Annotated in this window: 107 protein-coding genes, 3 riboswitches and 1 other annotated feature (1 of these 111 only partly in view); of the genes, 72 read left to right on the forward strand and 35 right to left on the reverse strand. The window is 39.1% G+C overall.

Going from position 1 to position 115,343, the window contains the following annotated elements; all coding sequences use genetic code 11:
* Window positions 1-107: 107 nt before the first annotated feature.
* Complete coding sequence (locus ACE025_RS00260; protein ID WP_485936275.1) at window positions 108-467, forward strand: hypothetical protein; 360 nt, start codon at window positions 108-110, stop codon at window positions 465-467.
* A 1-nt stretch (window position 468) separates the two neighbouring features.
* On the opposite strand, the gene fabV is transcribed toward ACE025_RS00260, so the two are convergent.
* Entirely contained in the window at window positions 469-1,665 is a 1,197-nt protein-coding gene (gene fabV, locus ACE025_RS00265; protein ID WP_485936277.1) for an enoyl-ACP reductase FabV, read from the reverse strand.
* A gap of 136 nt (window positions 1,666-1,801) precedes the next feature.
* Between fabV and ACE025_RS00270 the strand changes: the two genes are divergently transcribed.
* The 3 genes from ACE025_RS00270 to add all read left to right on the forward strand — a co-directional run bounded on the left by ACE025_RS00270 (window position 1,802) and on the right by add (window position 4,177).
* Entirely contained in the window at window positions 1,802-2,272 is a 471-nt protein-coding gene (locus ACE025_RS00270; RefSeq protein ID WP_485936754.1) for a YbaK/EbsC family protein, read from the forward strand.
* Between the two features lie 17 nt (window positions 2,273-2,289).
* A complete protein-coding gene (gene gloB / locus ACE025_RS00275; RefSeq protein ID WP_485936279.1) occupies window positions 2,290-2,991 on the forward strand; it encodes a hydroxyacylglutathione hydrolase in 702 nt (233 codons plus the stop codon).
* A gap of 181 nt (window positions 2,992-3,172) precedes the next feature.
* A complete protein-coding gene (gene add / locus ACE025_RS00280) occupies window positions 3,173-4,177 on the forward strand; it encodes an adenosine deaminase (RefSeq protein WP_485936280.1) in 1,005 nt (334 codons plus the stop codon).
* Window positions 4,178-4,325: 148 nt separating this feature from the next.
* Here the strand turns inward: add and ACE025_RS00285 are convergent, their stop codons facing one another.
* Window positions 4,326-5,033 (reverse strand): pseudouridine synthase, encoded by a 708-nt coding sequence (locus ACE025_RS00285; protein ID WP_485936282.1) that lies wholly within the window; start codon window positions 5,031-5,033, stop codon window positions 4,326-4,328.
* A gap of 400 nt (window positions 5,034-5,433) precedes the next feature.
* Between ACE025_RS00285 and ACE025_RS00290 the strand changes: the two genes are divergently transcribed.
* The 4 genes from ACE025_RS00290 to ACE025_RS00305 are packed head-to-tail and all read left to right on the forward strand — an operon-like array spanning window position 5,434 to window position 9,106.
* Window positions 5,434-6,273, forward strand: coding sequence for a helix-turn-helix domain-containing protein (locus tag ACE025_RS00290; protein WP_485936756.1), 840 nt, complete (start codon window positions 5,434-5,436; stop codon window positions 6,271-6,273).
* Between the two features lie 32 nt (window positions 6,274-6,305).
* Window positions 6,306-7,196 carry an FAD:protein FMN transferase gene (locus ACE025_RS00295; RefSeq protein WP_485936758.1) on the forward strand — a complete coding sequence of 297 codons (891 nt, stop codon included), beginning with the start codon at window positions 6,306-6,308 and terminating at the stop codon, window positions 7,194-7,196.
* A gap of 35 nt (window positions 7,197-7,231) precedes the next feature.
* Entirely contained in the window at window positions 7,232-7,840 is a 609-nt protein-coding gene (locus ACE025_RS00300; protein WP_485936284.1) for an NADPH-dependent FMN reductase, read from the forward strand.
* A 15-nt stretch (window positions 7,841-7,855) separates the two neighbouring features.
* Entirely contained in the window at window positions 7,856-9,106 is a 1,251-nt protein-coding gene (locus ACE025_RS00305; RefSeq protein WP_485936286.1) for an NAD(P)H-dependent oxidoreductase, read from the forward strand.
* Between the two features lie 56 nt (window positions 9,107-9,162).
* Here the strand turns inward: ACE025_RS00305 and ACE025_RS00310 are convergent, their stop codons facing one another.
* Window positions 9,163-9,522 (reverse strand): MmcQ/YjbR family DNA-binding protein, encoded by a 360-nt coding sequence (locus ACE025_RS00310; RefSeq protein ID WP_485936288.1) that lies wholly within the window; start codon window positions 9,520-9,522, stop codon window positions 9,163-9,165.
* A gap of 360 nt (window positions 9,523-9,882) precedes the next feature.
* Here ACE025_RS00310 and ACE025_RS00315 point away from each other — a divergent pair, with 360 nt between their 5' ends.
* The 7 genes from ACE025_RS00315 to ACE025_RS00345 all read left to right on the forward strand — a co-directional run bounded on the left by ACE025_RS00315 (window position 9,883) and on the right by ACE025_RS00345 (window position 18,567).
* On the forward strand, window positions 9,883-11,439 hold the full coding sequence (locus ACE025_RS00315) for a PTS transporter subunit EIIC (RefSeq protein ID WP_485936290.1): 1,557 nt from the start codon (window positions 9,883-9,885) through the stop codon (window positions 11,437-11,439).
* A 23-nt stretch (window positions 11,440-11,462) separates the two neighbouring features.
* Window positions 11,463-12,836: a class-II fumarase/aspartase family protein gene (locus ACE025_RS00320; protein ID WP_485936292.1), complete on the forward strand. Its 1,374-nt coding sequence runs from the start codon at window positions 11,463-11,465 to the stop codon at window positions 12,834-12,836.
* Window positions 12,837-12,923: 87 nt separating this feature from the next.
* Window positions 12,924-14,099 carry an NAD(P)-dependent malic enzyme gene (locus ACE025_RS00325; RefSeq protein WP_485936294.1) on the forward strand — a complete coding sequence of 392 codons (1,176 nt, stop codon included), beginning with the start codon at window positions 12,924-12,926 and terminating at the stop codon, window positions 14,097-14,099.
* Window positions 14,100-14,110: 11 nt separating this feature from the next.
* Window positions 14,111-15,469, forward strand: coding sequence for a class II fumarate hydratase (fumC, locus tag ACE025_RS00330; RefSeq protein WP_485936296.1), 1,359 nt, complete (start codon window positions 14,111-14,113; stop codon window positions 15,467-15,469).
* Window positions 15,470-15,513: 44 nt separating this feature from the next.
* Window positions 15,514-16,254 (forward strand): MurR/RpiR family transcriptional regulator, encoded by a 741-nt coding sequence (locus ACE025_RS00335; RefSeq protein ID WP_485936298.1) that lies wholly within the window; start codon window positions 15,514-15,516, stop codon window positions 16,252-16,254.
* A 175-nt stretch (window positions 16,255-16,429) separates the two neighbouring features.
* Complete coding sequence (locus ACE025_RS00340) at window positions 16,430-17,290, forward strand: alpha/beta fold hydrolase (protein ID WP_485936300.1); 861 nt, start codon at window positions 16,430-16,432, stop codon at window positions 17,288-17,290.
* A gap of 380 nt (window positions 17,291-17,670) precedes the next feature.
* Entirely contained in the window at window positions 17,671-18,567 is an 897-nt protein-coding gene (locus tag ACE025_RS00345) for a glycine betaine ABC transporter substrate-binding protein (protein ID WP_485936302.1), read from the forward strand.
* A gap of 339 nt (window positions 18,568-18,906) precedes the next feature.
* On the opposite strand, the gene ACE025_RS00350 is transcribed toward ACE025_RS00345, so the two are convergent.
* From ACE025_RS00350 to ACE025_RS00360, 3 genes are all read right to left on the reverse strand, one after another.
* Entirely contained in the window at window positions 18,907-20,097 is a 1,191-nt protein-coding gene (locus ACE025_RS00350) for a coenzyme F420-0:L-glutamate ligase (protein WP_485936304.1), read from the reverse strand.
* A 101-nt stretch (window positions 20,098-20,198) separates the two neighbouring features.
* The gene (locus tag ACE025_RS00355; protein ID WP_485936306.1) at window positions 20,199-21,539 is read right to left on the reverse strand and encodes a dihydrolipoyl dehydrogenase family protein; all 1,341 of its coding nucleotides are present in this window, start codon (window positions 21,537-21,539) and stop codon (window positions 20,199-20,201) included.
* 162 nt (window positions 21,540-21,701) lie between these two features.
* Window positions 21,702-22,199: a DUF2798 domain-containing protein gene (locus ACE025_RS00360; protein ID WP_485936308.1), complete on the reverse strand. Its 498-nt coding sequence runs from the start codon at window positions 22,197-22,199 to the stop codon at window positions 21,702-21,704.
* A 364-nt stretch (window positions 22,200-22,563) separates the two neighbouring features.
* Between ACE025_RS00360 and ACE025_RS00365 the strand changes: the two genes are divergently transcribed.
* Together ACE025_RS00365 and ACE025_RS00370 are read left to right on the forward strand one after the other, a co-directional pair.
* Window positions 22,564-23,562, forward strand: a complete 999-nt coding sequence (locus ACE025_RS00365) for a ZinT family metal-binding protein (protein ID WP_485936310.1) — start codon at window positions 22,564-22,566, stop codon at window positions 23,560-23,562.
* Window positions 23,563-23,580: 18 nt separating this feature from the next.
* Entirely contained in the window at window positions 23,581-24,831 is a 1,251-nt protein-coding gene (locus ACE025_RS00370) for a metal ABC transporter solute-binding protein, Zn/Mn family (protein WP_485936312.1), read from the forward strand.
* Window positions 24,832-24,931: 100 nt separating this feature from the next.
* Here the strand turns inward: ACE025_RS00370 and dapD are convergent, their stop codons facing one another.
* Both dapD and dapF read right to left on the reverse strand, forming a co-directional pair.
* Window positions 24,932-25,627: a 2,3,4,5-tetrahydropyridine-2,6-dicarboxylate N-acetyltransferase gene (gene dapD, locus ACE025_RS00375; protein ID WP_485936314.1), complete on the reverse strand. Its 696-nt coding sequence runs from the start codon at window positions 25,625-25,627 to the stop codon at window positions 24,932-24,934.
* 20 nt (window positions 25,628-25,647) lie between these two features.
* Window positions 25,648-26,439 (reverse strand): diaminopimelate epimerase, encoded by a 792-nt coding sequence (gene dapF / locus ACE025_RS00380; RefSeq protein ID WP_485936316.1) that lies wholly within the window; start codon window positions 26,437-26,439, stop codon window positions 25,648-25,650.
* Between the two features lie 83 nt (window positions 26,440-26,522).
* Window positions 26,523-26,694: riboswitch (Lysine riboswitch) on the reverse strand.
* A gap of 135 nt (window positions 26,695-26,829) precedes the next feature.
* Between dapF and ACE025_RS00385 the strand changes: the two genes are divergently transcribed.
* Window positions 26,830-27,984, forward strand: a complete 1,155-nt coding sequence (locus tag ACE025_RS00385; RefSeq protein ID WP_485936318.1) for a pyridoxal phosphate-dependent aminotransferase — start codon at window positions 26,830-26,832, stop codon at window positions 27,982-27,984.
* A 265-nt stretch (window positions 27,985-28,249) separates the two neighbouring features.
* On the opposite strand, the gene ACE025_RS00390 is transcribed toward ACE025_RS00385, so the two are convergent.
* The 6 genes from ACE025_RS00390 to opp3b form a co-directional block, all read right to left on the reverse strand.
* Complete coding sequence (locus ACE025_RS00390) at window positions 28,250-28,984, reverse strand: amino acid ABC transporter ATP-binding protein (RefSeq protein WP_485936320.1); 735 nt, start codon at window positions 28,982-28,984, stop codon at window positions 28,250-28,252.
* Between the two features lie 12 nt (window positions 28,985-28,996).
* Window positions 28,997-30,610, reverse strand: coding sequence for an ABC transporter permease subunit (locus ACE025_RS00395; RefSeq protein ID WP_485936322.1), 1,614 nt, complete (start codon window positions 30,608-30,610; stop codon window positions 28,997-28,999).
* A 113-nt stretch (window positions 30,611-30,723) separates the two neighbouring features.
* Window positions 30,724-30,895: riboswitch (Lysine riboswitch) on the reverse strand.
* Window positions 30,896-31,488: 593 nt separating this feature from the next.
* Window positions 31,489-32,433: an ABC transporter ATP-binding protein gene (locus tag ACE025_RS00400; RefSeq protein ID WP_485936324.1), complete on the reverse strand. Its 945-nt coding sequence runs from the start codon at window positions 32,431-32,433 to the stop codon at window positions 31,489-31,491.
* Complete coding sequence (locus ACE025_RS00405; protein WP_485936326.1) at window positions 32,417-33,583, reverse strand: ABC transporter ATP-binding protein; 1,167 nt, start codon at window positions 33,581-33,583, stop codon at window positions 32,417-32,419. Before ACE025_RS00405 ends, ACE025_RS00400 begins: the two co-directional genes overlap by 17 nt.
* A gap of 12 nt (window positions 33,584-33,595) precedes the next feature.
* Window positions 33,596-34,642, reverse strand: coding sequence for an oligopeptide ABC transporter permease (opp3C, locus tag ACE025_RS00410; protein WP_485936760.1), 1,047 nt, complete (start codon window positions 34,640-34,642; stop codon window positions 33,596-33,598).
* A 6-nt stretch (window positions 34,643-34,648) separates the two neighbouring features.
* Window positions 34,649-35,590 (reverse strand): oligopeptide ABC transporter permease, encoded by a 942-nt coding sequence (gene opp3b, locus ACE025_RS00415; RefSeq protein ID WP_092480360.1) that lies wholly within the window; start codon window positions 35,588-35,590, stop codon window positions 34,649-34,651.
* A gap of 156 nt (window positions 35,591-35,746) precedes the next feature.
* Between opp3b and ACE025_RS00420 the strand changes: the two genes are divergently transcribed.
* Window positions 35,747-36,118, forward strand: coding sequence for a DUF3899 domain-containing protein (locus ACE025_RS00420; protein ID WP_485936329.1), 372 nt, complete (start codon window positions 35,747-35,749; stop codon window positions 36,116-36,118).
* 90 nt (window positions 36,119-36,208) lie between these two features.
* On the opposite strand, the gene ACE025_RS00425 is transcribed toward ACE025_RS00420, so the two are convergent.
* The 3 genes from ACE025_RS00425 to ACE025_RS00435 all read right to left on the reverse strand — a co-directional run bounded on the left by ACE025_RS00425 (window position 36,209) and on the right by ACE025_RS00435 (window position 40,784).
* Window positions 36,209-37,846 carry a peptide ABC transporter substrate-binding protein gene (locus ACE025_RS00425; protein ID WP_485936762.1) on the reverse strand — a complete coding sequence of 546 codons (1,638 nt, stop codon included), beginning with the start codon at window positions 37,844-37,846 and terminating at the stop codon, window positions 36,209-36,211.
* A 427-nt stretch (window positions 37,847-38,273) separates the two neighbouring features.
* Window positions 38,274-39,113 (reverse strand): endonuclease/exonuclease/phosphatase family protein, encoded by an 840-nt coding sequence (locus tag ACE025_RS00430; protein ID WP_485936331.1) that lies wholly within the window; start codon window positions 39,111-39,113, stop codon window positions 38,274-38,276.
* Window positions 39,114-39,116: 3 nt separating this feature from the next.
* Window positions 39,117-40,784, reverse strand: coding sequence for a PTS transporter subunit IIBC (locus ACE025_RS00435; protein WP_485936333.1), 1,668 nt, complete (start codon window positions 40,782-40,784; stop codon window positions 39,117-39,119).
* Between the two features lie 283 nt (window positions 40,785-41,067).
* Between ACE025_RS00435 and ACE025_RS00440 the strand changes: the two genes are divergently transcribed.
* The 4 genes from ACE025_RS00440 to ACE025_RS00455 are packed head-to-tail and all read left to right on the forward strand — an operon-like array spanning window position 41,068 to window position 46,113.
* Window positions 41,068-43,359: a glycoside hydrolase family 65 protein gene (locus ACE025_RS00440; protein WP_485936335.1), complete on the forward strand. Its 2,292-nt coding sequence runs from the start codon at window positions 41,068-41,070 to the stop codon at window positions 43,357-43,359.
* Window positions 43,360-43,375: 16 nt separating this feature from the next.
* A complete protein-coding gene (pgmB, locus tag ACE025_RS00445; protein ID WP_485936337.1) occupies window positions 43,376-44,047 on the forward strand; it encodes a beta-phosphoglucomutase in 672 nt (223 codons plus the stop codon).
* Window positions 44,034-45,038 (forward strand): aldose epimerase family protein, encoded by a 1,005-nt coding sequence (locus ACE025_RS00450; RefSeq protein WP_485936339.1) that lies wholly within the window; start codon window positions 44,034-44,036, stop codon window positions 45,036-45,038. The genes pgmB and ACE025_RS00450 overlap by 14 nt, the downstream gene beginning before the upstream one ends.
* A 55-nt stretch (window positions 45,039-45,093) precedes the next feature.
* Entirely contained in the window at window positions 45,094-46,113 is a 1,020-nt protein-coding gene (locus ACE025_RS00455) for a LacI family DNA-binding transcriptional regulator (RefSeq protein ID WP_485936341.1), read from the forward strand.
* 334 nt (window positions 46,114-46,447) lie between these two features.
* On the opposite strand, the gene pulA is transcribed toward ACE025_RS00455, so the two are convergent.
* The gene (gene pulA / locus ACE025_RS00460; RefSeq protein WP_485936343.1) at window positions 46,448-48,439 is read right to left on the reverse strand and encodes a type I pullulanase; all 1,992 of its coding nucleotides are present in this window, start codon (window positions 48,437-48,439) and stop codon (window positions 46,448-46,450) included.
* Between the two features lie 136 nt (window positions 48,440-48,575).
* Window positions 48,576-49,475: a DUF368 domain-containing protein gene (locus tag ACE025_RS00465; RefSeq protein WP_485936345.1), complete on the reverse strand. Its 900-nt coding sequence runs from the start codon at window positions 49,473-49,475 to the stop codon at window positions 48,576-48,578.
* A gap of 192 nt (window positions 49,476-49,667) precedes the next feature.
* On the opposite strand from ACE025_RS00465, the gene ACE025_RS00470 reads away from it, so the two are divergent.
* From ACE025_RS00470 to ACE025_RS00495, 6 genes are all read left to right on the forward strand, one after another.
* A complete protein-coding gene (locus ACE025_RS00470; RefSeq protein ID WP_485936347.1) occupies window positions 49,668-50,357 on the forward strand; it encodes a DUF2238 domain-containing protein in 690 nt (229 codons plus the stop codon).
* Between the two features lie 68 nt (window positions 50,358-50,425).
* Window positions 50,426-50,604: riboswitch (Lysine riboswitch) on the forward strand.
* 95 nt (window positions 50,605-50,699) lie between these two features.
* The gene (locus ACE025_RS00475; RefSeq protein WP_485936349.1) at window positions 50,700-52,415 is read left to right on the forward strand and encodes a Na+/H+ antiporter NhaC family protein; all 1,716 of its coding nucleotides are present in this window, start codon (window positions 50,700-50,702) and stop codon (window positions 52,413-52,415) included.
* Between the two features lie 155 nt (window positions 52,416-52,570).
* Window positions 52,571-53,551, forward strand: coding sequence for a biotin--[acetyl-CoA-carboxylase] ligase (locus tag ACE025_RS00480; RefSeq protein ID WP_485936350.1), 981 nt, complete (start codon window positions 52,571-52,573; stop codon window positions 53,549-53,551).
* Window positions 53,548-54,063, forward strand: a complete 516-nt coding sequence (locus ACE025_RS00485; protein WP_485936352.1) for a biotin transporter BioY — start codon at window positions 53,548-53,550, stop codon at window positions 54,061-54,063. The genes ACE025_RS00480 and ACE025_RS00485 overlap by 4 nt, the downstream gene beginning before the upstream one ends.
* A gap of 69 nt (window positions 54,064-54,132) precedes the next feature.
* Window positions 54,133-55,014 (forward strand): aldose 1-epimerase family protein, encoded by an 882-nt coding sequence (locus tag ACE025_RS00490; protein ID WP_485936354.1) that lies wholly within the window; start codon window positions 54,133-54,135, stop codon window positions 55,012-55,014.
* A gap of 339 nt (window positions 55,015-55,353) precedes the next feature.
* Window positions 55,354-55,530, forward strand: coding sequence for a hypothetical protein (locus ACE025_RS00495; protein ID WP_485936356.1), 177 nt, complete (start codon window positions 55,354-55,356; stop codon window positions 55,528-55,530).
* 288 nt (window positions 55,531-55,818) lie between these two features.
* Here ACE025_RS00495 and guaC read toward each other — a convergent pair whose 3' ends face one another.
* On the reverse strand, window positions 55,819-56,793 hold the full coding sequence (gene guaC, locus ACE025_RS00500) for a GMP reductase (RefSeq protein ID WP_485936358.1): 975 nt from the start codon (window positions 56,791-56,793) through the stop codon (window positions 55,819-55,821).
* Between the two features lie 263 nt (window positions 56,794-57,056).
* Between guaC and ACE025_RS00505 the strand changes: the two genes are divergently transcribed.
* The 6 genes from ACE025_RS00505 (at window position 57,057) to ACE025_RS00530 (ending at window position 62,485) form a co-directional block, all read left to right on the forward strand.
* Window positions 57,057-57,596 (forward strand): guanylate kinase, encoded by a 540-nt coding sequence (locus ACE025_RS00505; RefSeq protein WP_485936360.1) that lies wholly within the window; start codon window positions 57,057-57,059, stop codon window positions 57,594-57,596.
* A 57-nt stretch (window positions 57,597-57,653) separates the two neighbouring features.
* Window positions 57,654-58,415 (forward strand): hypothetical protein, encoded by a 762-nt coding sequence (locus tag ACE025_RS00510; RefSeq protein WP_485936362.1) that lies wholly within the window; start codon window positions 57,654-57,656, stop codon window positions 58,413-58,415.
* A gap of 171 nt (window positions 58,416-58,586) precedes the next feature.
* Complete coding sequence (locus ACE025_RS00515; RefSeq protein ID WP_485936364.1) at window positions 58,587-59,198, forward strand: hypothetical protein; 612 nt, start codon at window positions 58,587-58,589, stop codon at window positions 59,196-59,198.
* 7 nt (window positions 59,199-59,205) lie between these two features.
* Window positions 59,206-59,847 carry a copper homeostasis protein CutC gene (locus tag ACE025_RS00520; protein WP_485936366.1) on the forward strand — a complete coding sequence of 214 codons (642 nt, stop codon included), beginning with the start codon at window positions 59,206-59,208 and terminating at the stop codon, window positions 59,845-59,847.
* A 222-nt stretch (window positions 59,848-60,069) separates the two neighbouring features.
* Window positions 60,070-60,849: a serine hydrolase gene (locus tag ACE025_RS00525; RefSeq protein WP_485936368.1), complete on the forward strand. Its 780-nt coding sequence runs from the start codon at window positions 60,070-60,072 to the stop codon at window positions 60,847-60,849.
* A 472-nt stretch (window positions 60,850-61,321) separates the two neighbouring features.
* Window positions 61,322-62,485, forward strand: coding sequence for a cation diffusion facilitator family transporter (locus ACE025_RS00530; RefSeq protein ID WP_485936370.1), 1,164 nt, complete (start codon window positions 61,322-61,324; stop codon window positions 62,483-62,485).
* Window positions 62,486-62,538: 53 nt separating this feature from the next.
* Here ACE025_RS00530 and ACE025_RS00535 read toward each other — a convergent pair whose 3' ends face one another.
* The gene (locus ACE025_RS00535) at window positions 62,539-63,426 is read right to left on the reverse strand and encodes a fructose bisphosphate aldolase (protein WP_485936372.1); all 888 of its coding nucleotides are present in this window, start codon (window positions 63,424-63,426) and stop codon (window positions 62,539-62,541) included.
* Window positions 63,427-63,677: 251 nt separating this feature from the next.
* On the opposite strand from ACE025_RS00535, the gene glpK reads away from it, so the two are divergent.
* The 4 genes from glpK (at window position 63,678) to ACE025_RS00555 (ending at window position 67,213) form a co-directional block, all read left to right on the forward strand.
* Window positions 63,678-65,201 (forward strand): glycerol kinase GlpK, encoded by a 1,524-nt coding sequence (gene glpK / locus ACE025_RS00540; protein ID WP_485936374.1) that lies wholly within the window; start codon window positions 63,678-63,680, stop codon window positions 65,199-65,201.
* A 159-nt stretch (window positions 65,202-65,360) separates the two neighbouring features.
* On the forward strand, window positions 65,361-66,086 hold the full coding sequence (locus tag ACE025_RS00545) for an MIP/aquaporin family protein (protein ID WP_485936376.1): 726 nt from the start codon (window positions 65,361-65,363) through the stop codon (window positions 66,084-66,086).
* A 349-nt stretch (window positions 66,087-66,435) separates the two neighbouring features.
* Window positions 66,436-66,723 (forward strand): MFS transporter, encoded by a 288-nt coding sequence (locus tag ACE025_RS00550; RefSeq protein ID WP_485936378.1) that lies wholly within the window; start codon window positions 66,436-66,438, stop codon window positions 66,721-66,723.
* A 1-nt stretch (window position 66,724) separates the two neighbouring features.
* A complete protein-coding gene (locus tag ACE025_RS00555; RefSeq protein ID WP_485936380.1) occupies window positions 66,725-67,213 on the forward strand; it encodes an MFS transporter in 489 nt (162 codons plus the stop codon).
* Between the two features lie 23 nt (window positions 67,214-67,236).
* Here ACE025_RS00555 and ACE025_RS00560 read toward each other — a convergent pair whose 3' ends face one another.
* From ACE025_RS00560 to dhaK, 4 genes are all read right to left on the reverse strand, one after another.
* A complete protein-coding gene (locus ACE025_RS00560) occupies window positions 67,237-68,466 on the reverse strand; it encodes a chloride channel protein (protein WP_485936382.1) in 1,230 nt (409 codons plus the stop codon).
* A 297-nt stretch (window positions 68,467-68,763) separates the two neighbouring features.
* On the reverse strand, window positions 68,764-69,138 hold the full coding sequence (dhaM, locus tag ACE025_RS00565) for a dihydroxyacetone kinase phosphoryl donor subunit DhaM (protein ID WP_485936384.1): 375 nt from the start codon (window positions 69,136-69,138) through the stop codon (window positions 68,764-68,766).
* Window positions 69,128-69,724, reverse strand: coding sequence for a dihydroxyacetone kinase subunit DhaL (gene dhaL, locus ACE025_RS00570; protein ID WP_485936386.1), 597 nt, complete (start codon window positions 69,722-69,724; stop codon window positions 69,128-69,130). Before dhaL ends, dhaM begins: the two co-directional genes overlap by 11 nt.
* 16 nt (window positions 69,725-69,740) lie before the next feature.
* Complete coding sequence (dhaK, locus tag ACE025_RS00575) at window positions 69,741-70,730, reverse strand: dihydroxyacetone kinase subunit DhaK (protein WP_485936388.1); 990 nt, start codon at window positions 70,728-70,730, stop codon at window positions 69,741-69,743.
* Between the two features lie 238 nt (window positions 70,731-70,968).
* Here dhaK and ACE025_RS00580 point away from each other — a divergent pair, with 238 nt between their 5' ends.
* Genes ACE025_RS00580 through ACE025_RS00590 form a run of 3 tightly spaced genes read left to right on the forward strand, consistent with a single transcriptional unit; the run spans window position 70,969 to window position 72,955 of the window.
* Window positions 70,969-72,018 carry a DUF7309 domain-containing protein gene (locus ACE025_RS00580; protein ID WP_485936390.1) on the forward strand — a complete coding sequence of 350 codons (1,050 nt, stop codon included), beginning with the start codon at window positions 70,969-70,971 and terminating at the stop codon, window positions 72,016-72,018.
* A gap of 30 nt (window positions 72,019-72,048) precedes the next feature.
* Complete coding sequence (locus ACE025_RS00585) at window positions 72,049-72,744, forward strand: NAD(P)H-dependent oxidoreductase (protein WP_485936392.1); 696 nt, start codon at window positions 72,049-72,051, stop codon at window positions 72,742-72,744.
* 28 nt (window positions 72,745-72,772) lie between these two features.
* Window positions 72,773-72,955: a hypothetical protein gene (locus ACE025_RS00590; protein WP_485936394.1), complete on the forward strand. Its 183-nt coding sequence runs from the start codon at window positions 72,773-72,775 to the stop codon at window positions 72,953-72,955.
* Window positions 72,956-73,156: 201 nt separating this feature from the next.
* Here ACE025_RS00590 and ACE025_RS00595 read toward each other — a convergent pair whose 3' ends face one another.
* Window positions 73,157-73,921 carry an IclR family transcriptional regulator gene (locus ACE025_RS00595; RefSeq protein ID WP_485936396.1) on the reverse strand — a complete coding sequence of 255 codons (765 nt, stop codon included), beginning with the start codon at window positions 73,919-73,921 and terminating at the stop codon, window positions 73,157-73,159.
* Between the two features lie 541 nt (window positions 73,922-74,462).
* Between ACE025_RS00595 and ACE025_RS00600 the strand changes: the two genes are divergently transcribed.
* The 4 genes from ACE025_RS00600 (at window position 74,463) to ACE025_RS00615 (ending at window position 76,565) form a co-directional block, all read left to right on the forward strand.
* Window positions 74,463-75,026, forward strand: coding sequence for an HAD family hydrolase (locus ACE025_RS00600; RefSeq protein ID WP_485936398.1), 564 nt, complete (start codon window positions 74,463-74,465; stop codon window positions 75,024-75,026).
* A 256-nt stretch (window positions 75,027-75,282) separates the two neighbouring features.
* Window positions 75,283-75,591, forward strand: coding sequence for a DUF6442 family protein (locus ACE025_RS00605; protein WP_485936400.1), 309 nt, complete (start codon window positions 75,283-75,285; stop codon window positions 75,589-75,591).
* Between the two features lie 8 nt (window positions 75,592-75,599).
* Window positions 75,600-75,815: a helix-turn-helix transcriptional regulator gene (locus ACE025_RS00610; RefSeq protein WP_485936402.1), complete on the forward strand. Its 216-nt coding sequence runs from the start codon at window positions 75,600-75,602 to the stop codon at window positions 75,813-75,815.
* A 90-nt stretch (window positions 75,816-75,905) separates the two neighbouring features.
* Complete coding sequence (locus ACE025_RS00615) at window positions 75,906-76,565, forward strand: SDR family oxidoreductase (protein ID WP_485936404.1); 660 nt, start codon at window positions 75,906-75,908, stop codon at window positions 76,563-76,565.
* A gap of 233 nt (window positions 76,566-76,798) precedes the next feature.
* Here the strand turns inward: ACE025_RS00615 and ACE025_RS00620 are convergent, their stop codons facing one another.
* The 3 genes from ACE025_RS00620 to tyrS all read right to left on the reverse strand — a co-directional run bounded on the left by ACE025_RS00620 (window position 76,799) and on the right by tyrS (window position 80,795).
* The gene (locus tag ACE025_RS00620; RefSeq protein ID WP_485936406.1) at window positions 76,799-78,262 is read right to left on the reverse strand and encodes an amidase; all 1,464 of its coding nucleotides are present in this window, start codon (window positions 78,260-78,262) and stop codon (window positions 76,799-76,801) included.
* Window positions 78,263-78,407: 145 nt separating this feature from the next.
* Complete coding sequence (locus ACE025_RS00625; protein WP_485936408.1) at window positions 78,408-78,896, reverse strand: GNAT family N-acetyltransferase; 489 nt, start codon at window positions 78,894-78,896, stop codon at window positions 78,408-78,410.
* Window positions 78,897-79,511: 615 nt separating this feature from the next.
* Window positions 79,512-80,795 carry a tyrosine--tRNA ligase gene (tyrS, locus tag ACE025_RS00630; protein WP_485936410.1) on the reverse strand — a complete coding sequence of 428 codons (1,284 nt, stop codon included), beginning with the start codon at window positions 80,793-80,795 and terminating at the stop codon, window positions 79,512-79,514.
* Window positions 80,796-80,856: 61 nt separating this feature from the next.
* Window positions 80,857-81,081, reverse strand: a binding site (T-box leader).
* 186 nt (window positions 81,082-81,267) lie between these two features.
* Between tyrS and ACE025_RS00635 the strand changes: the two genes are divergently transcribed.
* From ACE025_RS00635 to ACE025_RS00650, 4 genes are read left to right on the forward strand one after another with little or no spacing between them, the layout of a single operon-like run.
* Window positions 81,268-81,660 (forward strand): GntR family transcriptional regulator, encoded by a 393-nt coding sequence (locus ACE025_RS00635; RefSeq protein ID WP_485936412.1) that lies wholly within the window; start codon window positions 81,268-81,270, stop codon window positions 81,658-81,660.
* Window positions 81,657-82,346, forward strand: coding sequence for an ABC transporter ATP-binding protein (locus tag ACE025_RS00640; RefSeq protein ID WP_485936414.1), 690 nt, complete (start codon window positions 81,657-81,659; stop codon window positions 82,344-82,346). Before ACE025_RS00635 ends, ACE025_RS00640 begins: the two co-directional genes overlap by 4 nt.
* A complete protein-coding gene (locus ACE025_RS00645) occupies window positions 82,343-83,176 on the forward strand; it encodes a hypothetical protein (protein ID WP_485936416.1) in 834 nt (277 codons plus the stop codon). Before ACE025_RS00640 ends, ACE025_RS00645 begins: the two co-directional genes overlap by 4 nt.
* A gap of 30 nt (window positions 83,177-83,206) precedes the next feature.
* Window positions 83,207-84,493, forward strand: coding sequence for a hypothetical protein (locus tag ACE025_RS00650; RefSeq protein ID WP_485936418.1), 1,287 nt, complete (start codon window positions 83,207-83,209; stop codon window positions 84,491-84,493).
* A 54-nt stretch (window positions 84,494-84,547) separates the two neighbouring features.
* Here ACE025_RS00650 and ACE025_RS00655 read toward each other — a convergent pair whose 3' ends face one another.
* Window positions 84,548-85,186, reverse strand: a complete 639-nt coding sequence (locus ACE025_RS00655; RefSeq protein ID WP_485936420.1) for an MBL fold metallo-hydrolase — start codon at window positions 85,184-85,186, stop codon at window positions 84,548-84,550.
* Between the two features lie 234 nt (window positions 85,187-85,420).
* Between ACE025_RS00655 and ACE025_RS00660 the strand changes: the two genes are divergently transcribed.
* Complete coding sequence (locus ACE025_RS00660) at window positions 85,421-86,413, forward strand: MsnO8 family LLM class oxidoreductase (RefSeq protein ID WP_485936422.1); 993 nt, start codon at window positions 85,421-85,423, stop codon at window positions 86,411-86,413.
* A 586-nt stretch (window positions 86,414-86,999) separates the two neighbouring features.
* Here ACE025_RS00660 and ACE025_RS00665 read toward each other — a convergent pair.
* From ACE025_RS00665 to ACE025_RS00675, 3 genes are all read right to left on the reverse strand, one after another.
* A complete protein-coding gene (locus ACE025_RS00665) occupies window positions 87,000-87,806 on the reverse strand; it encodes a carbohydrate ABC transporter permease (RefSeq protein ID WP_485936424.1) in 807 nt (268 codons plus the stop codon).
* Window positions 87,807-87,817: 11 nt separating this feature from the next.
* Window positions 87,818-88,684, reverse strand: coding sequence for a carbohydrate ABC transporter permease (locus tag ACE025_RS00670; RefSeq protein ID WP_485936426.1), 867 nt, complete (start codon window positions 88,682-88,684; stop codon window positions 87,818-87,820).
* Between the two features lie 94 nt (window positions 88,685-88,778).
* On the reverse strand, window positions 88,779-90,056 hold the full coding sequence (locus ACE025_RS00675) for an ABC transporter substrate-binding protein (protein WP_485936428.1): 1,278 nt from the start codon (window positions 90,054-90,056) through the stop codon (window positions 88,779-88,781).
* 306 nt (window positions 90,057-90,362) lie between these two features.
* Here ACE025_RS00675 and ACE025_RS00680 point away from each other — a divergent pair, with 306 nt between their 5' ends.
* From ACE025_RS00680 to pyrG, 6 genes are all read left to right on the forward strand, one after another.
* Window positions 90,363-91,187, forward strand: a complete 825-nt coding sequence (locus ACE025_RS00680; RefSeq protein WP_485936430.1) for a Cof-type HAD-IIB family hydrolase — start codon at window positions 90,363-90,365, stop codon at window positions 91,185-91,187.
* A 28-nt stretch (window positions 91,188-91,215) separates the two neighbouring features.
* Window positions 91,216-91,515 carry a hypothetical protein gene (locus ACE025_RS00685; RefSeq protein ID WP_485936432.1) on the forward strand — a complete coding sequence of 100 codons (300 nt, stop codon included), beginning with the start codon at window positions 91,216-91,218 and terminating at the stop codon, window positions 91,513-91,515.
* A 303-nt stretch (window positions 91,516-91,818) separates the two neighbouring features.
* Window positions 91,819-93,135, forward strand: a complete 1,317-nt coding sequence (locus tag ACE025_RS00690; RefSeq protein WP_485936434.1) for an ABC transporter substrate-binding protein — start codon at window positions 91,819-91,821, stop codon at window positions 93,133-93,135.
* A gap of 111 nt (window positions 93,136-93,246) precedes the next feature.
* Window positions 93,247-94,134: a carbohydrate ABC transporter permease gene (locus ACE025_RS00695; RefSeq protein WP_485936436.1), complete on the forward strand. Its 888-nt coding sequence runs from the start codon at window positions 93,247-93,249 to the stop codon at window positions 94,132-94,134.
* 27 nt (window positions 94,135-94,161) lie between these two features.
* Window positions 94,162-94,974: a carbohydrate ABC transporter permease gene (locus ACE025_RS00700; RefSeq protein WP_485936438.1), complete on the forward strand. Its 813-nt coding sequence runs from the start codon at window positions 94,162-94,164 to the stop codon at window positions 94,972-94,974.
* Between the two features lie 177 nt (window positions 94,975-95,151).
* Window positions 95,152-96,747, forward strand: a complete 1,596-nt coding sequence (gene pyrG / locus ACE025_RS00705; protein ID WP_350470575.1) for a CTP synthase — start codon at window positions 95,152-95,154, stop codon at window positions 96,745-96,747.
* 193 nt (window positions 96,748-96,940) lie between these two features.
* On the opposite strand, the gene ACE025_RS00710 is transcribed toward pyrG, so the two are convergent.
* On the reverse strand, window positions 96,941-97,351 hold the full coding sequence (locus ACE025_RS00710) for a hypothetical protein (RefSeq protein WP_485936440.1): 411 nt from the start codon (window positions 97,349-97,351) through the stop codon (window positions 96,941-96,943).
* 325 nt (window positions 97,352-97,676) lie between these two features.
* Here ACE025_RS00710 and metG point away from each other — a divergent pair, with 325 nt between their 5' ends.
* The 12 genes from metG (at window position 97,677) to purR (ending at window position 109,884) form a co-directional block, all read left to right on the forward strand.
* The gene (metG, locus tag ACE025_RS00715) at window positions 97,677-99,695 is read left to right on the forward strand and encodes a methionine--tRNA ligase (RefSeq protein WP_485936442.1); all 2,019 of its coding nucleotides are present in this window, start codon (window positions 97,677-97,679) and stop codon (window positions 99,693-99,695) included.
* 650 nt (window positions 99,696-100,345) lie between these two features.
* Window positions 100,346-101,116: a TatD family hydrolase gene (locus tag ACE025_RS00720; protein WP_485936444.1), complete on the forward strand. Its 771-nt coding sequence runs from the start codon at window positions 100,346-100,348 to the stop codon at window positions 101,114-101,116.
* Complete coding sequence (gene rnmV, locus ACE025_RS00725; RefSeq protein WP_485936446.1) at window positions 101,113-101,679, forward strand: ribonuclease M5; 567 nt, start codon at window positions 101,113-101,115, stop codon at window positions 101,677-101,679. The genes ACE025_RS00720 and rnmV overlap by 4 nt, the downstream gene beginning before the upstream one ends.
* Window positions 101,669-102,553 (forward strand): 16S rRNA (adenine(1518)-N(6)/adenine(1519)-N(6))-dimethyltransferase RsmA, encoded by an 885-nt coding sequence (rsmA, locus tag ACE025_RS00730; RefSeq protein WP_485936448.1) that lies wholly within the window; start codon window positions 101,669-101,671, stop codon window positions 102,551-102,553. The genes rnmV and rsmA overlap by 11 nt, the downstream gene beginning before the upstream one ends.
* 163 nt (window positions 102,554-102,716) lie before the next feature.
* Window positions 102,717-102,974, forward strand: a complete 258-nt coding sequence (locus ACE025_RS00735; RefSeq protein WP_483089669.1) for a Veg family protein — start codon at window positions 102,717-102,719, stop codon at window positions 102,972-102,974.
* 876 nt (window positions 102,975-103,850) lie between these two features.
* Window positions 103,851-104,702 carry a 4-(cytidine 5'-diphospho)-2-C-methyl-D-erythritol kinase gene (ispE, locus tag ACE025_RS00740; protein ID WP_485936451.1) on the forward strand — a complete coding sequence of 284 codons (852 nt, stop codon included), beginning with the start codon at window positions 103,851-103,853 and terminating at the stop codon, window positions 104,700-104,702.
* Window positions 104,703-104,798: 96 nt separating this feature from the next.
* Window positions 104,799-105,557, forward strand: coding sequence for a threonine/serine exporter family protein (locus tag ACE025_RS00745; protein ID WP_485936453.1), 759 nt, complete (start codon window positions 104,799-104,801; stop codon window positions 105,555-105,557).
* Window positions 105,557-106,027: a threonine/serine exporter family protein gene (locus tag ACE025_RS00750; protein WP_485936455.1), complete on the forward strand. Its 471-nt coding sequence runs from the start codon at window positions 105,557-105,559 to the stop codon at window positions 106,025-106,027. The genes ACE025_RS00745 and ACE025_RS00750 overlap by 1 nt, the downstream gene beginning before the upstream one ends.
* A gap of 291 nt (window positions 106,028-106,318) precedes the next feature.
* Window positions 106,319-107,296, forward strand: a complete 978-nt coding sequence (locus ACE025_RS00755) for a metal ABC transporter substrate-binding protein (protein ID WP_485936457.1) — start codon at window positions 106,319-106,321, stop codon at window positions 107,294-107,296.
* A gap of 32 nt (window positions 107,297-107,328) precedes the next feature.
* Window positions 107,329-108,036, forward strand: a complete 708-nt coding sequence (locus ACE025_RS00760) for a metal ABC transporter ATP-binding protein (RefSeq protein ID WP_485936764.1) — start codon at window positions 107,329-107,331, stop codon at window positions 108,034-108,036.
* Window positions 107,982-108,803, forward strand: a complete 822-nt coding sequence (locus ACE025_RS00765; protein ID WP_485936459.1) for a metal ABC transporter permease — start codon at window positions 107,982-107,984, stop codon at window positions 108,801-108,803. Before ACE025_RS00760 ends, ACE025_RS00765 begins: the two co-directional genes overlap by 55 nt.
* A 244-nt stretch (window positions 108,804-109,047) precedes the next feature.
* Window positions 109,048-109,884 carry a pur operon repressor gene (purR, locus tag ACE025_RS00770; RefSeq protein ID WP_485936461.1) on the forward strand — a complete coding sequence of 279 codons (837 nt, stop codon included), beginning with the start codon at window positions 109,048-109,050 and terminating at the stop codon, window positions 109,882-109,884.
* Window positions 109,885-110,676: 792 nt separating this feature from the next.
* On the opposite strand, the gene ACE025_RS00775 is transcribed toward purR, so the two are convergent.
* Entirely contained in the window at window positions 110,677-111,192 is a 516-nt protein-coding gene (locus tag ACE025_RS00775; RefSeq protein WP_485936463.1) for a cupin domain-containing protein, read from the reverse strand.
* A 223-nt stretch (window positions 111,193-111,415) separates the two neighbouring features.
* On the opposite strand from ACE025_RS00775, the gene glmU reads away from it, so the two are divergent.
* The 3 genes from glmU to ACE025_RS00790 all read left to right on the forward strand — a co-directional run.
* Window positions 111,416-112,786 carry a bifunctional UDP-N-acetylglucosamine diphosphorylase/glucosamine-1-phosphate N-acetyltransferase GlmU gene (gene glmU, locus ACE025_RS00780; RefSeq protein WP_485936465.1) on the forward strand — a complete coding sequence of 457 codons (1,371 nt, stop codon included), beginning with the start codon at window positions 111,416-111,418 and terminating at the stop codon, window positions 112,784-112,786.
* A gap of 129 nt (window positions 112,787-112,915) precedes the next feature.
* Window positions 112,916-113,902: a ribose-phosphate diphosphokinase gene (locus ACE025_RS00785; protein ID WP_485936467.1), complete on the forward strand. Its 987-nt coding sequence runs from the start codon at window positions 112,916-112,918 to the stop codon at window positions 113,900-113,902.
* 140 nt (window positions 113,903-114,042) lie between these two features.
* On the forward strand, window positions 114,043-115,343 hold the 5' portion of the coding sequence (locus ACE025_RS00790) for a M20 family metallopeptidase (RefSeq protein WP_485936469.1). The gene runs 37 nt beyond the window's last position; only the first 1,301 of its 1,338 coding nucleotides appear in the window; it begins with the start codon at window positions 114,043-114,045; its stop codon lies beyond the right edge, outside the window.

A 115,343-nucleotide genomic window follows, 5' to 3' on the forward strand; every position in this document is an offset into this window, starting at 1 on the left:
CTCGGATGGTCTCGTAGACCATCCGAGCATTATTCGTGAAGTGATTCGGGGCTAAATGCCTTTTTTTCCAATCTCATGCTAGACGAGTTCTGCAAACCAGACTTCCTATGATTTCATTTTCTGATTTAGTTGGTAAAAAGCACCAGCTAAATCAGAAAGATGAACTCTACGAAAGCCTGAACGGTTTGCTACACTCTATTATTAGACGAGTTCCGCAAACCAGACTTCCTATGATTTCATTTTCTGATTTAGTTGGTAAAAAGCACCAGCTAAATCAGAAAGATGAACTCTACGAAAGCCTAAACGGTTTGCTTCACTCTCTTATTAGACGAGTTCCGCAAACCAGACTTCCTATGATTTCATTTTCTGATTTAGTTGGTAAAAAGCACCAACTAAATCGGAAAGATGAACTCTACGAAAGCCTAAACGGTTTGCTTCACTCTCTTATTTTTGTGCAATGCAACTAGATTAATATTTTAAGGCTTTCAATTCATCCAAAGTGACTTCTTGTTCAACATAGTTATCTACCATGAAGCCGCTCAAATTTGAGAATTCTTTAAAGAATGTATCATAAGCCGTCATGTCAGAATTGAAGTTTTCTGCGTTCAACTGTTCAATCAATTCTTTTGTTTTGGCTTGTGTGTCGCTGTCTAGTTCCCAGCTGTCAGGTCTTAGTCGGCCAACTTCGTCGTATTCAGTTTTGTCTCCATAGATCATCTCACGATAAATGCGGTCTATGTGCATAATCGGCGTTTCGTGAGTGCCTTTTTCTTCCATCACTTTGTAAAGACCGATACAATAAACGGGGAAGAAAGGAATAACTGAACTTGCTTTAGTTGTAACAGCAGTCGCCACAACAATTTGAGCTTTCCCATTGATATCGGCTAATAATTGATTGATGTTTTCTGCTTTTTCATCACAATCTGCTTTTGCACGGCCCAAAGTACCGCCGCCATAATAATCATGGTTCAATTCAGTTCCTAAGTAAGAATAGTTGGTTGTTAAAACGCCATCCGTCAACACGCCGGCTTCTTTTAGTGCTTCCATCCATAACTGCCAGTCTTCACCACCCATTACTTTGACTGTATCAGCAATTTCCTGCTCGTCTGCTGGTTCCAGAGTTTCAGTGTAAAAAGATTCATTTTGCATATTGATATGCGGACCGACAACCGGTTCGCCAATTGCTTTGATCGACGATTTGTACAATTCGCCAGTTTCAGGATCTTTTCGTACGCCGCTTGCCAGACTGTAGACAACCAAATCTATTTTGCCGCCGAATTCGTTTTTGATATACTCAATGATTTCTTGTTTAGTCTCATGGCTGAAAGCGTCTTGAACAAAGTTTTTAGCAATCAGACCTTCTTTTTCAGCTTCTTCTCTAAAGGCAATGTTATTGTACCATCCAGCTGTTCCGAGATTTCTTTCATTCTTTGGTCCTTTTTCAAATGAAACCCCGATAGTATCTGCACCTGCTCCGAAAGCCAAGTTGATTCGAGTAGCTAGACCGTAGCTTGATGATGCGCCAATGATCAATACTTTTTTAGGCCCTTCGTAAGTACCGTTGCTTTTTACATAGTCGATTTGATTTAATACGTCTTGTTTGCATCCAAGCGGATTAACGCCCAAGGCTACATTTCCTCGGATATTTTGTTTAAATATCAACATGATTCTATTCCCCCAATTAACCGTCATAAGAGTATAATATCAGAAAAGGGACATCAATAATAACTTATTGATGAAATTTTCATTCAGAAATACATTTTGGAACAGAAAAGTAATTCATAAAGGAGGATACCATGTGATCGTCAATCTAGAAGTTTTTTTGAGAACGCATGCTATTTATTTTGAATTGTATAATCATGAGCCAATTTATACAAATGAGGCTGCTGTGAGGATGAAAGAAGAAAAAGGATTTACTGGAACAGAAACTAAAGCTCTCTTTTTGAAAGGTAAATCCGGACGTTATTATTCTTTTGTTACTTTTACGACAAAAAATGTGGATTTTAAACAATTAAATCAAGTTGTCGGCGAAAAACTTAAAATCGTCCAGCCGGATGAAATGGAAGCTGTCACTGGACAAAAACCAGGAGCGGTCACACCATTAGGATATGAAGATATGGTTTCTTTTATAGTAGATGAAGAGTTGTTCCAGCAAGAAAAGCTCGTATTTGCTCCTGCCAGGCCAGATCAGACGATGGTGATAGCAGCAAAAGATCTAAACAGAATTATTCAGTTGCTTGGCAACGAACTATTTGTTTACAATGAAAGTTAACTTAAGGAGGAATCACAATGAATATTAAACCAATTAAAGCTCTTTCGGATAATTATATTTGGATCATTGAAGAAGGAAAGGACGCAGTGGTGGTCGATCCAGGAGAAGCAAAAGATGTAATTGATTACTTGAAGAAACAACAACTAGATCTAACTACCATTCTTTTGACTCATAACCACGATGATCATACTGGCGGTGTGAAAGAAATCTTGGCTCACTATCCGAACGTCGTTGTATATGGACCAGAAGAAACGAAACCGTTAGCTGACCATATTCTTCAAGAAGGAGATACTTTTGAATTGATGGGGCAGGATGTTCAAGTCTTTAAAACCGCTGGGCATACTCTTGAACATATCAGCTTCTTGATGGGAAATCTTCTCTTTTGTGGGGATGCTTTATTTTCAGCAGGCTGCGGTCGGGTCTTTACAGGAGACTACCAAGCGCAATATGAAGCTTTGCAAAAATTTAACCGTTTAGAGGATGAAGTAAAGGTATATGCAGCACATGAATACACACAGACCAATTTGCGGTTTGCACATTCTATGGAGCCGTCTAATGACGAAATTGCTGAAGCTTTGAACCAAGTTCAAGAATTGCGTGCAGAAGATGTACCTACTTTGCCATCAACTATCAAAAGAGAGAAAAAGATCAATCTGTTTCTCAAAGCAGAGACGCTAGAAGAATTTACAACATTGCGTAAATCACGAGATGTTTTTTAAAAGTATTCGTTTAAGTTTAAAACTACTCTAGAGAGAGTTGTTATAAGAGATAATATTTGTTATATTTGAGTTTATTAAGTTCTTTTTTAGGAGTTCGACGGGATGACTCTCGTTGAATTGATAATTAAAAAACAGGTATACCAAATACAACAGCGTATCATTTGAGAAGGGATTTGTTCATGTGCAGAAAGAGATTATTCATCAATTACCTAAAGTAGAATTGCATTGTCATTTAGACGGTTCTGTTCCTATGGCAACCTTGATAAAACTGGCAGAAAAGCAAGATTTTGATATGAGTTTATTGGATCAAATAGCAGCGCCGGAAAAATGTATGGATTTAGTAGATTACTTAAAAGGTTTTGATATTCTGCTTCAGCTCTTGCAAACCAGTGAGCAACTGGAAGAATCAGCTTATGCTATCGCTGAAACGGCGGCTTTAGAAAATGTCCGCTATTTGGAGCTGCGTTTTGCTCCTTTGTTACATACAGATGCTGGTATGAGAGTATCTGAAATTATTGCGGCCGTCAGCAAAGGGATTCGTAAGGCTATGGAAAAGTATGATATCATGGTGAATTTATTGATCTGCGGCATGCGTCCGCATTCCAATGAAGACAATTTGAAAATGTTGTCCGAAGCTATCAGTACACAAGAACAGCTGTTGGTTGGTTTCGATATGGCCGGTCCAGAACCTGATATGGCAAATGACCATATTGAACCGTTAACAGCTTTTGCACAAGACAGCGGACTTCAACTGACACTTCATGCTGGCGAATGCGGCTGTGCGCATAACGTGGTTCAAGCGATTTATCTAGGCGCAGAACGTATCGGGCATGGAATCGCTGCTCAAATGGACGAGGCAGCCCAAAAGCTTTGCATCGAAAAAGGCACTGTCATCGAGATGTGTCCGACCAGCAATATTCAAACGAATGCGGTCGAAAATTGGGAAGATTATCCTTTACTGGATTTTATGGAAAAAGGAATCAAATGTTGTATCAATACTGACAATCGAACAGTTTCTGATACAACACTTACTACAGAGTATTGGCTTTTGGCGAAACATCTGGGAATCGATTATGCAATGATGAAAACATTGAACTTAAATGGCTTGGCAGGTGCTTTTACGACCTTAGAGGCAAAAGAAAAAATTTCTGCAATGATCAATGAAGCTTATGCACCATATGTTTGAAAGTAGAATAGACGATTTTATCTAAAATCGTTTTATACTTGACGTAAACAAATAAAGACGAAAAACCTCATGATTTTCAGTGCGCAGAGAAACATGCACTGAAGATCGTGAGGTTTTTTACTATGGGGGTTCGAATCCCTCCTGAGACTTACCACTCTCGCGGTTCGTAATTCAACTCGGCGAATAATTGAGATTTTTCTTTTTTAGACAAATAGCGCCATTGTCCAACAGGCAAGTTACCTAAATGAATATTCATGATCCGCAAACGTTGCAGGCGATAAACATTGTATCCCAAAGCTTCACACATACGACGAATTTGGCGGTTCAATCCTTGTGTCAGAATAATTTTGAAATCAAATTTAGACAATTGTTCAACTTCACATGGAAGAGTTTTGGTCCCCAATATATTAACACCTTTTGACATGTTCTCTAAAAATTCAGGAGAAATAGGACGGTCTACTGAAACAACGTATTCTTTTTCATGGTGATGATCAGGACGCAGTATTTCGTTCACGATATCCCCATCATTTGTCAGCAGAATCAGACCTTCAGATTCTTTGTCTAAACGCCCGATATGAAAGACTCGAAAAGGATGATTGACTAAATCGACAATATTCCCTTTAACTCCTTTTTCAGTCGTGCTTGTAATCCCAATGGGTTTGTTTAAAGCAATATAGACGTTGTTCCTTGCTACAAAGATGTGTTGACCATCGACCAATACTTGGTCCCCTGGATCGACTTGGCTGCCTATTGTAGCCTTTTTACCATTGATCAGAACTCTTCCTTCAGCAATTAATTTATCTGCTCCTCTTCTAGAGGCTTTTCCTGCTTCACTGATGTATTTATTTATGCGCAAATCGCCACTCCTTTAACACTAATATTATCTTCTACTCATAACTGTACTTTATATTAGGACAAAAGCAAGCTAGTCTGTTGAACCTGCCGTCAATAAGGGAGATATGTCATAAGTAGTTCACATATTAAAAACGAATTATTAGAGATAACCTGAATGATACTCTTTGTTTATAGAAAAAGGGTTGTACACACTTTCTCGCTCTTTTTTATGCATAAATTCACAATATGATAATTTTTGAAAGCTTGATTATATATTTTTTTATATATTTTGTTGACGTAAAAATTCTTAAAGAGTATAATTTGTTTGTGATTTAATGTGATTAAAATCACAAATAAGGAATTTAGGTTACTCGGAGGGATAAGCCGTGAATACGAAACAGTTTATTGAGACTCGTAAATCAATGGGACTTTCTCAAATGGAATTAGCAGATGGTATTTGCACTCAAGCAACATTAAGCCGTTTTGAAAATAACGGTAAAGTACCAAACTTAAAAATCTTGATCCAACTGTGTAATCGGCTCAATTTAACTTTGAGTGACTTGTTCCCGAGAGTGGGAGTCAAATATACAGAAACTATTGAAAAAATGAATAAGGCTGAATTTTTTTTGATTACCAGCGAGTATGAACAAGCTGAAGAACTGGTTGCTGCGATTTCTGTCAAAGATATTGAAGAACCAAACTTAGCTATGCGATACCATTATTTGAAGGGCTTTATCAGGATTTTTCAAGGGTATTCTGTAACCGATATTCTTTTTGGTTTCGATCAAATTCTCCTCGCTGATGAGTCAAGTGAAGAGACAATTTTTCACTTATTAGCGTATACAGGAAGCGGAATGGTTTACTATCGTGAGAAAGACCAGGAAAAAGCAGAATTTTACTTCAATAAAGTGTTGGAGAAAATATATACCTATCCAACAACAGAAATTGAGGATACTTGGAGAGTATTAAATATCGTCTTTCAATGCGGTGTTTTCTATTCAGGAATCCAGGAAATAGAAATCAGTAATGCTTTATTGAACTATGCTGTTTCTATTTGCTCAGATAATCACGTGACGTACTATTTGGCAAGAGCAGCTACTCAATTAGCGAAGAATGCTATTGTTCAAAATAAACCGAAAGAAGTCATTTTAGAATTGATTTATGATGCCAGAGCTTATTCTAAAATCAACCGAAACACGATTGCATTAAAAGAACTGGCTGATTTGGAACAAATCGTATTATCGACTAAAGGAGCTGAGTAAAGGTGGTAGAGAGAACAGAAACTGTCCGACTGATGGGAACGATTATTGATGTACGGATCGAACATGATCACCCGGCTCCTATTTTAAAAGAGACGGTAGCTCGATTAAAGAAATACGAAAAACGATTCAGTGCAAATAATCCCAGTTCCGAATTGATGGCAGTTAATAAATGTGCGGGCATTTGCAGCGTTGTGGTTCATCCAGATTTGTATGAGTTGATCCAGATAGGAAAGATGCATAGTTGTGCTTCTGGAAGTTATTTGAATATTGCTATTGGACCTTTAGTCCAAACGTGGCGTATCGGATTCCATGACGCTAAAGTCCCTTCAAAAGCAGTTATTGATGAATTATTGAAGAAAACAAATCCTCAAAATATCATCTTGAATAATGAAGAACGGTCTGTTTATTTGACTGAAAAAGACATGCGAATTGATTTGGGCGCTTTAGCAAAAGGATACATAGCAGACCGAATCATTCAGTATTTGAAAAGCGAAGGCGTCACGTCCGGACTGATCAATTTAGGCGGAAACATTGTAGGGTTAAATCCTTTCCAGCAGTCTGGAAAAGAGTATTGGAATATTGGAATCCAAAACCCAAACTTGCCTCGTAATGAATACTTGACGACCGTAAAAATTAAAAATCAGTCGATCGTCACCTCAGGAATCTACGAAAGAAGTTTAGTAAGCCAAGGGCAAACGTATCATCATATTTTAAGTCCTCAAACGGGCTATCCCATCGAGACAGATGTGGCCAGTTTGACTATCCGGTCTGAACGATCAGTAGACGGTGAGATATGGACGACTCGCTTGTATGGAAAACTCACCGATGAAATTGTGGAAGACTTAAATCATTTGGACGGAATAGAAGGTTTAGTCATTACGAAAGACGAGAAATTAGTGTATACAAAAGGATTTAAAAGATAAAAGTAAAAATAACAGAACTGAAAGGAAGTAAAAAAATGAAAAAATTTATTGGAATCGTAGGAACCAATTCAGATTACTCTACAAACCGCCAACTGCTGCAATTCATGAAAAATCATTTTTCTTCAAAAGCAGAAATCGAGATTGTAGAAATCAAAGATATGCCGGTATTCAACAAGCCTGAAAACAAAGATATTCCTGAAATCGTGCAAGCGATGGCGGATAAGATTGATGACGCTGATGGTGTGATTATCAGTACGCCGGAATACGATCACGCTGTTACAGCTTCATTGATGAATGCACTGAGCTGGCTTTCTTATGGGATCTTTCCTTTTGTTGATAAGTCCGTAATGATTACAGGAGCCTCTTACGGGACTTTAGGATCTTCTAGGGCTCAACTGCACTTGCGTCAAATCCTTGATGCGCCGGAGTTGAAAGCACGTATCATGCCGAGTTCTGAGTTTCTATTAAGTCATTCGTTACAAGCCTTTGACGAAGAAAACAATTTGAATGATTTGCAACAAACAGAAAAATTAGACAGACTGTTTGAAGATTTCTTAACTTTTGTGACCATCACCAATCAATTGACTCATGCACATGAACAAAATAAAAAAGAAGCAGAAAACTTTTCTTGGGAAACTATCTAAAAGGGGTTAATAAAAATGAAATTAGTCGGTATTGTAGGCTCTAACGCAGAAGTATCATATAATCGTACGTTACTAAAGTTTATTCAAAAAAAATTCAGTCCTTTATTCGATTTGGAGATCATTGAAATCAAAGATGTTCCTATGTTCAATCAAAGCGACGACCAGACAAACAGCCCGGTCATTCAAAAAATAAACAGACAGATTTTAAATGCGGATGGCGTAATCATAGCTACACCTGAACATAACCGAACGATTCCAGCTGCATTGAAAAGTGTTTTGGAGTGGCTGTCATTTAAGATTCATCCTTTAGAAAATAAACCTGTCATGATCGTGGGAGCTTCTTATTATGATCAAGGATCTTCTCGCGCGCAGCTGCATTTGCGCCAAATTTTAGATGCACCAGGGGTAAACGCTATGGTATTACCGGGGAATGAATTTTTATTGGGTAAAGTAAAAGAAGCGTTTGATGAAAATGAAAACTTAAAAGATCCAGGGACTGTTCAATTTTTAGGTAGCTGTTTAGAAAAATTTATTCAGTTCATCAAAGTGGTCGCTGTTATAGAAGGACCTAAAAAAATCGAACTTGAACCGGAAGATCTTTACGCAACCGGTAAAATAGACACGACTATTGAAGGCGTCGATATGTATGCTGATGATTGGTTGGAACAAGCTGCTGAAAAAGTTGGTGCAGTTGAAGGAAATACGTATGTCAAATTGGATCGTGGATTATTGACTGTCGATCAATTGAATTATTTCTTAGCTTCAATGCCGATGGAACTAACTTTTGCAGATAATAATAATCAATTCTTGTATTACAACCAAACAAAACCTGCAGAAGACATGCTGGCTGCACGAGTGCCAGGACAAGTAGGGAACCCATTGGCTAAATGTCATCCAGAAAAAGTGCATAAAAACGTAGGTTACGTGATCCAGCAGTTACGTTCTGGCGCCATGGATGCATTCCGTGTCAACGTACCTACTCATGGTCCTGACAAATATGTCGTGCACAATTATCAAGCTATGCACGATAAAGAAGGCAATTTTGCAGGAATCAACGAATTCATTTTAGACTTCAAACCAATCATCGATTGGTATTTGAAACAAACTGGACAAGCGTTGGTCGGCGATGTAGATGCGGTTTCTGGTGCTTCTGCTAAAGACCATAAAACAGAAGACGTCGATGCCACTTCAGGAGCTTCTATGAGCGAAAAAGAAGAAACGAAAGAAACAGTCGACGCAGTGTCGAGTGCATCTGTTAAAGGTTGATCGAACAAAAAAACTTCTCTTAACCGAGAAGTTTTTTTGTTTGCCCACTAATAAAATTAATGGTTGGTTAAATCAAAACTTGTTTTGATTAGATTTTCAATGTCAGAGACTTCCTTAACATCTTTTAAGGTGACAGATATCCAATGTTCCTTATTCATATGATAGGCATCACTGATTTCTTTTCTTTCTTTTAGACTGCCGTTCAATTCAGGAGGACTTTTGAGTTCCAACACATCGATCTCTTCTTCGCCTTCCAGGCCTGCTTTTTCTGGCAAAATATTCATCACGAGGGCATACCATTTCCTATTTGATGAGTGTTTGAAAACAGCGTAATTCGGAAATTTTTTCCATAAATATTCTGGTTCTGTACCATAGGTCGTTTTCAGATAATGGAAAAGTTCTTTTCGTTTTAGCATGTGTCCGCCCTCCTTTTACAAGAATAGTACCATTTGAGTAAAATAAGTTCTAATCATACAAAGAATAGGCTCATTAAAAAGGGAGCATTAAGTCATCCATGGGACCTATGGAGCTATTTGGACTAAAGAGAGAAGCTGTTCAGCGTTTCGTTCCAAGACTCAGCAGTGGAACAAATCCATAAATAGAAGAAGCTGTCATTTCTTTGGATAAAGGTAACGGTTTTTCTCTATGCCTAACACCCAGCAATGACCTAAGTCATTTATTGTGACTTACATCAGATAGAATAATATGATAGCGCTTTTTTATCAGTGGACTGCATGCTAAGATGAGTTCATCATGAACAAAAGGAGAATGAACTGATGGGGGAAAAGAAAAAGTTTAGTGAATCTGTTCAACGATTTGGACGAACGCTTTTGCTGCCGATAGGGGTGTTAGCACCTGTTGGGATGATTTTAGGGATCAGCGGGGCTTTTGTACAGCCGTATATGATTGAACGGTTTGCGTTTTTAGGGAATGAGAACATCAATGCTTTATTGGTCAGCATTCGGACGATCGCCAGTGTTATTTTTGATAATATTCCACTATTGTTTGCAATGGGAGTCGCTTACGGAATGAGTAAAAAAGATAAAGGAATTTCCGTTTTTGCAGCTGTTTCTGGATATTTGACTTTGATTATTACCATGAATGTCTGGTTGACTTTGACTGGTAAAATGGCGGATCCGGAAGTGATGACTCAAGTCGGTCAAATAACTGTTTTAGGAATCCAGACAATGAATATTAGTGCAGCTGGAGGGATCATTACTGGTTTATTAGCAGCTTGGGCAACAGATCGTTTCTATAATTTGGAATTGCCGACAGCTTTAGCGTTCTTTTCGGGTAAGAAGTCTGTTCCCATTATTACTATTGGGATCATGATTGCAATCGGCGCTTGCTTGCCTTTTATTTGGGAATTATTTGTTGGATTATTGATGAGATTATCGGTTGTTTTCTTAAGTGTTATGGGACCTTTCTTTACGGCAGCTGGAGAACGATTATTCATCCCATTTGGTTTGCACCACGTATGGAACGCTTTGTTCCGCTTTACTGAAGCAGGTGGTTCTTATGTGATCGGAGGAGAAACATTTGTCGGTGTGGTACCGGCAATGAATGAAGTATTGTTCAATCAAGGTCCGAACAGTGAGTACTGGTCTATGATGCCTGATTTGACACGTTTTATGGCGCAACAACAAATGTTGGTGACGTTATTCTTATTCCCAGCGATCGCGTTGGCAATGTACAAAACGGCTCGAGCTGAAAACAAAACAGAAGTCAAATCAATGCTGATTACAATGGTTTTGACAGCTATGCTGGGAAATGTTACTGAGCCGCTTGAATTTACTTTTGTCTTTATAGCTCCATTATTATTCGTAGTTTATGCTGTAATCGTTGGAATCGGAGCTGTCCTATTGTCTTTAGCAAATGTGGCAATAGGGTACATTCGAGGAACGATTTTTGACTTTACCATTTTTGGATTGCTTTATGAAAAGACTAATTGGATTTTCCTAGTATTGATTGGCGCAGGTCTAGGGGTAGTGACTTATTTCATTTTCAAATGGGCTATTTTGAAATACAACATTAAGACCCCGGGGCGAGAAGAATCGCAGAACTTAGACAACACCTTGATCAGAGAAAAACGTTATGGTGAAATCGCTGATATCGTAGTGCAAGCGTTAGGTGGAAGAAGCAACATCGATCACGTAGAAAATTGCATTACACGATTGAGGATAGATATTAAAGACGTTAATGCCGTGGACAAAAATCTGTTGGAAAAATCCGGCTGTACAGGATTCTTTTTCCCAGCAGCTAAACATATCCATATCGTATATGGTCCGCAAGTAGAGTTCGTCAGAAACGCTGTAGATGAAGCGCTGGCTTAATTATTTAGGAGGTTTTCTATCAAATGAGAGCATTATATGATTCAAAAAGCAAAACAATAGATGACAGAGGGATAAAAGCATTATTTTCCGATGAAGAAAAATACAAAACGTGGTTGTTGTTTGAAAGTGCGCTGGCTCAAGCTCAAGCTGAAGAAGGGTTTATCCCCGAGTCAGCAGCTAGAGATATTAAAACAGCTGCTAAAGTCGAAAATATCGACTTTGAAGAAATGGATCGAATCTACCGTAAAATTGGTCATGGTTTCGTGCCGTTCTTAAAAGTACTCGTAAAAGCGTGTCCGGAAGAAAGCGGGAAATACATCCATTACGGTATCACAACACAAAATATCCAACAAAGCTCTCAATTGTACATGGTCAAACAAGTTCATGATAAATACATGCAACTGTTAGGGGAAATTTTAGGAAACTTAAGCAAGTTAGCGGAAGAAAACAAAGATGCTGTTATGCCGGGACGTACACACGGTCGTCATGCGACTCCAATTACTTACGGATACAAAGTTTCTGCATGGATCAGTGATTTCATTGAGTGTTATGAACGGATGCAGGAAGTAGAAAAGAGAGTCTTTAAAATCATGATGGGTGGAGCTGTAGGAACATTCAGTTCCATGCCAGAAGTGGGGCCGGCTGTGCAAAAACGGGTAGCTGAACTGACTGGAATGTATCCAATGGCAGTCCCATCACGTAATATCAGTACTCATAAAATAGAATACATGATGAATTTGGCATTGATGGCGAATATTTGCCACAAAATAGGAGAAGAAGTCTACAGCACAACACTAGAAGAAATCGGCGAGATTTCTGAAGGATTTAGTAAAGGAACGGTTGGGAGCAGTACAATGCCGCACAAAATCAATCCTAAATTAGCTAAAGGGATCGTAGCCAATTCACAAAAACTGTATTCTTTACCAGGCGTCGGAATGTATTCTTCTGTGAGACCTTATGAAGGTGATAGCAGCTCTTATATGCTGTTTGACGGTATATTGGAAGAAGCATTAGAACTAACTACAGAAGTCCTTTTAAGAACGGAAGAATTGACTCGTACGATGGTTCCACATAGAGAACGAATGCTGCACAATGCATTGAGAAACCAAGGGCTGGACAATTGCGAGCATGTGATGATGGAACTAGCAACCAAACTCGGAAAAGACAACGCTCATTCGTTGATGTACGACATTGCGATGAAAACAGCTGATGAAGGTGAAGACTTTTATACCAATTTGATGGCAAATGAGACGATAGCCAATGAATTTACGGAAGAAGAAGTAAGAGCCATGATCGATCCGCGCAATTACATCGGATTGTCTGTTCAAATTGCCGAAAAAGAAGCTGCACGTGCTGCTGCACTGGCAGAAGAAATAGCAGCAGAATATACGAATTAATTTTATTGTGTCTGGAGACCTCAATTTATATAATGGAGAGGTCTCTTTTCCTCGTTTGAGACTGTTTTACAGAAAGGTGAGAAAAGAATGGATACTAATGAGAAAAGTTTAGCTCTGCATAAAGAAAAAAAAGGTAAAATTTCTGTTGAAAGCAAAGTTTCGATCAATACAAGAGAGGATTTAGCTCTGGCTTACACGCCAGGTGTTGCGGAACCATGCAGAAAAATCCATGAAGACGTAAGAGAAGCGTATACTTATACGTCAAAAGGGAATCTTGTGGCGGTTGTAACAGATGGAACAGCTGTCCTTGGATTAGGAGATATCGGACCAGAAGCTGCAATGCCGGTAATGGAAGGAAAAGCGATCTTGTTTAAAGAATTCGCTGGAGTAGATGCTGTTCCGATTTGTCTAGATACAAAAGTCTCTGAAGAAATCATTCAAACGGTACGTTTTCTAGCTCCAACATTTGGCGGGATAAACTTAGAAGATATTTCTTCGCCGAGATGTTTTGAAATCGAAAAACAACTGGATGACCTGTTGCCGATTCCTGTTTTTCACGATGACCAGCATGGAACAGCTATCGTGGTAGTTTCTGGAATCATGAATAGTTTGCGTTTCATCAAGAAAGAGTTAAGTGAGATAAAAGTTGTGTTGAACGGACCTGGAGCAGCTGGTACAGCCATCATAACGATGCTGATGGATATGGGGATAAAAGAAGCTGTCATCTGCGACGAACATGGTATCTTAGCAGAAAACAGACCAGGACCAATGGATGAACATAAAAAACGATTGGCACAACGCTCTAATCCTCAACAAGTAAACGGAGACCTGAGTGACGCTATGAAAGGTGCAGATATCTTTATCGGAGTTTCTGTTGGAGGAATCGTTACGCGTGAAATGATTCAGTCTATGGCAAATGATGCGATTGTATTTGCGATGGCCAACCCAATACCTGAGATCATGTATGATGAGGCTAAAGCAGCCGGCACACGTATTATGGGAACAGGCCGCTCAGATTTTCCAAACCAAATCAACAATGTACTGGCTTTCCCAGGTATTTTTAAAGGGGCACTGGAAGTACGTGCAACGACGATCAATAATGAAATGAAAGTCGCTGCAGCAAAAGCAATCGCAGACATGATTCCTGAAGAAGAATTATCGGAAGACTATATTATACCGGACGCTTTAAATAAAAAAGTCGCGGAACAAGTGGCTGAATATGTCGCCCAAGCTGCTCGAAACACCGGAGTAGCGACTATCTAGGAGGAATAAGAGTGGATAGAATCGAAAAGGACTCTCTTGGAGAAATAGCCGTTCCCCAAGATGCTTTATGGGGTGCTCAAACCCAACGAAGTATAGAAAATTTTCAAATCGGAACAGAAAAGATGCCGCTAAAGTTGATCGAAGCCGTGGTTCAAGTGAAAAAAGCCTGTGCTATTGTAAATAAAGAAGAGGGTAAGCTTTCTTCAGATAAAGGGACCAGCATCCAAGAAGCTTGTGCGCTGGTATTGGATAATTTGAACGAGTATGAATCGCAATTTCCGTTGTGCTTATGGCAAACCGGGAGCGGGACGCAAACCAATATGAATGTAAATGAGGTACTGGCCCATTTAGCTTCTAAAACGACTCCTGTACATCCTAATGATGATGTGAACCTGTCACAAAGCTCGAACGATGTATTTCCAACGGCTATGCATATTGCAGCTTATAAAGAAATCCAAGATCAGCTGATACCGGAAATGAAACAGTGGTTAGAAGTCATTTCAAGATTGATGGAACGATATGAAGGAGTCATCAAGATAGGCAGAACCCATTTGCAAGATGCCACACCTCTTACATTTGCTCAAGAACTGAGTGGATGGAAAAGCATGATTGAAAATAGCTTAAAAGCCATAGAAATGAGCAGCAGTACTTTATTGAAGCTGGCAATTGGAGGGACGGCTGTCGGGACTGGAGTAAATGCATCCAGTGATTTCGGTGTCAAAGTGTCTCGTGAGCTGGAGAAAGCTTTAGGGATTTCATTTGTCAGTGATGAGAACAAGTTCTTTGCTTTGACTAGCCATCAGCCATTATCATTTGTTCATGGTTCTTTACGAGCATTAGCCAGCGATTTGATGAAAATAGCCAATGACATCCGTTGGCTGGCGAGTGGACCCCGCAGCGGATTAGGAGAGCTGTCTCTGCCGGTTAATGAACCGGGGAGTTCAATCATGCCGGGAAAAGTTAATCCTACTCAAGCGGAAGCTCTAACGATGATCGCCGCTCAGGTTATGGGGAACGATACTACGATTCAAGTGGCTGCCAGCCAAGGAAACTTTGAATTGAATGTGTATAAACCGGTCATTATTCATAATTTCTTGCAGACGGTCGGTTTGTTAACGGACGGGATGCGTTCATTCAGAGAAAAATGTCTGGCAGGATTGGCCGTAAATACCAATCGTATGGATGAATTGGTTCATCGTTCGTTGATGCTCGTTACAGCTTTAACGCCTCACATCGGGTATGAAAAATCAGCTGAAATCGCTCATAAAGCTCTAAAAGAAAATACGACACTAGAAGAAGCAGCATTGTCTCTAGAATATGCGTCTAAAGAAGAATTGAAGCAGTGGTTAAATCCAAATTCCATGATTTAAAGAGTGTGATATACTGAAGGTATACTGCTAAAAGGATGAGTGCCATGCTTGATTTTATAGACAGCTACGATGATTTGACTGAAAGCGAAAGAAAAGCTCTATCATACATGATGAATCATTTGGAAGAGATTCCGTACGTGAATATCAACCAACTTGCTGAACTTTCTTTTGTATCTAAAACCGTGATTATCAATCTTGCGCAAAAAATGGGGTTCAGCGGATTCAAAGAACTCAAGTATCATATCAATCAGCAATTGCGGGAAAAAGCTGTTATAGTAAACAACAGCAAATTATCTGCAAAAGAAACAGTGACCAGCAGCATCGATAAAACTCTTTCTCTCGTTTCAGAAGAAGATCTTGATCGCTGTGCTGAAGAAATCATTCAAGCAAAGAATATTTTCATTATGGCTCGGGGAACTAGTAAGCCAGTGGGGTATTATCTGGAACACTTGCTCTTTTCATTAGGTCTGCACTGTTTTTTCATTAAAGATTATAATTTATCGGAGACTTTTACAAATTTGGTTACCGAAAATGATGTGGTGATCTTGATCTCGTTGTCAGGCAGCACGAAAAAAATCATTGATACAGCTCGCAAAGTCCATATGAAAAAAGCCAAAATCATCAGCTTAACAGCCTTTCAATCGAGTATTTTGGCATCTTATGCAGACTTGAAACTGTATTGCCACACAGAAGAAATGGATACCAAACGAGACGATTCTATTTCGCGGATTGGATTCTTTTTGTTAGTGGATTTAATGGTGAGAACAATCAAAAAATATATTTAATATTCCATCGGAAAAGAAAGCCTACAAGTGGCTTTCTTTTTTTATAGATATTTTTAAAAGCCTTATCTTTCGAATACTAACAGAAGATGAACTAGAATATAGGAAAGTAAGCACCATTATCAACTAGTCATCCAACAATTTGAAACTTAGATTCAATCAGGAGGTTGTAAGCAAAATGGAAACTATTGAACATACGTTTATTGAAACAAACGGCATCAAGCTGCATGTAGTTCAAGCAGGACCGAAAGAAGGAGAAGTGGTTCTTTTACTGCATGGTTTTCCTGAATTTTGGTACGGGTGGGAAAAACAAATTTCCGCTTTAGCGAGTCAAGGCTACCGAGTTTGGGTCCCTGACCAGAGAGGGTACAATCTCAGCGACAAACCTAAAAAGATCCGTGACTATCAAATGAAAGATCTAGCAGCCGATATTGCAGGATTAATCAAAGCTTCCGGAAAAGAAAAAGTCTATTTGGTTGGACACGACTGGGGAGGCATCGTTGCTTGGAGAGTAGCAAGAGAGTATCCTGACCTATTGCACAAATTGATCATTTTGAATGCACCTCATGAACAAGCTATGGCTAAGCAAATACTGCAGCATCCGCTGCAAATTTTGAAAAGCTCTTATATCGGTTTCTTTCAATTACGAGGAGTTCCTGAACGACTCTTTAGTGTGTCTGATTGGGAACCGGCAATAAAGGCGTTGAAAGCAACTAGTCAAAAAGGGACGTTCAGTGAAGAAGATTTACAACGTTACCGCTCTGCTTGGTCGCAGCCCAGAGCAATGCGTTCGATGATCAATTGGTATCGCGCTTTAGTTCGTTACCCTTCCAGACAAAAGGTTCCTGCAAGAGTGAAAGTACCGACTTTTGTGATTTGGGGAGCTAAAGATCAGTTTTTAGGTCAAGAATTAGCGAGCAAAAGTTTAGAGTACTGCGATAATGGTCGAGGAAGATTGATAGGAGAAGCGACGCATTGGATTCAACATGAAAAAGCCGAACAAGTAAATGAGTGGATGATTGATTTTATAAGAGAATAACCAAAATAGAGACAGTGTTTGCTGAATGAAGCGGCGCTGTCTATTTCTGTGTTTTTATTCATCAAATTTGAAACGATACACTATTAATGTTACGGTGGATAGTGGCTATTCTAAATCGGTGACCTGCTCTCAAGAGAGGAGGCCTCAAGATCAAATTGCATATAAGTGAATAAAAACAAGGGTATACTTCTCAGTATTAATGGATTCCTAATAGAAACAACTGCTTATTTGTACATATGGTTATCGGTAATCAAAAAAACAAAGTGGAGCGAAAAGACTAACTATCTCTTGATTGGTGCATTTGAACATGCGCTGATCAAGGACGAAACATTAGCCGAAATAAAAAAGTGGAATGCTTTTAATATCATGGAGGAAAAGAAATGAAAGTAAGAAATATAGGGATAACGATGGGATTGACAACGGTGCTGCTTGCAGCGGGATGTGGCAGTACACAAGAAGATGCTGCAAGTGCGAATAACAGCATCAGTGAACAAGTAGAGCACAAGATTATAGGTATCGAACCCGGAGCGGGATTGACAGGTTTATCAGAAAAGACATTAGAAGAATACGATAATCTAGAGGGGTGGGAACTGGAAGAAAGCTCTACTGCAGGTATGCTGACGCTGCTTGGACAAGCGATAGAAAATGAAGAACCTATTATTGTTACAGGCTGGGCTCCTCACTACAAATTTACCCAGTATGATTTGAAATTTATTGAGGATCCTAAAGGAACGTTGGGAGAAGTAGAAAGTATCCACACCATTGCCCGAATAGGATTTGAAGAGGAAATGCCAAATGCTTATAAGATCTTGGATGCCTTTGAATGGGAGGTTGAAGATATGGAAAAAATCACTTTTGAAGCCCAAACAAGTTCCATTGAAGAAGCTTCAGCGGATTGGATCGAAGCCAACCCGGAAAAAATCAATAGTTGGCTGGGAGGGACAGAGAAAGTTGATGGAGAAGAAATCGACTTGGTCTCTACACCGTGGGATTCGGAAAGAGCTTCAAGCCAAGTTTTAGCCACTGTTTTAGAGCAACAAGGCTATGATGTGACTGTCTCTGATGTTGATCCTGCAATTCTATTTGAAGCAGTAGCAAACGGAAAAGCAGATGCTTCTATTTCTCCTTGGCTGCCTACTACCCACAACTCTTTTTATGAAAAATACGAAGAAGATATAGTAGATTTAGGACCTAACTTGACTGGAACTCAAAATGGTTTTGTAGTACCGGAGTATATGGACATTGACTCTATCGAAGATCTAGAGCCAAAAGAATAAAGAATCGAGAGGCTGTTTTTCGATAGTTGATGGATGATAGAAGAGCGGGGGTTCTATTAGTCAAGTGAGCATGCAGTAGATAGTCACTTGACTAATAGGACTGAGCTATCAGTCAAGTGAGCATACAGAGAGCTTCCATTTGATCAATAGTACCCATTTATTAATCAAATGGCCCCTAAACTCGAGGTTACTTGATTAATAACCAGTTTTCGATCACCCATTTTGTCCTAGCAACACCAAAATTACCTTATATTTTAAAGAACAAAAAGCTGCTGGAAGATTTTCTTCCAGCAGCTTTTGAAACCAAGTATTTTCATGTATTAAAGCAATTTCCGCTCTCTAAACTGTGTAGTTATCGAAGTAACCTTGGATGTAGACCATAGGTGTTCCTTTGTCTCCACTTCCAGAAGTTAAATCAGACAATGAACCAATCAAGTCAGTCAAACGACGAGGAGTTGTTCCTTGTGCTTCCATTGATCCAACCAAGTCTTCTTGTTTGTTTTCAATGTATTCAGAAATAGCTTGTTTCAAATCGTCTCCGCGTAGTTGAGAGAAGTTGTTGTCCGCTAAATATTTCAATTTTACTTCACTTGGTGTTCCTTTAAGACCTTCAGTAAAACCTGGAGATACTACAGGATCAGCAAGTTCCCAGATTTTTCCAACAGGATCTTTGAAAGCTCCATCACCATAAACCATTACTTCAACTGTTTTTCCAGTCAATTCTTTGATTTTTGCTTGGATGCCGTCTACGATAGGTTGGCAGTTGTTAGGGAATAATTTTACACTTTCTTCAGTTGCTTTATTTGAGCCAAGCAAACCGTAAGCTTCATTAAAGCCACTGCCGTTGATGGATTCTGAAAGGATGTCGTCAAGACCATATACTTTTTCAGCTCCATTAGCTTTTAGGATGCGTTTTGTTCTGAAACGTGAATGAATATCACATGTTAATACATTTTTAGTGTATGATAAAATCGTTTTTGGATTATTTGAGAAGATAACTTCACATTCTGCACCTTCCGATTCGACGATCCCTTTGTAGTACTCAATGTAGTCTACTCCGGTAAAGGGATGAGTGACTTGGCCAAAGTGTTCGCGGAATTGAGGCTCAGTTAAAATGTCAGTCCAAGGATTGATTCCTTTAGTGTCTAACTCATCAATATTTACTAAGTGATTTCCTACTTCATCAGATGGATAGCTCAACATTAAAACAATTTTTTTTGCACCTCTGGCGATACCTTGCAAGTTATTTGCAAAACGGTTACGGCTAAGGATAGGGAAAATAACACCAATCGTATCTCCAGCAAATTTAGATTGAACATCTGCGGCGATATCATCGATTGTGGCGTAATTTCCTTGTGCACGGGCTACGATAGACTCAGTTACGGTTACAATATCACGATCTTCGATTGAAAAACCATCAACAGTTGACGAATTTAAGACTGTATCTACTACGATCTGCTCGATGTCGTCTCCTTTATTAATGATTGGACCACGAAGTCCTCGTACTACTGTTCCAACTACTCTTTCCAATATGATCTCTCCTCTAATAGGTAAGCTAATTTCAAACCATTACTACTATACCTTGTTCTTGTAAGAATGTAAATTAGACTCAGGGATTTACAAGGCAGGAATCAAGAGTAGAAGTAGCTTAAATCACTGGCAATGGTTGGATAAGCAAATACTTTTTTAGTCAGCTCTGCAGCACTCATTTTTTGATCGATCATTCGACTGAAATAATTGATCAATTCATCAGCTTCGTTATTTAAACAAGCTGCACCAACCAGTAATCCAGTTTGTTTATCGGTAATAACTTTTATAGTAGAAATAGGTTCGTTTAATCTGCTGTAACTAAACCACTTAGTAGCATCTATAGTAGACGATTCGTATTTGCTGGGGTTATTCTCTGCTGTCTTTGCTGTTACACCAACTTGAGCTAATTTCGGCGCAGAAAATACCATTGTTGGAATACTAGGATAAGAGATGGGCTGTGAATTTTTCCCTGTTAAATAAGACACTAAATAATCGGCTTCAAAACTAGATACAGGAGTCAACTTAGGCTGGCTTTTAGATAGAACATCCCCCAAAGAAAAAATAGAAGAGTTGCTGGTTTGAAGAAATTCGTTGACTAGGATTCCTTTTTTGTCCGACTCAACACCAACGTTTTCAAGGTGCAGCGTTTCTGTATTTGGTATCCGTCCTGTAGTGCAGAAAACTAAATCACTATGCAATTGAAAGTCTGAACCATCGGATATGGTAAATCCTTTTCTAGCAGCTGTGATTTTCGTAATCTCTTTATTCAAATGAAAATTGACCCCTCTGGCTTTTAATTGTTCCATTAGAAGTTGAACGAGTTCTTTGTCAAAAGCTTTAAGAGGACGGTCATTATGCTGGATAAGGTGTACTTCAGCTCCAGCTGCACTGGCGATGGCAGCAAATTCAAAAGCAATGTATCCTCCGCCAACAAGAGTAATAATTTCCGGCATCTCTTGAAGAGACAAAAATTCATTACTCGTCAAGAAGTGTTCTTGTCCTTCAATAGCCAAAAAAGAAGGGCGAGCTCCAGCCGCAATAATAAATTGGTCTGCTTCTAATTCGTCTTCGTTTACTTGTACTGTTTGATGAGGAGTGAATGAAGCACTGCCGTAAAAAGTCTCTACATCAGAAGATTGGAGGCTGTCTTTACTTTGTTCGGGCACTGGGTGAGTAAAGGTCTCTTTAAAAGCCATCAGCTCCGGCCAATCGATCTCAGGTACAATATGCAGGCCTTTGTTCTGCAATTGGATGACCTTATCTCTAGCTTCAACTGCGGAAAGCAAGACCTTTTTCGGATCACAGCCTCTATTGGGACAAGTTCCGCCCCATAAGTCTTCTTCTATAATGGCGATTTTTTTCCCAGCAGCAGCCAAACTGGAAGCTGCTCCCATCCCAGCAACACCGCTTCCAATGACAACACTATCGAAATGCTTTTTCATTTGCTTTGTCTCCTTTTCTATCATTCTTAGGGCATCTTTGCTTCTTTGTAACATAGAAAGTCTTACTTTAAAAACAAAAAACCTTATGATTTATTGGACAACAAAAACCGACCTTTACAAAAAGATACTCGTAAAGGTTGGTTTTTGTTTTTAAAGTTCAGATTATGATCTTACCGTTTTGTTTGCTCGTTGTTTATGGATCAATGTCATGGCTAAACGGGCCAAAGGCTGAGCGACTAATAGCTCTATGAAAAATGCGATCGTAAAGTTTCGCGGCCAAGTATAGAAAAAAGTTTTGATTGGTTCTATAGAAATCGATTTTGTTCCTACCCAAGTACCAATAACAGTCAGCAAGATAGACATGATCAACATGCTGAAAAAGATATGGACTAAAGTTACAGCATTAAAACTATCAGTTGGTTGAATGAATTTCGGTATTAACTTATTTACGGCAGGTTCAACAATAAAAGGTACGATCAGTATGACAATGATCCACATAAATGGAATAGTTTTCAATGTCTGCAGGCAAACGGCTTTAGTAAATCCAAATTGTAAAGCCATGATCGATGGTGCAATAGTGTTTACGGAAATAATTGAAATTACAGCTAAAAATAAAATAAATTCTTTTCTGTTTTGAGGCGTTCTTGTTTCTTCTTGCATAATATCATCTCCAAATTTTTTTCAGATGGTAAACGTTGTATATAAAAACACCTAAAGATGGCAGATAACAAAAAAAAAAACGGAAAGCCATGATTCTGATGGCTTTCCGTTTTTTTTGTTACACACTGATTGTTAAAGTATACCATAATTAAAGCTGAACTTTTCAGTTAAATAGAGAGAATTTATTTTTAGAAAACCCTCATTAATCACACTTTTTTACGAGCAATATACAAAAATAATAATACTTATAAATTTATAAAAAAAGAATCGAAAAAGTTTTTATGTAATTCTTGTTGACAATACATAGATAAAGATGGTAAATTCTAAATCGTAACAATTACGATTTATAAAGGAGATGAAACAAATGGAGAAAAGATTCATTCAATACATAACGTTTCTTTCAATTAGTATTCTACTAACAGCATGTGGGGCAAACGTTTCTTCAAATCAAAATGAAGAGGAAGCAGATAATGGAAGTGAACAAGCGGCACAACAAAGCTCTTCTCAAGAGAAACAAGAGAATGGAGAAGGTACCAAAATCAGCATCAACGGTTTAGCTGATCATTATCATACAGGAGATACAGTTGAATTAAGTGCCTCCTCAAAAAATACAGTAGATAGTCTGCAATGGATTTGGTATTCAAAAGAAAATAAAGAAAGCGAATGGAAAGTTATTCCTGGTCAAAAAACCAAAGACTTTATTGGAGAGGCAACAATCGATGGTTTAGAAGTAAAAGCAACTTTAGTTGATGAAAAGGATCAAATTTACGCTGAATCTGAACCGGCAACCATTCTGATTGATGATCACCATGGTCATGATAAAGTTAGCCAGCAAATCTATGAAGGCTATTTTGAAGATGAACAAGTAGAAAATAGAGAGTTAACAGACTTCGAAGGCCAATGGCAGTCTGTGTTCCCTTATCTTCAATCTGGAGATCTAGACGAAGTATTTGAACATAAAGAAGAAGACGGCGATATGACGGCCGAAGAATACAAAGAGTATTATACTACTGGCTATGAGACCTCTGTTGATCAAATCGGTATTGAAGAAAATCAAGTCACTTTTTATGAAGGTGAAAAAGAGTACTCAGGGATTTATGAAAATGAGGGATATGAAATATTGAATTATGAAAAAGGGAACAGAGGAGTACGATTTGTTTATAAACTAGTTGAGGGTTCAAAAGAAGCGCCTAAGTATCTTCAATTCAGTGACCATAATATCTTCCCTGAAGATTCGGTTCATTTTCATCTGTACTGGGGAGATGATAGAGAGCAATTGTTAGAAGAAATGGACAATTGGCCTACTTATTATCCTTCAGATTTGGATGCAGATGGTCTTGTACGCGATATGTTAGCTCACTAAAATACTAAGGAGAAAAAGATGAAACAGAAAAGAGTTTTTTTGAGTTTATTCAGTATCGTCACAGGAGTACTGCTTTTAGGGTGTGATCTGGAACCATCTGGTAATGAACCAAATGAGTCGTCAACCTTGTCAGTAGTAACTACTTTTTACCCAGTATATGAATTTACGAAAGAAGTAGCAGGTGATCGAGCAGATGTTTCAATGGTTATACAAGCTGGAACAGATGTACACGGCTTCGAACCAAGTGCCAAAGATGTTGCAGCTATAAATGATGCAGATGTGTTTATTTACAGTAGTGGAGAAATGGAACCATGGGTCGGAAGTCTGATGGAATCTATAAATAGTGAAGATCTGGCAGTAGTTCGTACAGCGGATACAAATCAGTTTATCCATGCTGAGGAACACGCACATGAAGAGAGCAGTGAACCAACTAATGAGGAGATATTGGCTGAAAATAAAGATGTACCTGAGTCGATCAAACTTAATGGGCTATCTGGACATTACCACACAGGAGACGTCGTTCAATTGATTGCTGATTCAAATCAAAAGAAAGAGTCGGATAAATTACAATGGTATGTCCGCAAGAAAGATAGTCAAAATTGGGAAGCTGTTTCTGGTCAAACAAAAACTGCTTTTGAATATGAAACCACAGGAGAAAGTATTGAAGTGAAAGTTGTTCTATATGATGATACAGGAAAACAAAAAGCGCAATCTGCATCTGTTGAAGTGGTGATTGATAATCACGAAGATCTGGATCCGCATGTATGGTTAGACCCGATTTTAGCTCAAGACCAAGTTAACACTATTAAAGACGCATTGATTCAAGCAGACCCTGATGGAAAATCTTATTATGAAGAAAATGCTGAAAAATTCAATTCAGAACTTCAACAATTGGATGAAGAATACCAAGCTGCTTTTTCTTCCGCAACCAATCGTGTATTTGTAGTTCAACATCAAGCTTTTGGATATATCGCTCGCCGTTATAATTTGGAGCAAATTGCAGTCGGAGGTATTTCAACTGAGATAGAGCCTAGTCCCTCGCGTATTGCAGAAATTAATAAATTAGTGAAAAAATACAACGTGCCGGTAATTTATTATCAACAAGGAGCCAATTCCTCTATCGCTCAAACAGTTGCTCAAGAAACAGGAACAGAAATAGAGGTGTTGTATGATCTTGAAAGTGTGACTGAAGAGATGCAAGCTGAAGGGTTAGATTATTTAAGTTTGATGCGTAAGAATTTGGAAGCCTTCAAGTTAAGTATTCAGTAATATGATCTCCTAATAAAGACTCAATTCATCAAATAATAATCACCAATTAAAAATGTCCGCCTCAAAACTAATCAACTGAGGCGGACATTTTTTGTTGATGTTACAACTCACGTAAAGCAGCGATCAATTCCGTATTATTAGTGGTTTTTTCATCTTTTTCCTTTAAAATACGGGCAGGTATACCGCCAACCACCACATTTTCTGGAACGTCTTCAATAACGACAGCTCCGGCAGCAACAACACTTCCTTTACCTATTCGAACACCCTCAATAACGACAGCATTTGCGCCGATCAAAACACCATCCTCAACAATCACAGGAGTAGCGGAAGCTGGCTCGACGACACCAGCTAAAACAGCACCAGCACCGATGTGGCAATTTTTACCAACAATAGCCCGACCACCAAGAACTGCTCCCATATCGATCATACTTTTTTCGCCAACGACAGCACCAATATTGATGACCGCTCCCATCATGATCACAGCATGATCATGGATCTCTACTTGGTCTCGAATGATAGCTCCAGGTTCTATGCGAGCATTTATGCCAGTAGTATCTAGTAAAGGCACCGCACTGTTTCTGCGATCATATTCCAGTTCTACATCACTGATATGTTCTTTATTTAGTTCAAGAATGACTTTCAAGTCTTCGTAATCTCCGAAAACAACTTTAGAGAGTCCTTCTCCAAATACTTTACAGTTAGGAAAATCAATAGACTCGGTTAGGTTGATATAAGCTTTCACAGGGGTTTGTTTTTTAGATTCTTTGATGAATTGGATAATCTCTTGTGCGTTCAATAAAGCTTCCTCCTAGGCAGTTAAAATGATTTCTTGTATTCAAATACAGCTGGACCGTTCATATAAACATCCTCTGTCCCGGAAATGGTCAAAGACCCTTGCTCGAGATGTACAGTGACCTTATCTTTCACTAGACCTGCGTCTCTAGCCACTACGAAGCTGGCACTGCATCCAGTTCCGCAAGCCAATGTCCAGCCAACACCGCGCTCAAATGTTCGGACAATAAGTTCTTCTTGATTCAAAACCTGTACAAAATTAACATTGGTTTGTTGCGCAAATAATGGGTGATGACAAATTTTTTCGCCTAAGTCGGATTCCAGCATAGCTGGTGCATCTTCTACAAAAACAACTGTATGTACAGTCCCCATAAATAAACTAGTAAATGTAACCTCTTTTCCATCAATAGAGATTGTTCGATTGATGTAAGAAGCATCATCAGCAGCTCCAAAAGCTTCATTTGAATAATCAGGCCGGCCAATATTGACTTCGCAATAGAAGGGCTCATGTTGAAGAATGTCTATCGTCATTTCGCCCGCCAAGGTTTGGACAGCAAACTGATTTTCTACAGTCAATCCTTTGTCCAGAACATATTTGGCAAAACAACGAATCCCATTGCCGCACATCGGAGCTTGAGAGCCGTCACGATTGAACAGCAGCATCTCTAAAGGGGCTTTTTTTACGACGATGAGCCCATCTGTATTAAATTGTTCTGAACTGCATAAAACAGCAGCTTCTTCAGCATAATTTATTCCATCTTCAAAATCACGAATTGCAAAAGTATTGCCGCAACCGTTGTATTTATAAGTCGACATATCAAAACCCCTTTTTTATTTTTCTCCAGTAACAAAAAAAGACCCCATTGCTGGCGTCTTAAATGTATACAATCGTTCTGCAGACATATAATAGCGCCTCTGCTGTTCCAGCAGGAGTGACATAGGTATTTCCCATATCCCCACGAGAAAAGATCCGCCGATCTTTATCGTTCGGCAATGGTTGCCTTTCGTACACCATCATAGAATGCCTTCTCTGGTGTAGTACTCATCTACATTGCTACCTCTATTCAATTTTTAATTTACGTTTAGATTTTTTATATCTTACCACTAAATGTTTTCTTTGTCTATTTGTCAAAAAAGAAAAAATTAAAGATTGTTTTTTTTCTGCAAACTGGTACACTTTTTTTCATAAGAAAAAGGAGTGATCGAATGAAAGAACTATTGAATAAAGACGTCCTTCAATTGCAAACAAGCGAAATACGGGCATTCAATCAATATGCAGTAGATAATCAGGCTTCACTGTTTCTAACTTTAGGAGAACCAGATTTTCCAACACCGGAATCTATAAAAGAAGCGGCAATCAAATCTTTAAATAGAAACCAAACGCGCTATTCATCAGCTCAAGGAAGCCTTGAATTAAGAGAAGCCATTTGTGCATTTGAGAAAAAAACGAATCACGTAGATTATTCACCAGGAGAAGTCATGATCACAGTTGGTTCTACAGAGGCTATTTCAACGGCTTTAGCGACCCTATTGAATCCTGGAGAAGAAGTGATTATTTTACAACCCGCTTTTCCTTTATATCGGCAATTGATTCAAATGAATAGAGGAGTATGCGTCTCGATCGATACTTCTGAGAACCAATTTCAACTGTCTGAAGAAATGCTGACAGCAGCGATCACTCCTAAGACCAAAGCTATTATCATCAATACTCCAAACAATCCCACAGGAACGATGCTGGATGCTTCTTCACTAAAAGTGATCTATGAAGCTGTGAAGAAACACGAGCTTTTTGTGATCAGCGATGAAGTTTACAATCAATTAGTGTTTACTGAGTTACCTAAGCCATTATCGCAGTACACTGATATCAAAAAATATATCATCACGTGTCAAAGTTTCTCGAAACCATATGCTATGACTGGTTGGCGTATCGGATACTTAATAGCGGATCAGAACTTCATTGAAGAAGCACTCAAGATTCACCAATATGTACTTTCATGCGTCAGCACTTTCATTCAAGATGCCGCTATAACCGCATTGGATTACGATGTCAAAGAGATGCTGGATTCTTACCGTTTACGGAGAGATTATGTTTATGCCCGCTTGAGAGCTATGGGCGTGGACGTAGAATTGCCAGACGGTACTTTTTACATACTGCCATCGATCAAAAAATATGGGATGACTTCCTATGAATTTTGTAAACAGTTAGTCCTTGAACAAGGAGTAGCTCTGATTCCAGGCAGTTATTTTGAAGCAGATGATTATGTACGAATCAGTTTTTGCGTCGATAGGAACGTTTTAGAAGAAGCGATGGACAGATTGGAGCTTTTTCTTTCTCGTTTACCTAAAGCAGGACAGAAGTAAGGTATGCTCAAATGATTTGCGTACCATTATTAGCTGAAATAGCAGAAAAACGGCACGCAAAGCGTGCTCGCAGATTCCGAAATACCTCCTAAACCAGCAAATAAAAGAAGAGACCCATAAAGTCAGCATGGATTGCTGACTTTATGGGTCTCTTCTTTGGGTTAAACGATAAAATTTTTACCCGTCTTATTCTCGGCAGGAGTCCGTTGAATCTCGTAGTTTAAAACTTACGTTAAAAAAAACAGTATTAGATACAGCACTAAAGTTAGCTCAATACTCGAGATAGAAAGGCTTTCGTACGTTCTTCTTTAGGGTGATTGAAGATCTCTTCAGGGGTTCCAGCTTCAGCGATGACGCCTTTATCCATAAAGATCACACGGTCGGACACTTCTCTTGCAAAGCTCATTTCATGCGTTACGATGACCATGGTCAATCCTGTTTCTGCTAAGTGTTTCATGGTTTTCAGAACTTCTCCGACGATTTCTGGATCCAAAGCGGAAGTTGGTTCATCAAACAGCATAACATCTGGATTCATGGAGAGAGCTCGTGCAATAGCTACACGCTGTTTTTGTCCACCAGAAAGTTGATCAGGTTTTGCATTGACATATCTTTCCATATCAACTAGTTTTAGATTTTCTTGAGCAATTTTTTCTGCTTCCTCACGATCTCTTTTCAATACAGTTACTTGTCCAGTGACACAGTTTTCTAGAACGTTCATGTTATTGAACAAGTTGAAAGACTGGAATACCATGCCTAGATTTTTACGGTATTTTGGTAAACTGTATCCTTTTTTTAGAACATTTTCACCTTTGTAAATGACCTCTCCGCTAGTTGGTTTTTCCAATAAATTTATGCAGCGAAGCAGTGTGGATTTTCCTGACCCAGAAGAGCCGATAATAGTAACAACTTCACCTTTAGTAACGGACATGCTGATATCTTTTAAGACTTCATTTTTCCCGAAATTCTTTTTTAAGTGTTTGATTTCAATAGTTGCTGACACGAGAAAACCTCCTTATTCCTCAGGATTTAATTCATCAAGCATGGCATATTCATTTGGACCATCCATTTTTCGTTCGACCAGACGTAAGAGTTGAGTTGCTGAGATCGTTAAGACCAGATAGATGATCCCAACGATTGTGAATGTCTGGAAGTATTGGTAGTTAGTACCCGCAGCGGTTGTTCCTTGGAAGAACAAGTCAGCAACACTAATAACACTCAGAACAGCCGTGTCTTTAATATTGATAATGATCTCATTACCCGTTGCTGGCAGGATATTCCGCATTACTTGGGGAAGGACAACTTTGATCATCGTTTGACCATGTGTCATTCCAATGGCTTGAGCAGCTTCAGTTTGACCTTTGTCAACAGCGAAGATACCACCTCTGACGATTTCAGACATATACGCTCCAGTATTGATCGACACAATCAACAACGCTGCAACTGTCCGGTTCATAGAGACACCAAAGGCTAATGCCGTTCCATAATAAATGACCATTGCTTGCACGATCATGGGTGTTCCACGAAAGACTTCAATATAGATGGTTAAAAGTCCATGTACAAGTTTTTGAAGGAAACGACTAAATGGATTTTCAGCAGAGGGCAGTGAACGGAAGATACCAATGAGCAATCCAATCAGCAGTCCAACAATAGTTGAAAATACAGCAATAAAAAGAGTCAGACCTGTTCCACGAAGAAAGAGGATACCATATTCATCTAAAATATTTCTAAAATCACTGAGTAACCCTTCATCTGAATTAGATTCTGCAGTCTCGCCATCAGGTACTTCTTCTACTGCAGCAGGTTGCTCTTTAATAGCAGTGTCCATTAATTCTGTACGTTCATCTTCGGAAATAGTTGCTATGATCTCGTTGATCCGTTCAAGATCTGGATCTCCTTGACGCATTCCAATAGCCACCTGGACATCTTCAGGATTGGTTTGAAACCCTTCCCCCTCATCAAATTCAACCATGGTTAAATCTGGATTGGCACCAGTAGCTGTTATCCCTTCAGGACGTTCGCTAACGTAACCGTCAATAACGCCTGAAGCAAGAGAAGTACGCATGGCTGAAAAATCTTTCATGGCTTGTTCTTTTTGTACATTTGGTATTTGATCAATGACAGTGTAATGAAACGTACTTTGTTGGGCAGTGATTTTGGCGTTAGAAAGATCAGACAGGTTACGCGCGTCGGCAAATGGACTATCTTTTCGAGTGACTATCACTAAATCAGACTCATAATAAGCATCGGTAAAGTCGATTTGCTCACGGCGTTCTTCAGTCGGAGACATTCCTGCAATGACGGCATCAATCGTTCCAGACTGTAACGCAGGAACCAATCCATCCCATTGGACTTTAACAATGACTAATTCTTTGCCTAATCCATCCGCGATTTTCTTTGCAATCTGGACGTCATATCCACCAGCATACGCAGAGCCTTCCTCTCCAAAAATAGGAACAGCACCGTTATCTGGAGACGTCTGTGTCCAGTTAAAAGGAGCATAACTAGCTTCTAATCCAACCCGAAATTCATTATCTGGACTTTGTTCTTGTGCTTTTACAGTTAGAGGTTGTGCTAAGGAGACAAAACAAATGACACTTAATAGTAAAAGTAAAATATTTTTTTTCAAATGACTCATTCCTTTCACGAGGTCTGAACAGATGATAGAAAAAAGGGAGGTACAAAAAAAAGCCATTGTCCATGATTGGAAAATGGCTGAAGACTTCACGTCGGCAAACCTTCTACAAGCATAGCGCAACTCAGCAAGTGCTGAGACAGTTTACAAATTGTTCATTTGTAACCCAACAAAGTGTTCAAGCAAGAATCATTTTGTTTCGGCGATGTCCCCTAGCTCTGCTTCACAGTGTTGCCTCACTCAGCAGGATTAATGAACCTCGCGACCTCTATCAAAATATTAAGGATACTCGTATTTAATTGGTGATCTTTATAAGATTTTAGAAGAAAAATATGTAGTTGTCAATTTTTTATTGTAAAATTTCCCATCTTATAGCTATTAAGTAGAGACGATACTGTTTATTTACACGTCTTTATAAAAATTGTTTTAGTTTTAAGGAATTCATTAAATTCATTCAGCATGACAAAAATTTACCGTTTAAAGTCAATAATGAAGTGGCGAAGACGAAATTTTCCAGCTTCACGAATCGATCCTAACTTACTAACGTCAAATAGTGTACAACCTAGTTTTTATGCACATACTAAAACTGAAAAGAGTTGACTAAATACATTTATTTTTAATTCTAAATCCATGAGAAATACACTTCTAAAAATTTCAGGAGAAATATGGGGGTGCTTATAGTCATGAAAAGGATACAATGAGAATTACTAAGCGTAACGCTTGTAAGCCTTGAGACATGATTTTTGGCTCAAGGTGGTCCCATGGCTGTTTATAAGCACCCCATAGGGCGAAGGAAACTTGTTTACCAATGTTAGAAATTAAAGAAAATACAAAATCCTCTGCTGTTAGGCAGAGGATTTTGTATGGAGCAATTAGTATTTAGCTAATTTTTCTTGAAGACCTGGTACATCTGATTCGCGACAGTACACAAAATGTCCTGGTGCGATTTCTCTTAGCTTTTCTTCTTCGCCATTTGAAGGACGAGGAGTGTAAGCAAAACGTGTACGATTGCGTTCGTAATCTGGATCAGGCAATGGAATTGCTGAAAGCAGACTTTCTGTATATGGATGCAATGGTTTGTTGTATACGTCATCAGCAGGTGCTAATTCAACGATTTTACCAAAGTACATAACACCGATACGGTCGCTGATGTATTTTACCATAGACAAATCATGTGCAATAAACAAGAACGTTAATTTTTGTTTTTTCTGCAATTCCATCAACAAGTTGACTACTTGCGCTTGGATAGACACATCAAGAGCAGAGATTGGCTCATCAGCAATGATCATTTTAGGATCTACTGCTAAAGCACGAGCGATTCCGATACGTTGACGTTGTCCACCTGAAAATTCATGAGGATAACGAGAAGAGTGGTCTTTGTTTAATCCAACTAATTCCAGCAATTCTTCTACACGAGCAGTAACTTCTTCTTCGCTGTTGGCTAATTTGTGGATCTCAATTCCTTCAGCAATAATGTCTCTTACTTTCATACGCGGGTTTAAAGAAGCATAAGGGTCTTGGAAAATCATTTGCATGTTTTTACGAAACTCTAATTGATCTTTTCTTCCGTGTAATGAATGAACTTTAGTACCATCAAAGTAAATTTCACCGTCAGTCGGGTCGTACAAACGAATGATCGTACGTCCAGTTGTCGTTTTCCCGCAACCAGATTCCCCTACAAGCCCAAAAGTTTCACCTTCATAAATATCGAAAGAAACATCGTCAATGGCTTTGACTTCATTTTTAGAACCAACGTTAAAGTATTGTTTTAAGTTTTTTACTTCTAAAAGTTTTTTACGATTAGTATCTTGGCTCATTTACTTCTCCTTTCGCATCACGTTCAGTTGTGATTTCATCAATTGAAAGATTGTCTTGTTCTTGATCGATCTCAGCATCTTGACCGCTCATTTTTGTTAAGTCGCTTGACGGAGCAAGTTTTACTTGTTTGGCACGGAATCCGTTTTGACGGGCTACAATACCAGCTGGCGGAGTAACTTTTGGAGCATCCGGGTGTAATAACCAAGTTGCTGCAAAATGAGTATCAGATAATTTGAACAAAGGCGGTTCGTACATTGTATCTACTTTTAAAGCATATTCGCTACGAGGAGCAAATGCATCACCTATAGGAGGATTCAACAAATCTGGTGGCGTTCCAGGAATAGCGTATAAAGAGCCGCTTGTTTCTAAAGTGGGCATAGAACTTAATAGACCCCAAGTGTATGGATGTTGCGGATTATAAAAAATCTCGTCAACGGTTCCTACTTCAACGAATTTACCAGCATACATAACCGCTACACGGTCAGCAACGTTTGCTACAACACCTAAGTCATGAGTGATGAAAATGATAGAAGTTTTGATTTTTTGCTGTAATTCTTTCATCAATTCCAAAATCTGTGCTTGAATCGTAACGTCTAACGCTGTTGTTGGTTCGTCAGCGATCAAAATATCTGGATTACAACCCAACGCGATCGCAATAACGATACGTTGACGTTGTCCGCCTGAAAATTGGTGAGGGTATTGCTTCATTCTTTTTGCAGGATCAGGAATCCCAACCAAACCTAATAATTCTTCGGCTTTTTTATATGCTTCCTCTTTAGAAACGTCTTGATGTTTCAATATCGGTTCAGCAATTTGTTTACCGATTTTTTGAGTAGGGTTCAAAGAAGTCATTGGATCTTGGAAGATCATAGCAATTTCTGCACCACGAATTTTTTGCATTTGCTTTTCTGATTTTTTCAGTAAATTTTCGCCTTTGAAAAGGATCTCTCCTTTGTCGACATTTGCATTGTTGGCCAATAAACGCATGATGCTTCGGCTGGTAACTGATTTTCCAGATCCAGATTCACCAACGATGGCTAACGTTTCGCCAGGTTTTAAATCAAAGTTCACTCCACGAATGGCATGAACTTGTCCTGCATACGTATCAAATGAAATATTTAAATCTTTTACTTCTAATATATTTTCCATCCAGGTTTCCTCCTAATCTCTCAGTTTTGGATCAAATGCATCACGTAAGCCGTCTGCCAGCAAGTTGAAGCTGATCATAATCATACTCATTACAGCAGAAGGGTACCACATCAAATGAGGCAAGAAACGGAATGTCTTGTATCCATCATTGATCAATGTACCTAATGAAGCGTTAGGAGCAGGAATACCGATACCGATAAAGCTCAAGAAGGCTTCAAAGAAAATAGCAGAAGGGATAGAGAACATGACTTGAATGATCACGACACCCAATAAGTTAGGCAAGATATGTTTGAACGCAATACTTAATGTAGATTGTCCAAGAGTTTTAGCTGCTAATACATATTCTTGATTTTTTAATTTCAGTGTTTGAGCACGAACAATACGAGCCATTGAGATCCATTCAGTCAAAGCTAATGCAATGATGATAGACCAGATACCTGGATCTAGTACTAATAACATCAAGATAACGATAACCAAGTTTGGAACACCTGAAAGGATTTCCAGGATACGCTGCATGACATTATCGACTTTTCCACCAAGCCAACCAGACAACAGACCATAGGTTACCCCAATCGTCAAGTTTAATAAAGCTGCTACAAAAGCAATAAATAAGGATACACGTGTACCGTATAAAATACGAGAAAATAAATCACGACCTAGACTGTCAGTACCTAAGTAGTAGTTGACATCACTAGGAACATTTTTAGCTGCATATTTATCAATACGTTTGTCATTTTCTATAATCGTTCCATTAAGACCATTGATGTTGATATTTTCAATTCTAGGCGGCAAGTTAGCATGTTCGATAACTTGAGCGTTTGGATCATTAGGTGCAATCACAGGAGCAAAAATACTCAATAATGTAATCACGATCAATAGAACCATACTGACCATAGCCACTTTATTTTTCTTTAATCGGCGCCATGAGTCTTGTAAAAAACTTAGAGAAGGGGCAGTGATTTTTTCGTTATCTTCAACATCTAATCCATCTGCTTTGACAAATAAGTCTGGAGACAAATCAGGGATAGAGTTTTCAGATTGAAATTTATTTTCGCTCATCATAAATTATTTTCCTCCTTCTGTAGCTACTCTAATACGAGGATCAATAATTCCATACAGAATATCAACAAGTAGAATAACTGAAACTAATAATAATGAATAAAGCATGGTAACACCCATGATTGTTGGGTAGTCATTTGTTAAGATCGATTTAACAAATTGTTCCCCGATACCAGGGATAGCAAAGATGTTTTCGATTACCATCGAACCGGTCATCAAAGCAACTGCCATGGGTCCTAATAAAGTGATCAATGGGATCAATGCATTGCGGATTCCATGTTTGAAAGCCACTTCCCACTTGCTTAAACCTTTTGCTTTGGCTAACTCTACGTAATCACTGCTCAATACATCAACCATTTCTGTACGCATGAACCGAGCTGAATCGGCCAGCGGTGAAATAGCTAATGCCATTGAAGGCAGGATAGAAGAGGCAAAACCTGTCCATAAAGCGATTGGGAACCAGCGTAACCATACTCCGAAAACTAATTGCAGCAATACTGCAAATACGAAGTTAGGTATAGATCGTCCGACAATAGCCGTCAATGTAGCAGTGGTATCGACCCAAGTTCCTTGTTTCATAGCTGAAACAACTCCTAAGACGATTCCCAGCAACGTTCCGACGACGACTGCCTGTATACCTATTTGAGCGGATGGTCCAATTCGATAGCTGATCAGGTCAGAAACTGGTGTGTTGTGGAATTGGAAAGAAGTTCCCAAGTCCCCCGTAGCAAGACCAAAGATATAGATTCCATATTGCACAATAACGGGTTCATTCAAACCATATTTTTCATCCATAATGGCTATTTGTTCTTCACTTAACTTATCTTGGTTGCTGTAAGGCGTACCAGGCAACAGTTTCATTAGAAAGAACGTTATCGAAGCGATTAGGAACAAAGTAAGAAGCATATATAAGACACGTTTTCCAATGTACTTTGCGTAACTCTTCATTGAGATTCAACCTCCATCATAATTTTTTTCATAAAAGACAGTTTATCATAATAATAGAACGAGAGAAATATAAGGCTGGCTTTCGAATTGAATTGTATTTATCGATTTTTTTAGTTACATTAGGTATGTCACTTTTAAAGAAAGGATACACCTATCATGAACTTCACTAAAAAAAATATTTTGATTTCGCTCATTATCTTTCTTGCAGTTCTTTTGTTCCAATGGTTCAACTACCAAACAGTACAATGGATTCCTTTAGCCAACACCTTATTCTTAGTAGCATTGCCTTTAGTGATCATTGGTCTTTTTGGATTTGTCTTATCCAATGGAGCCTTTGATTTTTTTCACTATAGTATGAAAAAAGTAGCCAAATTAAGAAAAAGAAAGCAAGATACAGATGAGATAGAAGAAGACAATGACCCTCAGGCACTTTCCAAATCCATCGGACAAGGGTACCGTTCTTTTTTAACAGTAGGGATGATTCTTCTCGTTCTCAGCATACTGTTTTTATGGGATTACTTCCTATAATCATAAAATAAAGCAATGATCAGCTCATCTACATTAAAGAGCCGATGATTGCTTTATTTTTTTCTTTCACAAAAACAAATAAGCAAAAATTTATTCTTTAATCGATGTCCATTTGTAAGAGTATTCTGCTCCTACTAAATGTTCTGCGATGTTTTCAACATAATCTTTTTCTAAGACAGCATTCGCACGTTGGTAAACAGGACCAATAGCTCCGTCTTCCATCATGACTTTTTCAGCTTCCAATAGTAAGTTCCATCGAGCTTTCAAATCGTCTGTTTCTGCACGAGATTCAGCAATCAAAGCATCGAATTCTGGATTAGAGTAATTTGAAGTGTTGTTTCCGTTGCCTGTTTCAAACAATTCCAAGAAGTTGATCGGGTCAGCATAGTCAGCACCCCATCCAGATAATTGGATATCGTAGTCACCAGAATTATCGGCTTCTAAACGAACTTTGAATGGTACGTTACGCAAGTTGATTTTTAGTCCTTCTAAGTTAGATGTCAATTGACTTTGGATAAATTCAGAAGAACGTTTTGAGTTGTCAGTGTCATCAGACAGCAATTCTAATTCAATAGAATCAACACCTAATTCTTCTAAACCAGCTTCCCAGTACTCTTGAGCAGCTGCTACATCATAAGACAATAAGTCTCCATTTTGTTCACGGAAATCTTCTTTTGTTTCAGGATCTAAAGCTAAACCTCTTGGTACTAAAGCATTAGCTGGAATAGAACCATCTTGTAAAACAACTTCAGAGTATGCTTGTTTATCAAATGCCATTGCGATAGCTTTACGAATATTCTTGTTCGTCAATGGACTGTTTGGATCATTTTGGCTAAATTTTAAATAGAATACTGAAGAGGTAGGCATTGTGTGCATTTCAGGATCTCCTGCTCTTTGTGAAACGTATTCCCCTTTTAATAAAATACGGTCAGTTGCATCAGTATCATATAAGTTCAATGAAGTAGATGTTTCTTTCATAACATCGACGTTGATTCTGTCTAAAGCAACAGTGTCTGCGTCCCAGTAATTTGGATTTTTAACATATGTCCAAGATACCCCGGCTGCTACCCAGTCTTCCAACATGAACGGTCCGTTATAGACTAAATTATCACTTGATAATGCATAGTCATCACCTAGTTCTTCAACAACAGCTTTATTTTGAGGGAAGAACATAGTTAGAGATAATAAATCTTTAAAGTATGGAAGGTTTGTTTCCAATTGTACTTCTAAAGTTTTATCATCTAGTGCAGTGACACCAAGTTCTTCTGGTTTCATTTCACCATTCATGATTTGAGTAGCGTTGGCAATAACACCGCTCATCATATAAGAGTAAGAAGCTGCAGTTGCTGGATCGACCAGTTTTTGCCACCCGTAAACAAAATCTTGAGCGGTTACTGGATCTCCATTAGACCAGTTTGCATTTTCACGAATCTTAAAGGTATAAGTCAAGCCGTCTTCGCTGACAACAGGTTCTTCAGCGGCCATACCTAATTCTAATGTACCGTCAAGTGTTTGGCGGTATAATCCTTCATTAACGTTTGTCAAAACAGTAAAAGCAACAGTATCATCAGCTAAAGCTGAATCCATAGTAGGGATTTCAGCAGTTGCCACTAAATTCAGTACTTGTTCTCCTGAGTTGGAGGTATTTCCTGAACCACCACATGCTACTAATACCAAAGCAGTGCATAATGATAAAAACAATAAAGAAGCCTTTTTATTTATCACTATTATTTCCTCCGTTCGTAAATTTTTTTAGATACTGTACTAGTATAAGTGCAGTGTTTATTAAAAACAAGTTTGGATTTAAAAGAACTTCTCATTTTTTATTTTTTGTACAAAATTGTTTATTCTGAACATTCAAACAATGCTATTAAATAAGGCTTTTATGGTTTAACAAAATTTTGACATTTGTAAAAATTTCTTTTTATTGACACGGATTTAAAAGAAAGCTATAGTAAAGCGGTGTGCCTTTAAATGAGTTTTTAATGAAAAAACAACTAAATATCCATTAGTAAAATCAGTAAAAAAATGAGTACAGTTGCCATAAAACTGTATCAACTTGTGAAATCAGAAGTTAGTGACTCATAATAGAAAGAACCAAATAATTAATAGATATATGTAATAGAAGAAACTAGAAAAACAAGACGACTGATCCTTAAGGACGAGTCGTCTTGTTTTTTTTATGGCTGATTTCAACAAAAACCCCAAAATGATCCGAAACGATCGGTTCGTTTTTTCCATTGAAAATTACTTTTGACGAGATTGTTTCAATCGGCTGATTGGCGAAAATGTAATCGATTCTCAAACCGCCCTGATTTTCCGTCCAACCATCAATGGCTTCAGCGACAGTAAAACCTTTATCTTTTTGCGCGGCTAACTGATAAGTATCAAACCAATTTTCAGTGACTAATTCATAACCTTCTTGCTTTCGGCTAGCAGGATTGTTGAAATCTCCTAATAAGAATATTGAACCTGATAAACGACCAAGAACGGCAGAACAGCGTTCCCATTGAGCTGCAAAAGGGTCATGATCGTCATGCCACCAACCAAGATGCAAACTGAAGTGCCAGCCGGATTCGGTTTGAATACCGACTACTTTGCGGCTTTTGTAATCATCATAAGCCGTATTTTCAGAAGCAAAGAAAGACATCACAGATTGGATCGGCTTTAAACTCAATAATGCCGTCCCTTCGTCATATCGATCATAACCAATATGAGAAGAGTCCCATGTCCAGTAATATTGCAGACCTTTTTCAGCCAGCTTTTGCTGCAAGACAAAAGCAAAGTTGTCTTGTCTGACAACATGGTTATCTTTTGATGCTGTAAAGGCATCAAGATGAGCATGATTGACAGAGGAAGAAGTCATCAGCTGATTGACTTCTTGCAATGCGATCACATCAAAACGATGACGCAGTACAGCATTGCAAATGTCATCTAGTTTTTCTAACGCACGGTCTTCCATCCAACTGTGAGTATTCAAAGATAAAAATTTCAATCATTACACTCCTAATAAATCATTGATGTCTGATTTTAACACATCTGCTTTCGGTCCGTAAATGGCTTGGATACCCGTTCCTTTTTTAACTAGACCTAAAGCGCCTAATTTTTTCCAATCTGCTTCATCTTTAACGATAGCAGGATCTTTAACCGTTACACGCAAACGAGTCATACAAGCATCTACATCTGAAATGTTGTTTTTACCGCCTAGTGCATTAATGATTCCGCTGATTTGAGAATCTGGCACAGCGCCATTTGTTGTTTCGTCAGCAATAGTTGAAGCATCAACATCATCTTCTGCATTGTTTTCTTCTATATAATTACCTAAACGACCTGGAGTAGCGATCTTAAATTTGCCAATCATCCAGTATGAAACTGCATAAGCTAAGAAGAAGAAGACCACACAAGAAAGAATAAAGTTCACAACATCCCATACTAGACCAGCATTTATCGACATCGGAACTCGAGTAAGGAATTCAATGGTACCAAATGAGTGTACACGTAATGGAATCAAATCTGCTAAAGCAAATGAAACTCCTTGAAGAATAGCATATACCCCGTATAAAGCAGGCGCTGCAAACATAAACATAAATTCAAGCGGCTCTGTTACACCTGTTAAGAACACAGCTAAACCAGCAGATAGAAACATTGATTTGTATTTAGAACGTTTTTCTTTATCCGTGCGACGGTACATAGCAAATGCAATCCCTAGTAAAGTACCTGCAGCACCGATCATTTGACCCACTTTGAAACGAGCAGGTGTTACAGTAGCTAATAATTCATTGTATGCTGCTGTGTCTCCAGCATTTTTCAAGTTCACCAAATCACTGACCCAAGCTAACCACAATGGATCTTGACCAAATACTTGGCTTCCTGCAGTTGAACCAGTCATGATAGTATACGTTCCTCCAAGAGCAGTGTAGTTTACAGGAATCGTCAACATATGATGTAAACCGAACGGCAATAGTAGTCGTTCAAGAGTACCATAGATGAATGGCGCGAATACAGGTGCTGTTTCGCTTGAAGTAGCGATCCATTGACCGAAGTTGTTGATTCCGGTTTGAACGATCGGCCATAATAAAGCTAATACTAATGATACAACGACAGACCATAAGATAACGACGAATGGTACAAAACGTTTTCCATTAAAGAAAGAAAGGGCTTCCGGTAATTTGCGGAAATTATAGTATTTGTTGTAGACAAGTGCTCCGACAAAACCGGAGATGATTCCGACGAATACTCCCATATTTAAAGCAGGTGATCCTAAAACAGAGACAAAGTAGCCGTCAACAGGAATTGCTGCACCGAACAATGTACTTGTCATAGCGCCTTCTGTGACTAACATGTCTGAAGTAACTCCAAAGACAGCTCCACTAGTCATATTGATCAAAATAAATGCTAGAACAGCGGCGAATGCTCCGCCGGCACGTTCTTTAGCCCAAGATCCACCGATAGCTGCGGCAAATAATAAATGCAGATTGCTGATGATTGCCCAACCTAAGTTTTCCATAACGCTTCCAATTGTTATTACGAGTGAAATATCACCGCTGAACATAGCGATCATTTTTCCAATACTGATCATCAATCCTGCTGCTGGCATAACAGCGATAACAACCATTAGGGCTTTCCCTAATTTTTGCCAAAAATCAAATGAAAGAATTTTTTTCATTTTTATTTCTCTCCTTATGTACTCAAATAGTAATGCAAACGATTGCTTTAAATATAAATCCTGCTTCGGAAAAATGCAAGCGTTTTTAATTTGTTAAAAGTTGTTACCGGTAACAGAAATGAGTAATGCTGTTGTTTCAACGTTCTTTATTCATCTTTAGGAAAAGTTAAGCCTTTTCAAATTGACAACGCAAACGTTTGCGTTTAAACTTGCGTTAAAGAACTTAGAAAACCAGCATTGCACCATTTTTGACTTACGCAATGAATGTACAGGAGGAAAAAAAGTGGCTTATAATAGATTGTTTGAAATTGACGAATGGAAAGTAAAAACAACGGTATTAGATAAAAATGAACGTAGATTACAAGAAAGCTTAACCAGCATTGGAAACGGTTATATGGGGATGCGAGGAAACTTTGAAGAAGCATATACTGGCGACCACCATAGAGGAAGCTACATTGGAGGAGTATGGTATCCAGACAAAACGCGTGTTGGCTGGTGGAAAAATGGGTACCCTGAATATTTTGGTAAAGTGATCAATACAATGAATTTTATTCAAACCGATATCCTGATTGATGGTGTCAAAATTGATTTGTACACAGATAATGTATCCGATTTCGAATTGGAATTGGACATGCAGCGCGGTATCTTGAAGAGAAGTTATATAGTAGAAAAAGAAGGCAAAAAAGCCCGAGTTGCAGTAGAACGATTTGTCAGTTTGGATCAAAAAGAATTGTGTGCGATTAAAATAGAAGTAACAAGTTTATCTGAAGATATTCGTGTTGAAATGGTTCCTGCATTAGATGGAAATGTGACGAATGAAGATTCTAATTATGAAGAAAAATTCTGGTTGCCAGTTTCTTATAATCAAAACCAATTAGTGATCGAAACTAAACCGAATGATTTTGGGATTGAACAATTTACGGTAGGTGCAGTGATGTCGAATCATGCTGTCAATCTTGAAAAAACGACTGAGTCTTCAGAAAAAATGCACATTTCTCAAACTTATGCAGGAAAGTTAGCTGCTGGCGAAAAAGCAGTGATGGAAAAGCGCATTGTGATCACTACTTCTCGTGATTACGACAAAGAAGAAGTGGCAGGTAAAGCTCAAGAAATCAGTAAAATGGTGGATCAACTGCGATTTGAAGAATTACGTATGCGTCATGAATCACTATGGATCGAACGCTGGAAGAAAGCAGACATCGTAATTGGCGGAGATGCTGCTGCTCAACAAGGGATTCGTTTCAACTTATTCCAATTATTCTCAACATATTATGGAGAAGACGAGCGCTTGAATATTGGACCAAAAGGCTTCACGGGTGAGAAATACGGTGGAGCAACATACTGGGATACAGAAGCGTATGCTGTACCGTTGTATCTAGCATTAGCTGATCCGGAAGTAACGGAAAACTTGTTGCAGTATCGCCACAACCAGTTGCCGCAAGCAGAACACAACGCACGACAACAAGGATTGAAAGGCGCTTTGTACCCAATGGTAACTTTTACAGGAGTGGAATGCCATAACGAATGGGAAATCACATTTGAAGAGATCCACCGAAATGGTGCAATGGCTTATGCGATCTACAATTACACGAACTATACTGGAGACCAAACGTATTTGAAAGACAAAGGGTTGGACGTATTAGTGGGCATCAGTCGTTTCTGGGCTGACCGTGTGCATTACAACCGTTTCAAAGATCAATACATGATGCATGGAGTAACTGGTCCGAATGAATACGAAAACAATATCAACAACAACTGGTACACAAATAAAATGGCTGCATGGACACTTCAATATACGCTTGAGTCGTTGGAACTGGCAACTGAGAAAAAAGAAAGCTTGCACGTTTCGACTGAAGAAATAGAAAAATGGAGCGAAATCATCCAAAAAATGTATTACCCGTATGATGAAGAACGTGATGTATTCGTACAACACGATACATTCTTAGATAAAGACTTGCGTCCGGTATCTGAGTTGGATCCGAAAGAATTGCCATTGAACCAAAACTGGTCATGGGATAAAATCTTACGTTCGCCGTTCATCAAGCAAGCAGATGTCTTACAAGGGATCTACTTCTTCCGCGATCAATTCTCGAAAGAAGAGATGGTTCGCAACTTTGATTTCTACGAACCAATGACGGTCCATGAATCTAGCTTGTCGCCAAGTATCCATGCAATTTTAGCTGCTGATCTTGGGAAAATGGACAAGGCTGTAGAATTGTATGAACGTACCGCTCGTTTGGACTTGGACAACTACAATAACGATACAGAAGACGGTTTACACATTACCTCAATGACAGGAAGCTGGTTGACGATCGTTGAAGGATTTGCAGGTATGCAGACAGTGAATGGTCAATTGTCATTTAGACCGCTATTGCCGGAAAACTGGACAAACTATGCATTCCATATCAACTACCGCGGACGTTTGCTGAACATTTCGGTTACAAATGAAAAAGTAGCAATCACATTGATCGAAGGAGAAGCTTTAGAAGTTTCTGTTTATAACGAGACAATTTTATTGGAAACAGTTTATACTTGTGAAGTACAAACAGCTCAACCGGTTTCAATCAACTCATAAGAAGGGACGAGAACAGATGAAAGCAGTCTTATTTGATTTAGATGGCGTGATCACAGATACAGCCGTGTACCATTATCACGCATGGAAAGCTTTAGGGGAAAAAATCGGTATTGAAATTGACGAGGAGTTCAACGAAGAACTAAAAGGCGTCAGCCGAACAGATTCATTGAACCGTATTTTGGCTAAAGGAAACAAGGAAGAAGCGTATTCTCAAACTGAAAAAGAAACTATGGCAGCTGAGAAAAACGAGCTATATAAAACAATGATCGAAGAAATGTCTCCAAAAGACATTTTGCCAGGAATTAAAGCGTTATTAGACGGATTAAAAGAAAGAAACGTTTTGATTGGATTAGCTTCGGCTAGTCAAAACGGTCCAACTATTTTGGAGAAGCTCCAGTTGATGGATTACTTTGATGAAATCGTTGATCCGGCTAAATTAAAAGCTGGGAAACCAGACCCTGAGATTTTCTTGACAGGTGCCAAAGATCTTGGCGTAAAACCTCAAGATTGCGTTGGAGTAGAAGATGCAGCTGCAGGAGTAGAAGCTATTGCTGCTTCTGATATGGTCTCCATTGGAGTCGGCGATGCTGACACGTTACGTAAAGCAACAAAAGTCGTTCCTGAGACAAATGCATTGACGGTAGAATTGCTGGAACAAGTCTGGAGTGAAGCGGTTGGACGTTCATAAAAAACTATACGGATATCATAATGGTCAAGAAGTCTTTGAATATGTCTTAACGAATCAAATGGGGCATGTTTTTCGCTGCATCAACTATGGTGCAGTAGTAACTGGGATCGAACTGGCGGATAAATTCGGAACCGTCGAAAATGTTGTTCTTGGATTTGACCGGCTGGAAGATTATGTAACGGATTCACCTTATTTTGGAGCTTTAGTAGGCAGAGTGGCTGGAAGAATCGCTGATGGGAAATGGTCTGATGTGCAACTGACTCAAAATGAAGGAAGCAATCATATTCATGGAGGTCCAGTGAATTTCAGTCATCAAGTGTGGAAAAGTGCGCTGATTCATGAAGAAGATAAAGCTGGTGTGGTGTTTTCATTAACCAGCCCAGGCGGAGACAATGGATATCCCGGCAATCTGAAGACAACAGTCACCTACTATTGGACAGAAGATTCTGTATGGGAAATGCTGATCACTGCTGAAACGGATCAAGAAACGCTTTTCAATCCGACAAATCACACTTATTTTAATTTAAGTGGAAATGTGGATCGGAAAATCTTGGATCACACGCTGCAAATTGACGCGGACTTGTATGCAGAAATCAACTCGAAAAAGTTACCGACAGGAAATCTGCTGCCGGTTTTAAATACAGCTTTTGATTTCAAAACAGCGAAAAGCCTTCAAAACGCAATAGAACAAAGACCTGAAGGATTTGATACGCCATTCAAACTGACGGGAGAAAAAAAGGTTCGATTGTATGATGCACAAAGTGGTCGAGCAGTGACGATTGAAACAGATCGAGAAGCAGTAGTGGTCTTTTCGACAACGGGAATGGAAGAAGACTATTTAGTAGCAGGAGAAAAAATGAGCAGTCATAGGGGAATTGCATTGGAAACCCAAGAATTGCCGGACGCTGTTCATCATCCTAACTTCCGCTCTATTGTGATCGAACCTGGAAAAACGTATCATTATTCAACCAAGTATACGTTTACAGTTTAAAAGATGTAGATTAGAATAAAGGGTAATCAAGCAATCTAGGAAAGGGAGCGGGAAAATGGCTGTAACGATTAAAGATGTAGCAAAAAAAGCCGGGGTCGCGACTTCGACGGTTTCCCGCACCTTGCAGGATTCCCCAAGTATCAGTGAGAAAACAAAGCAGAATATCCGCAAAATAATGGATGAGATCGGTTATCGACCCAACTTGACTGCACGTGGATTAGTCAATCAAACGACTCAAACGATCGGTGTTATTTTGCCTGTTTCTCAAGGGGAAGCTTTTCAGAATACATTTTTCTTAAGCATGCTTCGCGGTATTAGTAAAGCGTGCAATGAGAAAAAGTACATGGTATCGATCGCTTCAGGAACCACTGAAGCAGAATTGCTGGACAGTGTGCAGACAATGGCAGAAGGCGGACGCGTAGATGGTTTCATCGTGTTATATTCAAGGAAAGACGATGCCGTCACCGAATATTTATACCAAGAACAGGTTCCATTTGCCATGATCGGGAAGCCTTACAAATATGAAAATGCGATGCTGTACGTAGACAACGACAATGTTGTCGCCGGCAAAGACGCAGCGAATTATTTGTTGCAGCTGGGACATCAAAAAATCGCGTTTATTGGTGAAGACACTAAGCAAATGGTGATTCGAGAACGATTAAAAGGCTACACGCAAGCTTTAGAAGAAGCGGGCATCGAAATGGATCCGGAAATGGTGGTCGATATTACGCTTCCTGAAGCGGATTACCGTGAGAAGATGCGTCAATTGTTCGATCACGATGATTTTCCGACCGGTATCGTAGCCAGTGATGATTTGATTGCATTGAACATGATTTATGTGTTGAGCGATTATGGATTGAAAGTTCCCGCGGATGTGTCGATTATCGGATTCAACAATTCGATCTTTGCAGAAAAAGCGCAACCTGAATTGACTTCAATCGATTTACATACCGATTCGCTGACATCGCAAACGGTTTACCAGTTGATTCAACGAATCGAAGCGAAACAATCGTTAGCAGTAAAAATGATTCTTCCGCACCAGATCATCGAACGGCAGTCTTGCCGGAAAAAGTAGCTAAAATAAAAAACAAGAGATTGGGCTTATGATTCCGGTCTCTTGTTTTTTGTTGTAGGAGGTGGTAATCATCTAGACAGGGGTGCTATTAATCAAGTCAGCAGGATTTCAATGTTCATTTGACTAATAGAATGGTTCTATTGATCAAGCGAACAGGATTCCGGTCCCCAATTGATTAATAGAGCGGTGCTATTAATCAATTGAACAAGATTCAAACTCTCACTTGATTAATAGCGTACGCACACAAAATCCAGCACCAAACTATCTCCTTCAACCCAACAAAAAAAGACATCGAGCATAGAGATCTCTGTCTCTCTACTCGATGTCTTTTGCTTTAAGCCGTTAAGATGACAGCACTATGCGGTTCTACGGTAACGACATTTCCTTCAATCGTTCCTAAACCATCTAGGGAGACCGCTTCTTTATTCGCTGCAATCGTCCACTTTTGAGGCAATTCCGATTGACTTTCCAAAGCGACTTCTCGAGCCACATTAGAAGAGTTCAACACCACAGCCATCCAGCTCCAATCATCCTCATCAGAACTAAGATTTGGGATGGTATAAGCAATCAAATTATCAGCAGTGTCTCTCGAAAAAGTTGTAGCTTTTGCGGTTTCTGGAGTTGCATCTCGTAATGGAGCGTACTGTTTACGCATCTGCCATAATCCACGGTAATAATCGACCAGATCACGATTCTTCACAGTCAATTCCCAATCCAGCTGGTTGACTTCAATAGGAGAAACAAAACTATTTTCATCGCCATGTTTTGTCCGAGCGAACTCTTCCCCAGCTTGCATAAACAATCCGCCTTGGGAGGTGAACAGTGCGGCAGCTGCTAATTTGTTCAGCTCAATCAGCCAGTCGTTTCGTTGATAGTGAGGTTCTTCATATAAGCTGGCAACCAATTTGTCGTAAAGGGTCAAGTTATCATGAGCAGAATGATAAGTGATGACTTGAGTTGGGTTTTTTGCCCAAGTTTTGTCAGCAAGCCCATATTCTGAATGATCAGCACCAATGGTATTTGCACAAATACTTGCCATCACGTCTGTATTTTGAACAGTGTTTCCGCTTTTTCCTTGAAGAAAAGCACCAGCAGTTTTTTCAAATACATGGCCTTTCATAGAGTCTCTGAAATCGTCATTAAAAATCGCAATTCCTTCCATAAGATGAGCACTGTTGTTTTTATTAGCAGGGATATTCGGTTCTTTGATTTCATTGCTTCCAGCATCCCAAGGTTCTCCATAAAGAATGACATGTTCTAGACCATTGTCATTCAAAGCACTGCGAATAGCGTTCATTGTCTCTACATCATGAAGTCCCATCAAATCAAATCGGAAGCCGTCCAAGTGATATTCTTTCGCCCAATACAACACAGAATCGATCATGTATTTGCGCATCATTGTTCGGTCGCTGGCAGTTTCATTCCCGCAAGCTGAACCGTCTGCAAATTCTCCTGAGGCTGTTTGGCGGTAGTAATAATCGGGTACCGTCAAATTAAAACTAGAAAGCTCAGTTTCTAAAGTGTGGTTGTAAACGACATCCAAAACAACACCGATGTTCTTTTTATGCAGGCTTTGAACCATCTGCTTAAACTCGTTTATACGTGTTAAAGGGTCTGAGGGATCTGAAGAATATCTGCCTTCTGGAACGTTATAATTTTTTGGATCGTAACCCCAATTGTAATCCGAACCTGCTTCATCATTTTCGAAGTCAAACACCGGCAGCAAGTGGACGTAGTTTACCCCTAAATAAGTTAAATAATCGATTCCAGTAGAATACTCATTTCGATTATTATAAGTAGTTCCTTCTTCTGTAAATGCGAGGTATTTCCCGCGATTTTCAGCACTGATACCAGAGTTTTCATGTGAAGAAAAATCAGCTACATGTACTTCCCAGATAAAAGCATCTGTAATTGACTGTTGTGTCACATGGGTATCTTGTTTCCATTGTGCTGGATTGGTTTTTTCAAAGTCAATAATAGCAGCCCGGTTTCCGTTGATGCCTGCAGCTTTTGCATAAATATCAATAGTCTCATTTGATTTGCCATCAATATCGATCGTATAAGTGTAGAAGTGATTTTCAAAATTTCCGTCTAGCGTAATAGTCCACACGTTATTTTCAAGAGTTAGTGAATAGGAATCAAGCAATGAATCATCATGGATATCGCCAGTTTGATAAAGATTGACAGCAACCTTGTCAGCAAGAGGCGACCACACTTTGAAGCGAGTGTGTGTTGGAGAATAAGTGACACCTAAATCGTCTCCATAATAAGCATTGTTTTCCAGATAAGTTAATTTGTCTTCTAAAGTAGTGATATGATCGGTCATGAATGAACTTCCTTTCTCACTTGAAATAGGGAAAACCTTTGTTTAAATCTCTTTTATATTTTAACATTTTCTAAATGAAAAAGCTGTCAAAAAAAACATGAACTGGAAAACAGCACCAGTTCATGTTTTGAGGTGATTAAGCAGGGTCTTCTGTTTTTCCTAGGTAATAGGTTAACAAGAAGCATAGTACTGCGAACAACAATCCGAGAATTAAAAAGAGGACAGCGTTCGAGCTTTGAAGATCAGCTAATGCATTTGTATTATACAAAATAGCAAAAGGGGAAGCTAAAACTAATCCCAAAATTCCGCTATACGTTAGAGCAGGTTGGTTTTTAAACAAGTATTCAATCAATTTGCTGATAAGAAAGACTCCAGCTAAAACTCCTATTCCAAATGGGAATAAAATTCCTGTGTAGTGCAATAGTTGTTCTATATTCATAGAAGTCAAGGCACTAAAAAAGCCAGTGACTGAATTTAGAATACCATAATAATAACCTAGAACCATAAGTACAAGTGACCCGCTAACTCCTGGCACGACCATCGTGGCCGAAGCAATGACTCCGACAAAAAACATTTTAATAATAGAACCAAAAGACAGAGTGATCGTTGACATCGTATTTCCTTCTGCTTGAATCAATGCAAGGCCGACAACGAGAGCAAAAAAGACAAGAAATAACGCAATGTGGGACAAAGAAACTTTCTTTTTATCTTGACGCAAAGCAAGCAAAAAGGATTTTGTCAAAATCGGTATCCCACCTAAAATCAACCCAATAAAAGCTAATGCTGTCGGCAAAGTATATTTGCTGAGTAACACTTCAATCAAATACGAAAACCCAATAATACCTAAAACCAGTCCTATACCTAAAGGCAGCAATATCCTCATGCTTTTTTTCCAATTCTTAGCCAAATGCGTAATGGAATAAATCAAATCATCATAAATCCCTAATGAGACAGCCATAGTCCCCCCACTAACACCTGGAATAATATTTGCTATTCCCATCAACATTCCTTTTAAAATCATCCATATATAACTCATCATCGATCTCCTTTATTTATGGTAAAATACATAAAACAATTGTACGTAAATCTCGAGTAGATAGCAATAATTCTTTCAAATTGCCGTTTTTTCAGAAATGGAAGTCAGAATTAGAATGATCACATGAATAGGGTAGAGAAGTCTACATGTGCTAAAATAAGATTTAGAAACTATTTTGGAGGAGTTAACAGAGTGAATCATAAAAAGGAAGATCATTCAGCTAAATGGAAAGATAGAGTAGGTCAAATCGTGTTGCTTTTACTTGGTATATCTGTTATCTATGCTGTATATATGTTGTTTACAGCCCCTTCAGGTGTGGCAGACAACGGATTTGAAAAAGTAAAGAGTGATTATGTACTGACATTATTGCAATGTTTAGTAGGTGTCATCGTGATGTTTATTCCCTCCTTCATTGAGCGGAAATTCTCAGTGAATATCCCTGATGTTATGGAAATCATGTATTTTATATTCTTGTTTTGCGCTATTTATTTAGGAGAAGTAAGAGATTTTTATTACCGTGTTCCAAGCTGGGATCTGATTCTTCATATGTTTAGTGGAGCTATGTTGGGTGCTTTAGGATTTGTTTTGGTCAGTTTCTTCAATGATTCCGAAAAAGTGAATATGGAATTAAGTCCGATTTTTGTCACGTTATTTGCTTTTTGTTTTGCGCTGGCAGCCGGAACGATATGGGAAATTTATGAATTTTTGGCCGATGGTCTTTTAGGTACGAATATGCAAAAGTTTATTACAGCTGATAAAGAAGTGCTGGTTGGACGTGACGCTTTAGCAGATACAATGGAAGATTTGATCGTTGATGCATTGAGTTCTCTGGCAGTTTGTATTGTAGGCTTTTTTACAGTAAAAAAGAAAGTAAATCGTTAGAAAAATAACGCTGTCTAGGCAACATGATTGCAACTAGTTCATAAAGTCGTTATCATATAAATGAAATTAGAAAAGATAGAGGCGCAGTTTGTATTAGTAAAGTCATAGAGGTGGCACGATGAAATGACTTGAAAGGATGAATTGCCGAAGCTAACAGCAGTGCCAATTGTTGTTTGCTGGGGGTAAGCAGAAAATGCTTATCACTGTCATAAATTTTTGCAAAAATTTGTGGAGGACTATTAACGAACGGATAAATGATGTCTATTAGAGACGACATAATGCCTCGAGTTGAATAGAACTCAGGCATTTTTTTGTGTCTTAAAAAGAAAGGAAGTTAAAGGTTTGAGAAAAAATATTTTACTTAGTCTGGTCGTAATTGCTTTTGTGGCTGTTACTTTAGCAACTGATTTTACAACAGGTTCAGATGGTGCAATCCAGTTTGGATGGTTTTCGTTAGTTCCTCCAGTGGTGTCCATATTATTAGCGTTTATAACAAAAAACGTTCTGATTTCATTGTTTTTAGGAATCTTTGCAGGTGCTTTTGTTTTGCATTCTGTTGATGGCTCGATTTTCAGCGCGATCGTGCAGTCATTTTTAAGCATTGTGGAGTACAGTTTGACGTCACTTGCAGATCGATATAATGCAGGGATTATTTTACAAGTTTTAGTTATCGGAGGATTGATTGCTTTAATGACTAAAATGGGCGGGACAAAAGCTGTAGCGAATGCTTTAGCAAATAAAGCTAAAGGTCCTATTAGTGCTCAAGTCATTTCCTGGATACTAGGTTTGCTGCTCTTTTTTGATGATTACGCTAATGCATTGATCGTTGGGCCGGTTATGCGCCCAGTAACAGATGAGAAGAAAATTTCTCGTGAAAAGCTGGCTTTCGTTGTTGATGCTACTGCTGCTCCAGTAGCAGGAATCGCATTGATCTCGACTTGGGTCGGATACGAAGTAGGGTTGATTCAAGATGGTTATGAAACTATCGGACAAAATGTAAATGCGTATAGTATTTTCTTGGAAACGATTCCGTATCGCTTTTACAATATTTTAATGCTGTTGTTTGTGGTCTGTACAGCGTTGTTCTTAAGAGAATTTGGTCCAATGTTGAAAGCCGAGAGAAGAGCAAGAAAATATGATGCAACGAATGAAGAAGAAATTGATCCTTATGCAATGTCCAGTGAGCTGGATGAAATGAAACCTGCTAAAGGTGTCAAATTAAGCATTTGGAATGCGATAGTGCCTGTTGGTACACTGATCGTAACTTCTTTGATCGGATTTTATTTTAATGGATACAACACTATTATGTCTGGCGAAGATGCAGCATTGATTGCGGATATGCAAAACAGTCCATTTTCTTTTACAGGTATTCAAGAAGCGTTTGGAGCTTCTGATGCCAGTGTGGTTTTATTCCAAGCAGCCTTGTTTGCCAGCATAGTGGCTATGGTCATGGGTGTACACCAAAAAGCCTTTACTTGGGGAGAAGCTGTTGATACTTGGATTGGCGGTATGAAGTCTCTAGTAGTTACAGGAGCGATCTTATTGATGGCATGGTCTCTAAGTGCTTCGATCACAGATTTAGGTACTGCCCAATTTCTAGTCTCTTCATTGTCTGATACGATGCCGGCGTTCCTATTGCCATCTGTTATTTTCATATTAGGTTCAGTCATTTCATTTGCAACAGGAACGTCTTATGGAACGATGGGAATCTTGATGCCGCTGGCTATTCCATTGGCGGCTGGTTTATCTGGAGATCCGCAGTTTATTGTCCTTTCAGCGGGAGCTGTTTTGACAGGTGCAATATTTGGAGACCATTGTTCACCGATTTCAGACACAACGATTTTATCTTCTATGGGAGCTAGTGTGAACCATATTGATCATGTGCAAACACAAACACCTTATGCGGTTACGGTAGGAACTATATCCGTTCTATTTGGCTTCCTTCCAGCAGGGTTAGGTATGCCGATTTGGATTGTTTTGCCTATTGCTATCTTAGTAACGATTGCAGTAGTTTACTTTGTTGGAAAACCAATAGAGGAACCAGCTGCTCAAAAATAAAAACATTCAAACCATTAAAACAGTACAAGTAATATTCTGATGGAAACTTGTGCTGTTTTTTATCGCACCATTGTTACCCTTTGTCTAAAAAAGGTTGACATTAATTTTCTAAAAAGTAAACTAGAATTAGTAAATGTACGCAGGGGAGTGTAAACATGACGACAAAAGAAAAAGTATTAACGTATTTAATTGAGCACAAAGGCAAAGCCATTTCAGGACAGGAGTTAGCTGATAAATTAGCTATTTCAAGAACTTCTATTTGGAAAGCGATCAAAACATTACAGACAGAAGGGTACCAAATCGAAGCCACAACCAATAAGGGGTATTTGCTGGCTAATGAACCGGATGTATTATCTAAAACGTCGCTATACTCTGGGCTGACTGAAAAACCAGCCGTTTTGGAAGTACATAGACAAGTTGGTTCGACAAATGATGTGGCGAAAAAATTAGTTACTGATCGGTTTTTTGGGAAGGGAGTTATATTAGCAGAAGAGCAAACAAACGGCCGAGGAAGACTAGGTCGGCAATTTTATTCTCCTACTCAGACAGGCCTTTATATGAGCTTGATTTATCCGAACAAACAGCAAGCAAATGCTGCTTCTGTAACGACTGTTGCAGCTGTTGCTGTCTGCAAGGCCATCGAAAAGCTGACCGACAAAAAGCCGGTTATCAAATGGGTCAATGATATCTTTTTAGATGGTCGTAAGATCTGCGGTATTTTGACAGAAGGGGTCATCAACTTTGAAACGGGAACGATTGATTCTATCATTGTAGGAATTGGTGTGAATATAAAAGAAGCGGCGACTATTCCAGAAGACTTTCAATCAATCATTGGTTCAGTTTATTCTCATGAAGAAACTAGTAAGTTGACTCGCAATCAATTTGCTGCGGAAATCATCAATCAGCTAGATGACATGTATCAGAAATTAGACCACAACAACTATTTAGAGGATTACCGGGAACGGTGTTTTGTTTTAGGTCAACCCGTAACCTTTACAGAAGGGCAAACGACGCACAAAGGAATCGCTAAAAGTATTGACGATGAAGGCGGGTTGGTCGTTGAGCTGGAAAACAAAGAATGGAAGACGTTGCGTTTTGGAGAAATCAGTATTCAATTAGAGGGGACCAAAAAATGAAACTGACAGTAAAAGAATTGACTCAAATCAGCTTGCTGGCAGCTCTGACATTTATCAGCGGCTTCATAATGATCCCAATGGGTCCTGTTCCATTTACGCTGCAAACGTTATTTGTTTTAGTGACAGGTTTATTGTTGAAGCCGAAAGCGGCATTTTTAACACAAGTTGTGCATTTATTATTGAAACTCTTACTTGGTGGCGGGCAACTGATTTTGAGTCCTAGTTTTGGTTTTCTGTTTGGTTTTATTTTAGCGGCAACTGTGATGAGCAGACTGCTATTGAAACGAGAAGAAAACCTAGCTGCTTATATCCAAGTTACAATTATAGGAACATTCCTTATTTACCTTATTGGAATGCCTTATATGGGCATTTTGTTAAACGGCTATTTAGGAGCAGACTATTCTATTCTCCAATTGTTTTGGGCAGGTATGGGGTTGTTTATCCCTGGAGATATATTAAAAGCAGCTCTGGCAATCGTAGTGGCAACTCGCATCAAAAGACATCTCCGCTAACCCGTTTAAATAGAAAAATAGATTAAAAAGCCTTATGATGAAAAAGAATTTGATTCTATTTCTGGAGGGATGAACGTGATAAAAATCGAAAACGAAGATCTATTAGTGGAAATATCCGCTAAAGGGGCAGAATTGCAAAAAGTCTATCATAAAAAAGAACAGTTTGATTATCTTTGGAATGGCAATGCAGCTTTTTGGGGCAGTCGTGCACCGAATCTTTTTCCTATCATTGGGCGTTTAAATGAATATAAGTACAAAAAAGATGACAAAATCTACGAATTGCCGCAACATGGATTTGCGAAAGACATGACATTTGAAGCGCATCAAGAGTCAGATATCAAAGCTGTTTTTACATTAAAAAATAATGCGGAAACAACCGCTATGTATCCATATGAGTTTACGCTAATGATTGAATATGTACTGGTTGGAGCGCTCTTAGCGGTCGACTACAGAGTAGAAAACCATTCGAAAGAACGTATGCCGTTTTCAATTGGAGGACACCCAGCGTTCAATGTGCCTCTAAATGGAGCTGGCAGTTATGAAGACTACACAATCACCATTCAACCGAAAGAAGAAGTGAGATACTTTGAGAGCAATCCATTGCCTTACCGAAGCGGAAATCGAAAAGTCCTTCATGAAATGAAAGATGGCGTGATGACATTGAGTCATGAGACTTTCCGGGAAGGACTAATTATTATTGATGAGCCGAAGCTGGATGCCATTACACTAGAAGGTCCTGAAAAACATGGGGTCACGCTAAACGTTATTGATTTTCCTTATGTATGTCTTTGGACAAAAGAACAAGCGGATGCGCCGTTTATTTGCATCGAGCCATTCTTTGGATTACCGGATATTGCTGGTGAAATCGGAACATTAGAAGATAAAGGCGGCATTATTTTGCTGGAATCTGGGGAAGTAAAACAACTGGGCTTCACGATGGCTCTTTTTTGATGCTCTAACAACTTCAAGTGAGAAAGAGAGTTAGCTTTTGGTGCTATTAATCAAATGAGTACTAAATAGGGGACCGCTTGATTAATAGACCGAAGCTATTAGTCAAGCGGACGTGATTTTCTTTGTCACTTGATTAATAGACCATTCCCTGAAACGATAGGGTGGTTTTTGAGTTAGAAGTAATTGAATGGATTGAACAATTCGAGAAAAACGTCCCAAAAGGTTTCCTTGAAAGTTGTTTTGAATGGAGCTTTGTTGGTGATTTTTTTAAATATACTGACAACTAAAGCTATCAATGCGCATACTAAAGGATAAAAAAGCAGTACTAGAAAAATAACGATGAAAAAATCTGTCAGAGATAAACTATCCATCAATTTGATCAGCTCTTTCTTAGGAAGGTGTGAAAACTGTGTGATGTCAGATGAAGTATACCTTAAAAAGAAAAACATCGCTCTAAATTTTTCAGTTTTTATACTGAAAAATTTGAACGATGTTTTATTGATTGATGTTGAATAGTTCTATCTAAATTAAACAGTTTGCTTCGCTCTCTATCTGAAACGAGCTGCGAAAAGCAGCCTATACGCCTATAAGCTAATCCCAACTGCCAGGTGAAAAGCACCTGTCTGTTGGGATTAGCTTTTATGCGATAGGCTAGACGCTTTTCTCCGCTCTCTATTTAAAACGAGCCACGCATGGCAGACTACGTGTCTATAAGCCGAAACCTCCCTGTTGATAAAAAGCATCAACTGGGAGGTTCCTTCTTATAGACACGTAGTCTAAACGCCATGCTTCGCTCTCTACTCTCTAGCGGTCTCCGTTAAAAATAGAGTTCTTAACTAGTACGTAATCTACTTTGCGGATGGCTTCGATATCTTTTCCGCCGGCGTATGAGATAGAGGATTGCAGGTCTTGTTTCATTTCGACCAATGTATCTTTGATATTACCTTTATGTTCAAGAAGGATTTTTTTACCTTCTACGTTTTTGTGTTCGCCTTTTTGGTATTGTGATGCACTACCAAAGTATTCTTTGTATTTTTTGCCGTCTTTTTCAATCGTATGTCCTGGAGATTCTTCGTGCCCAGCAAATAATGAGCCGATCATAACCATTGAAGCGCCAAAACGGATTGATTTAGCGATGTCACCGTGGTCACGGATTCCGCCGTCAGCGATGATTGGTTTACGTGCTGCTTTAGCACACCAGTTGATAGCCGCTAATTGCCAGCCACCAGTCCCGAAACCTGTTTTTAATTTCGTGATACATACTTTACCTGGACCAACACCAACTTTAGTCGCGTCTGCTCCAGCATTTTCTAGTTCACGAACAGCCTCAGGAGTTGCCACATTACCGGCAATAACAAATGATTCTGGTAAATGTTTTTTGATGTGTTGGATCATATCAATGACAAATTGTGAATGTCCATGAGCAATATCAATCGTAATGTATTCAGGAACTAATTCTTTTTCAGCTAGTTCTTCAATAAATGAGTATTCATTTTCTTTTACCCCTACACTAATAGAAGCAAATAAACCCTTAGAGTGCATTTTTTCAATAAATGGGATACGGCTTTCTTCATCAAAACGGTGCATGACATAGAAATAATTGTCAGCAGCCAACTTTTCAGCTAATTCTTCATCAATAACTGTTTGCATGTTGGCCGGTACCACTGGCAATGCAAAAGTTTTATTTCCTAAAGTAACAGTAGTATCACATTCTGAACGGCTTCTTACGATACTTTTGTTTGGAATCAATTGAACATCTTCGTAATCAAAAATTTTCATGACTATTCCTCGTTTCATTAATAGTGTTATTAGCACACAAAAAAACACGAACTTTTTAAGATCGACATCTAATTAAAATTCGCACCTAGAACAATTTACACCATATATTCTTTTTTGTCAAAGGAAATCTGCCGTAAAAAAGGAAGTTATAGGTGATTTTGACAAATTTGACCGAGGAACCTGTCTTAAGTTGAATTAGGACACTTTTTCGTTCGTTATTTGATACAATAAAATAGATACAAAAAGAAATGAGGAGGAACGAAATGCCTAGTCAAAAAAGGATTTTGGTTTTAGTGGGAGCAAGCGGGAGCGGTAAATCAACAGTCAGTGATTTATTGATTGAAAAAGGGATTCCTAAATTGGTGACGACCACCACTAGAGAGCCGCGATTAGGAGAAGTGGATGGCATCCATTATCATTTTCGAACAATGAAGCAAATGACAGAAGAGCCGTTTATTGAACAGACAACTTATGCATCAAATACTTATGGCCTCTCTGTAAAGGAAGTTGAAGCCAAGTTAGGTAAATACGATATGGTACATGTAACATTGGATAAAAATGGCGCAAAAGTGATGAAAGAGCAATTCCCTGAAGAAACTAAAATTATTTTTTTCAAAATTACGGAACAAGAAATGGCTGAGCGTATGCAAAAACGTGGCGATACAGCAGAGGCTATCGAGCACCGTATTCATTTTAGCCGATCAACTGAAGAGTTGGAACCTGTGGAGAATACTGACTTTGTTGTTTCACATGGAACTCCCGAGGAAATTATGCAACAAATTTTAAATGAGTTTGCTTCATAAAATTTATGCAATAGACAGATAGGAGAACTTATGGAAAAAGCGAACATAAAAAAGTTGATGAAAAAAATCAAAAAATATAAAACGTGGACAGAAGGAACTTTTGTAAATCCTATATCTTATCGTGTGAACGATAAATTGTATTATATGGGAGGATTTCAAAAAGGAAATGAAGTAGTGGCTACAGCTTATTTGACGCTGGACGGAGAAGAAGTAAGAGAAGAAGCCAATGAAGCGCAGCTTATGTTGTCCAACTTTGCAGACATCAGCAAGAATATTTTCGTTGGCGGTGAAGAGCGAATGAAAATAGACCCTGCTTATTTTACAGTTCCCTTGGCTGTACTTTTAACAACTAACCAACCTCAAGTTAAAGAAGGTTCTGAAGCTTTTATTAAACTTTGGGATGTACATCAAAAATACTTGCAAGAATTCTTAGCATATAAAGAATATTATGAAAAAGATGTCATGGTGAGAGAAGAAATCACAGTTGATGATGTAAGGAAAACTCAAAAAACAGCAGCATTTTTTAACATGTATCAATACAAGACATTGAAAACCTTGTTGGAAAAAAACGAGGAAATAAAAATCTATGCTAAGTATATTGAGAGCACACCTTCATGGAAAACAATGACTAAAAATCAGCGTGAATTCATCACAGGAATAACTGCAACAAAAGAAAAGTTAAAAAAAAGCTTGGATGAACTAGACTTGATTGAAAATGCAGATGAAGAAAAGATGCTTCAATTGAATTACGAACAAGCTATTAAATTGAATACAGAACAAATGATCAGTCAGCAAAAATATATCCGTTATCCAAAATAGACTGTGATCACATAGGGTGGAAAAAGGTTCCAATAAACTTTTTTTCGCCCTATTTTATGCTGGGAAATGTGCTATACTGAACGAGAATTCATGTAAATGAATCCGCTCTATGTAAAGCGGTGGAAGCTGTCATGAAAAATTCGAAAAAGATATTTAATATGAGGAAAACTAATGAATGTTTATTTACTTTTGACAGACACTGGGACTGTCTTCAGCACAGCGATCAAAAAATATACCCGCAAGCCATACAATCATGCGTCTTTAGCTTTGGATCAGCAATTGACAGAAGTATACAGCTTCGCTCGGAAAAAGGTCTATAATCCTTTTATTGGCGGATTTGTTAAGGAAGATGTGACGAAACACTTATTGAATGAAGCATCTTGCGAAATTTATTGTTTGACGATTACACCTTTACAATATGAACAATTACAAATAATCTTGAAACAATTTGAGCAGGATAAAGAACAATACAAGTACAACTTGCTAGGGGTTTTAGCTATTCCTTTGCATCGAGAAATTCAACGAGAAAATGCTTATTTTTGTTCTCAATTTGTTGCTCACGCGATAGGTGCAGCGGGTATCTCATTGATCGATAAACCGGCTCATTTGATTACTCCGGATGATTTCAGACAATGTGAACAAGTAGAATTGGTTTATGAAGGAAAAGTCCAAAATTACTTGATCCAAGAAAAACCGGAACTCTATTTAGAGCAAGAAATAACCTTTAGAGAAGCGATGTTTCATTTTTTTAAGCAGTGCCAAAAAAGGTTAGAATGGAAGTGAAGATAAAATGATCCGAGAAGTTTGCGTTGAAAACTTTACTCTTGTTCCAAAGGCTATTCAAACAGGAGCAGACCGGATAGAATTGTGCGACAATTTAGCAGTCGGTGGAACAACGGTCAGTTTTGGTGTGATGGAAGCAACGATTAAATATTGTAAACAAGAAGCTGTTCCAGTCATGGTCCTCATTCGCCCTCGAGGCGGAAATTTTGTTTATTCTGAAGCTGAAAAGGACATTATGCTAAGAGATATCCAAACAGCTAAAGAATTAGAAGCAGCAGGTATTGTCATTGGAGCATTGACAACTGAAAATATGTTGGACATCAACTTTTTAACCAAAGTCATTCAAGCCAGTGAAAATATGGAGCGTACGTTCCATATGGCATTTGACGAGTTGGATGGAGAACAGCAAAGAACAGCTGTTGACTGGCTTTCGGAGGTTGGGTTTTCGCGTATCTTGACGCATGGTGGTCCGTTGACAGATTCGATCGATTTGCATGCAGCATCTTTAAAAGAATTGATCGCTTATTCCAATGGGCGTATCACTATTTTGCCGGGCGGAGGAATTACCAGCGATAATGCCAGCCGTATTCAAAATGAATTGTCAGTAGAAGAACTTCATGGAACAAAAATAGTTGGAACGCTGGAATAAAAATAAACGAAAAAGTTTTTGTTTTGGTCAGAATTTTATTCTGGCCTCTTTTTTATCCTTTCCATCGAATTAGTGGCATTTTAAGGAAAACCCCTATATGATAATAATAAGAAAAGCAGATAAAACCTATTTAATTGAGGTCAAATTAACCAGAGTATTCATTTTAACTTCGTATGTAGATTCTAGGCATTACCTAATTTCTGTGAAAGCGAGGGGATTTGTATGGAATGGAAAAAGGAACTGGAAGTATTGAATGAAAAACACGAATCTTTGCCAGCAAAAGGGCTAGTCATTTCTGACGGAGAGACGTTGTTTTCATTTCATGAAGAAGAACTATTCAGTGCAGCTAACTTGATCAAATTACCCATTTACTTGTATTACTATGAACACGCTGTTTATGGGCAATTGGATATATTGGAAGAAATTTCTGTTCCATCTCAAGGGCGGATCTCAGGAAAAGGTGTTTTATACTTATTACCTGAAATAGAAGTCTGGACAGTAGAAGAACTGTTAAAAGTGATGATTGCTGTATCAGATCATGAAGCGACTAATCAGTTGATCGCCCATGTGGGGTTAAACCCTATTCAAGAATGGATTGAAACAAAAAGTTGGAAAGAAGACGTCAAATTGAGACGCTACTTGATGGATTATGCTTCAGGATTAGTAAATGAAATGTCTCCTCAAGGTGCAATCGCGGTCTTGAAAGAAATCATCCAATTGGGAGAAAAAAATCCGGATTGGCAAAAACGAATCGAATTCCCGCTATTGAATCAACAATTCAGAACCGGATTACCAGGATCGCTGACGGAAAAAGAAATACCTGTATTGGAAATTTTAAATAAAACAGATGAAGACAAAACCGTTCTGCACGACACAGCCCTGTTCCGTTACAAAGAAAAAAACATCTACGTCGCAGCAATGACCCAAGAAGCTGAAGACGAAGCCCAAGTCTACGCCTGGATGCAAGAAATCGGAAAACTCATCTTCCAGAGCGTGGAGTGAGGCGTTTAGGCTTCCGTAGATTTCACTGATTCTTTTAGTTGGGGCACTTTCCCAACAAAAAGAAATCAGGAAAATCATAGGAAGACTGCCGAACAAAACGCATTTAAAAAGCAGAGCGTGGAGAAAAGCATTAAGCCTATCGGGTATAAGAAAAACCCAACAGACAGGTGTTTTTTACCTGGCAGTTGGGTTTGGCTTATAAACCCATAGGCTGCTTTTCGCAACGCGTTTAAAAATCAGAGCGTGGAGTGAGGCGTTCAGCTCACCGGACATCTCACGTTACTGACAGTTTGTTTTTTTTCAAACAGCCAGTAACGTGAAATGGTAGTGTGAGCTGCCGAACGCGACGCGTCTGAAACCAAAGCACGAAACTCATCGAAATCGATTCACCCCCGATAGTTAGTCGTCGACAGACTATCGGGGGTGAATCATGTGTTATAATAGATAGAAAATTTTTTTAGGAGTTTTGAAAATGATGGAAAAGTGGTTGGAGCGCTATTTAAATAAGCAGGAAAAGAATAATAAACGGAATCAATTAGGTCTTTTTTCCGGGAAAGTAGGACTAATTTCAAATTTGATCCTTTTTTTGATCAAGATGACTGCGGGACTAGTTTCAGGAAGTGTCTCTATTTTGGGGGATGCAATCAATAGTTTGGCGGACAGTGCTTCTTCCATATTGACCCTGTTTGGCTTTCATATAGCAGCTAAGCCTGCGGATAAACAACATCCTTATGGACACGAGCGTTCAGAGTATATTACCGGGCTAGTAGTTTCACTTGGGATCTTATTTGTCGGTTTTCAGTTTTTACTGAATTCGATTCAACGCATTATGAATCCAACACCTTTGAATACAAACGCATTGGTTTTTATCCTGTTGATTATTTCAGTGATTGTAAAATTGGCACAAGGTTATTTTTATAAACGAGTAGGCAGTAAGATTCATTCAAATGCAATTGGAGCAGCGGCTCAAGATAGTCTTAATGACGTTTACACAACATTGGTGGTATTGGGTGCGTCAGTGTTGGAAACGATTTTTGGTTGGCAAATCGATGGGTATGCTGGAGTATTTATTGCGCTATATATTTTATACAATGGTATTAGTATTATTCGAGAATCGATTGATGATTTGTTAGGAAAAGGCCCAACAGAAAAGCAAATCAATGAAATCAAGCGCTTTTTAGATTACTACACTTCTATTATTGGTTACCACGATTTATTGATGCATCATTATGGTCCAAATAAAACATTTGCGACGATCCACATTGAAATTGACGACAGCTGGAGTTTGACGGAGGCCCATCGAGTAATTGATGCCATTGAAAAAGATTTTAAAGAGTATCTGGGTGTAGAATTGGTATGCCATTTAGATCCGATAGCCATCAAAAGCGAGGAACAGACAACTATTTACCAACAAGTAAAACGCATTTTGCAATCATACGAATTAAATCTGAAATTTCATGATTTTCGCGTAGAAGAGAACGAGGGATTGTCGACGATTCAATTTGATATTGTAGTTCCAGATAATATCGAGAAAACCAATAAAGAACTTTTAGAAGCAATTAAGAAAGATATTGCTGAAAACATCGGTACATTTGAAGTAGAAATTGAATTCGACCGTATTTATTTATTAAAGTGAAGACCAAAAAAGCAGCTGGAATAATTTTCCAGCTGCTTTTTTAATAAGTTGCTTTATGAAACTGAAGCCTCATAGATTTCTTTGACAGAATCCATAAGAATGGCATCAAATTCTTCATCCGATTGATTGGCATATAAGCCTTCAGATAGAGCACGTGAAAAGCTAGCGATCAATCCGCGGTTGTTTCGTAACTTTTCATTGGCTTCTTCACGAGAATAACCACCTGATAAAGCCACTACACGCAGTACTCTAGGGTGTTCGATCAATTCGACATAAAAATCAGATACGGTTGGAATCGACAACTTCAACATGACATTTTCATATTCCTCTAGTTGATCTAAATACGTTAAGATTTCTTCTTTTAAGATGCTTTCACATTTTTCTTTGTCTTCACTATGGATATTTACTTCAGGTTCAATGATAGGCACCAAGCCTGCATGAAGAATCTGTTTAGCCACTTCAAATTGTTGATCTACGACTTGATGGATACCATCTTGATTTGGTTCTTTAATCAGTGAACGCATTTTAGTACCAAAAATATTCCGCTCATTAGCTCTTTTTAATAAGTCATCCAATCCAGGATTTGGTTTCATCAATTGAACGCCTTCGCTTTCTTCGGCCAATCCTTTATCGATTTTCAAGAAAGGAACGATCCCTTTCTTTTCCCATAAATAATCAGCAGTGTAAAAGTCTTCAATTTTACGATCCATCGTTTGTTCGAAAAGAATAGCTCCTAAAATGTAATTTGAACTAAACGCTGGAGATGTGATGATGCGTGTCCGCATTTCATGAACAAGATCAAACATTTCGTCTTCACTTGAATAAGAACCTTCGTCTACACCATAAAGAGATAAAGCTTTAGGTGTACTTCCACCGCTTTGATCCAGGGCAGCTATAAAACCATTTCCATTTCTGATGATGTCTATTTGTGCTTGATTCACGACAAACTCAGCTCCTTAGTATTATTTGAAAAAATAGAATACCTCTTTTCGTCATTAGTATAACAAGCAAATGAAATTGGGTAAAAAGATAGCTACTGAGCCTCTAGCTTGATTTTAAAAACAAACATGTAAAAAGTTGCTAAATAACACTTATTATATTTTACTCTTTAAATAAAGAACGTTATAGTGATTATAAGGGATTTTAGTTTTGCCGAAGATGAAAGCGTTATTATAAAATAGGAGGCAAGAAAATGGAAAAGAAATATATTATGTCGATAGACCAAGGAACGACTAGTTCAAGAGCTATTATTTTTGATAAGGAAGGGAACCCGAAATGGAGCTTCCAAAAAGAATTTACACAGCACTTCCCAGAACCGGGTTGGGTAGAACATGATGCCAATGAAATCTGGATTTCTGTACTGACTGTAATTGCCGGCGTTTTGATCGAGTCAGGACTTAAACCAAGCGAAATCGATAGTATCGGTATCACAAACCAACGTGAAACAACTGTCGTATGGGACAAAAATACAGGCAGACCGATTTATCATGCAGTAGTGTGGCAATCTAAACAAACAAATGATATCTCTACAAAATTAAAAGATGACGGTTACACAGAATTGGTTCACAATAAAACTGGTTTAGTCATTGATTCTTACTTCTCTGCAACTAAAGTAAGATGGCTATTGGACAAAGTTGAAGGAGCTCAAGAAAGAGCTGAAAAAGGCGAGTTGCTGTTTGGAACGATCGATACGTGGTTAGTATGGAAGTTAACAGGGGGAGCTGCTCACGTTACAGACTACTCTAATGCTAGTCGTACCATGATGTACAATATTTACGATTTAGAGTGGGATGAAGAGATTTTAGAGATCTTGAATATTCCTAAAGTGATGCTGCCAGAAGTAAAATCTTCTTCTGAAATTTATGGAAAAACGATTCCTCAACACTTCTATGGAACAGAAGTACCCATCGCCGGAATCGCTGGTGACCAACAAGCCGCTTTATTTGGACAAACAGGTTACGAAAAAGGAATGGTGAAAAATACTTATGGAACAGGTGCGTTTATCATCATGAATACCGGAAAAGAGCCCATCAAATCAGATAACGGTTTATTAACAACTATTGCTTATGGGTTGAATGGTGAAATCACTTATGCGCTAGAAGGAAGTATTTTCGTGGCAGGTTCTGCGATTCAATGGTTAAGAGATGGTATGAGAATGTTTAGAACATCTCCTGAATCAGAAGAATATGCGACAAAAGTGGATACCACAGATAATGTGTATGTTGTACCGGCATTTACAGGGTTAGGAGCCCCTCATTGGGATCAAGATGCTCGTGGTTCGGTATTTGGAATTACAAGAGGAACCACTAAGGAACACTTTATCAGAGCTACTTTAGAATCATTAGCATATCAAACAAGAGATGTAATCGATACAATGAATAAAGACTCTGGAATTGAAACGACAACGATGCGTGTCGATGGAGGAGCAGCTAACAATAACTTCTTGATGCAATTTCAAGCAGATATTCTAGATCTTACAATCGAACGTTCTAAAGTCAGCGAAACAACTGCTTTAGGGGCTGCTTATCTTGCAGGATTAGCAACAGGATTCTGGAACAGCCAAGAAGAAATCAAAGAATACTGGGAAAAAGATGCTACATTTAATCCTGAAATGGATGAAGACTTGCGTGAAGACTTATATCTAGGATGGCAAAATGCTGTTGAAGCCACAAAAGTATTCAAGCACAAACCATTAAGAAAAAAATCAGCTGAATAAATCAATCATGCGTAAGAAATTTTTCTATTATCAATAAAACGTTGATTAGAAGGGTCTGTATAATGATCCTTCTAATCACTATTATTTAATCAATCGCTTTATAAAAATTCAACGAACTTATTTTAGAAGAAAATTCATATTTGAAGGAGAGAAATTATCATGGATACGACATTATGGCAACAGTTAATAGGAGAATTTGTAGGAACAATGATTTTAGTTTTACTTGGAGATGGGGTAGTAGCTGGATCTGTATTGAATAAAACAAAAGGATTCAATACAGGTTGGTTGATGATTACTCTTGGTTGGGGGTTAGCTGTTACTATCGCTGTTTACTCATCAGGGTTTTTGAGTCCTGCTCACCTTAACCCAGCGGTAACTTTAGGAATGGCTATAGCAGGAGAGATAGCTTGGAGTTCAGTCTTACCATATATAGGAGCTCAAATACTTGGAGGTATTGCAGGGGCAGTTATCGTGTGGATTCACTACATGCCTCACTGGAAAGTAACTGAAGATTCAGAAACTATTTTAAGTGTTTTTTCTACAGGTCCAGCAATCAAAAGTCCAATCAATAATGTAATCAGTGAAGCCATTGGAACTGCAATGCTCGTATTTGGTCTATTGGCCTTTACTCAAGGACAGTTTACAGATGGACTAAACCCGATTGTGGTTGGTTTGCTGATTGTTGCCATTGGTCTTTCACTGGGTGGAACGACAGGTTATGCAATCAATCCGGCTCGTGACTTAGGGCCAAGAATCGCTCATCAAATCTTGCCGATCGCTAACAAAGGTGACTCTGACTGGGGTTATGCTTGGGTTCCAACCGTAGGTCCACTTATCGGAGCAACATTAGCAGCTTTACTTTATCAAATACTACCATTAGGATAAAAAACACAGCTAATTACCAAATATTAAAGAACGAATCTATATTTAAAGGGAAAGCTTGTATTCTGAGATGTCATGTCTCGGAATACAAGCTTTTTATTTTGACAAAAATTTGTCTGCGAAACAAGCATTTTTAATAAAACGCTTACTTTTTTGTCTCAATAATCTTGTTAGCGGTTTCTTTCGATGGCGTTATGTATTACATTATGAGATTTACGTACTATATTATGAAATTATTAGAAAAGAGGTGAAAAAATTATGGCAAAAGAAAGTTATGCAAATCCTGTTGTAGATGATAGAACTAAAGAAGTCCGTCCGTTTGGAATTAAAGACAAGTTAGGAGTTAGGGTATATGGCTGGGGATATCGGTAATGATATGTTTTTCATTTTTGCTAGTTCGTTCCTAATGGTTTTTTACACAAATGTTTTAGGAATCAGCAGAGCAGCTGTTGGAACATTGTTTTTAGTTTCCAGAGTTGTGGATGATTTTACAGATATCGGAATGGGAAGAATTGTAGATACCTTTAAACCGGCTAAAGACGGACGTTTCAGACCATGGATTCGAAGAATAGCACCATTTGCAGTTATCGTTGGTTTTAATGTTCTTGTATGTAGTAAAAGATTGGCCTATGCCTGCTAGAATGATTTATGTATATGTTACCTACATATTGTGGGGTAGCTTTTGTTATACAGGAATCAATATTCCTTACGGCTCTATGGCTTCTGTTATTAGTGATAAAGCAGAGGATCGTGCAGCTCTTTCAACTTTCCGTAGTGTAGGAGCAAGCATTGCTTCTATGGTCATTTCTTTTGTGGTCCCTCTAGTTGTGTACACAACAAATAGTTCGGGAGATCAAGTTATTGTTCCTGAACGTTTTACATTGATTGCTTTTGTATTTGGTATTGTTGCTTTAGTAATGTATGGAGTATTGTGTTTCTGGTCAGTTGAGAGAATCCAACTATCTGAAAAAGATGCTTCCAGCACAGAAACTGTAGGACAGCAAATGAAATCAATTGTAGTAGGGTTGACAACTAACAGAGCATTGTTAGGAATCATTTATCCGTTAAGTAAAAAACGCGTAGAAGAAAATACACGCATCTTAAAAGAACGTCGTGCAGCTGCACAATAAATTAAAAACAGTAGCTAAGGTCCTTAGTATTGGATCTTAGCTACTGTTTTTTTTTGAAGTGGATAAATTGATTTGTTTCTATTGCACAAATATGCGATCGAGCAGACGATAGCAAAATAAGGAAGATAAGCAAAGCCGAATACTTCTGCACCAATCAGTATAGGAGCCAATAAAGTATTGGTCGCACTGCCAAATACACTAGCGTAACCCAGAGCAGCAGCAAACTCGATTGGAAGTCCCAAAATAGTCGCCAATATGACTCCTAATGAAGTGCCAATAGAAAATAAAGGAGTCACTTCTCCGCCTTGAAAACCTGCTCCAATCGTCAGTATCGTCAACAAAAATTTCAGCATCCAATCATAAGAATAAATCGTTTGACCAAAAAAGCTGGCATCAATCAAATTAGTTCCTAAACCGGCATAACGCCCTTGGAATAAAATCCATAAGGAGACACTCAAAACGATTCCTATCCATCCAATTCTCTTGACGGGGTCAGGCAATTTATACGCTAAAAAAGATTTTACTTTTTTTAGAGAATAAGCAAATAAGCCACCAGTCCAGCCAAATAAAATACCTAAAAGCAGCAATTTTAGCAGCAGTTCGACGTTCATATGTACAGGTGAATGTAAATTGAAAGAAAATTTCTCCAGACCTAAGCGACTGGAAACGAAACTCGCAGTAAAAGCAGCTATTACAGAAGAATAAAGAGCATCATAGCGCAACCTTCCAGCTGTTAAGACTTCGAGTGCAAAAAAGACAGCAGCGATCGGTGTTTGGAATAACCCGGAAAATCCTGCTGCCATACCAGTTATTAGAAACATACTGGTCATATTTGGCAGCTTCACTTTTCGACCAATCCAATTCGAGACTGCGGCTCCTAATTGGACCGCCACGCCTTCTCTGCCGGCACTACCCCCGAATAAATGCGTCACCCACGTTCCGCTGATCACAAAAGGAATGAGTCTTTTAGGAATAACGTCTCGGTTTTCGTGTCCTACTTGAAAAACGAGGTTCATTCCTTGTGTACTTGTCTTTCCGTAAGACGAAAACAGATAAACAAACAACATTCCGGCAGGCGCAAGAAAGAAAATAAGAGGTGTAAAATGTTCGGTTCTAAAATAGGATAAACTTAATAACACTCTTCCAAACATTGTGTCGAGAGCTCCAACTATACAGCCAATCAGAAGACTGGCGAATCCTAATATGATCCATGTCTTCATTTTCTGGTGATTTAGTCTCCAATTATTTTTCATCCATCCCACTCCTTACTCGATGATTGCCGCGTCAGTACATCATTTTAGCTATTTACTGATAGTGTGTCAATGAAGTCAGCAAAAAAACTCTTGCTCTAAAAAAGAGCAAGAGTAGATGGTAAGCGATAGTTGTCTATTAATCAAATGAATATCGAAATCAGCGTCATTTGACTAATAGAGCAGCCCTATTAATCAAATGAATACCCAAATTCGTTCCACTTGATCAATAGCCACGTTCTATTAATCAAGTGACTCTTCAGACACTCGTCACTTGATTAATAGAGTGCTATAGATGGGTTATTTCACTTTCAGTTCTGCTAGTTGTTTATCAATGTCTTCTACAGGAACATCGACTTGCAATAGAGAAGCTGCAGTATACGCACTTTCGATGAAAGCTGTGTCGTATAAAGTAATATTTTTGTCCGTCGTTTCAATAGCCATTTCCAAGTTCATCTTCGCACTGCCTAAATCATAAAAGGCCAGTATAGTATCTTCTTCAAATTCCTCTACAGCAGTGGATATTTTGTCAAAGCTTGTTCCGACCTCACCTTCTTCAGTTCCGCCGGCTGCTATTATTGTTACGTCTCCCGCTACTTGACCTAGAAGAGTGGCCAAACCCTCAGCGATATCTGAAACGTGAGAAACGAGCAGAATTCCTGGTTTATTTGCCATCGTAAACACCTGCCTCTAACATAGTTTTGAAAAGAATGCTGCTGGACATAGCACCCGGATCCAAATGTCCGATAGAACGATCTCCTAAATAAGAAGCTCTTCCTTTTGTAGCTTTCATATCTTTTGTTTTCTCTACAGCTTCTACAACAGTATCGGTTGTTAATGAGTTGTTTTTGACAGCTTCTACAACAGAGATCCATTCATCCACCATCGTTTTTTCGCCGGCTTCAGCTTTTCCTCGTTTTTGGATGCCGTCTAAACCTGCTGCTAGCAAATCAGCCAACTCTAAACTGTCATTGTCTTTGCTGGCTTTTGCCATACTGATAAAAGCAGATCCGTATAAAGGTCCAGAAGCGCCTCCGATTTTACTGACAAAAACCATTCCGACATCTTTCAATAGATCGGTCAATGTGTTGTACTCATTGGCTCCAAGCTTTTCTTTTAACGCTGCAGCTCCTCGAGCTAAGTTGTTGCCGTGGTCACCGTCTCCGATGGCAGTATCTAATTCGCTCAAATAAGTTTTGTTTTCCATTAATTGTTCACCAAATAGTTCCATCCATTTTGTTACTGTTTCGACTGATAGCATTGTGTAAACTCCCTTCTTACCAAGAAATTGTATTTACGGGTGCAGTTAAATAGTCTACCCATTTTGTGTCTTCTAATTTTACTAACGTGATGGAAACTCCAGCCATATCAATAGAAGTCATGTAGTCTCCCACTTTTTTGAAGGCTAGTGTGATGCCTTCTGCTGCTAATAACTCGCGTACATCGTTTGTGAAAACGAATTGTTCCATCAAAGGAGTAGCGCCCATACCATTGATCAAAAGTGCATACTGTTCATCGCCAGACCACTGGAATTCTTTTTTCAATTGTTTGACCAGCTCAGCAGCCAAGTCTTTTGAAGGTTGTAATTTTTCTCTGCGGTAGCCAGGTTCCCCATGGATACCCACACCAAATTCAATCTCATCGTCGCCGATCTCGAATCCTGGTTTCCCAACTTCTGGACTTGTAGCAGGTGATAAAGCTACACCGATCGATTTGATTGCGGGAACTAATTTGTCAGCCAGTTCTTTGATTTCAGAAAGAGAAGCTCCTTCTTCAGCGGCTGCACCTAAAATTTTGTGTACTAAGACTGTACCAGCGATTCCTCTTTTACCTGCTGTATAAGTACTGTCTTCTACAGCAATATCATCGTCCACAACAACGAAGTCTACAGAAATGTCTTCCATATCAGCTAAGTCTTTAGCCATTTCAAAGTTCATGATGTCGCCAGAGTAATTTTTGATGACCAGAAATACTCCGTTTCCTTCATCGCTTGCTTTGATGGCTTCAAGGATTTGGTCAGGAGTAGGAGAGGTGAATACTTCTCCGCAAACAGCGGCAGACAGCATTCCTTGGCCTACAAAACCGGCATGTGCTGGTTCATGACCACTCCCGCCTCCGCTGACTAAGCCAACTTTTCCGTTTTTCGAATGTTTGCGGTGGATCACATTTGTTTCTGGCAAACGTTCTACCAAATCATCATAAGCAAAAACCATACCTTTAATCATTTCATCAACAATTGCAGATGGGTCATTAATAATTTTTTTCATGAATTTTCCTCCACTTCAATATAGTTGCTTCATTACTATTGTAACCGTTTCCCTCTAGAAGAACAAATAGTAACTCAAAAGAAAAATCGGTTAAAAATTGAGAATGTGTTGTGAGATAAGGCATTTATTGAGATAATAAACAGGAATCACTAAAGCTGAATAATAAATCTAACTTTAGTGTACAGTAAATATAAAAACGGTACGAGAAATTCAACTTAGTTCTCTAGGAGTGTGAGCAATGAAAGCTGAAACAAGATTATTCGAACTAGCTAAGCAACTTTACCAGGCATCATTCTGGGAAGATTATTGGGATACAGACATTTTAGCCTTAAAATTGCCCGAGAGAACCGAACCAGTTTTTATGTCTATTCTAGGTAAAACAGAAGACAATTATGGGTTTCTCTTTTACCGTGACCTAGAAGAGCTGAGGTATTACTTTGAATTAGTAAAACAAGATCAGTTGAAAGATGCGGAAGCGACATTAGACTGGCTGCTGATTCAAAATGGGATTTCTCTGACGTATGAAAACCGACTTGATTTGCCGATAGGAGATTACCAGCGAATCAAAAACAGCGGCGTGCCGTTCAGAGGGAAAAAAGCCTGGCCTTTATTTTTAGATTACAAGCCGGGGTATTATCCAGATCCATTAGCAGAAGACGAAGTTGTATTCATGATTGAATTGTTGGAGAAATTCTTGTTAATGGGTGAAAAATACCGATCTGAATTAGACTTATATGATACTGAAGAAAACAAAGAGAGTGTATTTTTACGGACTTATGCAGAAGATGGGCAATATGAAGATACAATGTTTGTCTTGCCGCCGGATATCTTGCAAGGTTTAGCTGCTCAAAAATACGCTAAAGAACCCGTTAAAGTAACTGATTTTGAAATAAGACGTGTGGATCATCAAAGAATAGGCAGTTCGATCTGGGAGTTGGAGCTGAATTATATTGCGATTCCGATAGAAGGACTTGATGAGGAACGTCCTCGTTTTTCTATTATGTTAATGATCATAGATGCCAAAAGCACAGACATTCTCTTAGGAGAACTCGTTGAATTTGATGAAATAGAAAAAATCCAACGTCTCTTCATTAAGGTGCTGTTGACTAATGATGTAAAACCGCCAACTGTTGTTGTCAATGTTAGTCGTTACCACAGAATAGCGAGTATAATGGGAGAATTACTGAGAAAACTAGATATTGAACTGGTTCCAGTCTATAAACTTCCGATGATTTCAGCTGTACAAAATAATATGATAGAATTTTTTGATGAAGAAGATGCAGAATAAAAGTCTTCTTCAGTGTATTGGAGGAAAAAGATGAAGACTTTAGTGATCATTTCACATCCGGAGATTTCAGAATCCGGCAGCCAGCAGTTTTTGTTGAGTTCTATTCCTGAAAGTGAATCGGTAAAAGTTCACCATTTAGAAGGAGCCTATCCAGACAGTCAGATAGATGTCGCAGCAGAACAAGAATTGTTAAAACAATTTGACCGTATTTTATTTCAATTTCCATTTTATTGGTACAGCTCGCCGCCGATGTTGAAGCAATGGCAAGATGAAGTGCTGACGTATGGATTTGCTTATGGGAAAAACGGACATGCGCTGAATGGAAAAGAGTTCGGTTTAGTGTTATCTGTAGGGATCAAGGAAAGCGAGTACCAAGCAGGAGGTAAAGAAGCTTTTAGTATCAATGAATTAACGAAACCATTTCAAGCTGTTGCTATAAAAACCGGGATGACTTACTTGAAGCCGTTCGTGATCTACCAATTCCCTTATATGACTGAAGAGCAAAAAATGACTTTACTGATCGACTATCAGCAAGCTGTTACTAGAGAAGCAGATGATAGTTTATTGACTCGAGAAAAATGGATCATTCAGGAATTGGAAAAAACACCTGATGAAACGTTGGCTTCAGGAGATGAGTTGTTGATTCAGCACGCTGTAGAACTTATCGAAGAGAACAGAGACACGATAGACGGATTAAAAATGGTATTGGACGAAATGAATTCCTGATAATTAAAGATGCATTGGAGAGGACAAGATGGATCAAAACGAATGGATCATCCAAGAACTGGAACGGGCTTTTCAAATGAGCCGAGATTACAAACAAAAAGCGCTCTTAGCAGCAACTAAACGTTTGATTCGAGAGCAGACAGTACGCATCCAGCAAATGGAAGGAGAACTGGATGGAACGTTATGGAGTCCAAGAAATTGGAGCGAATAAACGGTTCAGTTCATTCTTATCAAAAAAATATTGATTCTTTATCAAATGAAGTTGGTCAGAACATTCTTCCAGAAAATTTTTAAAAATTATAGTGTTTAAATACTCCAATTTTCTGTCAACGTTAGATGATGAAGAACAAAAAAATACTCCACAATTGACATAGAACAGTCAGTTGCGGAGTATTTTTTTGTAGATGAATGACTAGAAGTGACCTAGCAAGTTAGATATTTTTCTAGTTGTTTCAACTATTTTAGTAATATAGAGTTCTTTATTTTCAATCTCTGATACAGGAAGAGAAATGCTGATAGCGCCAGCTGCCAAATCTTTGTAACTAGCAAATGAAGCACCGATGCAGACAATACCCACTTCGTTTTCTTCATAATCCATAGCATAACCTTGTTGGCGGACAGTCTCCATCTCAGCTAAAAAAGCATCTAAATCTGTAATGGTATTTTTGGTTTTCTTTTGGATATCTGCTTGCTCCCAATACTCGATGATTGCACTGTTAGGTTTAGTGGCTAAAATTGCTTTTCCTACAGCAGTTAAATACATAGGAGCTTTCTTCCCTATTCTAGAGAGCATGCGAGTATCAGATTGCTGAGCATCATGTTTATCAATGTATAAAACCTCATTATCATCTTCTATAACTAAATGAACAGTTTGATTGATTTCTTGAGACAACTGACGAATCATGCTTTTAGCAACATTCAAAAAATCAATGTTTTGGACTCGTCTGCTCCCTAATTGGAATAATTTTAAAGAGATACGATATTTTTTTGTTGTAGGGTCTTTTTCAATATATCCGTTTTGCAATAGAGAGTTGATTAAACGATGTGTAGTAGCTTTATGCAACTGAACTTTTTCGCTTATCTCCATTAAACTTAAATTATCATAATTGGAAAGGGTTTCTAGAATGGTCAGGGCTCTATCTATTGTCTGTACTCCGCCAGTGGGATTATTCGTCATATTATTACTCCTTTAAAAAATTAATTTCTTGATTACCCGAATGACTCTTTCACGACAGGTTTTATTATATGAGATAACTTTTAGTTGTACAAGTTGAGTTTTGGAAAACTATCCTGTATCAAGTATGTAAATATGAGCATATGAACTAATTGTGACAGCAGTGAATGAAGAGAAAACAACTATACCTTTCCAAGTCGTGTTGCATAACAACTTTTCTTTTTTTGAACGTATGCATTCGAAAATAAATTTAATGCTAAGAGACTATTGATAAAAACTTTAAAGAGAAATAAAAACTCCTCAACAATAGCTTAGTTCAACTATCCAATCGAATAGACCAATTCAAAAATCCCCGAAAAATAGTTTCGGCGTGATGGGTTTAAAGGGAGTAACCAAATGAGAAGTTGATTAAAATTCTTTTCTAACTGTTTAGAAACCGGTTACACTATCTCGTAATGTGGAACTAGGTGCTGGAGCATGATATCATTTTAAATGAACTTGCTTTAGAAAGTCAATTGAAAGCGAAGGAGGTAACTCTAAATTAGTGGGTTGGACAGAAACGACTCCTGAGTTGTCAAATGATTCATTGAAAAGAATGCTTGAAGCATCTCCGTCAAAAGATTTAAAAAAAGCATTAGACTGGAGCAATCGAGTAAATATCGGTATTGAAGAATTAGCCGGGAAAGATGCTCCGTTCCCTCACGTAAAAGAAGTTTTAGCTAAACTGCATGAATTAGCAGATATCGTGATAGTCAGTTCTGCAAACAGCGGAGCTTTATACAGCGAGTGGGATAGACACAGCTTAATGCCGCATGTAGACACGGTTTATGGACAAGAAGCAGGAACAAAAGCTGCTTGTATTGAAAAACTTAAAGCACATGGATACGCAGATGACGAAATTTTGATGGTTGGCGATGCTCTTGGAGATCTTTCAGCAGCCCTTAAAAACAGCGTATTGTTCTACCCGATTTTATTTGGGAAAGAAACATTCTCATGGAAACGTTTGTCGAATGAAGCCGTCAATAACTTTACGAACAAGACCTATAAAGGTGAATTCCAATATTCTATCATTAACGAATTTGATGAATTATTGAAACAATACTCTTAAATCGTTAACGCATACGACAATAACGATGAGACCATCAAACAAGTCATCGACAAATTAGAAGGCAATCAGAATTCAAAGGCACTCCCAACGAGAATGTATGTACAAATAAATGGTAAGCTAAGCTGTAAGAAGCTGGCTGGCATGAGAGACACGTACTTGGTCAACCAAGCACGTTTTTTTTTGATTTGATTGACAAGTTTACTTGGCAAGTATAAGATGTATTTGACAAGTAAACTTGGCGAAAAGAGGGAATGGGATGGATAAAGAAGAAATATTGAATAAATATCGTTCTGAAAATAATGATGAAGGAAAAAATCATGAAAATAATCATGCTGATGACCAAGGTTTTTACGCACTGTGCTTCTTAGCATTGTTAATAATGATGTATCAAATTTTCAATAACTTGCCATTTGGCGATATAACGGCATTGCTCTTTGCATTTATGGCAACTGGAGGATTTTCACGATATCGTTTAAGAAAAGAAAAGGGTATTTTATATTTTAGTATAGTAAATTGTTTTTTGTGCGCAGCTTTTCTTATCTGGTATGTCTTACAAACTATATAATGGGAGAAATGGATTTGGAAAAGGAAGAATTGGTTTTAAAAAATAATATAAAAGCAGCTAGAAAAGAGAAGCAATTGTCCCAGAGAGAGCTATCTGAAATGATAGGAGTGTCCAGGAATACGATCAGTTCGATTGAAACGGGGCAATTTAATCCTACAGCAAAACTTGCTCTGATTTTATGCATTGCTTTAGACAAAAAGTTTGAAGAACTGTTTTATTTTTAAGAGATTTTACACACGGAGCACACCTTTTTATTCTACTTACTTTTTGTGTTATGGTTAAAAAAGAATCAGATTCGAAGGGAGATTGCATACATGAAAGTATTAGTTGTTGGAGCGAATGGGAAAATAGGGAAACAATTAGTTGATTTGCTGAACGAAAGTGAGACACATTCTGTTCGAGCATTTGTACGAAAAGAAGAACAAGTAAAAGAACTCGAAAGTAAAGGAATCGAAACTCACATGGGTGACTTAGAGGGATCTGTGGGCGATCTGGAAGAGGCTGTCAAAGGAACTGACGCAGTAATCTTTACAGCAGGCTCGGGCGGCAGCACTGGACCAGACAAAACGTTGCTGATCGATTTAGACGGTGCAGTGAAAGTCGTTGAAGCAGCCAAAAATATTGGTGTGGATAGGTTCTTGATGGTGAGTGCATTTGGTGCAGATCAACGTGAAAAATGGAATAAAGAAATCAAATCCTACTATGTAGCGAAATACTATGCGGATAAAGAGTTGATGCAAAGCGGATTAAATTACACGATCGTTCGTCCTGGAGGTTTGACAGATGACCCAAGCAAAGGCAAAGTGGTCGTGTCTGACAATATGCAGCTGACCGATTCGGACGACTGGACGATTCCGCGCAAAGATGTGGCTAAAGTGCTGTTTGAGAGCTTAGAGAATGAAAAAACATACCATAAAGCCTTCGATTTAGTGTCTGGCGAACAGTCGATCGAAGAAGCTTTAGACCAACTATAGAAAAGATCAGTGAAAGATGCTCTATTAATCAATTGGAACATTTTAAAGTATTCACTTGATTAATAGAACATCGCTATTAGTCAAATGGGGACTCAATAACTGCTCACTTGATCAATAGCCCCTTTCTATTAATCAAGTGGAGCTGATTTCATACTTCAATTGACTAATAGACAATTTTAAAGAGAAAAATCTAGGCTGCGAACGTCAATGAGTGTTTGCAGCCTAGATTTTTATTAAATAAACTGTCCATCGGCTTCCATGTCGCGTCCGATCGCCAACAGCCATTCTTCTCTGCCTTTAGGTGCGGTGAATTGCACACCAAGCGGCAGGGCGTCTTTGGTCAAATGAACAGGCAAACTAATTGAAGGCTGCCCGGTCAAGTTGGCTTGCATGCCGAATGGCGTGATCGGCAGGCTCTTACTAAACATGTCCCAAACAATTTGCTGCTGCTCTGTGGAGTCAACTTCAGTGATATTGCGCATGCGCTCCAACATGGTTTCGTCTTGCCATTCTGTCCCGACTTTTGGAGGGCTGTCAGCTGTAGCAGGGGTCAAAAATAAATCGAATGACTCATTAAATCCTGCCATGACTTCTGCAGCCTGATCCCAAGTGTTTAATGTGTTAGAGTAAGCAGCGGCAGAAATAGTTTTTCCAGCAGTGAATAAAACCCATGTGACCAGTTCCATATCGTTGATGGTCAATTTGCGCTGAAGGGCGGATTCGATATTTCCCATCATCGCTGTTGTTTCGCCTGAGTTCATGATGTAATAACTCTTCATCAAATGTACTCCATCGATTTCAGGTGCTTTTTCAACAACTGAATGCCCTTGAGCTCTTAGCCATTCAACGGTTTTCAAAACAGCCTTTTGCGCTTCTTCGCTGACCTTGGAAAGTACAGGAGACTCCAGTGTGTAAGCAATCCTAAACGTTTTTTTAGGTGCATAGTGCAAATGATTCATGTATCCTTCAGCAAAAAGAGGCGTTTGAAAAGCTGCAGCCGGTTGGATAGTTTGCAGTACGTCCATCATGGCGGCAGTATCTCGGATCGATTTGGTCAAAGCAAAACTAATAGAAGCGCCTTGCCAATTTCGACCAGATCCAGGACCGATTGGCGTCCGTCCGCGAGTAGGCTTCAAGCCGACCAGCCCAGTAAATGAAGCTGGAATCCGAATAGACCCGCCTCCGTCGCTGGCACCGGCAATCGGCACCATACCCGAAGCCACAGCTGTTGCGGCTCCTCCGCTAGAGCCACCTGGAGAGTAATTGGTGTTCCAAGGATTGCGTGAAGGACCGTACAATTCGGGTTCAGTAATGTTCTTAAAGCCGAACTCTGGCACATTGGTTTGTCCAATTACGATAAACCCTGCGTCAATCAAAGCTTGAGTGAAATGACTCGTTTGAGCAGCCACAGAATTTTTTAGCAAATTAGACCCCGATGTACTAGGCTCGCCAGCTAAAGATTGCCCTAACCCTTTTACCAAGATCGGAATGCCGCCAAACGGTTTACCGCTGAAGTCTCTTTCTTCCGCTTCTTTTAGTGCTTTTTCTTTACGATGATGGATTACAGCATTTAACGTTGGATTTTCTTTTTCTATAATTTGAAAAGATTGTTCTACCAATTCCTTTGGAGAAATGACTTTATTTTTTAATTGCTCTGCGTAAAATAGTCCGTCTTCTTCACGATTAAGAATGCTCACAAAATCCCTCTTTTCTGAAATTATTCTTGTTTAGTGTAGCATTCCTGATTCGAGAAAAGAACAAAAGGGGCAAAAAACGAGTCAAAAAAAGTGGATACTCAGCCGCTTGCAGCTGCAGACATCCACTATATAAGCAAAGTTGTTTTTAAAGAGTGTACCTAAAAACATAATCATCCATCACAAAACCATTCCCGATGTCCGCGACTTGTTCTCGAATTTGTTCGAAGCCCATTTTTTGGTATGCCGCTATTGTAGGAGTGTTGTATTTATTGACCGTCAACTCGATCGACTGTTTACTTTGATCTGCTGCAACTTCCTTCAACTTTTCAAATAAAAACCGGCCCAAACCTTTACCGCGGGCAGCTTCTGTCAGATAGAATTTGCTCAAGAAAAGACTGTTTTTCTCCAATTCATAGCTGACGTACCCAACATCTTGTCCATCTTCCTGGATCAACCAATAAATTTTCTCGTTTTCTAGATCTTGTTGAATAGCTGGTTCGGACTGTATTGTCTCCAGCATGTAGTGAACTTGTTCTTCACCAATAATGGAAGTGTAATGTTCTTTCCAAATGATACGAGCTAGCTCAGCTAACGCATGTGCATCAGTAGGTTGAGCTGTTTTGATGTGAATCATATGGTAATCATCTCCTTTAAAATGTAGGGTGGGGAATGGATAATCTACTGCCTGACTAACAAAACTTGGTAAAAATAGGAGGAACTTGTTAGAGAGGATCCGTCTCACACACAAGAAAAGAGTGAAAGTCCTGCTCTAAAACGAGCTGCACGAGGCAGCTTACGCGTCTATAAGCTGAAGACCATCCTGTTGATAAAAGGCATCAACTTGATGGCTTCTTCTTATATCCGGTAAGCCAAGCGCCTCGCTCCGCTCTCTGGTCTAAAACGAGCTGCACAGAGCAGGCTTCCTATGATTTCGATTTTACCTTTTTATTGGGAAAAACACCCAATGAAAAGGTAAAATTCTAACTCTACGGAATCCTTAACGCTCTGTTACGCTCTCTGGTTTAAAACGACCTGCAAAAAGCAGCCTATACGCCTATAAGCCAAGATCAACTGTTAGGTAAAAAGCACCTGTCAGTTGATCTTTTCTTCTATTCGATAGGCTAAACGCTTTTCTCCGCTCTCTGCTTTTAAACGAGCTGCACAAAGCAGGCTTCCTATGATTTCGTTTTCACCTTTTTATTGGGAAAAGCACCCAATTAAAAGGTGAAAATCGAACTCTACGGAATCCTTAACGCTTTGCTTCGCTCTCTACGAGTTTCACCAAGAAGTATTTTTTCTTGCCTTTTCGGACTAGGATGAAGCGTTCTTCGAATGAGTCTTTTGGTTTGATGATGGCTTCTACGTCGGTTTCTTTTTCGCCGTTGATAGAGATTGCGCCGTTTTTGATATCTTCACGAGCCTGGCGTCTGGATGGTTCGATGCCTACAACGTCAACCAGCCATTCGACGATGTTGCGTTCTTCTTTTGGTGCTTCGAAAGTCGGCATATTTTTGAATCCTTCTTCGATTTGCTTAGCTGTTAGATCTTTTACTTCACCTGAGAATAAAGCAGCAGTGATTTTTTCAGCATCTGCTAAAGCTTCTTCACCGTGGACAAATAAAGTCATTTCACGTGCCAACGTTTTTTGAGCAGCACGTTTATGTGGTTCGGTTTCTACTTGTTGAGCCAGTGTATTGATATCGTCTTGGCTCAAAAAAGTAAAGTATTTCAAATAGCGGACTACATCACGGTCATCTTGGTTCAACCAGAATTGGTAGAATTCGTAAGGAGTCGTTTTTTCAGCGTCCAACCAGATTGCTCCGCCGGCTGTTTTACCAAATTTGGTCCCGTCAGCTTTCAACAACAATGGAATTGTCAGACCAAATGCTTTCGCTTCAGCACTTTCTTGTTTACGAATGAATTCTAGACCAGCAGTAATGTTTCCCCATTGATCAGCTCCACCCACTTGTAATTGAACATCTTCATTGCGGTATAAGTGCAAGAAGTCGATAGATTGCAAGATTTGGTATGTGAATTCAGTAAAAGAAATTCCAGTTTCTAATCGGCTGGCAACGATGTCTTTAGAAAGCATCGTGTTGACGTTAAAGCTTTTTCCGACATTGCGTAAGAAGTCCAATAGTGTCAATTCGCCTGTCCATTCCAAGTTGTTAACTAAACGAATCGATTTTTCGTCTTTGCCTGCATCAAATAATTTTTGGACTTGAGCCGTTAATTTTTGGATGTTTTCTTCAACTTGTTCAGCGGATTGTAAAACGCGTTCTTCAGATTTTCCACTTGGATCCCCGATAGAACCTGTAGCTCCACCGACTAAAATCACAGGTTTATGTCCAGCTAATTGGAATCGTTTCAAGACCATAAAAGGAATCAAGTGACCAATATGCATACTGTCTCCAGTCGGATCGATCCCGCAGTAGACACCGATTTCTTTTTCTGAGATCAATTCACGCAATCCAGCCTCATCAGTTTGTTGGTTGATGGCTCCGCGCCATTCTAATTCATCAATAATGTTCATGTTGTTTGCCCCTTTTCAATTTTTTGCACAAAAAAAACCCGATGAAAAGAACGTGTCTTTTCATCGGGACGAATGTTAGTTTCCGTGGTACCACCCAATTTGCAAACAAACTTCCATTATAGGAGTTCGCAGCCTCTTCAGTACTAGTATCGCCAGTATCGCGCTTGAGGTTAATCAAGTTGCTCCAGAGTGTAATTCGATGTATTGTGTGTGCTGATTTGCAGCGGCCATCAGCTCTCTATAAAACAGGGACAATACTTCTACTATGTTCCATCATCGCAAAAGTTATTAAGTTAAGTTCAGTATAGAAAATTACCCTCAGAATGTCAATTGCAGAAAAAATAAAATAAATTGTTGACAGCTTTAGTGTACTAAGCATATAATACACATCAAGAGGTGTATTAAGTTAGTAGTACACTATTTTAACTATGGTGTATTAATAGGTTAATACAGAGAAGAAGGGACTGAAACCATGTCAGAGATGTTCAATCAAAGAGAACCGGTCTATTTACAGGTGGTTCGTCATTTCAAAGAAAAAGTAGCATCAGGCGAATTGCAGCCTGGAGAGGAAATGCCGTCCAGAAGAGAATTAGCTAACACATTAGGCATCAATCCCAACACAGTTCAGAGAGCTTTCAAACGAATGGAGGAAGAAAAGTTGTTGTATACAGAAGGAAATATGCCAAGCAGAGTCACAGAAGATCAATCTATTTTAGGTCAAGTCCGATCTGAACTGATGTTGGATGCGGTAGAAAACTTTATTGCGGCTGTTAAGCCAATCGGAGTTACTTTGAAAGAAATACAGGACAAAGTGGAGGAGCAATATCTGCTGGAAGCCAGTCAAAACGGAGGCGACAACGAATGATCGAAGTCAGACAGTTAGAGAAGAAATACAAACGAAGAAAAGTGTTGAACGGAATTTCTTTTACGGCAAATAAAGGAGAAATAACTTGTTTGATCGGAACAAATGGTTCAGGGAAAACAACGATATTAAAAGCAATCATGAATTTGACTCCTCTAGAAAAAGGAGAAATCTTTATTGATGGAAAAGCACTGGATAGAAATACATATGAAACGATTGCGTTCATTCCAGATGCGATAACGATGATGCCTTCGATGACGATTCAAGAAGCAATGGAATTTATGGCTGATTTTTATACGTCTTGGAATCAGGAAAGAGCGACTGAATTGTTGAACTTTTTCAAATTGAGTTCCAAAGATAAAATTTCTCAGTTGTCTAAAGGAAACACGATGAAAGTAAATATGGTTTTGGGATTGGCTTTGGATGTGGATTACTTACTGATGGATGAGCCTTTTTCAGGGATCGATATTTTCAGCCGAGAACAAATAGCGTCAGTATTTGCCAGTAACTTAGTAGAAAATAGAGGCGTTTTGATCACCACTCATGAAATCAGCGATATTGAACATTTGATCGACAAAGCTGTTTTGATTGAGAACGGGAAAGTCGTTACCGAATTCAATGCAGAAGAAATGCGCGAAGAGAATGGCAAATCAGTCGTAGATGTAATGAGAGAGGTGTATCAACCATGAAAAACTTTATCAAATTAGTTCGATTTGAATTCAACCGTTTTGCTCCAGTTTATGCAACGTTAGCTGTTTTAACAGTACTTATCCAATTTGTTGGTGTGTTTGTCACGACAAATAGATATCTAAGATCTATCAGCGAGCAGAAACAATCAGGAATAGTCAATGATAGTGAAATCGTTGCGAATATTGGAAAATTGGGAATGACCGATTTTGTAAACAGTTTATGGTTTTTAGGACCAATCATGTTTTGCGGAGCGGTATTGATGCTTTATAGTATATTCATTTGGTACCGAGATTGGTTGGGGAAAAACACTTTCATTTACCGTTTATTGATGTTGCCGACGCAACGGTTGAACATCTTATTCTCTAAAGTATCAACTATCTTTTTAATGGTCATTGGATTGATTGCTTTGCAATTAGTGCTGCTCTATATTGAAAACAGTCTTTTCCAAATGCTTCTTCCTACAGCTTACTTCAATTATGCCAACTTGAATCAAATCATTCAAAGTTCTTATTATTTAATGATGTTTTATCCAACTTCAGGACTTGTATTTATTTCGAGATACAGTAAAGGATTATTAGGACTTTTAGTGGTTTCCACAATCGTTCTTTTTGAGAGAAGTTACAAGATCAAAGGACTTATTTTAGGCATAGGTTATGCGGTATTAGTTCAACTGATCTTTTATGTTCTTTACTTCATGCAATTCTACAATGTTATGTTGTACCTGTTTGCCAGCGAAGTCTTTTTGATTTCACTTGTACTAACTGTTGTGGCAAGTGCTCTTTCGATTTGGATCAGCTATATATTATTAAATAGAAAAGTAACTGTTTAAAAAACAAAATATACACTGAGGAGTAAAAAAATGAAAAAGTATTGGAAATTGATCACTTTAATAGTATTCAGCGGAATCAGTATCTGCACTTTTTATCTTGTAACAGTTTCTGCTGAAAATAGTTATCCTCAATACACTATCGAGAAACGTTCTGGAGACAAAGGTGCTATTAAAGACTTGATTCTGTCTGCGAGCTCATTTGCTGAAAATAGCGATTATAGCGATATGTTTCAAATCGATGCAGAAGGAACAATAGGAAGCAAAGATGTACCATTTGCTGAACGATTAGATGTGACATACCAACATGACCTTTCAACACAGAGATTATACCGTAACTACCGTGAATTTTTCAGAGGTAAGAGTTGGGATATGTTTAAGTATTATGAAGATAAAGAAACAATTGTTTACGCAAACAACTTATTTACACTGGTTGAAGATTACGATGAGATTCACGACAAATTAGAGATAGCATTACTAGACAAGAAAACAGAAGAAGAATCAGCCTTTGAAGTGGAAGTTCCTAATTACGAAAACTACGATAGTTTTTATGTAGAAGATGTGCAAAAAAGTGGGAACATCCTGCATGTGTTTACAACAAACTACATCGCAGGAGAAACAGAATTATACCAACCGATCACAGAATTGCACGTTTATAAAATCGATTTAGACAGTCAAAAGATCGTAGATGACTTGATCCTAGCACCATCTAACGATGACAATATGGATTACACGTCTTATATCGTCAATATAGGTGCAACTAACAGTGAAATGACGCCGGAGCCCTATATTATTATTTCATCAAACCCTACTGTACAACCAGAGACTGCTGAATCTGGAGTTGAGATCAACTCAGAAGACATTACAATGTTGGCTTACAATGTAGAAACAAGTGAAGTAACAGAATTGGCTGTTCCAAATGAATTCAAAGGCTGGTCTGAGTCGATGTATCCAATGGTAACAAACGTAGAAGATGAGTATATTTACTACACTACGCTCAAAGAAAACGGTTTTGAGATGAATAGATTTAATATAGAAGAAAATACGATGGAACAACCTCAATTAATAGAATTGCCAAGTGAAGTGATGAAGAATTTCCTAACAAATCCTGAAGGTTACGCCACTCCATTAGTCTCTATCAAGGGAAATCAAATTTGCTATGTCAGTACACTGAAAGACAAATCTGGGCATGACATCGGAATAGTTGTCGCTGATTTAGAAAGCGGTCAAGTCTTATACGACGGAACAATTAAAAACAGCGAGAAAATGAATGACGTTTTTAAAGATGTCACTTTGACCATTGACTCATTTGCTTTCTAGTTCTGCAAGCAAAAAACAGCTTTCTACTTTTTGTAGAAAGCTGTTTTTTGTGTTTTAATGAGTTAAAAACGGGTTGGTATTCAGTTCGTCTTCTACGGTTGTAGCATCTCCGTGGCCGGGAAATAAAACTGTGTCTCCTGGCAATGGCGCAATATGTTTATGGATTCCAGCTATCAAGCTTTCGTGGTCGCCATATGGAAAATCGCTTCTTCCTACGCTGCCTTTAAAGATCACATCTCCAACGATCGCAAAGCCATTGTCTTTAAAAATAAAAACCGTACTTCCTGGAGAATGACCTGGAATGTGTTGCATATCAAAGTGGAATTCGCCGATAGAATAAGGACCCATTTCTTCCAGATAAACATCTGCTGGTTTAGTGCTGGCGATATTCTCCATTCCAGGGTGGTTTCCTGAACCATTTTGAGCGGGATCAACCAGCCATTCTTTTTCGATAGGATTTTGATACACCGGTATTTTATAAACATCTCTGATCTCATTCAAAGCTCCAATATGATCGTAATGCGCATGTGTCAAAACGATAGCAATAGGATTCAATTCATTTTCTTCTATCACATTTTTCAATGTGTCCGGTTCTGCACCCGGATCAAAAATGATGGTATCGCGGTTATTGTCTCCGACTAAAAAATAACAATTCTCTTGAAGCTGGCCAACTGTTGCTAAATATAATTCCATTCTTCCTGCCTCCTAAAATCCATTTGTTTTCAGTATAAAGGATTTGCTTGAGGTTGTCTTACAAAAGAGAGGCTGCATAAGAGATGCCTAAGAAATTTGCAATAAACTTTCTATCCAATAAAAAAAGTGCTACAGTTAACTACAAAAGAACTTACTTTGAATTAGTAAATAGAAAATAAAAAAGTAATTATCTTGTAAAAGTAAGCTTTGTTGAGGATAGAGAGGGGAATATTAATGAAATTAAGTGTTTTAGATCAAGCTCCAGTAACTCACGGAAATACCGCTTCTGATGCATTATTGAAAGCAGAAGAGCTGGCGATATTAGCTGACGAGTTAGGTTATGTACGGATGTGGATGGCAGAGCATCATGGCACCGAAAACTATGCTAGTTCTGCTCCTGAAATCACGATCGCTCATTTGGCGGCTAAAACGAAAAACATCCGTTTGGGTACAGGCGGAACGATGATGATGCACTATTCTCCTTTGAAAATGGCTGAAGTATTCAAAACATTGAGTGCTTTTGCTCCAGGAAGAATTGATTTCGGAGTAGGAAGAGCTCCGGGTGGAGACCACGCGTCTATGTTTGCCTTGGCTCAAGGGAATCGTCCGCAGCTGGACAATATGTATGAAAAGTTAGATGTTTCTCTGCAGTTATTGAATGATGAAGTTCCGCACGATGAGCTATACAACAAAACTATTGCCACTCCAAGCCAAATCGTTTTACCAGAGGCATGGCTTTTAGGCTCTAGCGGAAGCAGTGCTGTTCAAGCAGGTCGCAGAGGAATCGGTTATTCATATGCGCAATTCTTTACTGGCTACATGGACAAAGGAGTTCTAGACCAATATCGGAATTCATTTGAACCCAGTACCTTTATGGAGAAACCTGAAATCAATGTGGCTTACATGGTGACAGCTGCGGAAACTACGGAAGAAGCTGAGTATGAAGCCTTACCGCAAGATATTGTTCGTTTATGGATGTCTCAAGGGAAAATGGGGCCGATATTGACTCCTGAAGAAGCTCAAAATTTCCCGCTGACAGAAGTAGACCGAATGAATATCCTAGAAAGCCGTTCCCAACATATTGTAGGATCTGCTAAAGAAGTCGCAGCGGAATTGACACGCCAACAAGAACATTACGGCTTTGATGAAGCTATGATCTGCAGCATCCCGCATTCACAAGAAAAACGACTAGACACTTACCGCCTATTAGCGAAAGAATTGCTATAAGAGCAAATGAATACTGAAGAATAAGCGAAGAGCCGCGTGTTTTTCGCTTATTTTTGAGTATGAGGTGGTATTTTGATTCAAAGCTGATTACCTTTTCGGCCATCAGGAGGACTTTCTTTCACTTCATGGCTGGAAATGGCCAAGATGCTGGCCATGATGAACTGAATTCTGTAGCTCATGGCTATTTTCAGTTGTCTCCTCGGCCATGAGCCTTCACATTTTATCGCTCATGGCCGAAACACAACCTAAACAAGGAAAAACACTGGGTGAAAGTCTTTAATTAAGATGCGCTTTTAGGTAATCATCTTTTTCTGCTACAAGAGAGGTAAAGCTGAATACCTTTTCGGCCATCAGGCTGATTTTCTTTCGCTTCATGGCCGGAAATGGCCGAGATGTTGGCCATGGTGAACTGAATTCTGTAGCTCATGGCTGTTTTCCATTGTCTCCTCGGCCATGAGCCTGCAAAATTCCTCGCTCATGGCCGAAAAACAACACAAGAATCTTTCATCACGGAAGAAATAACACCCAGCAACGAAAAAAGCCTGCCAAATGAGTATGACTCATTTGGCAGGCTTTTAAAAACCGATTATTTAGTAGCTCCTTCTGTAATTCCTTGAATGATGTGTTTTTGCAAGAACATGTAAAGCAGGATGATCGGGATGATTGCAAGAACCAACCCTGCCAGTGCTAATTCCCATTGGATCGTGTATTGTCCGAAGAAATAGTACATTTGCAGAGGAATAGTGTACATGCCATCTTTATTGATCACCAATGAAGGAAGCAAGTAGTCATTCCAAATTCGAATAGAGTTCAAAATAATGACGGTAACGGTTGTCGGCTTCAATAATGGGAAGACGACGCGCCAAAAAATTTGAAATGGATTGGCACCATCTAAAATAGCTGCTTCGTCTAGTGACTTCGGAACCGATCTTAATGCACCGAAGTACAGAAAAATCGACATACTGGACCCGAATCCTAAGTTCATGAAAGTCAGTCCCACTCGGTTCAGCATATCAAATCGACCGAATAAGCTGACTAAAGGAATCATCAAGGATTGAAAAGGGATAAGCATTGTGATGGCACAAATAAAATAAATGACTGAACTCATTTTGCCGGGATAGCGAGACAACGCATAGGCCGACATGGATGAGAACAGTACGATCACGATGATACTGGCTACTGTGATCATTAATGAGTTCATGAAACTTTCAGTATAATTCAAATCTTCATAGGCTCTTGGGTAATTTTCCGTAGTGGTTTCATTTGGCCAGAAAAGAGTGTTGGTAAAGATTTCTCGTCTCGTTTTGAATGAGTTGATAAAAATCAGTACAAATGGATAGATCCAAGTCAGAGAAGCCACTACGCCTAGGATGATGATTAACCAGTTATGCATTTTTTCAGATTTCATAGGTCAACTTCTCTCTTTCGTGTGTAGTAAACTTGCGTCAATGAAATAGCTGCCACTAGTAAGAGATAAAGAATCCCTTTAGCTTGAGCGTATCCTTGCTGGTATTGGAAAAAGGCCGTGTTGTAAATGTTCATAGCCACCATTTCGGTAGAACCAAAAGGAGCTCCATTTGTTAACGCCAAGTTTTGGTCATAAACTTTAAAAGCATTAGCCAACGTCAAGAAGAGGCTGATGGTAAAGGCAGGTGCCAACATCGGCAGCTTGACTCTCCAAAAAGTCTGCCAAGTGTTTGCTCCGTCAATAGCAGCGGCTTCATTGATATCTGCCGGGATACCATTCAAGAATGAAATATAAATGATCATGATATACCCGCTCATTTGCCATAAAAAGACAATGACCAGACCCCAGAAACCGGTATTGGTATCTGCCAGCCAACCGCTGAAAGCACTCAGTCCTGTCAATTGTGCAATCCCTTCAAAAGCTTTGACAAAGATGAATTGCCAGATAAATCCTAGAATGATTCCGCCCACTAAGTTAGGCATGAAAAAGATCGTACGGAAAAGATTGCTTAAACGACCAGTCTTTTGTGTGACTAAAAGCGCCATGGCTAAACCGATCACGTTGACCCCAATAACGGAAACGACTGCAAATCGAATCGTGAACCATAAGCTATGCAAAAACTGATCATCACTAAGTAAACGTCGATAATTTTCCAGACCGGTAAAGGCCATGTTGTAGCCGTCAGAATCTGTAAAAGAAGTATAGATCCCATAAAGTAAAGGAATGAAGATAACTAATGATACAGCTAATATGCTGGGGAATAAAAATGCCCAGTAAAAATACTTTTCGTTTTTTCGTTTCATATGGATGTTGCTCCTTTGCTTTAGGATAAAAAAACAGACAAACAGGAAATAGACGGTAAAGCTGATCTATTTCCCGTTATCTGTTAGAAGAAAGTTAACGCATATCTGCGAAGCCTTTAGAAGTGTTGGCTTCAAAATCTTCCCAGCTGATGTCGCCGTTCAAGTATTTTTGGTATTCAGGGAAAAGAACTTGTTGGAACCAGCCGTCAGGATATTGTTTGTGCGTCATAGCGCCAGTTTCTCCGTCTAATAAAGCTTGGTAGATTTGTTGAGAGACAGGGTCGCTGATGCTGTCAACTTCGTATCCTTCTTGAGCTGGAACGAAGTTGAACTCTTCAACTATAGCTGTTTTTCCTTCTTCAGAAGTGTACATCCAGTCTATAAAAGATTTTGCTTCTTCCACAACTGCTTCGTCTAGGTTTTTATTGATTCCGATGTACCAAGGAGCACCGGCAATGATTTTACCTGTCGTATCCTTTTCGCCGAATACAGGCAAGATTCCCATTTTATTAGCGGCAAATCCAGGATCAATACCATTTAAAGTAGGGACGATCCAGTTACCTTGGTGAACCATCGCTACAGCGTCATTTATGAAGAGTTCTTCAACGGAACGACTGTAATCGATCGTCAAAATAGGTTGAACGTTGTATTGATTGAATAAATCCGTGTATTTCTTCATTTGGTCGCCGTACTCCCAATTCAATTCAGTCGCACTGTAACTTTCCAAAATACTGTTGTCGTATTCAGGAGAAGTAAAGTTGGCTGAAAATTGGTTGGCAATATAATTCTCTGCCCCGCTAAAAGCAAAGACAGCATCAATACCCAGTTCTTCTTTTTGACTATCCAGTGTTTCTACTGCTTCTACGAAATCATCGTAACTTTGGATGTCATCTGGATTTACACCGGCTTTCTCAAAAATTTCTTTATTGTACATCCAGCCGAAACCTTCGATGTTCATTGGAACGCCTAAAGGAACGCCGTCAATTGTTCCGCCTTCTAACATGCCGTCAATAACGGAATCCGTCATTTCCAGTTCAGTGACATCCAATAAGGAATCGCTGTAACGCTCAACTTCAGGTAATCCCCCAAGCATCATCAAAGCCGGTTCATCCCCCGAGGAGAATTTAGCTTGAAGAGCCGCTGAACCTTCCCCGCTCCCTACCGTAGTGATGTTCACGCGAACATTTGGGTTTTGTTCTGTATAAGTATCGACTAAATCTTGCAGCTGAGTAGTGATCTCAGGCTTTTGACTGAAAAATTCTACCACTACTTGTTCGCTGTCGCCTCCAGATTCATTTGAACCTCCGCCGCACGCAGCAAGAAGCGTTGTGGTGAATAAAAGAGTCATCCCCAGTTTTTTTAACTTTCTCATTATATTTAACCTCCTCGTAATAAGTAAAATCAAGCTATTATTCATAGACACAGCAAAAGAACCATTAAGAAATGGAACAGACTTCAACTTCCGTTTGAAATGTAGAATGAATGATGGAACTAAACCACTGAAGGGGAAAGAGAAGTTGATGTTTTGTTGCATTATGAACACCTAAATTTTAGCAAAGTTGGTGGCGTATTCATAACAATATGATTTGCAGAAATAATGTATTGATTTGCAAAGGTGGTAACGCTACAATGATTGCAGCTATAAACAACAAAGAATTTTTTTATATAGGAGAATAACATGGCAAAAATAGTTTTCTTTGATATTGATGGTACATTGGTTACACATAATAATTCGATTCCAGATTCCACCAAACAAGCGATAAAAAAATTGAAACAAAACGGGATTGTTCCTGCTATTTCAACAGGCAGAGCACCTATTTTAATGCGAGAAATTGCAGACGAACTCGCTATTGATACTATAATCACCCTTAATGGACAACACGTGGTATACGAAGGGGAGGTTATTTATAAGCGACCTTTATCCAATGAATCGATGAGCCGTTTGGCCAAAGAAGCTCACAAAAACAAACAAGGGATTGCATTTTGCGGCAGTGATAAAATTACTGGCAACTCAGCGATCAAGCTGGCAAATAACGGTCTGATAAAGCGCTTGCGTCCTTTTTTGTCAAAATTAGCTCCTAAAAAAGCCATGAAATTTGTGAACCACCGTTTATCTACTAAACCGGTGGATCCTAGCGAATACGAAAGTCACCAAGTGTATCAATGTATTTTGAATGCAGACGAATCTTTTGATGCTTTTTATGAGGAGAAATTCCCAGAATATACTTTTACACGTTCCAATCCTTACTCTATGGATGTCATCAGCAGAGGAGGCTCGAAAGCTGTTGGGATCCAAAAAATCATTGAACACTTAAATATCGGTATTGAAGAAACGGTAGCTTTTGGAGATGGCTTGAACGATCTAGAAATGATCGAGGCAGCAGGTATCGGTGTAGCTATGGGGAACGGAAGAGATGAGTTGAAAAATAAAGCAGACATGATCACAGATACGGTTTGGAATGACGGCATTTATAAAGGGTTGGACAAATTAGGGTTGCTTTAAAAAACAGGATAGTTTAGGAGGAAAGCTGTTGTTAAAAACGGAAAAAAATGTATTTTTCAAATCAGCTTGGATTTGTATACTCATTTATGTGGTTTTGTTTTGGAGTAGTGGATTGAGTGTAATGAGCCCATGGCCTGGGTTTCTCGTTTGTGTTGTACTATCTATCGGCAGCTTTATCCTTTCTATCATTTCTATTATCAAAGAAACAAGACGAGGATTATCTTTCTTAACTGCCCTTTTTGCAATCTTTCATATATTGTTTACTGTGTTTATGTATTTGCTTCCAGAGGCTGGTATCCCACCAGCGATTCCATTGTTTTATAACTAATTGATCAATTATAAAATAAATTTCCTCGATTTTAAAATAAAACTATTAAAATAAGACCTTTTGTTCTGAGGTCTTATTTTTTTCTTTTTAAATGATGAAGAGGAAATGAGAGGCGAATCATTTGGATTTTTCTCAGAAGAAATTTATAATAAAATTAGGTACTGAAACCGCCTGCAGTCCAGCTGCTTTTTAAGGAAAAAACTGCAAAAAGGAACCCCGCGTTTTATATCATCACTAACACGATTTTTCCGTGTGCTCAGCTACATACATTCACCAATAAAATCTTTCATAGGGGGTAAAAAAATGAAAAAGAAATTAGGGCTATTATTTTCAGGTACATTGAGTTTAATTTTACTAGCAGCTTGTTCAGGAGGAGGAGAAGAAGCTAGTTCAGAAGATTTTGCCAGCGCAGATGACAACACATTGACTGTCTGGGCATGGGATACTAACTTTAATATTCCAATCATGGAGAAGGCTGGTGAATATTACGTTCAAGATGGGAACGAAGAATTTAAAATAAACGTTGTTGAGATGTCTAATGAAGACACTAAGCAAAAATTGGTTTCAGGCTTTACATCTGGCGTTTCAGAAGGGCTGCCGGATATCGTTTTGATGGACGACTATGATGTACAAAATTACATTACGAATTACGAAGGCAAATTTGCTGAATTGTCAGAAAAGATTGACTTCAGTCAGTTCGCTGACTATAAAGTTGATAATGCTGCAAAAGACGATGGGGTATATGCTCTTCCCTTTGATTCGGGTTCGGCTGGTTTATATTACCGTACCGATTACCTAGAAGAAGCGGGCTACTCTCAAGAAGATATGCAGAATCTAACGTGGTCTGAATTCGTGCAGATCGGAAAAGACGTGAAAGAGAAAACGGGTAAATGGTTCGTAGCGTTCATTCCAAATCGAGGGACCCACTACATTCAAATGGCGATGCAATCAGCAGGACTGTGGTATTTTGATGAAAATGGAGACATTTATTTGAAAGACAATCCAGCTGTTCGTGAAATGGCAGAGATCCTAAAAGAAATTGAAGAAAATGAATTAGCGAAACCAGTGGACTACTTTGCTCCAGAAGGAATTGGAGCAGTGACCAGCGGAGAAGTTGCAGCAGTCAATTCAGCGATCTGGTTCTCAGCAACGATCCGCTCGGCAGAAGATCAAGCGGGCAAATGGGCTTACACCAATGTTCCTCAATTGGAAACCGTGGAGACAGCTACTCCGTACACTAACTTGGGTGGTGCGAGCTGGGTTATCCTAGAAGAGTCGCCAAATAAAGAGTTGGCAATCGACTTCATGAAAACTGAATTTGCTGGAAACGATGAATTTTATCAAGACATCTTAGTGGAAAATGGTGCAGTAGGAACATACTTGCCTTCACAAACGGGGGAAGCTTATCAATTTGAAGATCCGTTCTTCAATGATGCGCCGGTCTACAAAGACTTTTCTGAATGGATGGCAGAAATTCCAGGTGTAGATTACGGAAACAACACTCAAGCTGCTGTGGATGCATTGCGGTCTGTTTTACAAGGCTACTTTGATGGTTCCATGACGTTAGACGAAATGTTGGAAAAAGCTGAAGAAACCTACAAGATGCAAGTAGGACAATAGCTAGAACGCATCAAAATCAACCTATAGGTCGACAACCAATCAGTGGGGCCTTTACCTCACTGATTGTTGTGTCATTAAGACTAATTTCAAACAGCAAAAAGGAGGATGGATATGCAAATCCGGTCAAAAGACAAACGTGGACGCCGGCAAAATCAGGATGTCTGGAAATTCATTATTTTTTCCGTCATGTTAAGCAGCGTATTCCTGCTTTACCCGATTTTGTATTCTATTTATCTGTCCTTACATAATATGCAAGGATTACAATCAGTATTTGTCGGATTCGGGAATTACCTGCGCATGTTCCAAGACGATATTTTCTGGAAAGCGTTGATGAACAACTTTACATTTTTGATTTTTCAAGTACCGATCATGGTAGTTTTAGGATTGCTGATGGCGTTCTTGTTGAACACGCCGAATTTGAAAGGGCGGACGTTCTTTAAACTCGCGCTGTTCCTACCCTGTGTGACATCATTAGTATCTTACGCTGTGTTATTCAAAATGATGTTTCAAATGGGTGGAATCGTCAACGACACCTTGATGTCTATCGGAATTGTTCAAAACCCGATCGATTGGCTGAACAGTCCTTTCTGGGCAAAAGTGACCGTCATCATAGCGTTGTGCTGGCGTTGGACAGGATACAATATGATTTTCTATTTGGCGGGTCTGCAAAATATCTCTGATGATACTTTAGAAGCTGCTGAGATCGACGGAGCTAACGGATTCCAAAAGTTTTTTAAAGTCGTGATTCCGCAACTGAAACCGGTCATCGTCTTCACAACGATCACTTCAACTATTGGAACGATTCAATTGTTTGATGAAGTCGTCAACTTAACGGGTGGCGGGCCTTCAAATGAAACCTTGACGGCAGCCCAATTGATTTACAATCATTCGTTTATTTACACGTCTAATTTTGGATACTCGGCTACTTTATCTTGGGCATTAGTCATCATTATCGCTATTTTATCGATTATTCAACTGAAAATATCCAATAGAGAATAACCCATAACGGCGAAGGGAGGAGGAAACATGAAAAAGTTCACCAGTCTATTAAAATATACGTTTTTGATCATCAGTTCCTTTATTTCCATTTTCCCTTTTTACTGGATGATCGCAGGAGCGACAAATACAGCCAACCAAATAGCAGAAGGGAAATTAACTTTTGGAGATCAGTTATTCGTTAACTTGCAGGATTTGTTTGGAGCTTATGATATTCCGCTGATCATGTGGAATTCGCTGAAAATCTCGGGCGTTACGGTCATTTTTAGTCTGATTGTGACTTCATTAGCTGCATTTGGATTTGAAAAATTCACAACCAAGACCAGCGAACTGATTTATGGCCTCATCCTTTTATTCATGATGATTCCGTTAGCGTCATTAGTGATCCCGCTGTTCAAAATGATGGCTGGACTGCAATTGGTCAATCAGCATTTAGCAATCATTTTACCTGCTATTAATAACTTGTTTTTGATTTTCTTTTTCAGACAGAACTTCAAGTCTTTTCCAAATGAGATCATTGACGCCAGTAAAATAGAGGGAGCCAGCAACTACGAAATCTTTTTCAGAGTTGTTTTTCCGATGATGAAATCGACCTACGCGGCTGCAGCGATCTATGCGTTTATGAATTCATGGAACAGTTACTTATTACCGTTGATTTTCTTGCAAACGGAGAACAAATATACCATGACATTGTTGATTTCAAGTCTTTCTTCTGCTTCATACGTTGCCAATTACGGTACACAAATGGTCGCCATCATCATTGCGACCATTCCAACCTTGATTTTATTCTTATTTATGCAAAAAGGCTTCGTAAAAGGAATGACAGGTTCGTTGAAAATGTAACTAGACTTTTTTGAAAAAAATTCTTGACGTTTAGCATGGAAATAAGTATGATTTTAAATGGGCTCGCGCGATTTGGTGAGAGCAAAATAAAATGAACTTGACTCCCTGTTCCGATTGTGTGGAATGGGGATTTTTTTGTTTTATTTCTCCTCTATATTCAAACTAGGGGGATTTATCATGACAAAATATATATTCGTAACTGGAGGAGTCGTTTCTTCTATTGGAAAAGGCATCGTAGCAGCTTCTTTAGGGAAACTATTGAAAGAGCGCGGATTAAACGTTACGATCCAAAAATTCGATCCATACATCAATGTGGATCCGGGAACGATGAGCCCTTATCAACATGGAGAAGTATTCGTGACCGATGACGGTACAGAAACGGATTTAGACTTAGGTCACTATGAGCGTTTTATCGACATTCGTTTGAATCAGTATTCAAATTTAACGACAGGTAAAATCTATTCATCTGTTATCCAAAAAGAGCGTAAAGGCGAATATTTAGGTGGGACAGTCCAAGTCATTCCCCACATCACTGATGAGATCAAAGACAAGATCGTTCGTGCCGGAGAGTCGACAGGTTCTGATATCGTCATCACGGAAGTCGGCGGAACTGTTGGAGATATTGAATCGCTGCCCTTCTTAGAAGCTTTACGTCAAATGCGGAAAGACGCTGGAAGTGACAATGTGCTGTATATCCACGTGACATTGGTTCCTTATTTGAAAGCTTCAGGAGAGTTGAAAACAAAACCGACACAACATAGTGTAAAAGAATTGCGCAGTTTAGGGATTCAACCGAACTTATTAGTCGTACGTACAGAAGAAGACCTGCCTCAATCTGTTAAAAGCAAATTAGCTAGTTTCTGTGATGTCGAAGAAGAAGACATTATTGAAAACCAAGATGTGAATTCTATTTACGAGATTCCGTTATTGTTGAAAGAACAAAAAATGGACGACAACATCTTGCGCAAATTAAATATCGAAGCTCCAGAAGCTGATATGGCTCACTGGGAACATTTGGTGGACAACATTACTCATTTGGAAGACACGGTACGCATCGCAGTCGTTGGAAAATATGTAGAGTTGCCGGATGCTTATTTATCCGTAGTGGAATCGTTGAAACACGCAGGCTACCAAACCAAACACAAAATCGATATCGATTGGGTGAACTCTGAAGAAGTGACGCCAGAAAATGTGGCATCACGCTTGAAAGATGCAGACGGCATTTTAGTTCCCGGCGGATTTGGCCATAGAGGATTGGAAGGAAAAATCGCAGCGATCCAATTTGCCCGTGAAAACAAGGTCCCATTCTTAGGAATCTGTCTAGGAATGCAGTTGGCAAGTATTGAATTTGCCCGCAATGTGGCTGGATTGAAAGGTGCTCATTCTACAGAAACTCATCCAGACGCTGAACATCCGATCATCAGCTTGATGGCGGATCAAGACGAGCAAGGCGACTTAGGCGGAACACAACGTCTAGGGTTGTACCCATGTGAGTTGAAAGAAGGCTCCTTGGCGCGTTCGTTGTACCAGAAAGAATCGGTTGAAGAACGTCATCGCCATCGTTATGAATTCAAAAACGATTACCGCCAAGTGCTTGAAGATAAAGGGATGGTCTTTTCCGGATTGTCTCCTGACGGTCGCTTAGTGGAAGTGATCGAGTTGGCTGATCATCCTTACTTTATTGCCAGTCAATATCATCCAGAATTCCTCTCTAGACCAAATGCACCGCATCCGTTGTTCTTAGGGTTGATTGAAGCATCGATGAAGAAATAACAGTTAAAAAAGCGAGAGTGTAAAAAAAGGCGCTTAGCCCCATGTCCATTCCCGAACAAGGCTCGAGTGGGCAATGACCACCCGAGCCTTATTTGTGAAATGGATTTCGGGACTGCCTTTTTGAGCACGATTACGAATTTACTATTCATAAATATGAAAAAGTTGGAAATTATTTACTAGTCGATTTTTTTGATTACTCTTCGATAGATTCTAAATCCAAGAAAGCATCATCTGTTTTAAACAAAAGAGCATTCACTTCATCCCTAAATAATCGATTTCCTAAAACAGTCAATTCGTAATGGATCTTTTCATCTACTTCAATCGTGATGGTATCATCTTTTCGGCTCACTTCGTAATTTTCATAAACTTTCCCGTTTTCAAATGGAAAATCAATGATATTAGCCGTATCCCAATAACTGTAGTCTGTTTCAATTCCCTGTTCAGAAAACATCAAGGTGACTGGTTCAGTAGCCTGAAGTAAAATACCTTTCACTTCAGCGGTACTGTGCCATTCGTCGTTGAAAGCTCTTTCGTTTGAACAAGCGGATAAAAATAGTCCTATCATCAATACACTAAGTAAAGCCCATAAATTGTTCCTTTTCATTTGTATTCCCCCTTATGATAACTATAACACTTAAAAGCACACTTGTTTTGTAATAAGTCATATATGACAATGAGTGGCAGATAATTAAATAAAGCAGAAAATCCCCCTCTTTAATTCCTTTATCAGCAGTCTGGTTTGACAGCCTTTATCAAAGAACAAGTCGCATAACACTACTGTTCTGTGGTATACTATTCAGGAATGATTTTTCTGAAAATCATAAAAGCGAAGCTATAAGAAAGTAACTATTGATATAATATAAATAATAGTAATGAATGTACAAATGAATACGAATGATTGATCTGAATACTTATAAGGAGGATTTCCCGTGGCAGATAAAGAAACATTTTATATTACGACCCCGATTTATTACCCAAGTGGAAAATTGCATATTGGAAATGCGTACTCAACGATTGCATGTGACGTTATGGCACGTTACAAACGCATGAAAGGGTATGACGTATTTTATTTGACAGGAAGCGACGAGCATGGTCAAAAAATTGAGCAAAAAGCTGAAGAATTAGGTGTTTCTCCTCAAGAATATGTAGACGGCATGGCTGAAGGAATGCAAAAATTATGGAAAATTTTGGATATCAGCAATGATAAATTCATCCGCACAACAGATCCGACTCATGAAAAAGTCGTCGCAGCTATTTTTGAGCGTTTCTTGGAGCAAGGCGATATTTATTTGGACGAATACGAAGGCTGGTACTCTGTTCCAGACGAAACATTCTATACTGAAACTCAATTAGAAGATGTCGAACGCGATGCAGAAGGCAATGTTATTGGCGGGAAATCTCCTGACAGCGGACACCCTGTAGAATTGGTTAAAGAAGAATCTTACTTCTTCAAAATGAGCAAATACGCCGACCGTTTGTTGAAATACTATGAAGAGCATCCAGATTTCATCCAACCAGAATCGCGTAAAAACGAAATGATCAACAACTTTATCAAGCCAGGCTTGGAAGACTTAGCGGTTTCTCGTACGACTTTCAGCTGGGGAGTAAAAGTTCCAAGCAATCCTAAACACGTTGTATACGTGTGGATCGATGCGTTGGCAAACTACATCACTGCAATGGGATACGGTACGGAAGACGACGAATTATTCAACAAGTTCTGGCCTGCAGATGTACACATGGTTGGAAAAGAAATCGTTCGTTTCCATACGATCTACTGGCCAATCATGTTGATGGCATTAGATTTGCCATTGCCGAAAAAAGTTTTTGGACACGGATGGTTATTGATGAAAGACGGTAAAATGTCTAAATCTAAAGGAAACGTTGTATATCCTGAGATGTTGGTGGAACGTTACGGGTTGGATTCATTGCGTTACTACTTGATGCGTGAAGTACCATTTGGAAGTGACGGAGTGTTTACTCCAGAAGACTACATTTCACGAATCAACTATGATTTGGCAAATGACTTAGGAAACTTGCTGAACCGTACTGTAGCGATGATCAACAAATACATCGGCGGTAAATTGCCGGCTTATGAAGGTGTTCAAACAGAATTTGATGCGGACTTAAAAGCTCTAGCAGACAAAGTCGTTGAAGAATACCAAACAGAAATGGACAATATGCAATTCAGCAGTGCATTGAGCCACGTATGGACACTGGTTTCCCGTGCCAATAAATACATTGATGAAACAGAACCTTGGAAACTGGCTAAAGACGAAAGCAAAGTGGAAGAGTTGTCTAATATCATGGTTCATTTGGCAGAAAGCTTGCGCGTAACAGCAACGTTGTTACAACCATTCATGACTCATTCTCCAAAAGAAATCTTCACTCAACTAGGCATGGAAGATACAGCCGGTTCATGGGAGACAGTTGAATTTGGTTCATTAAATATCGAAACTCAAGTAGTGGCTAAAGGAACACCTATCTTCCCACGTTTAGAAACAGAAGAAGAAGTCAACTACATCCAAGAGCAAATGGCTGGCGGAACTCCTTCTGTTGAAGAGGAAGAAGTTGCAGCAGAATGGAACCCAGAAGAAACAGAGTTGGTTTCTATCAAAGACAAAGAGATCAAATTTGATGCTTTTGAAAAAGTAGAATTGAAAGTAGCAGAAGTTATTGAGTGTTCAAAAGTTGAAGGAGCCGACAAGCTCTTGAAATTCCGCTTAGACGCTGGAGACAAAGGACACCGTCAAATCCTATCCGGAATTGCACAGTGGTACCCAGATCCAGAAGCATTGATCGGTAAAAAAGTCATTATCGTAGCCAACTTGAAACCACGCAAAATGCGCGGCGAAATCAGCCAAGGCATGATTCTATCCGCTGAAAAAGACGGCGAACTAAAAATCATCGAAGCACCAACAGACGCACCGAATGGATCAGAAGTAGCGTAGAGATTCAGAGCGTGGAGTGAGGCGTTTAGCTCACCGTACATCTCACATCAGCGACATTTTGGGTTCTTTCCAAACAGTCGCTGATGTGAAATGGTAGTGTGAGCTGCCGAACGCAACGCGTTTAAGGTGAGAGCGTGGAGAAAAGCGCTCAGCCTATCGACAATAAGAAAATTCCAACAGACAGGTTCTTTTCACCTGGCAGTTGGAATTGGCTTATGGGCGCATAGGCTGCTTTTCGCAACGCGTTTAGGAGTAGAGAGTGCAACAAGGCGTTAAGGCCTTCGTATAGTTCGCTTTTGACCTGTAATTGGTGGTTTTTACCAATAACAGGTCAAAACGAAATCATAGAAGGGCTGCCTTGTGGAACGCGTTTTAAAACCGACCACTTATGGTTTTGCGTGCCTTTTTTGAAGAATTCCAGTAAAAAAGGGAACGCAAAATTGATTTCCGTACCGTTTTTTATAGTTATTCAGGAAAATGGTGACGCAAAAATACTTTGCGTTACGTTTTTCACCGAATCAGGCTCATAATGGCACGCAACGGAAGAAATTATAAAAATCAACCAACAAGAAACTCCAAATGCAAGGGATGGGATCAATTGTCCCAGCCCTTCTTTTGGTTTAAAGTTTGAGAGAAAGGATAATGTAGTTATGTTATTTGATACACACACACATTTGAATGCTGTGCAATTTGATGAAGATGTTCCTGAGACCATTCAAAAAGCTTCCGAACATGATGTAACAAGAATGGCGGTTGTTGGATTTGATACAGAAACGATCGACAAATCACTTGCCTTGAGTCAACAATACGACCACATTTACAGCATTGTAGGCTGGCACCCAACGGAAAGCCATTCCTATACAGATGCTGTCGAAGAAAAGCTGTACCACCAATTGCAATTGCCGAAGATCGTTGCTATGGGCGAAATGGGCTTAGATTATCACTGGCCGGATTCGACGAAAGAAGAACAATTTGAAGCTTTCCGCCGCCAAATCAGAATTGCTAAAGAACTGAAACTTCCAGTGTCGATCCACAACCGTGAAGCGACAGAAGATGTTTACAAGATCCTCAAAGAAGAACACATTGAAGATATCGGCGGAATCATGCACAGTTTTGGTGAAAATACGGACTGGATGGAGCGTTTTTTGGATTTAGGCATGCACATTTCATTGAGCGGAGTGGTCACTTTTAAGAACGCTCCTGAAGTACGCGAAGTAGCTAAAGCCGTTCCATTTGATAAGTTATTGATCGAAACGGATGCGCCTTACTTGGCTCCAGTCCCTTTCCGAGGCAAACGCAACGAACCCGCTTATGTTAAATATGTAGCGGAAGAAGTCGCGAAACAACGCAGTATTTCGTATGAAGAAGTTGGGCACCAAACGATGATCAATGCCAACCGATTGTTTGGGTTAGACGCATGAAGAAAATAAAAGAGATCATTGTAGTCGAAGGCCGAGATGATACCCGTCGCATCAAAGAATCCGTTATTGCGGATACAATCGAAACAAACGGATCAGCTATCAACGAACAAACATTGTCGTTGATTGAAAAGGCGCAGCACGATCGAGGCGTAATTGTGTTTACAGATCCTGATTATCCAGGAGAGAAGATACGCAAAACGATTTCTCAAGCTATTCCCGGTGTGAAGCATGCGTTCTTGACGATTGATGAAGCTCGCCCTAAACATAAAGGCAGCTTAGGTATTGAACACGCAACACCTCAAAGTATCCAAGATGCACTGGCAAAAGCTTATACCCAAACGATCGACCAAGAGGAATTGATTCCCAGGGAGTTGCTGATCCATTTAGGATTGACCAGCGGACCGAACGCCAGTCAATACCGGAAACAACTTGGTGACATTCTTAAAATCGGCTATACTAACGGCAAACAACTTCAAAAACGATTGCAAATGTTTCAAATCAAACCCGAAACCCTGATTCAGACAATGGAACAAATAATGGAGGCACAACAAAATGAATCTTAAAGATATCGCAACTCCGAGCAGAACAAAAGAAATTTTACAGAAACACGGTTTTTCCCTGAAGAAAAGTTTAGGGCAAAACTTTATTGTCGAACCCAACATTTTAGCCAACATCGTAAAAGCTGCTGGACTAGACGAGAATACAAACGTCATCGAAGTTGGACCAGGAATTGGTGCATTAACAGAATATGTAGCGCGCAGCAGTAAACAAGTGGTGGCATTTGAGATCGATGACCGATTGATTCCAGTACTGGAAGACACATTGAGTCCTTACGACAACATTCGCATCGTGCATCAAGATGTGTTGAAAGCTCATTTGAAAGAAGTATTAGCAGAAACGATTAACTTAGATGAACGTTTGATGGTCGTTGCCAACTTGCCTTACTACATCACTACGCCGATTATTATGCACTTCTTAGAGTCTGAATTAAGAATCGACGGATTGGTCATCATGATGCAGAAAGAAGTCGCTGACCGCATCACAGCAGCTCCTGGCAGCAAAGCGTACGGTTCCTTGTCGATTGCGATCCAATATTATATGGAAGCAGAAGTAGCATTTATTGTGCCGAAAACCGTTTTTGTGCCGCAACCGAACGTTGACTCAGCGATCCTTAAATTGACTCGCAGAGACAAACCAGTTGTGGAAGTCAAAGATGAAAAGTTCTTCTTTGAACTGATTCGAGCTTCATTTGTACAGCGCCGCAAAACGATTTGGAACAACTTGCTGATTCGTTATGGAAAAACTGACGAGATAAAAGCTGAATTGACTGCCGGATTAGAAAAAGCGGGCATTGATCCTAAGCGCCGCGGGGAATCATTGAGCATTGCTGAGTTCGGCAAATTAGCAGACAGCTTGCGAATTGAATTATTAAAATAAGATTAAAATTAAGCGAGCAAAAAAGCTAAAACCTTTATTTATAGGTTTTAGTAGCGCTTTATTATTAGAGAAATATTATTTGTGCAAAATTATTTCTTATGATACACTTTAAATCTTTACCTAAACGTGTTATAATAGAACATATTAGGTGAGGTGAATCTGAATGCCAATAACATTGGGAAGCATTAAAGAAAGCTTAGATTGTCGATTAGGTAAGAAGATTATGGTGACCGCGCAAACTGGTCGTAAGAGAAAGACAGAAAGAAAAGGTATCTTAAGAGATACTTATCATTCCGTATTTGTTATAGAATTAGACCAAGAAGAAAATGCTTTTGAACGTGTTTCTTATAGTTACACGGACGTATTGACTCACGCTGTTGAAGTCGAATTTTTAGACGAAGAAGTTATGCAATACGCTTAAAACAAAAATAGTAAAACCAAAGTAGGCTGAACCGGATAGGTTTGGCTTTTTTTGTGCTCAAAAATTCTCATATTAAAAACGCCATGAGTTGAGAAAACTTTCTGCTTATGGCCTACTCTCACAGCCAAAACAGCCATGAGCACGTGAATTAAATCTCTCATGGCCAAATCCACCGCTCAAAACAGCCATGAGACTCTTTTTCTGATTGCTCATGGCCGTTACCACACCAAAAAACCAGTTGTGTTGTCTTTAAAATGTGCTCTTGGGTAATAAACGATTTTGGTTTTGTAACTAAACAGCTTAAAACCTGATTACTTCATATTAAAAAGGCCATGAGCTGAGAAAACTTTCTGTTCATGGCCGACTCTCGCAGCTAGAACAGCCATGGGCACTTGAACTAAAGCTCTCATGGCCAAATCCACCGCTCAAAACAGCCATGAGCCTCTTTTCTGTTGGCTCATGGCCGTACACCATCAAAAAACCAGTTTTGTTGTCTTTAAAATGTGCTCTTGGGTAGTAAACGATTTTGGTTTTGTAACTAAACAGCTCAAAATCTGATTACTTCATATTAAAAAGGCCATGAGCTGAGAAAACTTTCTGTTCATGGCTGACTCTCGCAGCTAGAACAGCCATGGGCACTTGAAGTAAAGCTCTCATGGCCAAATCCACCGCTCAGAACAGCCATGAGCCTCTTTTTCTGTTGGCTCATGGCCAGACTATAACCAAAATACCTATTCGCATTATTTAAAAGACGCAATATCTTAATAGTTTCATGAACTTTTCATGAGATTGACAACTCATCCTTTTCAAAGCGGCTTTTTTCAGCTACTATATTTTACAGAGAAGTAAAAGAAAAAAGAGAAAGGAGGAACGATCATGGAAATTATTGAAAAAGCGCCCGCTAAGATCAATTTGAGTCTGGATGTCCTTCATAAACGAGATGACGGCTACCATGAAATGGAAATGGTGATGACTTCGATTGATTTGGCGGATCGCTTAACATTGAACTTGCTTGATGAAAAACGCATCGTGATTGAGAGCAATAATGGATTCTTACCTTTAGACGAACGAAATATTGTGTACAAATCTGCATTATTACTGCAGAAAGAATTTAATGTGCAGCAAGGTGTTCATGTATATATTGAAAAAAACATTCCGATAGCAGCTGGTCTTGGAGGCGGAAGCAGTGATGCTGCAGCGACATTGCGTGGATTGAATCGTTTATGGAACTTGGGATTGAGTTTAGATGAATTGGCTGAACTGGGTGCAAGAATTGGTTCAGATGTACCGTTTTGTGTATATGGCGGTTCAGCGTATGCTTATGGGCGAGGCGAAAAAATTGAACCGATAACAGAAATTCCTCAATGTTGGGTCGTATTGGTAAAACCGCGTAGAGGAATTTCTTCATGGACTGTATTCGAAGGGTTGGAAGTCGAGACACTGACTCATCCCAATACAGAAGACATTTTAAGAGCCATAGAACAGGTTGATTACGAAGAAATGACCAGTTGCTTAGGAAATGCATTAGAGAACGTCTCGATCGTAAAACAGCCGAAAATCGAGCAAATCAAAGATAAGATGCTGCAATTTGGAGCAGACACTGCTTTGATGAGCGGAACAGGACCAACAATCTATGGATTGTGTCAAAAATATTCACGGGCAAAACGCGTATTCAATGGACTGAAAGGTTTTTGCAACGAGGTCTATCTGGTCCGCACATTGAAGTAGCATAACCCGTAATGCTTACATTCTTTTGAATTGAAGATATAATAAAACTGAATAAACAATCGTATCATCCAGATTGGGTAGATTGGAGTTTTAAACATGAGGACGAAAGAATTGATTACATTTGTTTTAGATATTGGTGAACAAATGCTTATCAGTGGAGCGGAAGTCAATCGAGTAGAAGATTCGATTACAAGAATGTGCAGTGCGTACGGAGCGAAGCGTGTAAATGTGTTGACGATCACATCAAGTATTTTAGTGACGGTAAAGATGGACGATGGCGAGATGTACACTCAAACGAGACGCATCAGATCTTATCTGACGAACTTGAATAAATTAGATAAATTAAATGATTTATCGCGGTATATATGCGATCATAAACCAGATTTGGAAGAAATCGAACGAAGAATGGATGTCATAAACGAAGTGGGCGTTTATTCTCCTAAACAACAATATGGAATCTATGCATTAGTCGCTTCATCGTTTACCGTCTTTTTTGGAGGTAACTTAAGTGATGCGGTAGTGTCTGCTTTGATTGGGATGCTGTTGAAGCTGATGATGGGTTTCATTCGAAAAATTGACAAGAACACAGTTATCACGAACGTTTTTTGTTCCTTTATCGTAGGGTTGGTCACGATCAGCTCTGTCAGTATGGGGTTTGGGACCAACGTCGACCACATCATTATTGGAAACATCATGCTGTTGATCCCTGGATTAGCTTTGACAAATGCAATCAAAGACATCATCAGCGGCGATACGATTTCTGGATTATTGCGTTTAAATGAAGCCTTTGTGATCGCCGTTTCCATTGCCTCCGGGTTCAGTTTGGCAACATTGCTGATGGGAGGTCTGGTCTAATGATGATGGATATGCAAGACGTGATACAGATTATAGCAGCTTATTTCACTTCCGTATCTTTCGCGTTGTTGTACAACATTCGCGGAAACGCGGTCAACTTGGCCGGAATCGGCGGGATGGTCTCATGGGCACTTTACTTAGGGATCGGGTATTTTTATCCAAATGAAATCGTCCAATATTTCTTCGCAGCAGCTTTGGTAACCTGGTATTCAGAATTTATGGCGCGCAGATTAAAAACGCCGGCCGTTGTTTTTTTATCTCCCGGAATCATTCCGTTTGTTCCCGGAAGAGGGCTGTATTATACAATGAGTTATGCGTTAAATGGCGAGATGACGCTATTTTATGAGATGGGTATCGAAACTGTGAAGATAGCTGTCAGCATCGCTGCAGGAATCATGGCCGCAGCTGCGATTTACCGGATCGTTCGTGGAATCGAGCGTTTCAACAAACGCAAAAAACGCACAGCTTAATAAAGTTTGAAGTTGAAAGGGCAGAACTTGGCATACAGGTCCTGCTCTTTTTTGCACGCAAATTGAAGTAGAGTATAGATTTGTGTTCCTTTTTAGAACATTTCATCGAAAAAAAAGGCATGCAAAACCCTGTCAGAGGTTAATTTGATAAGAAAATAAGTGAGTCATCAATCTTCCATAATTTTTTATTGACGTAAACGAGAGATAGTGATAAGCTACTTAAGGATTCGCAAATAGGAACAATTACGATTTAGAAATTTAACCTAAAAAACACTTTATATGGAGGTAACAATGAAAAAATTACATAAAGGAGCTTTGGTCGCAGCTGTTTCCAGTTTAGTCTTTTTCCTGGCGGCTTGCGGTTCAGCGCAAGAGACCAAGCCTGCTGGAGAAGAGAAACTACAAGTCGTTACAACGTTTTATCCAATGTATGACTTCACAAAACACGTAGCCGGAGACTTAGCAGATGTCAGTGTTCTAGTTCCATCGGGGACGGATACACATGGATTTGAGCCGAGTGCGAAAGACGTCGCGAAGATTCAAGAAGCTGATGTGTTCGTCTACAACAGTGTAGAAATGGAAACTTGGGTGCCAAGTATTCTAGAAACGATCGATTCGACAGACATTGTGGTAGTTGACGCCAGCGAAGGCATCGAATTGCTGGACGGCGACCATGGGCACGAAGAAGAAGAACATGCACACGAAGATGACCACGACCACGGTCATGAAGAAGAAGGGCACTCGCACGAAGTTGATCCGCACATTTGGTTGGATCCGGTTTTAGCACAAGACGAAGTAATGAACATCAAAGAAGGGTTAGTGGAAGCAGATCCTGAAAATGAAGCAGATTACACAAAAAATGCTGAAGCTTATCAAGTTGAATTGCAAGAATTGGATGCAGAATATGCGGCTGCTTTTGAAAATGCAGAGAATCGTTTATTTGTGACACAACATGCAGCTTTTGCATATTTAGCAGAGCGTTACGATTTGGAACAAATCTCAATCGCCGGCTTGTCGACAGATGCGGAACCAAGTCCGTCTGAGTTGGCTGAGATGACAGAATTCATCCAAAGCCAAAACGTAGATTACATTTATTTCGGAAAAACAACGTCTTCTAATATTTCAGAGACGCTGGCAAATGAAACGAACACGGAATTGGCCGTTTTAGACCCGATTGAAGGCATCACTAAAGAAGATCAAGAAGCAGGCGTCGATTACGTGACAGCTATGCGCAATAATTTGGAAGCTTTGAAATTAAGCATTCGATAAAAAAAGGAATGGAACAGAAAGAAGGGAACACTATGCACTATATTGAAGTGGACGATCTATCGTTTCGTTATGAAGACGAACCGGTCTTGCAAAACATTCATTTCACAGTGGATCCAGGCGAATTCGTGATCTTGACCGGAGAAAATGGAGCGGCGAAATCAACACTGCTGCGCAATATATTAGGCTTATTGAAGCCGTCTCACGGATCTGCAAAAATCTCTCCCGTGAATACACGGAATGAAAAGTTGGCAATAGGCTACATCCCTCAACAAGTGGCTTCTTATAATGCGGGATTTCCCAGCACCGTTTTGGAACTGGTGCAATCCGGTCGTTATCAACGCGGCAAATGGTTCAAGCGTTTAGATGAAGAAGACCATGTTCATGTCAAACGAGCACTAGACTCTGTCGGCATGTGGGATCAGCGCAATAAAAAAGTCGGAGATCTTTCCGGCGGGCAAAAACAGCGAATCTCGTTAGCGCGTATATTTGCGACAGATCCTGATTTGTTTATCCTTGATGAGCCGACGACTGGAATGGATATCGAGTCGCGGACGCAATTTTATGAATTATTAAAACACAACAGTGAATTTCATGGTAAAGGCATCTTGATGGTCACACATGACCACGATGATATAAAGCATTATGCAGACCGCCACATTCACTTGGTACGGAAGGAGGATTCCCCTTGGAGATGTTTTTCTATGGATTCATGCAAAGAGCCTTCCAAGCTTCACTCTTAATCGCGGTCATTGCACCGATATTAGGATTGTTCTTGATTTTGCGCAGACAGTCTTTGATGGCAGATACGCTGTCTCATGTCTCTTTAGTCGGAATCGCGCTAGGTTTTTTATTAAATTTAAACCCCACCGTTATGACATTATTAGTTGTTATCGTAGTTGCGGTTATTTTAGAATATTTGCGGTTGGAGTTTAAGTCATATTCTGAAGTGTCGTTGGCTATTTTAATGTCTGGAGGACTAGCATTGGCTTTAGTGCTGATGAGCCTAGTAGATGGCGGAACCAATATCAGCATCGACCAATTCTTATTTGGATCGATCGTCACCATCAGCTCGCAGCAAGTACTGATTTTAGCTGTATTGTGCGTGCTGACAGTCGTGATGTATCTGGTTTTCCGCAAGCCGATGTACGTTTTGACGTTTGACGAAGACACAGCTTATACAACAGGGTTGCCTGTCCGCTTGATGTCTGTCTGTTTTAACGTGTTGGTTGGAGTAGCGATCTCAGTGATAATGCCGATTGCCGGATCATTACTGGTATCAGCGATCTTGATCTTGCCGGCAGCTATTGCCATGCGGTTGAGCAAACATTTCAACACAGTTATCTTAGTTGGTATGGTGATCGGTGTGATCGGTATGTTATCGGGATTGTCAGTCTCTTATTATGCTGGAACGCCAGCTGGAGCTACGATCGCATTGGTATTTATTGCTTTATTTATCTTGACGTCAGCCGGCAAAAAGCTGATGACCTTGTCACGAACAAGAACATAGCGCTTTTTAGCAAATGAGATCGAATCACTTGATACTTTTTAGTATCGGGTGATTTTTCATTTGGCAAAAATGACCCTTTTTTCTGCTTATACGAAAGTTGAAGACAAAAAAAGGTTAAATGAGGATAAAAAACGAACATTTTTATCTTTTTCACACCGATTTACTACCTTTTATTCATATAAATGCGTATAATAGGTAGAGAGCCCTTTGGCCAGAAAATGACTTGAGAAAGAGAGGTGTCATAATGAAAGTAAAAAGAAGTGAACGATTAATCGATATGACTCGTTATTTATTGGAAAACCCGCACGCATTGGTTTCATTGACCTTTTTTGCAGATCGATATGATTCAGCAAAATCATCAATCAGTGAAGACTTGACCATTATCAAAAAAACATTCAAAGATAGAGGAACTGGTATTTTAGAAACAATCGCCGGAGCAGCAGGCGGCGTCCGTTATATCCCGAGTATCACAGAAGAAGAAACTGAAGAATTCATCACGCAAATGTGTGAACGTTTATCAGAAGTAGACCGTCTTCTTCCTGGAGGATATGTGTACTTGTCCGATATGCTTGGAGAACCAGCTGTTTTAAAAACGATTGGAAAGATCATTGCTACTCAGTATTTGAATCAACGAGTAGATGCAGTTATGACCGTAGCTACTAAAGGAGTACCTATTGCACAAGCTGTTTCAACTTACTTAGATGTCCCATTTGTAATGGTGAGACGAGATTCAAAAATTACAGAAGGTTCAACAGTAAGCATCAATTACGTTTCCGGTTCATCCAATCGGGTGGAAAAAATGGAATTGTCCAAACGCAGCCTCAAGAGAGGTTCGCGCGTTTTAGTGGTTGATGATTTCATGAAAGGCGGCGGGACCGTCAACGGAATGAAGAGCTTGATCGAAGAGTTCGAAGCTGAATTGGTTGGTATTACTGTATTTGCAGAATCGACTTTCCAAGGAAATCGAATGGTAGACGACTATACTTCATTGTTGTGCGTAGACGATGTAGATGTCCGCAACAAATCGATCCACGTAAAACCAGGCAATTACTTTGAAAAGAGCGTGAAGAAAACCGATTAGGATTCCGTAGGTTTCACTTTCTATTTTTAGTTGGGCGGTTTTACCCGACAAAAAATAGAAATGAAAACATAGGAAGCCTGGTTTTCGCAACGCGTCTAAAATCAGAGCGCGAAGTAAGGTGTTTTGACTTTTGTAGGTTTCACTTAAGCTTTTAGTTGGTGTTCTTTACCAACAAAAACTTAAATGAAATCATAGAAAGGCAGCCTTACGCAGCGCGTCTAAAAGAGAGCGCGAAGTAAGGCGCTATTGAAGAAAGTCAAAAAGCGAGGCATCTGCCTCGCTTTTTTTAGTTGATCAATGATTGAAATAACGGATAAAACATTCAATCAGTATTGGAAGATAATTTACAGCCATGAGACAGGTAGAAACGAAGCTCATGGCCAATTAAGTGGCGTGTTCGGCCATTGAGGGATTAAATTGAGTGATCATGGCAGTTTTAGGACAGGAACGCGGCAATGAGCATGGATTTTTCTCCGTTTATGGCCTTTTTAATGTGAGTAATCAGCTTTTGACTTGAACAGTTAAAGAGTTAAGACCTCTATTACCCAAGTACATATTTTAAAAGTACAATACTGGTGCTTTTAAAGTGTGGTAACGGCCATGAGCATGAAGTTATCTCCGCTCATGGCCTGTTTTGATGTGAGTAATCAGAATTTAGGTTGCCTAGTTAAAGAGTTAAGACCTTTGATTACCCAAGCGCATTATCAAAGCTGCACCATTGAAACTCGACATACTTACACAAGTTTTATCTGACGAAAATACCGTCTAGTTTCACAAATTGTTTCACGTGAATCATTTTTCAGGCAAGGTTTTATACGCAAGTTTCTCGATGATTTCTTGGTGATCTGGGTACTCTTTCAGCAATTCAGATTGTGTGAACAACTCAAAGTCATGGTAGTCAAATCCTGGTGAAACCATACAGCTGACCAGAGAAAAAGCTTCTGGCTCATCGGATTCCACACTGGAACCAAAAATTGTACCTTTAGGAACCAGATACTGCAGAACTTCTCCCTTATCAGCGGCTAGACCTAATTTGACAGCTTCATACTTGCCGTTGGGGTGGATCATATGGACAGTCAGTGACTCGCCTGTATGGTAATACCAAATTTCATCGGATTTCAAACGGTGGAAGTGAGACGGACTAGATAGATTCAACAAGAAATAAATGCTCGTATAGTAAGGGCGTTCACGTTCATCCCAAGTAAGGGCTGAGTGTTCGCTGTTGTAGATTAGTTTGTAAAAACCGCCTTCGGTATGAGGTTCCAGTTGCAATTGGTCTATCCAGAATTGTTCAGAGTGTGTAGTCATAAATGTGCTCCTATCATTTTCTTTTTAGTCTAAGCGAGTTACAGAGAGAATGCAAAACCTATTTTAAAGGTGGCAAAGTTTTGACGCAGCTAAAGTGCGTAAAAGATGAATATCTGAGCATTCCTTGAAAACAAGCCTTTATTAGGCTATTATAAAAACAGTTGAAAAATTAAACCGTTTAAATAATGAAAGATAAAAAATTACACTTATGAGGAGTTTAAAAATGACACAAAGATTCGCAGTGGTATTAGCAGCTGGTCAAGGAACACGTATGAAATCTAAATTATACAAAGTATTGCATCCTGTAGCAGGTAAACCGATGGTAGGCCATGTGGTAGACCAAGTAGAAGCAGCCGGAGCAGATAAAATCGTCTCAATCGTAGGCGTTGGAGCTGAAAAAGTTCAAGAATACTTAGGAGACCGTTCAGAGTATGCTTTACAAGAACAACAGCTAGGAACTGGACATGCTGTATTGCAAGCAGAACCGTTATTGAGCGGCAAAGAAGGAACCGTATTAGTCATTTGCGGAGATACACCTTTATTAACGGCTGAAACGTTGACTGGTCTATTTGACTATCACCAAAACCAAGGAGCAAAAGCAACGATCCTGACAGCACATGCAGAAGACCCCACTGGATATGGGCGCGTAATTCGCGGGGAATCTGGAGCGGTTGAAAAAATCGTTGAACAAAAAGATGCTTCGCCAGAAGAAGCAGCCGTTCAAGAAATCAATACTGGCACGTACTGCTTTGATAATAAATTGTTGTTCGAAGCATTGAATGAAGTAGGAAATGATAATTCACAAGGCGAATACTACTTGCCGGACGTGATCGAGATCTTGAAAAACAAAGGCGAAATCGTTGGAGCTTACCAAATGGAACACGAAGCAGAATCTCTAGGGGTAAATGACCGTGTTGCTTTAGCTGAAGCGACTCGTTTGATGCGTGCAAGAATCAACGAAAAACACATGCGCAATGGGGTGACATTCATGGATCCTCAATCTACTTACATTGACAGCGAAGTGGTGATCGGTTCAGATACAATAGTAGAATCCGGCGTAGTGTTAAAAGGAAAAACAGTGATCGGCGAAGACTGCTTTATTGGAGCAAATTCAGAGATCTCAAACAGCAAGATTGGCGACCGTGTACGTGTTGTCAGCAGCAATATTGAAGATTCAGTGATGGAGGAATACAGCAATGTCGGACCTTACAGCCACTTGCGTCCTAACAGCAACATCGGGAAATCTGTTCATATCGGAAACTTTGTAGAAGTGAAAAATGCGAACATTGGCGAAGATACGAAAGTCGGACATCTAACTTATGTTGGAGATGCTGATTTGGGCAAAAACATCAATATCGGATGCGGTACGGTATTCGTAAATTATGATGGCGCGAAAAAACACCGCATAACAATCGGCGACAACTCCTTTATCGGCTGTAACGCTAACCTGATCGCACCTGTAACAGTAGAAGAAAATGTTTATGTGGCTGCTGGTTCTACGATCACAGATGACGTTCCGAGTGAATCTTTAGCTATCGCAAGAGCAAAACAAGTGAATAAATTAGATTACTATAAAAAAATGCCTCGTAAATAAGCAAAATTTGGAATAAAGCTTGATTTCTTGATCGAAAATGACTAACATTAGTTTGATGATAAGATACGTTGAGAAAGTTTCGCGAACTTAGTTTGCGCAGCTCGTCTAAAAAAGAAAGTGGAGGTCATTATGTCCGAACAATATTTCGATCCGAAGTTAAAAATCTTTGCCTTAAACTCAAACAAGCCATTAGCTGAGAAAATCGCTAAAGTTGTTGGTGTTGAACTGGGGAAAATTTCAGTAAACCAGTTTAGTGACGGAGAAATTAGAATCAATATTGAAGAAAGTATCCGTGGAGACCATGTTTACATCATTCAATCAACTTCACGTCCAGTAAATGATAATATAATGGAATTGTTGATCATGATTGATGCTTTAAAACGTGCAAGTGTTAAAACGGTTAACATTGTCATTCCTTACTATGGATATGCTCGCCAAGACCGTAAAGCTCGTTCAAGAGAACCGATCACATCTAAACTAGTTGCGAACATGATTACTAGAGCTGGTGCAGATCGTATCTTAACACTGGATTTACATGCTGCTCAAATTCAAGGATTCTTTGATATGCCAGTGGATCATTTATTAGGCGCTCCATTATTAGCTAACTATTTCTTAGACAATGATATTGCTAACGAAGACACAGTAGTTGTTTCACCAGACCATGGTGGAGTTACTCGTGCTCGTAAATTAGCTGAATTCCTGAAAGCTCCAATTGCGATTATCGACAAACGTCGCCCTAAAGCAAACGTAGCAGAAGTAATGAATATTATTGGTAACGTTGAAGGCAAAAAATGTATTTTGATCGATGACATGATTGATACTGCTGGAACGATCACTTTAGCTGCTCAAGCTTTAGAAGATGCGGGTGCAACAGAAGTTTATGCATGTTGTACACACCCAGTTTTATCAGGTCCTGCGATCGAACGGATTGAAAATTCAGTGTTGAAAAAAGTTATTGTTACGGACTCGATTCAACTCACTGAGGACAAAATGAGTGAAAAAATCGTTCAAATCAGCGTAAGCGAATTAATGGGAGATGCCATTAAACGGATTCATGAAAATAAATCTGTCAGCCCACTATTTGAAAAGAAATTCCCATCTAACTACAACAAATAATCAACATCGACTGGACTTGCGCATACGCAAGTTCAGTTTTTTTGTATATTCATTCAATGTTTAACCTATTAGGGTATATGTTCGTTCTTTTTTTGTGGTACTATTTATTTAAGATTAAAATTCAGCTAGGAGGTCAAAGAATGACAACATGGGTAAAAGAAAATCACCAGCAAGAAAGTATTGAAGCACTTAAAGAGCTGATTGCTATCGGTTCAGTAAATGATGGAGACGGTTCGAGTTTCCCGCCATTCGGAGAAAAAATCCAAGAGTGTTTAGAAAAAGCATTGGAAATCTCTGAACGATTAGGCATGAGAACGTTCATTGATCCAGAAGGTTATTACGGGTATGCAGAATACGGTGAAGGGGAAGAAATGCTGGGTATTCTTTGTCATTTAGATGTCGTTCCAGGCGGAAACTTAGCTAAATGGATCACTCCTCCATTTGAACCCGATGTTCGTGACGGCGTAATCTACGGTCGCGGAACTCAAGATGACAAAGGACCAACGATAGCTGCATTATATGCTTTCAAAGCGGTTCTAGACGCTGGTGTGACATTCAATAAACGTATTCGCTTCATATTCGGGACAGACGAGGAAAGTCTATGGCGTTGTATGGAACAATATACGAAAAAAGAAGAGATTCCATCATTAGGATTTGTTCCAGATGGTGTATTCCCTTTGACTTATGCTGAAAAAGGATTATGGGAAATCAACTTGATCGGTCCAGGCAGCGATTCATTGAGTTTGGCATTAGGAGAAGCTTCAAACGTGGTTCCCGGCGAAGCAATCTACGATGGCGACAAAGCAGCAGATTTAGCCGACGAATTGAAACAACTAGATGTTGAGTTCGTTGAAGAAGACGAAAAAATTATCGTCAAAGGTAAATCCGTTCACTCAAGCGTTTCAGGCGAAGGAATCAATGCAATCAACAAATTAGTTCAAGGATTGAACAAATTAGAGTCGCACCCGGCTTTGCGTTTCATTGCTGAAAAAATTGGCAACGAAACAAACGGCTACAGTCTTTTAGGCGAAATCAAAGATGAAGTATCTGGAGAAATGACGTTGAATACAGGTAAATTAGTGATCGACGAATATAAATCAGTGATTACGTTGGACATCCGCTACCCAGTAACGTATGACAAAGAAGAATTAGTTACAGGAATTACTAAAGCAGCGGAAGATTACGGCTTGATGTACGAAGAATACGACTCAATTCCTTCACTATACGTGAAAAAAGACAGCGAATTAGTAAAAACACTGATGAGTGTTTACCAAGAAAAAACTGGTGACCAAACAGAACCATTTGTATCTGGTGGAGCAACATACGCTCGCCAAATGCCAAACATGGTAGCGTTCGGCGCACACTTCCCAGGCTCAAAAAGCTTGGCTCACCAAGAAAATGAAGCCTTGCCATTAGACGAATTATACAAAGCAATGGAAAT

This window comes from Desemzia sp. AGC72, from assembly GCF_057334175.1.

Excerpts from the sequence above, each read along its gene's own strand:
- ACE025_RS00260 (WP_485936275.1), top strand. The coding sequence starts at position 108 with ATGATTTCATTTTCTGATTTAGTTGGTAAAAAGCACCAGCTAAATCAG.
- fabV (WP_485936277.1), bottom strand. The coding sequence starts at position 1,665 with ATGTTGATATTTAAACAAAATATCCGAGGAAATGTAGCCTTGGGCGTT.
- gloB (WP_485936279.1), top strand. The coding sequence starts at position 2,290 with ATGAATATTAAACCAATTAAAGCTCTTTCGGATAATTATATTTGGATC.
- ACE025_RS00290 (WP_485936756.1), top strand. The coding sequence starts at position 5,434 with ATGGGACTTTCTCAAATGGAATTAGCAGATGGTATTTGCACTCAAGCA.
- ACE025_RS00295 (WP_485936758.1), top strand. The coding sequence starts at position 6,306 with ATGGGAACGATTATTGATGTACGGATCGAACATGATCACCCGGCTCCT.
- ACE025_RS00300 (WP_485936284.1), top strand. The coding sequence starts at position 7,232 with ATGAAAAAATTTATTGGAATCGTAGGAACCAATTCAGATTACTCTACA.
- ACE025_RS00305 (WP_485936286.1), top strand. The coding sequence starts at position 7,856 with ATGAAATTAGTCGGTATTGTAGGCTCTAACGCAGAAGTATCATATAAT.
- ACE025_RS00310 (WP_485936288.1), bottom strand. The coding sequence starts at position 9,522 with ATGCTAAAACGAAAAGAACTTTTCCATTATCTGAAAACGACCTATGGT.
- ACE025_RS00315 (WP_485936290.1), top strand. The coding sequence starts at position 9,883 with ATGGGGGAAAAGAAAAAGTTTAGTGAATCTGTTCAACGATTTGGACGA.
- ACE025_RS00320 (WP_485936292.1), top strand. The coding sequence starts at position 11,463 with ATGAGAGCATTATATGATTCAAAAAGCAAAACAATAGATGACAGAGGG.
- ACE025_RS00325 (WP_485936294.1), top strand. The coding sequence starts at position 12,924 with ATGGATACTAATGAGAAAAGTTTAGCTCTGCATAAAGAAAAAAAAGGT.
- ACE025_RS00335 (WP_485936298.1), top strand. The coding sequence starts at position 15,514 with ATGCTTGATTTTATAGACAGCTACGATGATTTGACTGAAAGCGAAAGA.
- ACE025_RS00340 (WP_485936300.1), top strand. The coding sequence starts at position 16,430 with ATGGAAACTATTGAACATACGTTTATTGAAACAAACGGCATCAAGCTG.
- ACE025_RS00345 (WP_485936302.1), top strand. The coding sequence starts at position 17,671 with ATGAAAGTAAGAAATATAGGGATAACGATGGGATTGACAACGGTGCTG.
- ACE025_RS00355 (WP_485936306.1), bottom strand. The coding sequence starts at position 21,539 with ATGAAAAAGCATTTCGATAGTGTTGTCATTGGAAGCGGTGTTGCTGGG.
- ACE025_RS00360 (WP_485936308.1), bottom strand. The coding sequence starts at position 22,199 with ATGCAAGAAGAAACAAGAACGCCTCAAAACAGAAAAGAATTTATTTTA.
- ACE025_RS00365 (WP_485936310.1), top strand. The coding sequence starts at position 22,564 with ATGGAGAAAAGATTCATTCAATACATAACGTTTCTTTCAATTAGTATT.
- ACE025_RS00370 (WP_485936312.1), top strand. The coding sequence starts at position 23,581 with ATGAAACAGAAAAGAGTTTTTTTGAGTTTATTCAGTATCGTCACAGGA.
- dapF (WP_485936316.1), bottom strand. The coding sequence starts at position 26,439 with ATGTCGACTTATAAATACAACGGTTGCGGCAATACTTTTGCAATTCGT.
- ACE025_RS00385 (WP_485936318.1), top strand. The coding sequence starts at position 26,830 with ATGAAAGAACTATTGAATAAAGACGTCCTTCAATTGCAAACAAGCGAA.
- ACE025_RS00400 (WP_485936324.1), bottom strand. The coding sequence starts at position 32,433 with ATGAGCCAAGATACTAATCGTAAAAAACTTTTAGAAGTAAAAAACTTA.
- ACE025_RS00405 (WP_485936326.1), bottom strand. The coding sequence starts at position 33,583 with ATGGAAAATATATTAGAAGTAAAAGATTTAAATATTTCATTTGATACG.
- opp3C (WP_485936760.1), bottom strand. The coding sequence starts at position 34,642 with ATGAGCGAAAATAAATTTCAATCTGAAAACTCTATCCCTGATTTGTCT.
- opp3b (WP_092480360.1), bottom strand. The coding sequence starts at position 35,590 with ATGAAGAGTTACGCAAAGTACATTGGAAAACGTGTCTTATATATGCTT.
- ACE025_RS00420 (WP_485936329.1), top strand. The coding sequence starts at position 35,747 with ATGAACTTCACTAAAAAAAATATTTTGATTTCGCTCATTATCTTTCTT.
- ACE025_RS00435 (WP_485936333.1), bottom strand. The coding sequence starts at position 40,784 with ATGAAAAAAATTCTTTCATTTGATTTTTGGCAAAAATTAGGGAAAGCC.
- pgmB (WP_485936337.1), top strand. The coding sequence starts at position 43,376 with ATGAAAGCAGTCTTATTTGATTTAGATGGCGTGATCACAGATACAGCC.
- ACE025_RS00455 (WP_485936341.1), top strand. The coding sequence starts at position 45,094 with ATGGCTGTAACGATTAAAGATGTAGCAAAAAAAGCCGGGGTCGCGACT.
- pulA (WP_485936343.1), bottom strand. The coding sequence starts at position 48,439 with ATGACCGATCATATCACTACTTTAGAAGACAAATTAACTTATCTGGAA.
- ACE025_RS00465 (WP_485936345.1), bottom strand. The coding sequence starts at position 49,475 with ATGAGTTATATATGGATGATTTTAAAAGGAATGTTGATGGGAATAGCA.
- ACE025_RS00480 (WP_485936350.1), top strand. The coding sequence starts at position 52,571 with ATGACGACAAAAGAAAAAGTATTAACGTATTTAATTGAGCACAAAGGC.
- ACE025_RS00485 (WP_485936352.1), top strand. The coding sequence starts at position 53,548 with ATGAAACTGACAGTAAAAGAATTGACTCAAATCAGCTTGCTGGCAGCT.
- ACE025_RS00490 (WP_485936354.1), top strand. The coding sequence starts at position 54,133 with ATGAACGTGATAAAAATCGAAAACGAAGATCTATTAGTGGAAATATCC.
- ACE025_RS00495 (WP_485936356.1), top strand. The coding sequence starts at position 55,354 with ATGAAAAAATCTGTCAGAGATAAACTATCCATCAATTTGATCAGCTCT.
- guaC (WP_485936358.1), bottom strand. The coding sequence starts at position 56,793 with ATGAAAATTTTTGATTACGAAGATGTTCAATTGATTCCAAACAAAAGT.
- ACE025_RS00505 (WP_485936360.1), top strand. The coding sequence starts at position 57,057 with ATGCCTAGTCAAAAAAGGATTTTGGTTTTAGTGGGAGCAAGCGGGAGC.
- ACE025_RS00510 (WP_485936362.1), top strand. The coding sequence starts at position 57,654 with ATGAAAAAAATCAAAAAATATAAAACGTGGACAGAAGGAACTTTTGTA.
- ACE025_RS00515 (WP_485936364.1), top strand. The coding sequence starts at position 58,587 with ATGAATGTTTATTTACTTTTGACAGACACTGGGACTGTCTTCAGCACA.
- ACE025_RS00520 (WP_485936366.1), top strand. The coding sequence starts at position 59,206 with ATGATCCGAGAAGTTTGCGTTGAAAACTTTACTCTTGTTCCAAAGGCT.
- ACE025_RS00525 (WP_485936368.1), top strand. The coding sequence starts at position 60,070 with ATGGAATGGAAAAAGGAACTGGAAGTATTGAATGAAAAACACGAATCT.
- ACE025_RS00530 (WP_485936370.1), top strand. The coding sequence starts at position 61,322 with ATGATGGAAAAGTGGTTGGAGCGCTATTTAAATAAGCAGGAAAAGAAT.
- glpK (WP_485936374.1), top strand. The coding sequence starts at position 63,678 with ATGGAAAAGAAATATATTATGTCGATAGACCAAGGAACGACTAGTTCA.
- ACE025_RS00545 (WP_485936376.1), top strand. The coding sequence starts at position 65,361 with ATGGATACGACATTATGGCAACAGTTAATAGGAGAATTTGTAGGAACA.
- ACE025_RS00550 (WP_485936378.1), top strand. The coding sequence starts at position 66,436 with ATGGCTGGGGATATCGGTAATGATATGTTTTTCATTTTTGCTAGTTCG.
- ACE025_RS00555 (WP_485936380.1), top strand. The coding sequence starts at position 66,725 with ATGATTTATGTATATGTTACCTACATATTGTGGGGTAGCTTTTGTTAT.
- ACE025_RS00560 (WP_485936382.1), bottom strand. The coding sequence starts at position 68,466 with ATGAAAAATAATTGGAGACTAAATCACCAGAAAATGAAGACATGGATC.
- dhaM (WP_485936384.1), bottom strand. The coding sequence starts at position 69,138 with ATGGCAAATAAACCAGGAATTCTGCTCGTTTCTCACGTTTCAGATATC.
- dhaL (WP_485936386.1), bottom strand. The coding sequence starts at position 69,724 with ATGCTATCAGTCGAAACAGTAACAAAATGGATGGAACTATTTGGTGAA.
- dhaK (WP_485936388.1), bottom strand. The coding sequence starts at position 70,730 with ATGAAAAAAATTATTAATGACCCATCTGCAATTGTTGATGAAATGATT.
- ACE025_RS00580 (WP_485936390.1), top strand. The coding sequence starts at position 70,969 with ATGAAAGCTGAAACAAGATTATTCGAACTAGCTAAGCAACTTTACCAG.
- ACE025_RS00585 (WP_485936392.1), top strand. The coding sequence starts at position 72,049 with ATGAAGACTTTAGTGATCATTTCACATCCGGAGATTTCAGAATCCGGC.
- ACE025_RS00590 (WP_485936394.1), top strand. The coding sequence starts at position 72,773 with ATGGATCAAAACGAATGGATCATCCAAGAACTGGAACGGGCTTTTCAA.
- ACE025_RS00595 (WP_485936396.1), bottom strand. The coding sequence starts at position 73,921 with ATGACGAATAATCCCACTGGCGGAGTACAGACAATAGATAGAGCCCTG.
- ACE025_RS00605 (WP_485936400.1), top strand. The coding sequence starts at position 75,283 with ATGGATAAAGAAGAAATATTGAATAAATATCGTTCTGAAAATAATGAT.
- ACE025_RS00610 (WP_485936402.1), top strand. The coding sequence starts at position 75,600 with ATGGATTTGGAAAAGGAAGAATTGGTTTTAAAAAATAATATAAAAGCA.
- ACE025_RS00615 (WP_485936404.1), top strand. The coding sequence starts at position 75,906 with ATGAAAGTATTAGTTGTTGGAGCGAATGGGAAAATAGGGAAACAATTA.
- ACE025_RS00625 (WP_485936408.1), bottom strand. The coding sequence starts at position 78,896 with ATGATTCACATCAAAACAGCTCAACCTACTGATGCACATGCGTTAGCT.
- tyrS (WP_485936410.1), bottom strand. The coding sequence starts at position 80,795 with ATGAACATTATTGATGAATTAGAATGGCGCGGAGCCATCAACCAACAA.
- ACE025_RS00635 (WP_485936412.1), top strand. The coding sequence starts at position 81,268 with ATGTCAGAGATGTTCAATCAAAGAGAACCGGTCTATTTACAGGTGGTT.
- ACE025_RS00640 (WP_485936414.1), top strand. The coding sequence starts at position 81,657 with ATGATCGAAGTCAGACAGTTAGAGAAGAAATACAAACGAAGAAAAGTG.
- ACE025_RS00645 (WP_485936416.1), top strand. The coding sequence starts at position 82,343 with ATGAAAAACTTTATCAAATTAGTTCGATTTGAATTCAACCGTTTTGCT.
- ACE025_RS00650 (WP_485936418.1), top strand. The coding sequence starts at position 83,207 with ATGAAAAAGTATTGGAAATTGATCACTTTAATAGTATTCAGCGGAATC.
- ACE025_RS00655 (WP_485936420.1), bottom strand. The coding sequence starts at position 85,186 with ATGGAATTATATTTAGCAACAGTTGGCCAGCTTCAAGAGAATTGTTAT.
- ACE025_RS00660 (WP_485936422.1), top strand. The coding sequence starts at position 85,421 with ATGAAATTAAGTGTTTTAGATCAAGCTCCAGTAACTCACGGAAATACC.
- ACE025_RS00665 (WP_485936424.1), bottom strand. The coding sequence starts at position 87,806 with ATGCATAACTGGTTAATCATCATCCTAGGCGTAGTGGCTTCTCTGACT.
- ACE025_RS00670 (WP_485936426.1), bottom strand. The coding sequence starts at position 88,684 with ATGAAACGAAAAAACGAAAAGTATTTTTACTGGGCATTTTTATTCCCC.
- ACE025_RS00675 (WP_485936428.1), bottom strand. The coding sequence starts at position 90,056 with ATGAGAAAGTTAAAAAAACTGGGGATGACTCTTTTATTCACCACAACG.
- ACE025_RS00680 (WP_485936430.1), top strand. The coding sequence starts at position 90,363 with ATGGCAAAAATAGTTTTCTTTGATATTGATGGTACATTGGTTACACAT.
- ACE025_RS00690 (WP_485936434.1), top strand. The coding sequence starts at position 91,819 with ATGAAAAAGAAATTAGGGCTATTATTTTCAGGTACATTGAGTTTAATT.
- ACE025_RS00695 (WP_485936436.1), top strand. The coding sequence starts at position 93,247 with ATGCAAATCCGGTCAAAAGACAAACGTGGACGCCGGCAAAATCAGGAT.
- ACE025_RS00700 (WP_485936438.1), top strand. The coding sequence starts at position 94,162 with ATGAAAAAGTTCACCAGTCTATTAAAATATACGTTTTTGATCATCAGT.
- pyrG (WP_350470575.1), top strand. The coding sequence starts at position 95,152 with ATGACAAAATATATATTCGTAACTGGAGGAGTCGTTTCTTCTATTGGA.
- ACE025_RS00710 (WP_485936440.1), bottom strand. The coding sequence starts at position 97,351 with ATGAAAAGGAACAATTTATGGGCTTTACTTAGTGTATTGATGATAGGA.
- ACE025_RS00720 (WP_485936444.1), top strand. The coding sequence starts at position 100,346 with ATGTTATTTGATACACACACACATTTGAATGCTGTGCAATTTGATGAA.
- rnmV (WP_485936446.1), top strand. The coding sequence starts at position 101,113 with ATGAAGAAAATAAAAGAGATCATTGTAGTCGAAGGCCGAGATGATACC.
- rsmA (WP_485936448.1), top strand. The coding sequence starts at position 101,669 with ATGAATCTTAAAGATATCGCAACTCCGAGCAGAACAAAAGAAATTTTA.
- ACE025_RS00735 (WP_483089669.1), top strand. The coding sequence starts at position 102,717 with ATGCCAATAACATTGGGAAGCATTAAAGAAAGCTTAGATTGTCGATTA.
- ispE (WP_485936451.1), top strand. The coding sequence starts at position 103,851 with ATGGAAATTATTGAAAAAGCGCCCGCTAAGATCAATTTGAGTCTGGAT.
- ACE025_RS00745 (WP_485936453.1), top strand. The coding sequence starts at position 104,799 with ATGAGGACGAAAGAATTGATTACATTTGTTTTAGATATTGGTGAACAA.
- ACE025_RS00750 (WP_485936455.1), top strand. The coding sequence starts at position 105,557 with ATGATGATGGATATGCAAGACGTGATACAGATTATAGCAGCTTATTTC.
- ACE025_RS00755 (WP_485936457.1), top strand. The coding sequence starts at position 106,319 with ATGAAAAAATTACATAAAGGAGCTTTGGTCGCAGCTGTTTCCAGTTTA.
- ACE025_RS00760 (WP_485936764.1), top strand. The coding sequence starts at position 107,329 with ATGCACTATATTGAAGTGGACGATCTATCGTTTCGTTATGAAGACGAA.
- purR (WP_485936461.1), top strand. The coding sequence starts at position 109,048 with ATGAAAGTAAAAAGAAGTGAACGATTAATCGATATGACTCGTTATTTA.
- ACE025_RS00775 (WP_485936463.1), bottom strand. The coding sequence starts at position 111,192 with ATGACTACACACTCTGAACAATTCTGGATAGACCAATTGCAACTGGAA.
- glmU (WP_485936465.1), top strand. The coding sequence starts at position 111,416 with ATGACACAAAGATTCGCAGTGGTATTAGCAGCTGGTCAAGGAACACGT.
- ACE025_RS00785 (WP_485936467.1), top strand. The coding sequence starts at position 112,916 with ATGTCCGAACAATATTTCGATCCGAAGTTAAAAATCTTTGCCTTAAAC.